Source organism: Clostridium sp. Marseille-Q7071 (assembly GCF_965112025.1).
Window position 1 is genome coordinate 1 of sequence record NZ_CBCOPR010000001.1, and the last position, 115,343, is coordinate 115,343.

Annotated in this window: 98 protein-coding genes and 1 riboswitch (1 of these 99 running past the window's edge); of the genes, 12 read left to right on the forward strand and 86 right to left on the reverse strand. The window is 28.0% G+C overall.

What is annotated here, in order from left to right; all coding sequences use genetic code 11:
- Positions 1 to 586: 586 nt before the first annotated feature.
- The 11 genes from ACWPW7_RS00005 to ACWPW7_RS00055 form a co-directional block, all read right to left on the reverse strand.
- The gene (locus tag ACWPW7_RS00005; protein WP_454051866.1) at positions 587 to 2,014 is read right to left on the reverse strand and encodes a cell wall-binding repeat-containing protein; all 1,428 of its coding nucleotides are present in this window, start codon (positions 2,012 to 2,014) and stop codon (positions 587 to 589) included.
- Positions 2,015 to 2,313: 299 nt separating this feature from the next.
- Complete coding sequence (locus ACWPW7_RS00010; protein WP_454051867.1) at positions 2,314 to 2,535, reverse strand: DUF2922 domain-containing protein; 222 nt, start codon at positions 2,533 to 2,535, stop codon at positions 2,314 to 2,316.
- A gap of 185 nt (positions 2,536 to 2,720) precedes the next feature.
- Positions 2,721 to 2,945, reverse strand: a complete 225-nt coding sequence (locus ACWPW7_RS00015; RefSeq protein ID WP_454051868.1) for a DUF1659 domain-containing protein — start codon at positions 2,943 to 2,945, stop codon at positions 2,721 to 2,723.
- 420 nt (positions 2,946 to 3,365) lie between these two features.
- Positions 3,366 to 6,575, reverse strand: coding sequence for a cell wall-binding repeat-containing protein (locus tag ACWPW7_RS00020; protein WP_454051869.1), 3,210 nt, complete (start codon positions 6,573 to 6,575; stop codon positions 3,366 to 3,368).
- Between the two features lie 652 nt (positions 6,576 to 7,227).
- Positions 7,228 to 7,902: a sensor histidine kinase gene (locus tag ACWPW7_RS00025; RefSeq protein ID WP_454051870.1), complete on the reverse strand. Its 675-nt coding sequence runs from the start codon at positions 7,900 to 7,902 to the stop codon at positions 7,228 to 7,230.
- 703 nt (positions 7,903 to 8,605) lie between these two features.
- Positions 8,606 to 9,310 carry a LytR/AlgR family response regulator transcription factor gene (locus tag ACWPW7_RS00030; RefSeq protein WP_454051871.1) on the reverse strand — a complete coding sequence of 235 codons (705 nt, stop codon included), beginning with the start codon at positions 9,308 to 9,310 and terminating at the stop codon, positions 8,606 to 8,608.
- A gap of 321 nt (positions 9,311 to 9,631) precedes the next feature.
- Positions 9,632 to 9,997, reverse strand: a complete 366-nt coding sequence (locus ACWPW7_RS00035) for a hypothetical protein (protein WP_454051872.1) — start codon at positions 9,995 to 9,997, stop codon at positions 9,632 to 9,634.
- Entirely contained in the window at positions 9,982 to 10,524 is a 543-nt protein-coding gene (locus ACWPW7_RS00040) for a hypothetical protein (RefSeq protein WP_454051873.1), read from the reverse strand. Before ACWPW7_RS00040 ends, ACWPW7_RS00035 begins: the two co-directional genes overlap by 16 nt.
- Before the next feature lie 556 nt (positions 10,525 to 11,080).
- Positions 11,081 to 11,302, reverse strand: a complete 222-nt coding sequence (locus ACWPW7_RS00045) for a hypothetical protein (RefSeq protein ID WP_454051874.1) — start codon at positions 11,300 to 11,302, stop codon at positions 11,081 to 11,083.
- A 639-nt stretch (positions 11,303 to 11,941) separates the two neighbouring features.
- Complete coding sequence (locus ACWPW7_RS00050) at positions 11,942 to 15,868, reverse strand: cell wall-binding repeat-containing protein (protein ID WP_454051875.1); 3,927 nt, start codon at positions 15,866 to 15,868, stop codon at positions 11,942 to 11,944.
- A gap of 519 nt (positions 15,869 to 16,387) precedes the next feature.
- Positions 16,388 to 16,960 carry a sigma-70 family RNA polymerase sigma factor gene (locus ACWPW7_RS00055; protein ID WP_454051876.1) on the reverse strand — a complete coding sequence of 191 codons (573 nt, stop codon included), beginning with the start codon at positions 16,958 to 16,960 and terminating at the stop codon, positions 16,388 to 16,390.
- Between the two features lie 888 nt (positions 16,961 to 17,848).
- Between ACWPW7_RS00055 and ACWPW7_RS00060 the strand changes: the two genes are divergently transcribed.
- Positions 17,849 to 18,757 (forward strand): prolyl oligopeptidase family serine peptidase, encoded by a 909-nt coding sequence (locus ACWPW7_RS00060; protein ID WP_454051877.1) that lies wholly within the window; start codon positions 17,849 to 17,851, stop codon positions 18,755 to 18,757.
- 613 nt (positions 18,758 to 19,370) lie between these two features.
- On the opposite strand, the gene ACWPW7_RS00065 is transcribed toward ACWPW7_RS00060, so the two are convergent.
- From ACWPW7_RS00065 to ACWPW7_RS00085, 5 genes are all read right to left on the reverse strand, one after another.
- Entirely contained in the window at positions 19,371 to 19,835 is a 465-nt protein-coding gene (locus ACWPW7_RS00065) for a hypothetical protein (protein WP_454051878.1), read from the reverse strand.
- Between the two features lie 771 nt (positions 19,836 to 20,606).
- A complete protein-coding gene (locus ACWPW7_RS00070) occupies positions 20,607 to 22,304 on the reverse strand; it encodes a hypothetical protein (RefSeq protein WP_454051879.1) in 1,698 nt (565 codons plus the stop codon).
- Between the two features lie 212 nt (positions 22,305 to 22,516).
- Positions 22,517 to 26,203, reverse strand: coding sequence for a cell wall-binding repeat-containing protein (locus ACWPW7_RS00075; protein ID WP_454051880.1), 3,687 nt, complete (start codon positions 26,201 to 26,203; stop codon positions 22,517 to 22,519).
- 961 nt (positions 26,204 to 27,164) lie between these two features.
- Entirely contained in the window at positions 27,165 to 27,752 is a 588-nt protein-coding gene (locus ACWPW7_RS00080) for an Ig-like domain-containing protein (protein WP_454051881.1), read from the reverse strand.
- A 1,006-nt stretch (positions 27,753 to 28,758) separates the two neighbouring features.
- The gene (locus tag ACWPW7_RS00085; protein ID WP_454051882.1) at positions 28,759 to 29,670 is read right to left on the reverse strand and encodes a hypothetical protein; all 912 of its coding nucleotides are present in this window, start codon (positions 29,668 to 29,670) and stop codon (positions 28,759 to 28,761) included.
- 380 nt (positions 29,671 to 30,050) lie between these two features.
- Here ACWPW7_RS00085 and ACWPW7_RS00090 point away from each other — a divergent pair, with 380 nt between their 5' ends.
- Complete coding sequence (locus tag ACWPW7_RS00090) at positions 30,051 to 31,172, forward strand: IS4 family transposase (RefSeq protein WP_454051883.1); 1,122 nt, start codon at positions 30,051 to 30,053, stop codon at positions 31,170 to 31,172.
- A 488-nt stretch (positions 31,173 to 31,660) separates the two neighbouring features.
- Here the strand turns inward: ACWPW7_RS00090 and ACWPW7_RS00095 are convergent, their stop codons facing one another.
- The 9 genes from ACWPW7_RS00095 to ACWPW7_RS00135 all read right to left on the reverse strand — a co-directional run bounded on the left by ACWPW7_RS00095 (position 31,661) and on the right by ACWPW7_RS00135 (position 45,286).
- Positions 31,661 to 32,521 carry a formate/nitrite transporter family protein gene (locus ACWPW7_RS00095; RefSeq protein ID WP_454051884.1) on the reverse strand — a complete coding sequence of 287 codons (861 nt, stop codon included), beginning with the start codon at positions 32,519 to 32,521 and terminating at the stop codon, positions 31,661 to 31,663.
- A 601-nt stretch (positions 32,522 to 33,122) separates the two neighbouring features.
- A complete protein-coding gene (locus tag ACWPW7_RS00100) occupies positions 33,123 to 34,178 on the reverse strand; it encodes a hypothetical protein (protein WP_454051885.1) in 1,056 nt (351 codons plus the stop codon).
- Between the two features lie 704 nt (positions 34,179 to 34,882).
- On the reverse strand, positions 34,883 to 36,004 hold the full coding sequence (locus ACWPW7_RS00105) for an IS4 family transposase (protein WP_454051886.1): 1,122 nt from the start codon (positions 36,002 to 36,004) through the stop codon (positions 34,883 to 34,885).
- Between the two features lie 411 nt (positions 36,005 to 36,415).
- Positions 36,416 to 38,443: a urocanate hydratase gene (locus ACWPW7_RS00110; RefSeq protein WP_454051887.1), complete on the reverse strand. Its 2,028-nt coding sequence runs from the start codon at positions 38,441 to 38,443 to the stop codon at positions 36,416 to 36,418.
- A gap of 1,091 nt (positions 38,444 to 39,534) precedes the next feature.
- Entirely contained in the window at positions 39,535 to 41,541 is a 2,007-nt protein-coding gene (locus ACWPW7_RS00115; RefSeq protein ID WP_454051888.1) for an aminopeptidase, read from the reverse strand.
- Between the two features lie 320 nt (positions 41,542 to 41,861).
- The gene (tsaD, locus tag ACWPW7_RS00120) at positions 41,862 to 42,884 is read right to left on the reverse strand and encodes a tRNA (adenosine(37)-N6)-threonylcarbamoyltransferase complex transferase subunit TsaD (protein WP_454051889.1); all 1,023 of its coding nucleotides are present in this window, start codon (positions 42,882 to 42,884) and stop codon (positions 41,862 to 41,864) included.
- Between the two features lie 369 nt (positions 42,885 to 43,253).
- A complete protein-coding gene (locus ACWPW7_RS00125; protein WP_454055450.1) occupies positions 43,254 to 44,228 on the reverse strand; it encodes an IS3 family transposase in 975 nt (324 codons plus the stop codon).
- Positions 44,192 to 44,494 carry a transposase gene (locus ACWPW7_RS00130; RefSeq protein WP_454051890.1) on the reverse strand — a complete coding sequence of 101 codons (303 nt, stop codon included), beginning with the start codon at positions 44,492 to 44,494 and terminating at the stop codon, positions 44,192 to 44,194. Before ACWPW7_RS00130 ends, ACWPW7_RS00125 begins: the two co-directional genes overlap by 37 nt.
- A 165-nt stretch (positions 44,495 to 44,659) precedes the next feature.
- The gene (locus tag ACWPW7_RS00135; RefSeq protein ID WP_291564605.1) at positions 44,660 to 45,286 is read right to left on the reverse strand and encodes a RusA family crossover junction endodeoxyribonuclease; all 627 of its coding nucleotides are present in this window, start codon (positions 45,284 to 45,286) and stop codon (positions 44,660 to 44,662) included.
- Between the two features lie 236 nt (positions 45,287 to 45,522).
- Between ACWPW7_RS00135 and ACWPW7_RS00140 the strand changes: the two genes are divergently transcribed.
- The gene (locus ACWPW7_RS00140; protein ID WP_454051891.1) at positions 45,523 to 45,756 is read left to right on the forward strand and encodes a hypothetical protein; all 234 of its coding nucleotides are present in this window, start codon (positions 45,523 to 45,525) and stop codon (positions 45,754 to 45,756) included.
- 513 nt (positions 45,757 to 46,269) lie between these two features.
- Complete coding sequence (locus ACWPW7_RS00145; protein WP_454051892.1) at positions 46,270 to 46,734, forward strand: DUF4230 domain-containing protein; 465 nt, start codon at positions 46,270 to 46,272, stop codon at positions 46,732 to 46,734.
- A gap of 362 nt (positions 46,735 to 47,096) precedes the next feature.
- Here the strand turns inward: ACWPW7_RS00145 and ACWPW7_RS00150 are convergent, their stop codons facing one another.
- The 3 genes from ACWPW7_RS00150 to ACWPW7_RS00160 form a co-directional block, all read right to left on the reverse strand.
- Complete coding sequence (locus ACWPW7_RS00150; protein ID WP_454051893.1) at positions 47,097 to 47,897, reverse strand: TPM domain-containing protein; 801 nt, start codon at positions 47,895 to 47,897, stop codon at positions 47,097 to 47,099.
- 10 nt (positions 47,898 to 47,907) lie between these two features.
- Entirely contained in the window at positions 47,908 to 48,474 is a 567-nt protein-coding gene (locus tag ACWPW7_RS00155) for a LemA family protein (RefSeq protein WP_454051894.1), read from the reverse strand.
- Positions 48,475 to 48,757: 283 nt separating this feature from the next.
- Positions 48,758 to 49,135 carry a CoA-binding protein gene (locus tag ACWPW7_RS00160; RefSeq protein WP_454051895.1) on the reverse strand — a complete coding sequence of 126 codons (378 nt, stop codon included), beginning with the start codon at positions 49,133 to 49,135 and terminating at the stop codon, positions 48,758 to 48,760.
- Positions 49,136 to 49,925: 790 nt separating this feature from the next.
- On the opposite strand from ACWPW7_RS00160, the gene ACWPW7_RS00165 reads away from it, so the two are divergent.
- Positions 49,926 to 51,914 carry a fructose-1,6-bisphosphatase gene (locus ACWPW7_RS00165; protein ID WP_454051896.1) on the forward strand — a complete coding sequence of 663 codons (1,989 nt, stop codon included), beginning with the start codon at positions 49,926 to 49,928 and terminating at the stop codon, positions 51,912 to 51,914.
- 913 nt (positions 51,915 to 52,827) lie between these two features.
- Here ACWPW7_RS00165 and ACWPW7_RS00170 read toward each other — a convergent pair.
- From ACWPW7_RS00170 to pepT, 3 genes are all read right to left on the reverse strand, one after another.
- Positions 52,828 to 54,006 carry a S1C family serine protease gene (locus tag ACWPW7_RS00170; protein ID WP_454051897.1) on the reverse strand — a complete coding sequence of 393 codons (1,179 nt, stop codon included), beginning with the start codon at positions 54,004 to 54,006 and terminating at the stop codon, positions 52,828 to 52,830.
- A gap of 494 nt (positions 54,007 to 54,500) precedes the next feature.
- Positions 54,501 to 55,682, reverse strand: a complete 1,182-nt coding sequence (locus ACWPW7_RS00175) for a S1C family serine protease (RefSeq protein ID WP_454051898.1) — start codon at positions 55,680 to 55,682, stop codon at positions 54,501 to 54,503.
- A gap of 528 nt (positions 55,683 to 56,210) precedes the next feature.
- A complete protein-coding gene (gene pepT, locus ACWPW7_RS00180; RefSeq protein WP_454051899.1) occupies positions 56,211 to 57,431 on the reverse strand; it encodes a peptidase T in 1,221 nt (406 codons plus the stop codon).
- Positions 57,432 to 57,842: 411 nt separating this feature from the next.
- On the opposite strand from pepT, the gene ACWPW7_RS00185 reads away from it, so the two are divergent.
- Positions 57,843 to 58,331, forward strand: coding sequence for a thioredoxin family protein (locus ACWPW7_RS00185; RefSeq protein ID WP_291564581.1), 489 nt, complete (start codon positions 57,843 to 57,845; stop codon positions 58,329 to 58,331).
- 50 nt (positions 58,332 to 58,381) lie between these two features.
- Here ACWPW7_RS00185 and ACWPW7_RS00190 read toward each other — a convergent pair whose 3' ends face one another.
- The 13 genes from ACWPW7_RS00190 to ACWPW7_RS00250 form a co-directional block, all read right to left on the reverse strand.
- Positions 58,382 to 59,059, reverse strand: a complete 678-nt coding sequence (locus ACWPW7_RS00190) for a hypothetical protein (protein WP_454051900.1) — start codon at positions 59,057 to 59,059, stop codon at positions 58,382 to 58,384.
- A 424-nt stretch (positions 59,060 to 59,483) separates the two neighbouring features.
- Positions 59,484 to 60,116 (reverse strand): endonuclease III, encoded by a 633-nt coding sequence (nth, locus tag ACWPW7_RS00195; protein WP_454051901.1) that lies wholly within the window; start codon positions 60,114 to 60,116, stop codon positions 59,484 to 59,486.
- Between the two features lie 553 nt (positions 60,117 to 60,669).
- Positions 60,670 to 60,903 (reverse strand): hypothetical protein, encoded by a 234-nt coding sequence (locus ACWPW7_RS00200; protein WP_454051902.1) that lies wholly within the window; start codon positions 60,901 to 60,903, stop codon positions 60,670 to 60,672.
- A complete protein-coding gene (locus ACWPW7_RS00205) occupies positions 60,896 to 61,063 on the reverse strand; it encodes a hypothetical protein (protein ID WP_454051903.1) in 168 nt (55 codons plus the stop codon). Before ACWPW7_RS00205 ends, ACWPW7_RS00200 begins: the two co-directional genes overlap by 8 nt.
- 745 nt (positions 61,064 to 61,808) lie before the next feature.
- On the reverse strand, positions 61,809 to 62,768 hold the full coding sequence (locus ACWPW7_RS00210; protein ID WP_454051904.1) for an L-threonine 3-dehydrogenase: 960 nt from the start codon (positions 62,766 to 62,768) through the stop codon (positions 61,809 to 61,811).
- A 27-nt stretch (positions 62,769 to 62,795) separates the two neighbouring features.
- Positions 62,796 to 63,986 (reverse strand): glycine C-acetyltransferase, encoded by a 1,191-nt coding sequence (locus ACWPW7_RS00215; protein ID WP_454051905.1) that lies wholly within the window; start codon positions 63,984 to 63,986, stop codon positions 62,796 to 62,798.
- A 588-nt stretch (positions 63,987 to 64,574) separates the two neighbouring features.
- Complete coding sequence (locus tag ACWPW7_RS00220) at positions 64,575 to 65,318, reverse strand: lysophospholipid acyltransferase family protein (RefSeq protein WP_454051906.1); 744 nt, start codon at positions 65,316 to 65,318, stop codon at positions 64,575 to 64,577.
- A 74-nt stretch (positions 65,319 to 65,392) separates the two neighbouring features.
- A complete protein-coding gene (gene queG / locus ACWPW7_RS00225) occupies positions 65,393 to 66,376 on the reverse strand; it encodes a tRNA epoxyqueuosine(34) reductase QueG (protein ID WP_454051907.1) in 984 nt (327 codons plus the stop codon).
- Between the two features lie 318 nt (positions 66,377 to 66,694).
- Positions 66,695 to 67,663: an NAD(P)/FAD-dependent oxidoreductase gene (locus ACWPW7_RS00230; protein ID WP_454051908.1), complete on the reverse strand. Its 969-nt coding sequence runs from the start codon at positions 67,661 to 67,663 to the stop codon at positions 66,695 to 66,697.
- 430 nt (positions 67,664 to 68,093) lie between these two features.
- Positions 68,094 to 68,654: a GNAT family N-acetyltransferase gene (locus ACWPW7_RS00235; protein ID WP_454051909.1), complete on the reverse strand. Its 561-nt coding sequence runs from the start codon at positions 68,652 to 68,654 to the stop codon at positions 68,094 to 68,096.
- A 309-nt stretch (positions 68,655 to 68,963) separates the two neighbouring features.
- Positions 68,964 to 69,098 carry a hypothetical protein gene (locus tag ACWPW7_RS00240; RefSeq protein ID WP_454051910.1) on the reverse strand — a complete coding sequence of 45 codons (135 nt, stop codon included), beginning with the start codon at positions 69,096 to 69,098 and terminating at the stop codon, positions 68,964 to 68,966.
- Between the two features lie 44 nt (positions 69,099 to 69,142).
- A complete protein-coding gene (locus ACWPW7_RS00245; RefSeq protein ID WP_291564545.1) occupies positions 69,143 to 69,697 on the reverse strand; it encodes a hypothetical protein in 555 nt (184 codons plus the stop codon).
- A gap of 323 nt (positions 69,698 to 70,020) precedes the next feature.
- Positions 70,021 to 70,581 carry a hypothetical protein gene (locus ACWPW7_RS00250; protein ID WP_454051911.1) on the reverse strand — a complete coding sequence of 187 codons (561 nt, stop codon included), beginning with the start codon at positions 70,579 to 70,581 and terminating at the stop codon, positions 70,021 to 70,023.
- Positions 70,582 to 70,863: 282 nt separating this feature from the next.
- Here ACWPW7_RS00250 and ACWPW7_RS00255 point away from each other — a divergent pair, with 282 nt between their 5' ends.
- The 3 genes from ACWPW7_RS00255 (at position 70,864) to ACWPW7_RS00265 (ending at position 72,665) form a co-directional block, all read left to right on the forward strand.
- A complete protein-coding gene (locus ACWPW7_RS00255; protein WP_454051912.1) occupies positions 70,864 to 71,940 on the forward strand; it encodes an NAD(P)H-dependent flavin oxidoreductase in 1,077 nt (358 codons plus the stop codon).
- 278 nt (positions 71,941 to 72,218) lie between these two features.
- Positions 72,219 to 72,404 (forward strand): hypothetical protein, encoded by a 186-nt coding sequence (locus ACWPW7_RS00260; protein ID WP_454051913.1) that lies wholly within the window; start codon positions 72,219 to 72,221, stop codon positions 72,402 to 72,404.
- Positions 72,405 to 72,416: 12 nt separating this feature from the next.
- On the forward strand, positions 72,417 to 72,665 hold the full coding sequence (locus ACWPW7_RS00265) for a spore coat protein (protein WP_454051914.1): 249 nt from the start codon (positions 72,417 to 72,419) through the stop codon (positions 72,663 to 72,665).
- Positions 72,666 to 72,762: 97 nt separating this feature from the next.
- On the opposite strand, the gene ACWPW7_RS00270 is transcribed toward ACWPW7_RS00265, so the two are convergent.
- The 4 genes from ACWPW7_RS00270 to ACWPW7_RS00285 all read right to left on the reverse strand — a co-directional run bounded on the left by ACWPW7_RS00270 (position 72,763) and on the right by ACWPW7_RS00285 (position 75,942).
- Complete coding sequence (locus ACWPW7_RS00270) at positions 72,763 to 73,563, reverse strand: multinuclear nonheme iron-dependent oxidase (protein WP_454051915.1); 801 nt, start codon at positions 73,561 to 73,563, stop codon at positions 72,763 to 72,765.
- Positions 73,564 to 73,604: 41 nt separating this feature from the next.
- Positions 73,605 to 74,048: a cupin domain-containing protein gene (locus ACWPW7_RS00275; protein ID WP_454051916.1), complete on the reverse strand. Its 444-nt coding sequence runs from the start codon at positions 74,046 to 74,048 to the stop codon at positions 73,605 to 73,607.
- A gap of 147 nt (positions 74,049 to 74,195) precedes the next feature.
- Complete coding sequence (locus tag ACWPW7_RS00280; protein WP_454051917.1) at positions 74,196 to 75,452, reverse strand: hypothetical protein; 1,257 nt, start codon at positions 75,450 to 75,452, stop codon at positions 74,196 to 74,198.
- Positions 75,453 to 75,711: 259 nt separating this feature from the next.
- On the reverse strand, positions 75,712 to 75,942 hold the full coding sequence (locus ACWPW7_RS00285; RefSeq protein ID WP_039635442.1) for a DUF2164 domain-containing protein: 231 nt from the start codon (positions 75,940 to 75,942) through the stop codon (positions 75,712 to 75,714).
- 349 nt (positions 75,943 to 76,291) lie between these two features.
- Positions 76,292 to 76,374: riboswitch (cyclic di-GMP riboswitch) on the forward strand.
- A 25-nt stretch (positions 76,375 to 76,399) separates the two neighbouring features.
- On the opposite strand from ACWPW7_RS00285, the gene ACWPW7_RS00290 reads away from it, so the two are divergent.
- Positions 76,400 to 76,834, forward strand: a complete 435-nt coding sequence (locus ACWPW7_RS00290) for a carbohydrate-binding protein (RefSeq protein WP_454051918.1) — start codon at positions 76,400 to 76,402, stop codon at positions 76,832 to 76,834.
- A gap of 219 nt (positions 76,835 to 77,053) precedes the next feature.
- Here the strand turns inward: ACWPW7_RS00290 and ACWPW7_RS00295 are convergent, their stop codons facing one another.
- The 38 genes from ACWPW7_RS00295 to ACWPW7_RS00480 all read right to left on the reverse strand — a co-directional run bounded on the left by ACWPW7_RS00295 (position 77,054) and on the right by ACWPW7_RS00480 (position 113,470).
- Positions 77,054 to 77,695, reverse strand: coding sequence for a hypothetical protein (locus tag ACWPW7_RS00295; protein ID WP_454051919.1), 642 nt, complete (start codon positions 77,693 to 77,695; stop codon positions 77,054 to 77,056).
- A gap of 356 nt (positions 77,696 to 78,051) precedes the next feature.
- The gene (locus ACWPW7_RS00300; protein WP_454051920.1) at positions 78,052 to 79,212 is read right to left on the reverse strand and encodes a MerR family transcriptional regulator; all 1,161 of its coding nucleotides are present in this window, start codon (positions 79,210 to 79,212) and stop codon (positions 78,052 to 78,054) included.
- A gap of 81 nt (positions 79,213 to 79,293) precedes the next feature.
- Positions 79,294 to 79,770 carry a hypothetical protein gene (locus ACWPW7_RS00305; RefSeq protein WP_454051921.1) on the reverse strand — a complete coding sequence of 159 codons (477 nt, stop codon included), beginning with the start codon at positions 79,768 to 79,770 and terminating at the stop codon, positions 79,294 to 79,296.
- Positions 79,771 to 79,783: 13 nt separating this feature from the next.
- On the reverse strand, positions 79,784 to 80,524 hold the full coding sequence (locus tag ACWPW7_RS00310) for an alpha/beta hydrolase (protein WP_454051922.1): 741 nt from the start codon (positions 80,522 to 80,524) through the stop codon (positions 79,784 to 79,786).
- A 558-nt stretch (positions 80,525 to 81,082) separates the two neighbouring features.
- On the reverse strand, positions 81,083 to 82,216 hold the full coding sequence (locus ACWPW7_RS00315) for an IS4 family transposase (RefSeq protein ID WP_454051923.1): 1,134 nt from the start codon (positions 82,214 to 82,216) through the stop codon (positions 81,083 to 81,085).
- 221 nt (positions 82,217 to 82,437) lie between these two features.
- Positions 82,438 to 84,414, reverse strand: coding sequence for a YgiQ family radical SAM protein (locus ACWPW7_RS00320; RefSeq protein WP_454051924.1), 1,977 nt, complete (start codon positions 84,412 to 84,414; stop codon positions 82,438 to 82,440).
- Positions 84,415 to 84,894: 480 nt separating this feature from the next.
- Positions 84,895 to 85,308 (reverse strand): hypothetical protein, encoded by a 414-nt coding sequence (locus ACWPW7_RS00325; protein WP_454051925.1) that lies wholly within the window; start codon positions 85,306 to 85,308, stop codon positions 84,895 to 84,897.
- Between the two features lie 314 nt (positions 85,309 to 85,622).
- A complete protein-coding gene (locus tag ACWPW7_RS00330; protein ID WP_454051926.1) occupies positions 85,623 to 86,408 on the reverse strand; it encodes a class I SAM-dependent methyltransferase in 786 nt (261 codons plus the stop codon).
- 86 nt (positions 86,409 to 86,494) lie between these two features.
- Complete coding sequence (locus ACWPW7_RS00335; RefSeq protein WP_454051927.1) at positions 86,495 to 87,448, reverse strand: phosphotransferase family protein; 954 nt, start codon at positions 87,446 to 87,448, stop codon at positions 86,495 to 86,497.
- Between the two features lie 170 nt (positions 87,449 to 87,618).
- Positions 87,619 to 88,092 (reverse strand): GNAT family N-acetyltransferase, encoded by a 474-nt coding sequence (locus ACWPW7_RS00340; protein ID WP_454051928.1) that lies wholly within the window; start codon positions 88,090 to 88,092, stop codon positions 87,619 to 87,621.
- Positions 88,093 to 88,174: 82 nt separating this feature from the next.
- The gene (locus ACWPW7_RS00345) at positions 88,175 to 88,693 is read right to left on the reverse strand and encodes a GrpB family protein (protein ID WP_454051929.1); all 519 of its coding nucleotides are present in this window, start codon (positions 88,691 to 88,693) and stop codon (positions 88,175 to 88,177) included.
- Positions 88,694 to 88,812: 119 nt separating this feature from the next.
- Entirely contained in the window at positions 88,813 to 89,502 is a 690-nt protein-coding gene (locus tag ACWPW7_RS00350) for a radical SAM protein (RefSeq protein WP_454051930.1), read from the reverse strand.
- 96 nt (positions 89,503 to 89,598) lie between these two features.
- Positions 89,599 to 90,135, reverse strand: coding sequence for a GNAT family N-acetyltransferase (locus tag ACWPW7_RS00355; RefSeq protein ID WP_454051931.1), 537 nt, complete (start codon positions 90,133 to 90,135; stop codon positions 89,599 to 89,601).
- A gap of 439 nt (positions 90,136 to 90,574) precedes the next feature.
- Positions 90,575 to 91,156, reverse strand: a complete 582-nt coding sequence (locus ACWPW7_RS00360) for a GNAT family N-acetyltransferase (RefSeq protein ID WP_454051932.1) — start codon at positions 91,154 to 91,156, stop codon at positions 90,575 to 90,577.
- A 243-nt stretch (positions 91,157 to 91,399) separates the two neighbouring features.
- Positions 91,400 to 91,759: a GNAT family N-acetyltransferase gene (locus ACWPW7_RS00365; protein WP_454051933.1), complete on the reverse strand. Its 360-nt coding sequence runs from the start codon at positions 91,757 to 91,759 to the stop codon at positions 91,400 to 91,402.
- Between the two features lie 115 nt (positions 91,760 to 91,874).
- The gene (locus ACWPW7_RS00370; protein ID WP_454051934.1) at positions 91,875 to 92,192 is read right to left on the reverse strand and encodes a hypothetical protein; all 318 of its coding nucleotides are present in this window, start codon (positions 92,190 to 92,192) and stop codon (positions 91,875 to 91,877) included.
- A 126-nt stretch (positions 92,193 to 92,318) separates the two neighbouring features.
- Positions 92,319 to 92,684, reverse strand: a complete 366-nt coding sequence (locus ACWPW7_RS00375) for a hypothetical protein (RefSeq protein ID WP_454051935.1) — start codon at positions 92,682 to 92,684, stop codon at positions 92,319 to 92,321.
- A gap of 71 nt (positions 92,685 to 92,755) precedes the next feature.
- Positions 92,756 to 93,463 carry a class I SAM-dependent methyltransferase gene (locus tag ACWPW7_RS00380; RefSeq protein ID WP_454051936.1) on the reverse strand — a complete coding sequence of 236 codons (708 nt, stop codon included), beginning with the start codon at positions 93,461 to 93,463 and terminating at the stop codon, positions 92,756 to 92,758.
- A gap of 339 nt (positions 93,464 to 93,802) precedes the next feature.
- The gene (locus ACWPW7_RS00385) at positions 93,803 to 94,426 is read right to left on the reverse strand and encodes an HD domain-containing protein (protein ID WP_454051937.1); all 624 of its coding nucleotides are present in this window, start codon (positions 94,424 to 94,426) and stop codon (positions 93,803 to 93,805) included.
- Between the two features lie 237 nt (positions 94,427 to 94,663).
- Positions 94,664 to 95,161, reverse strand: coding sequence for a DUF3888 domain-containing protein (locus ACWPW7_RS00390; RefSeq protein WP_454051938.1), 498 nt, complete (start codon positions 95,159 to 95,161; stop codon positions 94,664 to 94,666).
- A gap of 344 nt (positions 95,162 to 95,505) precedes the next feature.
- Positions 95,506 to 96,288 (reverse strand): ABC transporter permease, encoded by a 783-nt coding sequence (locus ACWPW7_RS00395; RefSeq protein WP_454051939.1) that lies wholly within the window; start codon positions 96,286 to 96,288, stop codon positions 95,506 to 95,508.
- 3 nt (positions 96,289 to 96,291) lie between these two features.
- Entirely contained in the window at positions 96,292 to 97,095 is an 804-nt protein-coding gene (locus ACWPW7_RS00400) for an ABC transporter permease (RefSeq protein WP_454051940.1), read from the reverse strand.
- Positions 97,092 to 98,066, reverse strand: a complete 975-nt coding sequence (locus ACWPW7_RS00405) for an ABC transporter ATP-binding protein (protein WP_454051941.1) — start codon at positions 98,064 to 98,066, stop codon at positions 97,092 to 97,094. Before ACWPW7_RS00405 ends, ACWPW7_RS00400 begins: the two co-directional genes overlap by 4 nt.
- Before the next feature lie 388 nt (positions 98,067 to 98,454).
- Positions 98,455 to 98,928, reverse strand: a complete 474-nt coding sequence (locus tag ACWPW7_RS00410; protein WP_454051942.1) for a GNAT family N-acetyltransferase — start codon at positions 98,926 to 98,928, stop codon at positions 98,455 to 98,457.
- Between the two features lie 266 nt (positions 98,929 to 99,194).
- Positions 99,195 to 99,596 (reverse strand): VOC family protein, encoded by a 402-nt coding sequence (locus ACWPW7_RS00415; RefSeq protein ID WP_454051943.1) that lies wholly within the window; start codon positions 99,594 to 99,596, stop codon positions 99,195 to 99,197.
- Positions 99,597 to 99,620: 24 nt separating this feature from the next.
- On the reverse strand, positions 99,621 to 99,920 hold the full coding sequence (locus tag ACWPW7_RS00420; RefSeq protein ID WP_454051944.1) for a hypothetical protein: 300 nt from the start codon (positions 99,918 to 99,920) through the stop codon (positions 99,621 to 99,623).
- Between the two features lie 595 nt (positions 99,921 to 100,515).
- A complete protein-coding gene (locus ACWPW7_RS00425) occupies positions 100,516 to 100,680 on the reverse strand; it encodes a hypothetical protein (protein ID WP_454051945.1) in 165 nt (54 codons plus the stop codon).
- A 149-nt stretch (positions 100,681 to 100,829) separates the two neighbouring features.
- Positions 100,830 to 100,997: a hypothetical protein gene (locus ACWPW7_RS00430; protein ID WP_454051946.1), complete on the reverse strand. Its 168-nt coding sequence runs from the start codon at positions 100,995 to 100,997 to the stop codon at positions 100,830 to 100,832.
- A 150-nt stretch (positions 100,998 to 101,147) separates the two neighbouring features.
- Positions 101,148 to 101,315: a hypothetical protein gene (locus ACWPW7_RS00435; protein ID WP_454051947.1), complete on the reverse strand. Its 168-nt coding sequence runs from the start codon at positions 101,313 to 101,315 to the stop codon at positions 101,148 to 101,150.
- 30 nt (positions 101,316 to 101,345) lie between these two features.
- The gene (locus tag ACWPW7_RS00440) at positions 101,346 to 101,663 is read right to left on the reverse strand and encodes a CXXX repeat peptide modification system protein (protein ID WP_454051948.1); all 318 of its coding nucleotides are present in this window, start codon (positions 101,661 to 101,663) and stop codon (positions 101,346 to 101,348) included.
- A 2-nt stretch (positions 101,664 to 101,665) separates the two neighbouring features.
- Positions 101,666 to 103,801: a radical SAM peptide maturase, CXXX-repeat target family gene (locus tag ACWPW7_RS00445; RefSeq protein WP_454051949.1), complete on the reverse strand. Its 2,136-nt coding sequence runs from the start codon at positions 103,799 to 103,801 to the stop codon at positions 101,666 to 101,668.
- Between the two features lie 62 nt (positions 103,802 to 103,863).
- The gene (locus ACWPW7_RS00450; protein ID WP_454051950.1) at positions 103,864 to 105,636 is read right to left on the reverse strand and encodes an ABC transporter ATP-binding protein; all 1,773 of its coding nucleotides are present in this window, start codon (positions 105,634 to 105,636) and stop codon (positions 103,864 to 103,866) included.
- A gap of 392 nt (positions 105,637 to 106,028) precedes the next feature.
- Positions 106,029 to 108,479, reverse strand: a complete 2,451-nt coding sequence (locus tag ACWPW7_RS00455; RefSeq protein ID WP_454051951.1) for an ABC transporter permease — start codon at positions 108,477 to 108,479, stop codon at positions 106,029 to 106,031.
- Positions 108,473 to 109,177: an ABC transporter ATP-binding protein gene (locus ACWPW7_RS00460; protein ID WP_454051952.1), complete on the reverse strand. Its 705-nt coding sequence runs from the start codon at positions 109,175 to 109,177 to the stop codon at positions 108,473 to 108,475. The genes ACWPW7_RS00455 and ACWPW7_RS00460 overlap by 7 nt, the downstream gene beginning before the upstream one ends.
- Positions 109,178 to 109,597: 420 nt before the next feature.
- Positions 109,598 to 110,533, reverse strand: coding sequence for a siderophore ABC transporter substrate-binding protein (locus ACWPW7_RS00465; protein ID WP_454051953.1), 936 nt, complete (start codon positions 110,531 to 110,533; stop codon positions 109,598 to 109,600).
- 291 nt (positions 110,534 to 110,824) lie between these two features.
- Positions 110,825 to 111,580, reverse strand: coding sequence for an iron ABC transporter ATP-binding protein (locus ACWPW7_RS00470; RefSeq protein ID WP_454051954.1), 756 nt, complete (start codon positions 111,578 to 111,580; stop codon positions 110,825 to 110,827).
- Positions 111,580 to 112,527, reverse strand: coding sequence for an iron chelate uptake ABC transporter family permease subunit (locus ACWPW7_RS00475; RefSeq protein WP_454051955.1), 948 nt, complete (start codon positions 112,525 to 112,527; stop codon positions 111,580 to 111,582). The genes ACWPW7_RS00470 and ACWPW7_RS00475 overlap by 1 nt, the downstream gene beginning before the upstream one ends.
- Positions 112,517 to 113,470, reverse strand: a complete 954-nt coding sequence (locus ACWPW7_RS00480) for an ABC transporter permease (protein WP_454051956.1) — start codon at positions 113,468 to 113,470, stop codon at positions 112,517 to 112,519. The genes ACWPW7_RS00475 and ACWPW7_RS00480 overlap by 11 nt, the downstream gene beginning before the upstream one ends.
- A 357-nt stretch (positions 113,471 to 113,827) precedes the next feature.
- Between ACWPW7_RS00480 and ACWPW7_RS00485 the strand changes: the two genes are divergently transcribed.
- Both ACWPW7_RS00485 and ACWPW7_RS00490 read left to right on the forward strand, forming a co-directional pair.
- Entirely contained in the window at positions 113,828 to 114,331 is a 504-nt protein-coding gene (locus ACWPW7_RS00485; protein WP_454051957.1) for a helix-turn-helix domain-containing protein, read from the forward strand.
- A gap of 482 nt (positions 114,332 to 114,813) precedes the next feature.
- Positions 114,814 to 115,343 carry the 5' portion of a fused DSP-PTPase phosphatase/NAD kinase-like protein gene (locus tag ACWPW7_RS00490; RefSeq protein WP_454051958.1) on the forward strand. 439 nt of this gene lie beyond the right edge of the window, so only the first 530 of its 969 coding nucleotides appear in the window; it begins with the start codon at positions 114,814 to 114,816; its stop codon lies beyond the right edge, outside the window.

The following is a 115,343-nucleotide window of genomic DNA, read 5'->3' on the forward strand; positions in this document are numbered from 1 at the left end:
CCACAGCTTCTTAATGAAGAATTAATAATGAAGAATGAAGAATTTATGGATACTTCTCCTTTATAGGAGAAGTTCAAATTTAATTTCTTTTTTGAAGTTACGCAGTAAATTCTTATAAAAAGACTAGCAATTGTATTGATAATAAAAATATTAGTTAAATTTATTAGTATTGTTCCGAATCATACTGCACCTCAGGGGAACCCTTATACAATTGAAAATTGACGATTAACAATGAAAAATTATGGATATTTCTCAGTAGAAACTGAGAAATTTAGAATTGGTTTCTTTTTGGAGTTACGTAGTAACTTCTTATAAAAGAAACTAGTAATTGTATTGCTAGTAAAGATCAATTAAAGAAATTAGTTTGATCAAAACTAATTTCAACCATAATTCTTCATTCTTCATACTTAATTCTTAATTCCTAAAGTTTCTCCATTGATTAAGTTCCCCAGAGGTGGAAAAACTAGCAATTTTATTGCTAGTAAAAGTTAATTAAAGAAATTAGTTTTGATTAAAACTAATTTCAACCATAATTCTTCATCCTTCATACTTAATTCTTAATTCTTATAAGTTCTCAATTGTCTAACTATTTATTAGAAAAATGTTGTGTTGCAAATAATATGTTATTTCTTTTGTACTTACTATAATATTTATCACTATAAGCTACAGATATAGCTGTTTTAGTATGCTTAGAATAAAGTATATTTTCTCTATGACTTTCAGAGTTCATCCAAAGATTAAATATATGATTAGCATCAATTTCTGATAAGTATTTAGTAGTATATAATATATTTTCCTTTATGGATGTAGGTGTGTAATCAAAAGCTTCAGCTAATGCCTGAGCCATTCTATTATCATAATTTATATTGTTATGTCCAAAATACTCTAACTGCATCATTGCTCTTGATTTATATTTTGATATCTCATATAATTCCTCATCCCAAACTAATGGTGTGAGACCTCTTTCTTCTCTTGCTTTATTACATAAATTAAATAATTCTTTTTCTAACTGTTCTAAATACACCATTTCATATTTATCTGGTAATGGTTTTATCTTAGAGTTTTCTTCAGTAAAGTCTGGTGGTATATATGTTCTGTTAACTACTGCTTGTACCGCATCCTTAGATACTATTCCACCAACTACAATAACATCAAAATATCCTTTATCTTTCACAAAATTAATTGTTTCTTTTTCAGCATATTGTCCTAAAGGTATTACCGGTGATTTTTTCATTGCTGCAATAGGAGCTGATGATAGTGCATCTGCAAAATTAGAAGAGGTAGTTAAAAGTACTTCTTCAACATCTATATCTCCATAAAAGCTTTTTAATATATCTCCAGTCCTTTTATTATCTACCTTTCTAAAGGCAGAAAAAATATCATAATTCAAGTTTAAATCTCCTATAATATATCCACTATTAATACCCTTTTCATTCATATAATTCTCTAAATAACTTTTGTCATCACCATATAAAATAATTGGATTTTTGTTCATAGAAGCATAGCTAGAAATTAAGGTCACATCCTTATAATCATTTCCACTGCATATCATAATATTTTCTATATCACCAAGCTCTTTAGCAATTTTCACACTAGTTTCATATCTATTTATTCCACCTAATCTAGTAACTTGGATTCCTAAATTTTTTATTTCTTTTTCAACACCTTCAGATACAGCGCCAGTACCACCAACTATGTATACATTTTTAGTTCCTAATCTTAAAATTTCTTTTTTAGTAAATTCATTTAATTTATTTTTGTTTGTTAATAGAATTGGTGCTTTCTTATTAAAGGCTAAAGGTGAAGAAGTTAGAGCATCTATATAACTTTCTCCACTAGCAATAACAGCATATGGAGAATTTTCATAATTAGCTTTACTTAATAGAGCAGATGTTTCATATCTATCCGCTCCAATAATATAATTCACTTTTTCCCCAAAACCATAAGTTTTAGCACTAAAACATATCAATATCAAAGCAAGAAAAAAGAAAGTACGAACTTTCTTATTTTTCATTGTATTAATCCCTCCTTCAATATACTACTATACTATAAATTAGTGTGATTGAACATTATAAGAATTCACAGCTTCTTAATGAAGAATTAATAATGAAGAATGAAGAATTTATGGATACTTCTCCTTTATAGGAGAAGCTTAAATTTAATTTCTTATAAGAAACTAGCAATTGTATTGCTAGTAAAAATCAATTAAAGGAATTAGTTTTAATTAAAACTAATTTCAACCATAATTCTTCATCCTTCATACTTAATTCTCAATTATAAAAAAGGCCCCTTTTTAGAGGCCTTTATTACTAATTAATTCTCTATATTATATTTTGTTTTAGTTGTTTCAACTAAGACAGCACCACTTTTAGAAATAAAATCTCCTTGCTTAGTTTCAAAAATATTCTTTCCTACAATTAAGTCCATAACATTACTAATTTGCTCTGTGGTTAAATTTTCTTTAACATTTTTAACTGTCATATTAGATTTACTACCTTTAGTTGTTATAAATGTCATAACTAAATCTTTTGCCATAAAAATTCCCCCTATTCTTTCTATAATATAATAATAATTTTTACATGTTTTCCTAAGAAAAAAATCATTCTTTTGAACTTATATCCTTCATGATTAATTTCATAAGAAAAATTAGTTCGAAATGTTTTTACTATTATAGAGGATAGAATACTATTTAAAAACTTCACTATCCTCTTTATCATAGCCTATGCCTCTACAAGCTTACTTTTATCTTCTCTAGTTATTTCTGTTACATCATTCATTAGCAAATTTGCCATAACACCAGCAACAGAATAAACCTCCTCATCCTTAGCTGTAACTTTAATTTTAGAAAATCTTTGATTCTTATAAAGATCCTCCCCCTTTGAATTAAGGCCATCCTTATAAGTTAATAAAACTGATGAACTTGTTTTAATTGATGATATTGCCATGTTCTAATCACTCCTTTCACTAATTAGATATGCATAGATTAGTGAAGTTTATAAAGTTAATTTAAAGCTTTTATGTTTTTCAGCAACAACTTTTCCCCCTGGGTGATTCAATTCACAGTTTACAGCTTCTTAATGAAGAATTAATAATGAAGAATGAAGAATTTATAGATACTTCTCCTTTATAGGAGAAGTTTAAATTCAATTTCTTTTTTGAAGTTACATAGTAACTTCTTATAAAAAGCTAGCAATTGTATTGCTAGCAAAAATCAATTAAAGAAATTAGTTTGACCAAAACTAATTTCAACCATAATTCTTCATTCTTCATACTTAATTCTTAATTCCTAAAGTTTCTCCATTGATTAAGTTTCCCAGAGTTGGAAATGAAAAAACTAGCAATACAAAATTGCTAGTTTTTAAGGACTATGAAAAATCTATGTTTCTATCTGTTTCTAATGGTTCTTTTCTATTTGCCTTATTCTTATTTAAGTCTTGTATAAAGTTTGCATTTTCTTTTATCTCTATTTTATATCTTGTTTGCTTTCCTTTAGTTGCCTCTGTATTTTTGATAAGTACTTTTATAGTTTTTCCATCACTGCTTAATGATGTTGTATAGTCAATAGTTGGAGTTAACTTTATTTTTTCATCTAAAGAGCTAGTTATAATTAGATCATGAGCAAATAGTGCTGGATTTCCTCTATGCAACTCTTCTGAAAACGGCATCCATACCTCAGCTCTATCACTATTAGCTACATCAACGCTATACTCTCTCTTATCTTCTGGTACCTCTGGCGCTGTTTTATCAACAATTTTTATTTTATTAGAATTGTCTACTCCTGAACCAGCTGAAGTTCTAATGCCATTACCATCATTAATTCTTAGTATTAAATCATTACCTGTTAAATCTTGTGTATCTGTTGGCATATCTCTATCAGTTTTAATTGTAACTATATTTGAATCATTAGTTATAACATCTTGTATCTCTATTCCTTTAAGATTCAGCTTAAAGTCATTCTTAGAAGCACCTTGTATAGTTTGATCAAATTTAACCTTTATAGTTCTTTTATCTTCTGTAATTGCATTACCGTTTTTAATATCCTCAGAATATATATTAGCTACCTTAGCCTTTGATTCCTTAACCACAGGCTTTTTAACCATATAATCTTTTAATATATTTCCTGCTTCGTCTTTAAGAGTAGTTAATTGGATTTCTGTAACATTACTTCCAAAGTTAACATATTGATTATCTATTTCCTCAGGTAATATTAATCTTACCCCTTTACCACCTTGTATAGGAGTTATGCTAGTATCTCCAGGTAAAGGTATCATTATGCCATTAAAATTAATTAAGTAACTTGAAGTACTCTCTAAAGTTGAAATATCCATTTTCTTTGAGAAAGTTAAAACTATTGTTCTAGTTCTTCCATCACTTGATATTGACTCTAAAGTTGGAGGAGTAGTATCTCTAACTACAATCTCCTTACTATAATCCTTAATTAAATTTTGATTTTGAGTAGCATCTCTTAAACCAGAAATTTTTATTATATTTTTTCCTTGTGGTAACTCATTATATAGTTCAATAGTTATAATTTTTCTATCACCATCTGTAAATTTAACTCCTTTAATTGATACCCCATTATCTTTTTCATCTTTTATAGTAAAGTATTTTGTATTTTGAGAATCATCATGCATATTTTTATTAAAAATAACTGTTATTTGCTTTCTATTTGGAGATAGGGTTACATTTTTAACCTCTGGTTTAGTTTGATCTAACTCTGGTCTAACCTTTACAGTATTCTCTCTTATTCTATTTCCGCTATAATCTTCAACATAATCTATATACATTGTAGTTTCATAACCTGGAAGTCTATTAGCTGAAGTTGAGAAATAAAACTCATATTTATTTCCTGATAATTTTCTCATATCATTAGCTTTTATCTTACGATCAGCAACTTTATAATAAACATTATCTATTTTTACAGTGCTTGGATCCACATCCTCACTAAAAGTTATAACTAACTTCTCTGAAGTTGCAACAGCTTTATCAATTCTAGGTGGTGTTTTATCTTCAACTACATTTAATTTATGTTCTGAATATATTGACTTGAAGCTATTAAAATCTGTAACTCCCTCAATTGTTAACTTATACTCACCTGGTTTTAATAAATCTTTATCATATGGAGTTAACACCACTTCTCTTCCAGTAATATTAGCGGAGCCTGAAAATTTCTTTCCATCTAACTTAATATTATTTATAGGTACTGTATTAACTGGTTCACTAAACACTATTTTAATTGCTTTAGTACCTAAATTTATTACCTGCTTTACTTCTGGATAGGTACTATCTATTGGAGTAAACACAATATCCTTTGCATATATCATTTCATTATTTTTAGCTAGAATTTTTTCCACTTTAATTTTATATTTCTCTTGATTTGCTAGTGGCTTTTTCATAGTTAATCTAGCTGTTTTTTCATCTTCTAGCAACTCAATGCTTTCTATTTCTCCACTGTTATTAATAGAGTAATTTGATACATCCTCTGCAGAATCTTTATCTACTTTAATTCCAAAAGTGACATCTACTTCTTTTAAATTAGTTGCCTTTACTGAACTAACTTCTGCCTTCTCAACAACTTGAGATGGATCTCTAAACTTGCCACCTAAAGCACTAGCAATACTTTCTGTAGTATTATCACCTATACCTCCACCTACTAATGTAACTTCTTCTACCTTACTTTGAGACTTTAAGAATGTTTCTTGAGATAGAGATAGTTTACTTCCTGCTAATATTATTGGAGCACCTTCTTTTCCAGCTACTGGTCCTGCTGCTAATGCATCAACTAATTGATTTTCTTGAACTGCCCCATCCTTAGCTACATAAATAGATTTTAGCGCTTTTCCACCATAAAACTTTCTAACAACCTCAGCATTAGTTTCACTTCTATTAGCTCCACCAAGCCTTTCAGCTTTTAAATCATCTTTTATAGAATTTGAAACAACACCTTCTCCTCCAACTACAATAGCTTCTTTACCTTTAGCCATATCTTTAACTTCTCCAAGGCTTGTACCATTTGTTAAAAGTATTGCTATATTATTTTCAGCTGCCGCTCCTGCCACAGATAGTGCATCTGCAAGTCTACCATTTAATCCATTAACAACAGCAACTTTTTTAGGATTTAGTTTTTCTGCAACCTTTACAGAAGTTTCAAAACGATTTGCTCCTGATATTCTTTCAACCTTTAATCCACTTTGTTCTAATTCTTTAACTACATCCTTAGAGATTACACCTTCTCCACCTACTACGAAAACATTTTTAGCACCTAATTCTTTAATTCTTTTTCCTGTAGCTTCTGTTAATTTTCCTGAGTCTGTTAATAATATTGGTGCATCCTTTAATTTTGCAAAAGGCGTAGCAGAAAGTGCATCTGCAATAGCCATAGCATTAACCAAAACTATATTATCACTTTTGCTCCATTTTGAACTAACTTTTACAGCTGTTTCATATCTATTATTTCCAGCTAATAATTTTTTCTCAATAGTCTTATTTGTCTCTACAGCAAAAACATTAGAATTCATTGTTGCAAAAGTAGAAGCAAGTAACAACCCTGAAATAACCTTTGAACTCTTTTTCATCTTTTTATTCTCCTTTTCATCTTTTTAAATTCAAATGTGTAATATATAGTTAATTAATTTATATATTAATCTTTTATTTAATTTCACTATATGAACCTACCAAGTAATTAAAATTACACATTTCTTTAAGTAATAAATAATCTGCTTTTTATTAAAAGTCTATCTTATTTAATCAATAAAAAATTATTATAATTTCTACTTTTCATTAAAATTTAAAATTGTAATTTATCATCACCCACACTTAATGATTTTATTATAAAAAGTTATAACTAATTTAAGCTTTTATTGCCAATGATATAATTTTTTAACAGTTTAATTATACCAAAAAATACGAAAACATACTATATTAGCCTGTAATTAAATGTAATTTTCGTAAAATTAGCTCCAAAAATTTATTATAAATTATCAATAAAATATATAAATTTTAATTAAAGCATTCTATATAAATAATTTAATTTCTTTTAGTATACTAATAAAAGCTTTGAAGTTTATTAAGAAATAGTTAAAATTTTATATTTTTTACTAATTTTAAGCAGAAATTAATTCTACAAAATTTATTTTTGGTTAAAATTGATATTTTTAATTATTAATACTCATATATATAAATAAATTATTGTAGCAGGATGGAAAACCATCCTGCTACTTAAAAAAATCATTTTATTTTCATCATAACATTGATAATGAACTTATTTTTTTCTTCTACTATATCAACTATTCCATTATATTTTCTCGCTACTGACTTTATATTTGAAATTCCCATACCATGATTATATTTATCGAGTTTTCTACTTACAATTTTACCTTCAGCATATTGAATCTTATCTACTGTAGTGTTAGAAACTTCTATTATTAAGTATATATCTCTTATATAGGACTTTATCCATATAGTCTTAGATATATCATTATCTCCAATTCTTATACAAGCTTCAATTGCATTATCTAAGGCATTACTCAAAATCACACATAGATCTACAGGTTCTAATGATGTTTCTTTAGGTATCATAAAATCACATATAAACTCTATTTCTTCCTCTTTTGCTATATTATATTTTTCATTTATAATTGCATCCGATATGGAGTTTCCTGTTTTTATTTTAAAATCGAGCTTTTCTATAGTTTCGCCAATATTGCAAAGATATTTTTTTATTTCCTGAGTATTATTAGAATCAGCTAGACTTCTTAAGCAAAGAAGATGATTGTTCATATCATGCATTACTCTTCTTACTCCACTATAAAATCCTTCAATGTTCTTACTGTGTGTAAGTTGCAATTTAAATTGTTGTTCCATGAGCATATTCTTTTGTTTTTCTTCTTCACCTTCAAGCATTTTTTTAAATGTATATGCAGTGATTATTATGGATATTAATAAAGCAAAACTTACAAAAGGTAAAATATAATAAACCTTAGGAAAAATATAAGGCAAATAGTATTTTTTATCTTCAATTTTAATTCTTTGAATAAGAAAAAAATACCTGCCAAGCTATAGCTTGATAAACATGGAATAAGTAAATATAAGCTTTGATATGAGTTTAATGATTTTTCTTTTAAATTTAAAAAATCACAAATATTTTTTAAGAATATAAATAATATAGTAAAGCGTGAAATATCATTAATAATATTTTTTATAAAATAAATAAATACATTCTCATTAGAAATCATATTTATTTTATATGTAATAGGAATTATGCCAAAATCAAAAATTAAAAAAGCTAAGCTAATAAGTAATAGCACTGTTTCCTGAAGAATCACAGCATAAAATTTAATTAAAAAATTTCCTTTGCATAGAATACATACAACTATTAACCAAATTAAGTTATATATAATTATTCGGATTGGTTCGGAAGTTATTTTCATAATATAGAAATCTATAATTGTTATTAATAATACAAATAAAATAAATTTCCAAGGTTTGCTTTTAAAGCCTAAAAACCTTTTTAAAAAATAATATTCAATAGTATATAAAAGAGGGCTTGTTAGATATCCTGATAAAAGTCCAGCAAATTCAAAGATATATTGTTTTTCCATAATTATTATCCCTCATCTTTCAAATAATACATAAATACCTTTGAAAAATCTGCTAGTTTATATTTTGACACATATATTTTTTCTAAATTTTTTAAAGTTATAAAGGTATTGTCATAACTATGAACATATTTTAAATTTACAATATAACTTTTATGACACCTAAAAAAGTTATCTTCATAAAGCTCTTGCTCCATATCAGATAACTTATAGTAATATTCAATAACATCATAAGTAGTATGGACTTTTACCTTTCTTTGTTGCGATTCTATATACATTATATCTTTGTGAAAAATCTTAGTTGATTGACTAATTGTTTTGGCTACAATAAATTTATCTTCCTGTTGAAACTGTGATAGCGCTGAGCATAAAATTTCTTTAAGTTTATCTTCATCAACAGGTTTTAAAATATAATGAAAAGCTCTTACATCAAATGCCTCAAATACATAGTCTTTAAATGCTGTTATAAATATAATAACCGCTTTTTCATTTACTCTTCTTATTTTTCTTGCAATCTCTATACCAGTAAGCTTATTCATCTTTATATCTAAAAGATATATATGAAAATCTTCTGTAGATGATATTAGCTCTTCCCCACTGCTAAATTCAAATATTTTATATTGTTTATTAGTTATCTCTAAAGCTCTATCAACCATATGTACTATTGTTTTTCTTTGACTATTTTCATCATCACAAAGAGCTATTCTTAACATAACACCACCCCACAAACAATTATAACAGGAATTAAGCCTGTGTATAAACTTTAAACAATTCACAATGTACAATGCACAATTCACAATTTTTGTGGACATTTCTCAGTAAAAGCCGAGAAATTTAAAATTATTTATTTTTAAAGTTATGCAATCACTTCTTATAAAAAACTAGTAATACACTGCTAGTAAAAAAATAAGTTTAAGAAATTAATTCGTAAAGAATTAATTTCAACAATAATTGTGAATTGTGAATTTAAATATTTAAGGATGTAGCTATATTGAGCTATATATTAGTTTTTAAGGTAGTTTATCTATATATCTCTAAGCTATAGTATCAATTTTTTCTCCTTCATATTTATCTTTATCATTGATATTTTCACTGTAATGCTTAATATTTTCAGCAGTTTGTTGTTGCTTTATTAATAGCTTATCATCATTTTGTGTATTGCCATTGCTACTAGTATTCTTACTTTCTTCGCTTTTGTAGGTAACATTGCTTAATCTATTACTTTCTACGTTATTCTCAGATTTATTATTTGTATCTGTTAATTTATCATTGATTTTTTCAGTAATATTTTCAATGTTGTCCTTTATCTTAGCAACAGATTTTCTCTTTGCAATGGGATCAATTCCTCTTGATTCATCTAACTTTATCTCATTTTCTAAAACTCTTACCTCACCAGACATTGAAGTTTTTGAGAGGACAAAGCTTTAGCTTGAGACAAATTATTAGAAAGACTCAAAACACTAGTCATTTTTTCTTCAGAGTTATCTTTGTTACTTTCTCCAACAGAAAGTTTGTTTGATTTTTCTTTAAGCTTCTCTTTTTTCTTACTTATATCCTCAGTACCAAGTGATTTACGTTGTTCCTCACATTGAATTTTACTTATTTGCTCATTGATTTCCTCAATTTGCTTATCAATATTGTCTAGCTTTTCTTTTATTGATGATGGACTTTCACCATTTTCTAAAGCTTTTTCAATAATATCATTTTTACTATCCATTAAATTTACTTTCTGCTCAATTAAACTTTCAAGCATACTGTTTTTCTTTGACTTTTTTCCTAAAGATACTGACATACTATTTTTATTCAAAGTATTATTTTTTTCAGTTCTTTCATTACTATTATTAGAATTTTTAGTAAGACTATTACTTGAAGGATGACGTAAATTTATTTGCTTCATATACTGTTGTGATGAAAAAGATATTCTCATATATAACCCCCCTTTCCCCTAAATTTATAATCATAATATACTTTGTTACACTTCTTATATCGTTCAATATTACAAAAATTTTATTACATTGTAACAACAGGTCATGAAAATGTAGTAAATAGATTTTTCCCATAATTGTGGATATTTCTAAGTTAAAACTGAGAAATTTAAAATTGATTCTTTTTGAAGTTACAAAGTAATTTTGTACAAAAAAAGTGGTGAACACTGTTCGCCGCTACAATAGATCTATTAAAGAAATTATCTTGTTTAAAAGTAATTTCATCATTAATTGTCAATTGTCAAATTTCCATTTTCCATTGATAAACTTCCCCACAAATAAAAAAACTAGCAATTGTATTGCTAGTTCAGAAATATATTAAAGAAATTAATTTGTAAAATTAATTTCCACCTAAATTCTTCATTCTTCATACTTAATTCTTAATTATCATATTTTCTTCATCTACAATTTTTTTGCAAAAGCATATAATGATGCTAAAGATTTCATTTGAAAGAAGTATGTTTAATATAGATGGTATAAATTTATTCAATAGAAGATTTATTTAGATATTTGTACTGCTATAGCCATTATATTTAGCATAACGAAAAATAATATAATACCTATTCTCATTTCACATCTATGGATATATCCAATTATTTCATTTTTATTTGAATCTAAATCACATTCATTTTTCTTAAAGTTTTCAAAATCTTTTTTACTAGAAAAAAACATAAAACCAAAAAATATATATGTAACTATCTTCATAAAATTTGTATTCAATGTTATCCCCCCTATTTATACTAGTTTTGAACCCCACAACCATTATATTACATCCCAACCATTAAATACATCATTGATTTATAATATCATACTAAAATACTCACATACATGAGCATTTTTTTAACATCATTGTTTTGATGCTAACATTTACTTTCCTACTAAGAAAAAAGGCGAATAACGTTAGCCCCTATAAGAATCTACTAAAGAAATTATTCTATGTAGCGGCGAACAGTGTTCGCCATAATATTATTACATTGGTAACTGTTCCTTAGAGATGAAGGATGCTTCACATTATTAATTTCCACCCCTGGGGTCTATATGAAAACTACAGAATTGAAATAAAATTAAAGTATCTACAAGATTTAAACATGTAACTACTTTCTATGTAGACCCCTAGGGTGCAGTATGGTATGGCACAATACGTATATCATTAAGCAATACTTTAATTATATTGCATATTTCTATAGCATTAGTTAAATTTACTAAGTCTTGTTCCGAATTATACTGCACCTCAGGGGAACCCTAAAGGGCTTCACTACTGTTCCTCAGAGGTGAAATAAAAAAAACTAGCAATTGTATTGCTAGTTAAAAATCTATTAAAGAAATTAGTTTTATTAAAACTAATTTCAACATTAATTGTCAATTGTCAATTATCCATTGATTAAATTCTCCATTGACAAAGGTTGGTATTGATTTTGTATTTTTTAAGAAACCAGAGTTTATGATAATTTTATCCTTACCATCCAAAGCTCCTAAGTCTGTATCTAGTAAAATAGTTTTATCAGCAGTTAATGTTATTTTAATTGTTGTTTCATTTTCTATTTTGGCTTCTTCTATATGATTAACAACATTTACATTATTAGAAAAATTTAATTTATGGTTAACATCTCTTGTTCCATCATTAGCTACTATTAAAAGTTTACTCCAATCTATTTGAGATTTTATATCTTTACCTACAGTACCTATTTCATTGAAATTTGTTCCTGTTATAGTTAATATCCCTTTTGGATTTTGGACATTTCCATTTTGATAAGTTACTTTAGTTATTGTAACATTTGGAACTCTGTGAGCATCTTCTACTTTAAAACATACAAATTTAGTTATTTTATTTTCTAAATCAAGTTCATATAGAGATACATATTTACCTAAATTAGCTTTTATATTTTCGCCGCTATTATATCCTATTACTCCTTCATTACCTACTATCTTTTTACTACCTACTGTTGGCGTTGCTAGTGGATTATCACTTATTTCATAGGCTAATTTATTTCTGCTATTTGTAACATTATAATCAATTTTTATTGTTCCACTGCTACTACCAGGCAAAACTTTATAATTGGTAATTAAGTTTACTAAATGTGTTCCTATAATTTCCCCATCTGTTGATGTTGGTTCTTTTGCTAAAGCTCTATTACCTTTTAAATCTTTTATAACTCTTACCTTACCATTATCATCTTTATTAAATTTAATTACATATCTTGCCTTTACTGCACTTTCGCTTGGATTTATTGTAACTTTAAGTTTATTTGAATTACCATTACTATCTTTAATAAAGTCCACTTCAAATTCTGTTACTTTAAGAGGATAGTTCGGTTCATATTGTGAGAAAATATCTAGATCTGTTTTTATGAAAAGAGGATTTACTGTTGTATCTAGATTTTCACTAAATGGTATGATTATCTCATTACCATTTTCTATTCTATATCCTCTTGAAGATTCTAAAACTACCTCTGGAGAAATTTTATCTACAATTTTAATTGGTCTTGAGGTGTCTACTGAACTACCTGCTGATGTCTTAATTTTATATCCATCAGTTATTGTTAACGCATCCTCTCTAATGTCTGTTGGCATATCTCTATTTGTGCGGATTTTTACAATATCTGTACCATCAGTATAAACCTCTGATATTCTTATATGCTCATTATTATATCTAGCATCTAATCTGAAGGCATCACTATATGCTCTTTCAATTGATTTATCAAATCTAACCTTTATAGTTCTTCTATCTTCTGCAACAGCATTTCCTTCTCTAATTGTCTCTGAATATCTTTCAGCTACCTTTGCCTTTGAATCTCTATCTATAGGTTCTCTCTTATAGATATCTTCTAATATATTACCTGCCAAATCTCTTACTGCCATAACTTGTATCTCTGTAAGATTATCTCCTAAATATACAGTTTTGCCATCTATTCTCTCTGGTAAAACTATCATAACACCTCTTCCATTTTGCACCACGGTTATATCTGTTGATGATGGTAATGGAGTCATTTTATTATCAAGGTACACATAATAGTTAGATATATCCTCCAAAGTAGCTGAATTCATCACTTCTGAGAAGGTTATAACTATTCTTCTGTATTCTCTATTACTTGCAACGGATAAAATTCTAGGAGGAGTACTATCCCCTACCACAAAATCTTCATTATAATCTAACATTACGTTTTGAAGATGTGTTCCATCTTTTATCCCAAAGATTCTTATTGAATTTCTGCCTTCTGGGAGCTTATCATACATAACTACTTCTAAAACTTTATAATCGTCCGCTCCCCAATTTACGTCTTTAATTCCAAGTGCCTTTCCATCTTTATCTTTTATAGTAAAGAATCTACTGTCTCTAGAATCTCTATGAAGAATTTTATTAAATCTAACAATTATTGTTTTGTTATTTGAATCTACAGTAACAGATTTAACCTGTGGTCTACTAACATCTACTTCTGGTCTTACTCTTACGTTTGCCTCTCTAATTTTATTTCCGCTATAATCTTTAACATCTTCTACATATAACATAACTTCATAAGCTGGAAGCCTATTAGAGCTCTCTGAAAAATAAAATTCATATTTATTTCCTGCTAATTTATTCATTCTATTAGCTCTTATTTTATCTCCTCCAGATTTATAGTACACATTTTCAGCTCTCATAGTATCTGGATCTACATCTTCACTAAAGGTTAATACTAATCTTTCTAAGGTTGCAGTAACATGTTCTACTCTTGGAGGGGTATTGTCTTCCTCTACCAAAAACCTATTTTCAGAATAAACTGTTCTTAACCCAACATAATCAGCTACTCCATCAACTGCAAGCTTATGCTCTCCTGGTTTTAATAACTCCCTATCAAAAGCTGTCAATATTAACTCTCTTCCATTGTTGGTCACTGAACCATAAAAGTTTTTACTATCTAATGTGAAATTATTAGAACTAGCTTTTTTAATTGGCTCAGTAAATATAACTTTAATAGCTTTAGTTCCAAGAGAGACCACTTTTTCCACTGCTGGTAATGTGTTGTCTAATGGAGTAAAGTCAAATTTTCCATAGATTTCTCTATTACTATAGGAATATACCTTAGAAAGTTCTAAATTGTATTTTTCTTGATTTTTTAAAACCCTATCATTCACTTCTTTAATATTTAAAATAACTGTTCTTTCATCTTCTAATAAAGTTGCACTTTCAATCTTTATATCTTTATTTATAGAGTAGTTATCTTTATCCTCTGCACTTTCTTTATTTACTCTAGCTCCAAAGGTAATTATAACTTCCTTTACATTTGTAGCTTTCACTGAAGTAACCTCGTCTTTATCCACTACAGCTTTATATTCTAAAGCATTAAGTATAGAATTTACTGTTCTGTAGTTTACTCCTCCACCTACTTCATAAACCTTATTAATTTTCTCCTGTGATTTTAAAAATCTTTCTTGCTCATAATACAGCCTATCTCCAGCTAATAATATTGGAGAAGAATTCTTAGCGGCAAGAGGTCCTGCTGATAATGCATCAACTAATTCATTTTCCTTATAAGTTCCATCTTTAGTAATATATATTTCCTTAACTTCTTTGCTGCCATAAAAGGCCTTTAAGACCTCTCCATTAGTTTCATTTCTATTATTTCCATATATTCTTTCAGCTCTTAACTGTTGACGGAGTCCTTCACTAACTACTCCAGTTCCTCCAACAACAGTAATATCCATTCCCTCAACTACTCTTCTAGCATTACCTATATCTCTGCCATTAGTCAAAATAATTGCCATATTATTTTCTCCAGCTGGTGCTGCAATAGATAATGCATCTGCGAGTCCCTTTATACCATTAACTACAAAAGCTCTATTGGTATTTAAATTTCTAGCTACTTCTACAGAAGTTTCATATCTGTCTAATCCATGAATTCTTTCCACAGATATTCCCATATTCTCAAGTTCTCTAACTATAGAATTGCTTACAACACCTGTACCTCCAATAATATAAACCTTTCTAGCTCCAAGTTCTCTTATTCTATCTTTAGTTGTCCATGTCAATTTATCTTTACCTGTTAATAATATTGGCGCATTTTTTTCTCTAGCAAAAGGTGCAGCAGAAAGTGCATCAGCTATAGCAGTTCCATTAACTAAAACCACATTATCTGAAGAACTCCATCCCTCTTCGCTGACTTTAACAGCAGTTTCATATCTGTCATTTCCACCTAAATATTTCTTTTCAATTGTATCCCTAGACTGAACAGCAAAAACCCTACAGTTACTCATTGTAAAAGTTAACCCAAGAATCAAAGTTGAAACAATTTTAAAACTCTTCTTCACCATATCCTCTCCCTATTTTTATCAATTTACCGATATAATTAATATATGAAATTATGGGAGGATATGACACTTATTTAATTCACAATTCAAAATTCAAAATTCACAGCTTACATGTTATTAATTAATAATTAAAAATGAAGAATGAAGAATTTATAGATACTTCTCCCTTATAGGAGAAGTTATAGATTTATTTTCTTTTTAAGTTACATAGTAACTTTTTATAATAAAAAACTAGCAATTACATTGCTAGTAAAAATCAACTAAAGAAATTAGTTTTATTAAAACTAATTTCAACCATAATCCTTCATTCTTCATTCTTCATTACTATAGTTTCTTCATATTACTATTTAATTTTCTAAGTATTATTCCGAATTATGCTGTACCTCAGGGGAACCCTAAAATGCTTCACTACTGTTCCCCAGAAGTGAAAAAACTAGCAATTGTATTGCTAGTAAAAATCAGTTAAAGAAATTAGTTTTATTTAAACTAATTTCAACCATAATCCTTCATTCTTCATACTTAATTCTTAATCCCTATATGTCCTCTATTGCCTAACTTTTCTATCGCCAAGTTTTTTCTATATATCACATTATGATATTTTAACTTCTTTTCCTCTGCATATTGTTTTATGGTTTTCTCTTGAAAGAATATGTTTTCTAATATTTCTTTTTCTATGTGGGATAGGTTGTCTATTGATTTCTTAAGTTGCTGTAGGGTTTCTTTGAATATATAATCCTCTTCTATGTTCTCACTAGAATTTAATAAATCTATTATTTTTAACCCATTGTGATCTGTTTCTAAGCTAAGATTATATCCTTCTTTTACTTTACTTCTTATAAGTGCATAATAATTATTTTTAATTGAAGCAATTGCATAAGGTGTAAAAGAATATTTGGTTATATCACAAGCTCTTATTGCTTTTAATAAGCTGTGAAAACCAACCTGTTCTAAATCTTCTACTTCATATCCAGCCACATAAATTCTTCTACTAAAGTATTTTATATAGTTTCTAAACCTGTCAACTATGGATTCTGCAGCTACCTTATCACCATCTTTTGCACGCACTACTAGCTCATTTAAATCATTATACATATTCTATTTTCCCCCTTTTAAAATTTAATTAAAAAGTGTAATTTTAAAATCTTCTTACGGAAAAACAATAGAAAGAATTATAGATATTTCTCGTTATGAATTGAGAAATATCTATAATTATGAATTAAAACATTTAAGGAAGCATTTATACTTGCTTATAAATTAGGTTGCAGAATAGTACCTTAATATGATTTTTAAGTTACTATTTAATTTATTTTAATTAACAATAAGGTAGGGCTTAATTTAAATGATAAATTGACTTGTATTTATTTCCTATAACTATATTATATTACTTTTTATTACATTTTTCAATAGAAACATATAGAAAAATTACGACAATAAACTTGTCCATATGTTGATAAATAAGGGTTTATGGAGTAACTTGTATGTTATTAATTAAGAATTAATAATGAAGAATTTATGGAAACTTCTCCTTTATGGGAGAAGTTTTTAATCGATTCCTTCTGAAGTTACGCAGTAACTTCTTATAAAAATCTATTTAAAGAAATTATTTTGTTCAAAAATAATTTCAACCTAAATTGTCAATTGTCCATAGTCAATTTTCAATTGACTAAACTGTTTCTATAGGTGAAAATTATGGGGAAATTTTGTCTTATTTTGTTGTAAATTTTGGTATTATTGTGATATAATTAACTGGTATATTTTATGAATTATTGTATTTTATACAAGTTACAATAATTTAGGTATGGGAGGGAAAATTTTATGTATGAAGTTATTAAATATGGTTCTGTAGGACTTGCTTTTATATGTATAATCTGTATTTTTATATCTTCAAAAAAGAATTCAAAAAACAAAAATAACTAATAATTTTAAGTAAGTCGTCTTGAATTCATTATTTTTCAGATGACTAAAAACAAAGGAGAATTTATGAGTAAAAAAGTATACAATATTTTTGCTAGTATTTTATTGTGTTCATTGCTTTTAGTAGGTTGCTCTAGTGGTAATACCGCTAAAGTGGATAACACTTCTACGAATAATGCCTTCTCTGGATCTTATGAGAAGGATATACAAACTTTCAAATCATCTTTTGTGAAAAAAGCTCCTTCAATTGATGAATATGAAAACTCAACACCTCCACCATATGCTTCAGAAATTGAATATGAATCTGATGGATTAAAACTTAAGGCATGGGTTTTAAATGATCCAAAGGATGGTTATAAATATCCTGCTGTGGTTCTAATGCATGGTGGTTTTTCATTTGATGAGAGTGATTGGGTTGTTGCAGAGGATTATATTGATAGAGGCTATGTAGTTATGACACCTATGATTCGTGGTGAAAATGGAAACCCAGGTAATTTTGAATATTTTTACGGTGAAGTAAAAGATTGCATTGCTGCTGGAAAATATTTAGCTAACCTTCCTTATGCTGATGAGAATAATGTATTCTTAATGGGACATAGTGCAGGAGGCTCTTTAGGTGTTTTAGCATCATTAACAGATTCGCCATATAAAGCTATTGCTACTAACGGTGCATCATACGGTACAGAAATTTATTTTGAACAAAGAAAAGAACGTATACCATTTAAATATAATAAAGATGAAATACATATACGCTCATCTTATGAGTACGCAAATAGTATAAAAACACCAGTTTATTCCTTCGTAGGTAAAGATGATATAGGAGTAATGTACTTATCAGAAGAATTTGAAAAACAAGCAAAAAAATTTGATGCACCATATAAACTAATACCTATAGATGGAGATCATAACGAGTCCCTAGATGAAGCTATACAGTTAAGTGCAGATATATTTGATTCATATGTGGAGAAGAAATAACTTATTAACAACGATGTTCGTTGTTAATTAAGAATTAAAAATGAAGAATGAAAAATTTATGGAAACTTCTCCTTTATGGGAGAAGTTTTTAATTGATTTCTTTTGAAGTTACGTAGTAACTTCCTATAAAAAACTATTTAAAGAAATTAATTTGTAAAATTAATTTCAACCATAATTCTTCATCCTTCATACTTCATTCTTAATTCCTATAAGCTGTCCGTTGTTATTTAAGTATTAAAAATGAAGGATGAAGAATTTATGGAAACTTCTCCTTTATGGGAGAAGTTTTTAATTGATTTCTTTTGAAGTGATATGGTCACTTTTTGTAAAAAGCTAGTAATTATATTACTAGCTAAATTTATTGAAGAAATTATTTTATAAAATTAATTTTTATATTAATTATCAATCATATAACTGTAGCGGCGAACAGTGTTCGCCACATGTTATTGCATTAATATTAAAGTATAAAACATGTTCAAAAGAAACTGGCGAACACTGTTCGCCCCTACAAAAATATATTAAAGAAATTAATTTGTAAAATTAATTTCAACCATAATTCTTCATCCTTCATACTTCATTCTTAATTCCTATAAGCTCTCCATTGATTAAGTGTTTACATTAATAATGATAGAATAAAACGAACTAATATATTAGCTGCAATAAAACTTAATGCAGATACAATTAGAGTCAATATAAACTTTAAAAATTTATTAATTTGTAGTCTGTAAATGCCGTAATTGATGGAAATTGCAGCACCTCCACAGGCTCCCCCTACAGCGCCATAATAAAGTAAAAGTACAGGTAATAAGCACCAAACTTTATCATACCATTTTAGTGGTTCTATTACTTGAATTTCTTCATCACCAACTTTAAGTTTAGGAATTGGATCCGTGCTAAAAGGTTTATTTGTCCAAGAAGCTACACAATTCTCACTGTTATTATTAGTAAGAATCATTTCACGTTTTCCTATCATCTCCACAGGAATATCATCAATAAGTAAACGTGGAGGTTTAAACCCACTCTTCTCAACCTCAACTTTTCTACCTTCAAATCCAGCTAAATCAATCTTATACCTCATAAGCCACCTCTTTATGTAAAAATTTATTTAATTTAAACTTCATTTAGAAGTTAATATGTACTTAATTTAATCCACAATTCATAATAAAAAACTTTATTTACTTCACAATTTAAAATCAATAATTGTGGATATTTCTCAGCATTATCCTTTCCCCCCTGAGGTCTATAACCAAATTATAGGTTTTAAAGCAAAATTTAAATCTGCAACTGCTTTCTATCTAGACCTCTGGGGTGCAGTATAGTATGGCATAATATTAGTCTAAATTCACTAAACTTGCTCCAAATCATACTGCACCTCAGGGGAACCCTAACGGGCTTCACTACTGTTCCCCAGAGGTGGAATAAAAATTGGAATAAAAAAGCTAGCAATTTCATTGCTAGTCAACAAATCTTATTTAAGAAATTATTTTATTTAAAAATAATTTCAACCTAAATTGTCCATTGTCAATCGTCAATTGTCCATTGATGAAGTTGTATAAGTATTTTACATTATTTAATAAAGATTTTCAATTATTTTAAATAAATAACGCCATTACAATGAATCTTAATTTCTATAAAATAATTTAAATTAAAGACATCTCTGCATAATATTATAGTATATTTTCATTTAGCTCTATATTATTTAATAACTTTTAAAATACTTTCACTAGAATAAATGATTAGCGAAAAATAAATTTAATAATAAAAAAGACTTTAGTCAAGTAGGATTTCTCTAATCAACCAAAGTCTTTTTTATTAAGCTAACAATTTAAGTGTATAACACATATATTTATTATTCTTGTTCTTCTTTATTAATTTCAATTAAATTTTTTGCAGCATTTTGCACTGCTTCTATTGATGCATTTATATTTTCTACTGTTGCATCTTCTGCATTTACTTTTTCTGCTTCTGCAGTAACTACTTCTTGAAATGTTGTCCAAGATGCTTCTGTATAGTTAACTTCTTCGTATTTAGCAACTTCTTCATTAAATGCTTTTTTAGCTGCTTCTATTTTTGTTTCTAATTTTTTTGCAGCATTTTGTACTGCTTCTATTGATGTATTTATGTTTTCTACTGTTGCATCTTCTGCATTTACTTTTTCTGCTTCTGCAGTAACTACTTCTTGAAATGTTGTCCAAGATGCTTCTGTATAGTTAACTTCTTCGTATTTAGCAACTTCTTCATTAAATGCTTTTTTAGCTGCTTCTAATGCTTGTTCTTCTTTATTAATTTCAGTTAAATTTTTTGCAGCATTTTGTACTGCTTCTATTGATGCATTTATGCTTTCTACTGTTGCATTTTCTGCATTCACTTTTATTGTTTCTTGTTCAACTACTGCTTGGAATGCTTTCCAAGATTCTTCTGTATAGTTAACTTCTTCATATTTAGCAACTTCTTCATTAAATGCTTTTTTAGCTGCTTCTAACGCTTGTTCTTCTTTATTAATTTCAGTTAAATTTTTTGCAGCATTTTGTACTGCTTCTATTGATGCATTTATGCTTTCTACTGTTGCATTTTCTGCATTCACTTTTATTGTTTCTTGTTCAACTACTGCTTGGAATGCTTTCCAAGATTCTTCTGTATAGTTAACTTCTTCATATTTAGCAACTTCTTCATTAAATGCTTTTTTAGCTGCTTCTAACGCTTGTTCTTCTTTATTAATTTCAGTTAAATTTTTTGCAGCATTTTGTACTGCTTCTATTGATGCATTTATGCTTTCTACTGTTGCATTTTCTGCATTCACTTTTATTGTTTCTTGTTCAACTACTGCTTGGAATGCTTTCCAAGATTCTTCTGTATAGTTAACTTCTTCATATTTAGCAACTTCTTCATTAAATGCTTTTTTAGCTGCTTCTAACGCTTGTTCTTCTTTATTAATTTCAGTTAAATTTTTTGCAGCATTTTGTACTGCTTCTATTGATGCATTTATGCTTTCTACTGTTGCATTTTCTGCATTCACTTTTATTGTTTCTTGTTCAACTACTGCTTGGAATGCTTTCCAAGATTCTTCTGTATAGTTAACTTCTTCATATTTAGCAACTTCTTCATTAAATGCTTTTTTAGCTGCTTCTAAAGATTCTTCACCTGGTTTTATAACTTCACCTTCTGTTATTTCTCCATCTTTTTCAACTATAGTTTTTATATCTCCAGTTACATTGACAGTATCAGATTCTCCAGCATTTTCTGTAAAATCATTTATTTTCATGCCCTTATTGTGTACATCTATTATTCTGTCAATATCAACATATTTTCCAATTTTATTATCATAATATCCTACAACTTGTCCTTTTTTTGAAAAATCCTCAAATAATTTTTTATCACTGTTTAATGAATCTAGCAAATCATCTATACTATATTGATAATTTACATCACTATCTCCCTTTACTAATATATCTGTTACAGCTCCAAAAGCAGGTACACTTATTGATACACTTAAAATTGTAGCTATTGCAGCTGAAGATAAAACATTAAAAATTCTCTTGTTTTTCATAAATAGACCTCCCTATAAATTTAACATATGTCCTTTTTCGTCAATATCCCTTAGTTTTAATATTTGTATGTTATAAAATTAATCATATTAAAATATAATTAATCTAAATTTTAGATAAAAAAAATATAGTATATTTCTCTCATACTGTATACTATATGTTCATTTAAAATTACTGGATTTGGATATAATCCAAACCCAGTAAACTTCTTAAATTACTTTAATGGACTTATAACTATAGCTTGAACATCAACTTGTTCTTTTGTCATTTCTCCATATACTGATCCTGAGAATTTCTTTGTAACTTCTGAATAAGCTAACTCATAATCTTTATCATTACCTTTGCTATCTTTTCCTTTATAAGTTACCTTAAATTTGCTAGGATCTTGAGTTCCTTTTAATTCTATAACTACTTCTGTTGATCCAATTATTTTACTAGGTTCTGCTGAAACCACCTCAGCTGTTACTTTCTCTTCTACATCATTTTTAACTAAAGCTTTTCTAGCTGCTTCTAATTCAGTTTTAGCTGTTTCTAATTCTGCTTTAGTAGCTTTTTCATTAGCTACAACTTTTTTAGCTGCTTCTAATTTCTCTGAGTAGTTATTCCATGATGCTACTGTATAGTTTTCTTTTTCTTCTACTTTTACATCTATTTCTGCTTGTAATTCTTTTTTAGCTGCATTTAATTCTTTATCTGCATCTGTTACACCAGTTATTTCACCAGTATAAAATGGTGTATCTTGTAATAATGCAGCATTTCCTGCTATATCCTGGATGCTTCTAGCTTCTTTTGCATTTTCTGCTCCTCCAGTTAATTGTACTTTGTATTTAAAAGTTCCTTTTACTTTTATTTCTATTTGAATGATGTTGCCATTCTTTAATGAAGTAACATAATCTGTACCTGCAGATAATTCTTCTTCTTTACCACCTATTTTAGTAACTTTGAAGTCTTTAGCATATAATCCTACTAAAGCTGAGTTGCCGTTTAATGCTTCAGTGAATGGTACTTCTATTATATTTTTATCAACTGTATAGTCTATTTTACCATCTTTTGTTTTTACTTCTGGTGCTATACCATCATGTAATCCTGCTGTTTCTTTAGCTGCGCCTTTTAATCCAGCAGCTGTTTCTATTGAATTCTTTTCTTTAACTGATAGTGTGAAGTCACTAGTAGCTGTTGGTAACTTGTCATCAGTAGTTATTGTTACAACTGCTCCTTCAAAGCTAACTTTCTTAATATCTATGTCTTTCTCTTTAACGTTATCTCTAATTACAAAGTCACTAGCAGAAACCTTACCAATAGATTGGTTAAATTTAACTTTTATAGTGTTTCTATCTGTAGCTTCACCATTAATCTTGTCACCCCAAGATTCTTTATAAGTAGCTAATTTTGCTCCTGATTCTTCATCAGATTTAATTTCTGCTTTTGATCTGTATCCATCAAGCATGTTGCCATCGATATCTTCTAATCCATGGAAGTAAATCATCTTTAAGTTTTCACCAAATACAACCTTTTCTCCATTAATTTTTTCTGGTAAAACTATTTTTACAGATTTGCTATTTTCAATTGCATCAACTTCTGTATCACTTGGTAATGAAATTTCTTTACCATCAAATTCTATTGAGTAATGCTTTTTATTCTCTAATGTAGAAGCATCCATTCTCTTATTAAAGTTTAAGATTATAGTTCTCGTATTCTCACTTGTAGAATGACTTGAGTATTTAGGCTTTTCTGTATTTTTAGTATCTATTTCTTTTTCATAAGGTAACATAGTATTCTTTAGATAAGTTGCATCTTGAACTCCATCAATTTTAATAGTGTTCTTTCCTGCTGGAAGTTTTTCTATTAAAGTGATTTCTACTATATTATTGTCACTACCAAAGCCAATCTTGTCTATACCTCTAACTTTTCCATCTTTGTCTTTTATAACAAAGTTTTTATCTTTTAATGACTCTTTAAGAATGTTTTTGCTGAATTTCACAATTACAACTTTACCGTCTTCAGCAGTGTTTACATTTCTAACTACTGGTCTAGTTGAATCAACTTCTGGTTTAACTTTTATTTCTTTTTCTTTTATTACATTATCGCTGTAGTCTTTAACGTCTTCTACATACATTGTCATTTCGTATCCAGGAAGTCTCTTTTCTTCTCCCTCGAAATAGAATGCATAAGTTTTTCCATCTATTTTTCTGTATTTGTTAGCTCTTATTTTCTTATCATCTTTTTTGTGGTATAAGCTTGATTCGCTTACTGATTCTGGATCAACATCTTCACTGAAAGTTACTATTACTTTCTCTAATGTTGCTTCAGTTTTTACTACAGTTGGAGCTGTTGTATCTTCAACAACTGTGAATTTGTGGTCAGAAGCTATTGCTTTAAATCCAGCATAATCTTCTACGCCTTCAATTTCTAGCTTATGCTCTCCTAATGATAATTTTTCTGAGTCGTATTGTTTTAATATTACTTCTCTGCCATTATTGTCGATTTTACCATAATAAGTTTTTCCATCTAATTTAACATTACTAGAAGTGATTTTCTTAACTGGTTCACTAAATACAATTTTAATTGCTTTAGTTCCTAACCCTTTAACTTCTTTAACTTCTGGATATTCGTTATCCATTGGAGTGAATTCGAAATCTTTAGAAACTATTTCTTTATCTCCAGCTAATACTGTATCTACAGTTAATTTGTATTTTTCTTGGTTTGATAATACTTTTCCATTATCATTTTCTTTTATTTTTAATACTACAGTTCTTCCATCTTCTTGTAAAACTGCGTCTTCTATTTTAACGTTTTTGTTTATTGAGTAGTTAGTTACATCTTCAGCTGAATCTAAATCAACTTTCATTCCAAATGTAACTACAACTTCTTTTAAGTTAGTTGCTTTTACTGAAGAAACTTCTGCTTTGTCAACTACATCTTTAACTCCTAGAGCTGTCATTAAGTCTTTAACAGTACTAGTGTTGATTCCGCCACCAACTTCATAAACTGTAGCAACTGCGCCTTGTCCTTCTAAGAATTTCTTTTGTCCATCTGCTAATTTGCCTCCAGCTAATACTATTGGAGCTCCTTCTTTACCAGCAACTGGACCTGCTGCTAATGCGTCAACTAATTGGTTTTCTTGAGCTGCGCCATCTTTAGCAACATATACTGATTTAACTTGTTTATCGCCGTAGAATTTTTTCATTACTTCAGCGTTAGTTTCATTTCTGTTAGCTCCGCCAAGTCTTTCTGCTTTTAAATCGCTTTTGATTGAGTCAGCAACAACAGCGCTTCCTCCAACAACTACAGCTTCTTTGTCTTTAGCAGCATCTTTAACAGCTCCTAAATCTTTACCGTTTGTAAGTAAGATAGCCATGTTGTTTTCAGCAGCTGGTGCAGCAACTGATAATGCGTCTGCTAATCTTCCATTTAATCCGTTAACAACAGCAACTTTTTTAGCATCTAATTCTTTAGCTACTTTTGCTGATGTTTCAAATCTGTCAACACCAGATATTCTTTCTACTTTTAATCCAGCTTTTTCTAATTCAGCAACAACTGCTTTAGAAACTACGCCTTCTCCACCTACTACGAATACGTTTTTAGCTCCTAATTTTTCAATTCTTTCTTTAGTAGCTTTTGTTAATTCTCCAGCATCTGTTAAAAGAATTGGAGCATCTTTTAATTTTGCAAGTGGTGTAGCTGCTAATGCGTCAGCCATAGCTAAAGCGTTAACTAAAACTACGTTGTCAGCCTTTTCCCATTTTTCACTTACTTTTACAGCTGTTTCGTATCTGTTGTTTCCAGCTAATAATTTTTTCTCGATAGTCTCTTTTGATTCAACGGCGAACACGTTAGCGCTCATTGTTGTAAGAGTAGCACCGAGTAATAGTGTTGAAATAACTCTTGAACCTTTTTTCATCTTTTTACTCCCCTTTTCTTTTTAGTAAATTCATTCTGTCTAATGCTAGCTTACGCTTCTCTCAGCATTTTATAGAACATTTCCTTCTTTAGTACATTCACTACAAGATATTTAAATTCATCTCGTCTGCGATCCTTACCATATCTTCTAATGTATTAAGGGTATGTTCCATAATTATACTGAGGTGCCTCAGCTGCATTAGAGCTTTGCATGTATAATTTACATATTAATAATTAACAGAGTTAATTTTTAACCAAGTTAATTTTAAACTAAATTAAAATCCCCCATGATATTAACAAAGTTTTATGGATTTTTTCTTTCCATAGAGTATACGTTTATAGTATAATAAAAGTTACCAAGTAATTATTTTTTTAATGAAGATTTAATCTTTGCTTGATTATCTCTTTATTAAAATTTTCATCTTTTTATTTTTCTATGGAATATTTTATCCGTAAACTTGCACTACCTTTAATATAAAAATATTGCAGTATTTTTATATTAAGACATTTTATCATGCTAGGATATTTTCTATCCGTTATTGGATAGTCACTATCTACAAAAAGATAGCTGTGCATTTATTTACTATTACGGATAAGATATTCTCTTTTTTTCTTCTTTTTCCTTTCAACTTTTTTTATATTTTTTTATTTTTTTTGTCTTTTTTTATTGTTTTTTATTTTTTTAAATTTCATACAATTTATCTAAAAATTTTGGTACATTTTCCATAATTTAACCGACAAATTTTGCGTTTTTTCTACAATTGTATAATAATTGCAAAATAATTTGTAGTTCCTTCAATTAACTTTTTATAAATTCTTGAATAATCAGGCTTACATTAGTATTTTTCTTATAATAATTAAAAGTTTTTAATTATTATCAATTTTATTTTAAAATTTTCTAAAAAGTTTATTTTTAATTAAAAATTCATTATATTAAATGCTAACCTTTACCATATATATTATTAATTAACTAATTTTAGAACTTCTATAGTAGCCATTATTGGATTTTTATATCCTTTTACTCTTCCAAAGAAAATTTGTTTTCCTTCTCTATGAGTTTCCACAATAGTTGTTCCTTTTCCGGTGACATCATACCAAACTACTTCTCTATATACATTTTCTCCATCTTCAAGAATAGCTTGTACTTTATCAGGTAATATATAACTTTCTTCTGGTTTTAAAGTTACTCTTATATCCTGTATAGAAGTTATATCCTCTCCTACTGAAAAAACTTTAGTTATTTTTTTATCAGAATCTTTTTCTCTACCAATATATTTATATTCTCCAAGATAGGTTGTATCTATATAGGTAGTTTCTTCTCCCTGAGGATTGTACCAAGTAATTTCTTTTCCTTCATAAACTTTAGGCAGAGATATATCGTAATTTACTAAAAGTTTTTCTACCTCATCATCCCCCTTAGTAAGTAATGCTATATTTTTTTCTCCCTGCGGTGATACTATCTTAACTTCCTTTGGAAACGCATTTAATGCCTTTGCTCCTACCACAAACATAAGTATGACTATAAAAGTTAAAAATTTATTACCTTTCATATGAAACCTCTCCTTTTTACAATTGACAATTGACAATTATTGATTTTGTAACGGTGAACAGTGTTCGCCACAGAATAACTAGCGATATAATCGCTAGTAAAAAAATTGATTTAAAAAATTATTTTGCTAAAAAATAATTTCAACCACAATTGTGAATTGTGCACTGTGCATTATCTTAATTTCTATTAATAAATATTACCATTATTTTACAGTAATATTCCACTATAAAATTTAAATTCCTTCATAAAGAAAAAAAGTTTTAAAATTTTTTTGAAATCTAAAGCAAAATAAAAACTAACAATTATATTACTAACAATTAATCATTAATTATCTAACTGTAGTCCAGAACAGCGTTCACCATAATATTATTAAATTATGACATATACAAAAGTGGCGAACACTGTTCGCCGCTACGATGAATCTATTAAAAAAATTATTTTGTTTAAAAATAATTTCAACTATAATTCTTCATTCTTATATTATAAAAGGGACGTTTCATTGATTATCTCCATTAATATTGATTAGAGTTCTTGGTATTGCTCCGAATTATACTGCACCTCAGGGTAACCCTAAAGGGCTTCACTACTGTTCCCCAGAGGTGAGATGGGGACGGTTCATTACAAATAATAAAATTAATATCATCAAAAGCTATTAAACAAAAATATTTAAATCAAAACTTTTATTAAAATATAAAAAACTAGCAATCATATTGCTAGTTAAAATCCATTAAAAAAATTAGTTTGGCCAAAACTAATTTCATCTTTTATTCTTCATGCTTAATTCTTAATTTTAGTAGGCTTTTATAAGATTTAGTTAAATTTATTTAGTCTTGCTACCAATCATACTGCACCTCAGGGGAACCCTAAAGGGCTTCACTACTGTTCCCCAGAGGTGAAAAAAAGTGGCGAACAGTGTTCGCCGCTACAATAAATCTATTAAAGAAATTATTTTGCTAAAAATAATTTCCTCCTTAATTGTCAATTGTCCTTTGTCAATTTTCCATTGACTAAAGCATTCCATTCATAAAAGCATTTCGTAGAAATAAATTCATTATAAATTCTAATAAATAATTGTTTATTATTACATTTAACATATATCCTAAGGATACTATATAAATTATTCTGTCTTTATTTACTCTTAAGCTGTTAACTAATCCTAGAGTTATTGATACAAAGAAAGCTACCATTAATGTAGCTAGTATTGCTACCATGAATACAAAATTAGAATTAATTAATATTAATAAAAGTAATATTAAATATCCTACGGTATAATACACTAATGATGAAGTTACAATTTTAAATATATCCATATAAGTGTTTTTGCTTCTAAATATTTTACACATTATATAAATACATAATGTTATCAATAGAGCAAATATTATCATCGAAACTAATGAAATACAAAATATGCTACCTCCACTTAAAATTTTACTGTTTTGTATCTGATTTGCAAGGCCACTGAAGCCATAAGGCATTCCTCCATATAACATACCTTCTCCAGCAGTAGTAGCATTTAAAGAGGCTACTAGACGATTAATTACCACTCTTACCATACCTACTGAAAATAATGAATTTATTATTGATATAATTCCTAATAATATCCAAGCAGTACCACTGTTAAGTTTTTCTGTAATTCCCTTCATTGTTTCAAAGGGTCTTGAGAACATTCCCTTTACCAAATTTAAAATACTATACTTTTCTTCAAAATTTTCTTCTGGTGCATAACTCTCAAGTTTTATTTCCTCTCGAAAAGTTTCTTCATTAGTAGTTTCAGTGTTAACTTCAGCATTTTCATTGTTAACTTCATTCTTTTCTGTACTTTCATCCACAGATGAATCTTGCTCTAGTTCCTTACCACATACCTTACAGAAGCTTATATCTTCATCATATTGTATGTCACAGTTTTTACAACGCTTCATTTTACTTCCTCCTTATTTTTAATACTTAATATAATTGTAACCTACATAATTATAGTTACATATATCCTTTGCAAAATATTCTTATTTTATAAACGTTAACTTAATTCAATTCACAATCCACAATTGTGGAGATTTCTCAGTGAAAACTGAGAAATTTAAATTGATTCTTTTTAAAGTTACACAGTAACTTTTTATAAAAAACTAGTAATTGTAATTTCTCCATAGCATTGGTTAGATTTATTAATATTGTTCCAAACTATGCTGCACCTCAGGGGTTTTAGTGTTGTATCTTTGAATAAGTATCCTAAATTACCTAAAGAAACCTTATTGATATTTTAATAAGAATATTATTAAAATTGTTTTAAAGGAGGTAATTTATCATGATCAGCAGAAAAATGGAAAAAGTTTTTATAAAATTAATTAAACCAATTTCTAGGAATAAAGTAAATTATTTAGCAAACACGTACAATAGTGATTTCAAAACAAAAACTTTTGATACTTTTTCTCACGTAAAATCAATGATATTTCTACAGGTTTCTAATTATAACTCACTTCATGCTTTAGTTGATGTTTATAAGGAAACACCAAGTATGCAAGAACTTTTTAACTTACCAAGTATATCTCAAATATCTCGTAAAAATGAACAAAGAAATTATCAGGTTTTCGAAAAAACTTTTCAAGATATTGTGAGCTATTTTGTAAAAAGAGTTGGGTTTAATAAAGCGTCAAAGAAATTAGGAAATATAAAAATTATGGATTCTACTACAATTCAAATAGCTGCTAAATTAGCTCCGAAGCTTTATTATGAATGTGAAAAATCTTCAATTAAATTTAATATACTATATAACTATACAAAAGATATTCCTGAAAAAGTTAATATATTTCCTTCAAAGATTAGGGATATGGATTGTATAGACAACATTATTATGGATGATGGAAGCATATATTTATTTGATAGAGGATATCGTAGTTATAAGTGGTATAGTACGCTTTATGATGATAAAATTCAATTTATTACTCCACTGTATACAGATGCTAAGGTGTTTTATTGTGGGGAAAGATATTGTTCAAAAGACAATGTATTAGATAGAGATATATTATTAGGTGCCAATGCAATTAAAAATAAAGATACAGATGAAAATAAAAGAGTATATAGGGAAATTACTTATACTGATATTAACAGTAAAAATGAAGAGGTAGAAATAAGATTATTAACAAATATGCGTAATATATGTGCAAGAAAGGTAATTTATCTTTATAAAATAAGATGGAAAATTGAGTGCTTTTTCAAGTGGATTAAGCAGCACCTAACAATTAAACATTGGATAGGTCACAATGAAAATGCACTCAAAATACAGATTTACTCTGCATTAATATCTTATATATTATTGCAAATTTTAAATATAGAATCTAAAAAGAACATGACCATGTTAAAAGTAATGCGAATAATACGAACTAACTTATTAATGAACGTTCAAGATGTCCCACTATTTGGAACATGATTTTAGCAAAAATTTAAAAATTTTTTTAAAAATACTCGCAATAATATTTGCATTATTACTGTAAATATATTGAAAAAAACATGTAAATTACTATTAAGTATAATAATTACCTATAAATTTATCAAATAAATATTAACATGTGTTTCTATATTTTATTTTTCTTGGAACGATGCAACACTAAAACCTCAGGGGAACCCTAAAGGGCTTCACTACTGTTCCCCAGAGGTGAAAACTAGCAATTGTATTGCTAGCAAAAAGAATCAGTTAAAGAAATTATTTTGTTTAAAAATAATTTCAACCGTAATCCTTCATTCTTCATACTTAATTCTTAATTATCATAAGTTCTCCATAATATCATTGAATTATAATGCGTGCAAAAAAAGTGGCGAACACTGTTCGCCGCTACAAAAATCTATTAAAGAAATTATTTTGATTAAAAATAATTTCCACTATAATTCTTCATTCTTCATACTTAATTCTTAATTATTTTACGCTGCTATGTTCTTCTTATTAGAAATATGCTTTTTATGTGGTAGCTTTTTATATATTAGCCAGTAGGTTATTCCTACCATTATAGCTCCACCTAACATATTTCCTAGGGTTACTGGTAATAAATTGTGTGCTGCTCCTTTTATTGTTAAGTTAGATAATTTTTCTGGAGCTACATGAGATGCTTCTACAAATAATGCATTACCTTTTGCAAGTAAACCTATTGAAAAATAATACATGTTTGCTACGCAGTGTTCAAATCCAGCTATAACAAATACGAAAATTGGTATAAAACCCATTAATACTTTTCCTGGCACTTCTTTTGCTGCATATGTACCCCATACACTAAGACATACTATTATGTTGCATAAAATCCCACTAAAGAATCCTTGAGATAATGTAAGATTTGCTTTTGTAGCTGCAACCTTTATGGCATATCCTCCAACTGCTCCTCCATTTAACTCAAGTAATCCTGCTCCATATATAAGTCCTGCTATTATTGCTGCTCCTATAAAGTTACCTATATAAACTAAGCTTAAGTTTCTTATCATATCACTAATTGATATTCTCTTTTGTGCTACTGCTACTGATAATAAGCAGTTTCCAGTAAATAACTCTGCTCCACATATCAAAACAAATAATAATCCCACTGGGAAAACTATACCAGCCATAACTTTTTGTAATCCGAAATTAGTTATGCTATGTGAAGCCACCGCTGATCCGTATGCTCCTAACGCTATAAATACTCCTGCCAACATTCCAAGAAGCAATGTCTGAGATGTCCTATTTTTAGCTTTTTTGACCCCCATTTCTTCAACATACTCTGTTATCTCTAGTGGTGATAACATCAACTTTTCCATTTACTTGCCCCTTTCACTTTACCCTTCTAAAGCATGCTTTCAACACGTTTAAAGTTTTTCATAATCATTATATTAAACAGCACCGTGATTATTATATTTTAGCTTTAGAGGGAAGTCAAGATTGTACAATGGAGAATTGAAATTCTTATTAATTAAAAATTAATAATGAAGAATGAAGAATTTGTGGATATTTCTCAGCAAAAGCTGAGAAATTTAGAATCAATTTATTTTTGAAGTTACATAGTAACTTTTTATAAAAAAACTAGCAATATGATTGCTAGTAAAAAAATCTATTAAAGAAATTAGTTTGATTAAAACTAATTTCAACCATAATACTTCATTCTTCATACTTAATTCTTCATTCTCACAGGTTCTCCATAGTATTAGTTAAGATTACCACGTATTGTTCCAAACTATACTGCACCTCAGGGGAACCCTAAAGGGCTTCACTACTGTTCCCCAGAGGTGAAAAAAGTGGCGAACACTGTTCGCCGCTACAATAAATCTATTTAAAAAATTATTTTGTTCAAAAATAATTTTAACCATAATTCTTCATTCTTCATGCTTAATTCTTCATTATTATAGTTTTTATTGTGAATTGTTAGAACCATTGTATATTATATATCTGCAGTTCATCTAGTTGCAGGTAGTCTGTTATGAATTCTTTTGGGAAGGTTCTAGCTAGTATTTGTTTGAATTTTGTTAGCTTCTCTTCCTCTGGTTTTTCTAGGTCTTCTTCTTTGTATTCTGTTTCTGTGAAGAAAGTTCCTTGAACTTTATAAGCAGTTTCATGATTTACTACATATAGATTGTTTTCTTTATCTAATTTTAAGTTACCGAATACAGTTGGTGGTAATTCTGTTTTCTCTATATTAGAGATTTTATAGTCTTTATTAAAATCTGCGCTATATATGCAATCTTTTACCTCACCAGTTTCTAGGTTTAAGGAAAATGTTTTAAATACTATTTTGCTATAGTCTTTTGAAATTACAGCATCTTGTATTTGCTCTTCATTGTTTTCCATCTCATATATTAATTTATCATTTATATATAAATTAGATTTATGATTAGGATCATTTCTTTTAGTTTTACTATATAGTAGTTCTTGACCATCATTATATATTCCCATTAAAATACCTTTAACAGAATTTACTTGCTTTTTAGAATTTATATCATATATTCCATAAGATAATACAGATGGATTTATATGTGCTGTAACTAATATATGTTCATCATCTAACCATTTAATTTCTGTTATGTTTTTTAAATCTTCATCTTCTATATCTATAACATCTATTTTTTCTTTTTTTATATTTTGAATCACAATTTGTGAATTATTTATCATATTTTGGTCTTGTTGAAATTTATAGGCTATGTTTTTATGATTAGGACTTAGAACAAGTAATTCTTTTCTTTTACTTGGATCTCCTATTACTTTTATTACTTCTTTCTTTTCATCATAAATGTATATATTGTTGTTTCTTTCAAAAACAGCTTTTAAATGTGCTTTTTCCGTCAATTTAACTTTGTTATCATCTTTCTTATCACAAGCATATAATAAGCAGGAAGCTAACACGACAAAAAGCAATAATAAATTAACAAACTTCTTACTTTTACTTCCTTTCTTAACTAGCATTTCCTCTACTCCCTTACTCATACTTTTCCTACATCACGAGAATAATTATACTCCTTAATATATACGTCTATCAATACAGAAAGGTTTTATTTAAGGTAATTTTAATAATAAAAGTTATACAATTGAGAATTGAAAACTGAAAATTTGACAATTATGGACATTTCTCAGCAAAAACTGAGAAATTTAAAATTGATTCTTTTTTAAGTTACACAGTAACTTTTCTATGATAAAAATTAGCAATTGTATTTCTAATAAAAAGATTAGTTAAAGAAATTAATTTCAACCGTAATTCTTCATCTTCATACTTAATTCTTAATTCTTAATTCTTATAGGTTTTTCATTAATTAAACTATTTCCCTAATGTAAAAGAGTGGCGAACACTGTTCGCCGTTACAAAAAAATCAATTAAAGAAATTAATTTATAAAATTAATTTCCACCGTAATTGTTCATTCTTCATACTTAATTCTTAATTCTTATAGTTTTTTTCATAGTGTTAGCTAAATTTATTAATGTTGTTCCAAACTATACTGCACCTCAGGGGTTTTAGTGTTGCATCGTTCCAAGAAAAATAAAATATAGAAACACATGTTAATATTTATTTGATAAATTTATAGGTAATTATTATACTTAATAGCAATTTACATATTTTTATCAATATATTTACAGTAATAATGCAAATATTATTGCGGGTATTTTTTAAAAAAAATTTAAATTTTTGCTAAAATCATGTTCCAAATAGTGAAACATCTTGAACGTTCATTAATAAGTTAGTTCGTATTATTCGCATTATTTTTAACATGGTCATGTTCTTTTTAGATTCTATATTTAAAATTTGCAATAATATATAAGATATTAATGCAGAGTAAATCTGTATTTTGAGTGCATTTTCATTGTGACCTATCCAATGCTTAATTGTTAGGTGTTGCTTAATCCACTTGAAAAAGCACTCAATTTTCCATCTTATTTTATAAAGATAAATTACCTTTCTTGCACATTTATTACGCATATTTGTTAATAATCTTATTTCTACCTCTTCATTTTTACTGTTAATATCAGTATAAGTAATTTCCCTATATACTCTTTTATTTTCATCTGTATCTTTATTTTTAATTGCATTGGCACCTAATAATATATCTCTATCTAATACATTGTCTTTTGAACAATATCTTTCCCCACAATAAAACACCTTAGCATCTGTATACAGTGGAGTAATAAATTGAATTTTATCATCATAAAGCGCACTATACCACTTATAGCTACGATATCCTCTATCAAATAAATATATGCTTCCATCATCCATAATAATGTTGTCTATACAATCCATATCCCTAATCTTTGAAGGAAATATATTAACTTTTTCAGGAATATCTTTTGTATAGTTATATAGTATATTAAATTTAATTGAAGATTTTTCACATTCATAATAAAGCTTCGGAGCTAATTTAGCAGCTATTTGAATTGTAGTAGAATCCATAATTTTTATATTTCCTAATTTCTTTGACGCTTTATTAAACCCAACTCTTTTTACAAAATAGCTCACAATATCTTGAAAAGTTTTTTCGAAAACCTGATAATTTCTTTGTTCATTTTTACGAGATATTTGAGATATACTTGGTAAGTTAAAAAGTTCTTGCATACTTGGTGTTTCCTTATAAACATCAACTAAAGCATGAAGTGAGTTATAATTAGAAACCTGTAGAAATATCATTGATTTTACGTGAGAAAAAGTATCAAAAGTTTTTGTTTTGAAATCACTATTGTACGTGTTTGCTAAATAATTTACTTTATTCCTAGAAATTGGTTTAATTAATTTTATAAAAACTTTTTCCATTTTTCTGCTGATCATGATAAATTACCTCCTTTAAAACAATTTTAATAATATTCTTATTAAAATATCAATAAGGTTTCTTTAGGTAATTTAGGATACTTATTCAAAGATACAACACTAAAACCTCAGGGGAACCCTAAAGGGCTTCACTACTGTTCCCCAGAGGTGGAAAACTAGCAATTGCATTGTTAGTAAAAAAATCTATTTAAAGAAATTAATTTGTAAAATTTAATTTCCACCACAATTGTCAATTGTCCATCGTCAATTATCCATTGATTAAGTTCCCCAGGGGTGATTATACATATAAAAAAAAGAACACCTAAATTACTTTAGGTATCCCTTTAATTTATATTTAAGTTCAAGTGTTATCAATTAAAAATTAAAAATAGTTTCATCTTTATATTCTATTCCCTATTTAAAATTAAATGCTTATTTATTTAAAGCTTTTTCTACCACTGATGAAATTAGGTTTTCATCAGTTATATATGGTAATGTAATATGATCTGTTGATGAATGTTTTTGGTTGTATTCTATAGAAGTTTCTATTGAGTGAGGGTTTCTTGCCCAGGCTCTTCTAGCAACTCCTCCCATAACATCCCATGCCATAGAAGATTTAATTATATCATCTACTCTTTCACTACCATCAAGCACAAGACCAAATCCACCATTTATTGATTTACTTGTTCCTACTCCTCCACCATTGTGAAGTGCTATAAGGCTCATGCCCCTTGCCGCATTTCCTGCAAAGCATTGAACAGCCATATCAGCCATAATATTACTTCCATCTTTTATATTAGAAGTTTCTCTGAATGGAGAGTCTGTTCCACTTACATCATGATGGTCACGACCTAACATTATTGGTCCAACTTCACCTTTTCTTACCATGTCATTGAACTTTAATGCTATATCTATTCTTCCTTGTGCATCTTGATATAGTATTCTAGCTTCTGTTCCAACTACTAGTTTATTTTTCTCTGCATCTTTAATCCAGATGTAGTTATCTCTATCTTGTCCTCTTCTATTTGGATCAATACATTCCATAGCTGCTTTATCAGTTTTTATTAAATCTTCATGATTTCTACTTAAACAAACCCATCTAAATGGTCCATATCCATAATCAAATAACATAGGTCCCATTATATCTTCTACATAAGATGGGAATATAAAGCCATCTTTTTCATCTATACCATTTTTAGCAATGTCTTTTGCTCCTGCATCATATACTGCTTTCATAAAGGCATTACCATAATCAAAGAAATATACTCCTCTAGAATCCAATATCTTAACCAGTTCATAATGTTTAAGTAGGGTTTTGTCTACTAATTCTTTAAATTTCTTTCTATCTTCTTTTAAAAGTCTAGTTCTTTCCTCAAAGCTTATACCCATAGGTGCATATCCACCTTCATAAGGAGCATGACATGAGGTTTGATCTGATAATAAATCTATTTTAATATTTTTATCTACAATATATTGTAGTAAATCAACAACATTTCCATGGTAAGCAATTGAAATTGCTTCTTCATTTTTAACTTTTTCTAAAACTACTTTAAATATTTCATCAAGATTATCAGAAGCCATTGATACCCAGCCTTGATCTAACCTTGTTTTTATTCTTGAATAATCAACTTCTGCAACTATTCCAACACCATTAGCTATTTCTATAGCCTTAGGCTGTGCACCACTCATTCCCCCAAGTCCTGATGTTACAAATATTTTTCCTCTTAAATCTCCATCTTGAGGTACTCCAAGTTTTAACCTTCCTGCATTTAATATAGTATTGAAGGTTCCGTGTACTATACCTTGAGGTCCTATATACATCCATCCCCCTGCAGTCATTTGACCATAGTTGGCAACTCCTAATTGAGTAGCTGTATGAAAATCTTCTGGATTATCAAACATACCTATCATAAGGCCATTAGTATTTATAACTCTTGGTGCCTTCTTAGAACTTCTAAATAGTCCTAATGGATGTCCTGATTCAACAACTAAAGTTTGTTCATCAGTAATGTTTTCTAAATATTTCATTATAAGTCTATATTGCATCCAGTTTTGACACACTTGACCTGTCTCCCCATAAGTAACAAGCTCATAAGGATATAGTGCTACATCAAAATCTAGGTTATTATCTATCATTACTTGGAAGGCTTTACCCTCCATACAATTTCCTTTATATTCATCTATAGATTTACCGTAAATTCTTCCCTCTGGTCTAAAACGGTAACCATAAATTCTTCCTCTTGTTAATAATTCTTCCATAAACTCTGGAGCTAGCTCTGCATGATACTTTTCAGGTATGTATCTTAGTGCATTTTTAAGCGCAAGTTCTGCTTGAGCTTTTGTTAATGTAAAGCCTCTATCCGGAGCTCTTCTAATGCCCTCTTGAAATTTTGGCATATTAGGTAGTTCATCTTCTAATTTAATAATCATAGCTTTTTCAATATCTAAATTATTTAACATATAGCCACCCCCAAATACAATTTACAATTTAGAATAATTCTATCTATAAAATTACCTTTTACAGGCATCTGAAAGAAAATAACAAGTCGAAGATATTAGTTTATTTTATATCGAACAAATTATCAGTTTATACTCATAGTAATGCCATGAGCTAATCTGACAACATAATATGATGCAAAATAAGCTAACATAGTGGCTGCTTATTTTTCCAAGTACCTTATTACAAGTTTTTAACTGTACAAAGTTATTTCTCTCAATCGTCAATTGTGTATAATTTCTATAAATTACTTAAAAATTACTTTTATAATAAGAAATTAATATATTAAAATTAATTTCAAAAATACAATTTACAATATATAAAATACTCAATCTTAAAGAATTACTTTTACCCCGTTGTGAACTCTTAACTGTACAAAATTATCTTCCTTAATTGTCAACTGCATATAATTCTCAAAAATAATTGAGAACTTTTCAATTTGATATTATGATTTTACTTTACATAATTATTTTTTAAAATTATTATGTTTCAAATTTGCTTTAAATATCATTTGCATATCATTATCAATTGTCTATGACATTATCTTAATTGATAAAACGCTAAAATAATGCATTACAAAGAAATATTAAACTACACACTACTCTATATTCTTTATAAACTCAAAAAATCCTTCCAAAAATATTAACTTTTTTCACAATTTAGCATATTATATCTTTTTGATACATAAATTCATTATTTTTACTTTATTACATTAACGTGTTAAAGTAAACTAATTTAATTCACAATTCACAGTGCAAAATTCACAATTGTGGATATTTCTCAGCATTAACTTCCACCCCTGGGGTCTATAACAAAATTATAGGTTTTAAAGCAAAATTAAAATAGCTACAAAAATCCAATCTGTAGCTACTTTCTATATAGACCCCTGGGGTGCAGTATGGTATGGCACAATAATTACAACATTAAAGAATGCTTAAAATATATTGCCTATCTCCATAATTCTAATTTAAGCTCACTGGCTTTGCTCCGAACTATGCTGCACCTCAGGGGAACCCTAAAGGGCTTCACTACTGTTCCCCAGAGGTGAAAAAACTTATTTAAAAACTTTATTTAATTCTTCCGTTCCTTCAACTACAAATCTTCCTTCTCTAATAATATCTATTTTTTCTCCGCTTTTCGTTATTACAGAGATAAATTTTAATCCATCATATGGAAGGGTTATATCTGTATGACAACCTGTATATGCTTCCTGTGGATTTGTTTTTCTTAATATAGATTTTTCATTATCACGAGCAATAATTTCTTTATTGTCTGGATTATAAACAGGTAAATCCTCGCAATATGAGAAGCATGTATCACCTACTGCAAAGTGAGGTCCCATTTTTTCAACTATTAATATTGGAAGTAAATTAACTATTCCATGCTTTTGTGCTATAACATAAGCTAGTGTATTAGTTCCTATAGCGAATTCTCCTAATGGAAGAGTTTGGTTCGGGAATAATAAATTTTCTTGAATATATTTTTTATTTTCTTCTTCCTCTTCAAAATTAGTGCAACTATATTCTTCAATAAATCCATCCTTAAATTTCAGTTCAAGGTTATTGTATTTTAAATCATCTAAATAAACTTCTTCAACATGAAGTATTCCGTTAGTATCTTTTAATACTGGAGATGTAAATACCTCTCCTACTGGAATATTAACATCAGCAACACAATTTTCAAAGTTGGTTTCTTTTTCTGGGTTTTTAAGCTCATGCATTTTAACCATTATATCTGTTTTATTTGCACCTTTTCCTTTTACATGAACAAATTCACCTTTGTCTAATATATCTATAATTTTTTGTTGAATTACTTCATACTTCTTACTATCTAACATGTTTATTTCTAATGTATCTTCAAAGATTTCCTCAAATTTTTCTCCTATTTCAGGAGTTGGGAAAGCTATGATTGTAAAACTTGTCTCTGCTTCTGGAAGATACTTATCTTCTTCTCTTCTTATGTTATTCTTATATTCTTGGAATAACGCTGATTGTTCTTCACTCAATTTTAAAGCTTCTTTTTTACTTTCTGGTGCAAAAGGTATTTCTCCAAAACTTTCAAAAACTAATATTCCTGAATATTTTGCAAGATCTTCTTTAAATTCTTCTAGTTTTTTCTTGGAAGTTTCTATTTTTAAATCAGCATATTCCTTATTAAAGAATAATCCAATATCAAACCTATGATCGTAAGTTAATTGCTTATTAGCATCTGTAGTATCTGCCTTTGATAAAATTGAATCTAATCCATATGCTTTAAGCTTTTTAATAAGAGCTCTAGTTATTTGTTCTTGTCCTACATAGACTATAAGTAAAGCTGTAGATTTTTTAGTGTAATCTTTATTATCTCTTTTAAATCCACTAATATAAGCTTCACAAACTGTATTTGCTATTGTATCTATCTTGTCATAATTATTTAAAAATTTAGCAGTTTTTATTTCATTGTCACTTATATATTCACCATATTTAAATAAATATCTTAAATCTGATAAATCTTCATCTTCAACTATAGTTTTTACATAAGAACTTGTTTTTATAAATAAATCTGATAATCTTTCTTTAACTTCAAATTCTACAACTGATTTTTCGAATTCAAAAATAAGATTTTTTATTTGCTCTGCATTGACTTCATGATTTATAACATAATTATATAAATCTAAAAATAATTTGTTGTAAGCATTAATTCTAGCTTTTTTATGCAAAAAAGCATATTTTATATATTCTCTGTACTTATTAGCTAACATTGAAGTTATTTTACCTAATTCTTCCCCAAAAACCTCAACAGCATAGCTTGGATTGCAGTAGCTTGTCTTGTAATTTTCGCCTCTTATAGGCTCGTAAAGTTTATGATTTTCTTCAAGTAATTCTTCAAAACTTTTAGATTTGAAATACTCATCATTTAATTTTTCTTCCAAATCACAAAGATTAGATATAAATGACGCTAATTCTCTTAAAAATAAACAAAACTTACTATTATCACAGCAGCACTTTTCTTTTGCAGCAATAGACTTTATTATGGCTATAGAGTTTCTATAATCCACTTCATTAAAATCATAAAAATTCATGGTAATCCCCCCTTTTATTGTATAAAATATTACCATATATTGAGAAAATAGACAACGAATAAATCAATTCATAACTGAATTTAATTCACAATTCACAATGCATAGTTCACAATTGTAGACATTTCTCAGTGAAAACTGAGAAATTTAAAATTGATTAACTGTAGCGGCGAACAGTGTTCGCCATAACCATTACATCATGATATGTATAAAAAATGGCGAACACTGCTCTCCGCTACAAAATATATTAAAGAAATTAATTCGTGAAGAATTAATTTCAACCTTAATTGTCAATTTTCCATTGTCAATTCTCAATTGCCTAACTATCTTTCTCCAAGTTTTAAATTTGGTATGGCATTTAAGGTTAAGTCTGAGGTTCTTCCGTTTAAGTATTCAAAATATGCTGCGCTTCCTATCATAGCTGCGTTGTCGGTACATAATACCATTGGCGGGAATAGTACTTTTATATCATTCTTATCTCCAGCTTTTATCATGGCTTCTCTTAAAGCAGAGTTAGCTGCAACCCCTCCAGCTATAGCAATTTTGTCTACCTTTTTTATTTTACAAGCTTTTATAGCATTATCTACAAGTACATCTACTACTGCCTTTTGGAAAGATGCCGCAGTATCAGCTACGTTTATTTCTTCATTTTTCATTTCCATTTTGTTTAAATAGTTTAAAACTGATGATTTTATTCCACTAAAAGAAAAGTCTAAGCTTTCTTCATGAAAATTTGCTCTAGGAAACTTTATTGCATTTTCATTTCCTTCCTTAGCAATTTTATCAATTTTAGGTCCTCCTGGATATCCAAGTCCTAAAGCACGAGCAACTTTATCAAATGCTTCTCCTGCTGCATCATCTCTAGTTTCTCCCATTACTTCAAAATCTCCATAGTCTTTCATATGTACTACAAAAGTATGTCCACCTGATACTACAAGGGTTACAAAAGGTGGTTCTAACTCTTTATATTCTATAAAATTTGCACTTATATGTCCTTCTATATGATTTACTCCAATTAGCGGTATGTCTAAAGAATAAGCTAGAGATTTAGCATATTGAAGTCCAACTAACAACGCACCAACTAATCCTGGTCCATAAGTTACTCCTATAGCATCTATATCTTGAAAAGTTAAATTAGCTTCATCTAATGCTTCTTGAACCACTGCACTTATGGCTTCTATATGTTTTCTTGAAGCAACCTCTGGCACTACCCCTCCAAATTTTTGATGTATATCTATCTGAGAAGATATTATATTAGATAATACCTCTCTTCCATTAACCACTACTGCTGCAGAAGTTTCATCACAACTTGACTCTATAGCAAGTATTTTAAAATCCTTCTTCATAATGTCACCTACTTTTTTTACTTTGTTTAATTAAAAAACTTACACAATTGAGAATGGAAAATTGAGAATTGATTCTCTTTGAAGTGATAAGGTCAATTTTATTAAAAATCTATTAAAGAAATTAGTTTGACAAAACTAATTTCCTCCTTAATTCTTAATTCCTGCAATTTCTCCATAATACTAGTTAAATTTATTAGTCTTGTTCCGAACTATACTGCACCTCAGGGGAACCCTAAAGGGCTTCACTACTGTTCCCCAGAGGTGGAAAACTAGCGATTGTATTGCTAGTAAAAAATCGACTAAAGAAATTAATTTAATAAAAATTAATTTCCTCCTCAATCGTCGGATTAGTACACCTCAAATGGGACACTATATACTAATTACTAGCTTATCCTTAAATTTACAATTTTTTAGATTATAGAACTCATCAGGAGTTCTATAATCTATTGATGAATGGACTCGTATAGTGTTATATCCATATACATATTTATCAATGATGGCTTCCGCCTCTTCTAAACTATTAAATATCTTGCCAGCTAGACACTCATCTTGAAGATACCTATGATATGACTCTATATGTGCATTATAGTTCGGGCTATGCACTGGAATCCTTTCATGGATCACCTTTTCTTTTATACATAGCTTTTCAAAGTCATGAGCTATAAACTGTGAACCATTGTCCGTACGGACAGTAAGTCCGTCAACAGCATCTTTGATGCTTCTGTTGTATAATGCTATAAGCAATACTTCTTGCGCTGCTTCAGCATTAGCAGAAGGTGATAGCTTACATGCTATAATACTTCTATCAAAAACATCAATAATTGAAGCTAAATAAGCAACTTCACGTGTACCAGCAATATACACATACTTTGTGTCCATCTCCCAAAGTTGATTAGACTGTTTAACTAAGTGATTCTTACAAACACGTTTATATCTTGTAACTGGCTCCTTAGATTTCTGTATCATCCCTAATATACTCATTAGCCGATATACCTTTTTCTTGTTTATCTTTAAGCAATACCTTCGTTTAAGAACTGCTGTAACCTTCTTGTAACCATAGTGTCGTCCATGGTCACAGGACTTTATTTCCATAATGTACTTTTGTATTACTAAGTCACTTACTTTTACATTATCAATATTATAGCTAAATCCTGGAATAACTCCCTCTTTTCTTACAATGGGTGTATTTCCATCTTTTTTAGCTTGTTTTCTTCGATAGTATGTAGATCTATTCAGTCCTAGTATCCTAAGAATGCTTGCTACTGGTGCTCCACATGCTATCCATTCCTCTGCATACTCATAATAATCTATTTCATTTTCTTTTTTTTTAATAAATCTCTCAATACTGCTATTTCTAGGTCTTTCTGTTTATTTTCTTCAACAAGTTTTTTATACTCTTTCTTATAATTCACAATTATATTTTCTTCCTTAGGTTCCTTTGGTTTCAACGTTTGTTGATATCTCCTATAATTCCCTTTCCATGTTGATAGCAATTTAGGATTAATATCATATTTTGCAGCAACTAAAGCATTGCTTCCATATTCCAATGCCTCCTTAACAATTGCAACTCGTTCTTCTTCTGTAAACTTTCTTGTAAATTTTGTAGTCATATTTTACCCCCTCAACCTTGCTTTTTTATTGTATAGTCATTTGAACGAAGTGTCTAACATCTTGAGGGGGTCTATGAGTCGTCCATTGTCCATTGTCAATTCTCCATTAACAAAGTTATTAATCCTTACTATTATACACTTTCATTATGTTTATAATCAATTTTTCTAGAACAACTTTTTAAAGCATGCTTTACATAAAAGAGTTTTGCCTTTATTTGCAGATATGGCGTTTTCTTTTGAAATGCCCTTTCCACATATTTCACAAAGTAGAGTATTATTATTTTCTTTCTTTTCTTTAAAATTATTGTTACCTATCTGATTTTTTTTATTTGAAGGTGGCGAATATTCTATAGGTTCTTGAGGATTATCTAATTTCTCTATGGAATAATTCATTTTATAGATGCTTTCTCCAAATAACTCAAGCTCAAAACGAGGATTTTTTTCATCATAAAATTCTTCTATTATAAGCCTTCTAACTTGAGCATCATTTATAATAAGTCCACTTTTCTCTATGCCATCAAAAATACTTTTAGTTATATTATTCGTATCAGGATGACGCTTTCGAGATTTATAATAAACTTTTAGAATTGCAATTAATGATTCACTAAGTACTACATTAGGATTCTGTATCCTGCATTCATAAGCTATTTCTTCCTCATAAAGTGCATATCTATCATGATATTTTCCTGATCTATAAGGAAGTATAGCTCTACCATTTATATTGAAAAGCTTAAAATTAGATTTAGAAATAGGTGAACCTTTTACTATAACTTTTGCATAATTTTTACTCATAAATACTCCTTTTCGATCAATTAAAATTATTAAATTATAAATAATTGTTTTCCTAATTCTAAAATTATAACACAAAACATATGTTTGCACATAATTTACTTCATAAAATTTAACATTTTCATAACCTGTTTAACATTAAAATAACTTGAATTTGAACTAATGTTGGGCTTAATATATAATATATATTTAAATAACATAACCTAATAATAGGTATTTAAACAATCAGGGGGCACATTATGACAAAAAACAAATATACAAAAAGTCTTTCAATGACTCTTATAAATACTATAGTATTTATAGGATTTCTGCTTCTTATTGATTCTTATAGAAGAAGTGAAGCAATACATGAAATCTTTATAGCTGGTGGTATTTATTTCGGAGTTATATATGTAATTCAGGTTATAACTTGTAAGTTAGAAGAAAAAGGAGCTATTGTTGAACCTGAAACTAAAAATAAGAAAAATACTTAGAGACTTTTTATAAAAATGATTAATTAATGGTTACTTAACCAAAAGGATATCTGAATATTTCAGATATCCTTTTTTAATTAACAAGGTTATACGATTTTTCATTAAGAATTAATAATGAAGAATGAAGGATTTATGGGTACTTCTCCTATATAGGAGAAGTTTTTAATTTATTTGTCCTAAAGTTACACAGTAACTTTTTATGAATAACTAGCAATTGTATTGCTAATAAAAAAGCATATTCAAAAAATTAATTCGTAGAAAGAATTAATTTCAACTATAATTCTTCATTCTTCATACTTAACTCTTAATCTTCATAAGTTCTCCATTGATTAAGTTGTGAATTATTTTAAAAATGGTACATATAAATAATTAAAAGGTGGTGATTTTATTAAGTTAAAAAATATTTCTCTAAAAACTAAATTAATATCATTACTTGCTATTTTTCTTTTAATTTTAATTATAATTTTTTCTATTAATCTATCTATAAAAAATAATAGAGAAGTAAAAAAAGAAATGATATATCATCAATTAATAGATGTTAAAGAACTTGTTACTGTTAAATATAATTATTCTCATGTAATATCACTAAAAGATAATTTTAAATTCAATGATTTAGTAATTCCTTTTACTGAAAAATCCCTTATTTTAAAATATGATGGTTATATAAAAGCGGGGGTAATTTTAGATAAATCAGAGATAATATTAAAAGGTAATAAACTAATTATAACCTTGCCTAATTCTATTATATTGGACCATATTATAAACGAGGACGATGTATCAATACTAGATGAAAGAACTTCTATATTTAATCCAATTCAAAGCAATGATGCATTCCAAGAAATTTTAAAATCTAAAAAAGAAAGAGAAGAAGAACTAATTAAAAGTGGTTTTTTAAATGAAGTAAATACTACCACTGAAGAATTCTTAAAAAATTTCTTTGAAGAACTTAATTATGAGGTAATAGTGGAGTTTAGATAATTGAGAATTAAAAATGAAGAATGAAGGATTTATGGGTACTTCTCCTATATAGGAGAAGTTTTTAATTTATTTGTCCTAAAGTTACACAGTAACTTTTTATGAATAACTAGCAATTGTATTACTAGTAAAAAAGTATATTCAAGAAATTAATTAGTAAAAAATTAATTTTAATCATAATTCTTCATTCTTCATACTTAACTTTTACTCTTCATAAATTCTCCATTGATTAAGTTCCCCAAATTGATGAAAAAAGCGGCGAACACTGTTCACCGCTACGATAGATTTATTAAAGAAATTAGTTTGTTCAAAACTTATTTCAACCATAATCCTTCATTCTTCATACTTAATTCTTAATTGCCTAACTACCAGCTTCCAGATGAACCTCCTCCACCAGATGAGCCTCCTCCGAAGCCGCCACCGCCTCCTGAGGAACCTCCACCAAAGCCTCCGCCAGATCCACCTCTTCCACCTCTTCCATTTCTTCTTCCAAGGCTGCTATAGAATAACATTCTACATATTCTTCCTCTATTAAACATAATGTCTATTATTACTAAGAATATTATAATACCTATACCTATATTTCCAGAAATAGAATTTGTGTTTTCTTGGGGAGTAGATACTTTTAAATTTTTGTCTAAAGTTACACCATATTCTTTGGCAATATCATCAGCAAATACACTATATGCCTCTAAAAGTCCTAAACCATATTCTCCATTTCTAAATCTAGGTTTTGCAACCTCTTCCATCACTTGATTTGAGTATATGTCTGGTATAGCTCCTTCAAGGCCTCTTCCTACTTCAACTCTCCATTTTTTATCTTCTACTGCTACAAGTATTAAAAGTCCATTGTCTTTATCTTTCTTACCTACTCCCCAAGTTCTAAAAAGCTTATTAGCATAATCTTCAATAGGATAATCATCTAAAGATTTTATTATTACGGTAGTCATTTCTGCAGAAGTTTTCCTTTCAACTTCTCCTCCTATCGCCATAAATTGCTGTTTGCTTTTCTTATCCAGTATTCCTACATAGTCATTTACATATTTATATTCTGTAACTTTAGGAAAATCTATTGCCCATGTAGCTTTAGGGACTATAAAAGTAAATAATAAAAAAAAGCTTAAAATTAAAGTTTTTAACTTATTATTTTTAATTAGCCTTCTCATAGATTATCACTTACTTAAACTCAACTTTTGGAACTTCTTTAGCACCTTCAGCTGCTTTATAGAATTGTTTTTCATCAAATCCAAACATAGAAGCTACAATATTAGTTGGAAATTTTCTTCTTTTACTATTGTACTCAGATACAATTCTATTATAATCTTCTCTTCCAATTGCTATTCTATTTTCTGTTCCTTCTAAAGCAATAGTTAAATCCTTAAAGTTTTGATTTGATTTTAATTCTGGATACCTTTCTACAACTACTAAAAGTCTTGATAATGCATTTGAAAGCTCTGCATCTGCATTAGCTCTTTCCTCTACTGTTTGAGCACCAGATAATTTTGCTCTAGATTCTGCAATTGACGTGAAAATTTCTTTTTCTTGTGATGCATAACCTTGAACGGTAGATACCAAATTTGGTATTAAATCTGATCTCCTTTGAAGCTGAGCATCAATATTTGCTTCAGCAGTTTTTACCTGCTGATCTAATGAAACAAGTTTATTATATGTTCCCACTACTGGAAATAACATAATAGCAAATACAACAACTACTATTAATACTGTTCTTAAAGTCTTTCCCATTTTAAAAACCTCCCTTTAGTCAATTGAAAATTGACAATTGACAATTGACAATTGTGGACATTTCTCAGCTACCTCTGAGAAATTTTAAATTGATTCTTTTTTGAAGTTACAGAGTAACTTCTTATGACTAGCAATTACATTGCTAGTTAAAGATAAGTTTTAAGAAATTATTTTTCCTAAAAATATTTCCTCCTTAATTGTCAATTGTCCATAGTCAATTCTCCATTGTATAAATTGTCCATTTCCCATTGATTAAGTTGTGAATTATAAATTCTGCATTATTTTAAAGTTTTCCAAGTTCAACAAATAAACATTGATTATTTTCTATGTTGAATCCTAATTCCTTTGCTTTGCTTATTACTTCATCATTATAGGAACCTGGTTGGAACCAAAGGTTCTTTATTCCATGTTCTTTTATAGTTTCTAGTGAATTTAATGCAATTTTAGGATTTACAATTACGCTTATCCCTTCTACATTTTCTGGTAATTGTTCTACAGAAGAAGCTATTTTTATTCCTTCAATTTCATTATATTTAGGGTTTATACCGTATACTGTATATCCTTTTTCTCCTAACCTTTTTAATATTTTGTATCCGAATTTACTTTGATCATCTGTTGCACCTAAAACAGCCCACTTTTTTATCTCAAGCATTTTATTCATAATCTCTCTCTCCTTCTTAGGTATCTGTAATAAAATAACTGGTTAAATATAATAAGAATATTTTCTGTCCCATACAGAATAATTTACACTAATAATGATATATGAGAAAATTACACTAAATCAAATTAAAAGAAAATACATATCATATTGATTAGCTATTTACTAATACCTTAATTAATATTTATTAAATTATTATCTCCAGTAAAGTCATATATAATGTTCATATTTTAAAATAATAATCATCTTATTACAAAAATATCTAATAATTAATAAAATTATTAATAAAATTAATAACTTTATTAATATATAATTTAACCATTATTTTAAAATATCACAATATATTTATATTATATTATACCTATTAAAGATTTTTGTAAATAATGTATAAAAATCTAATATTTTTGTGTTAGCACTAATCTAATCTTTGTTATATAATATAATATATAAAATAAGTGCTATATTATTATATATATAGTGTAACACATTATTTAATGGACAGATAACCGCTGGGATGAATAGCCTTATGTAATTGAAAATTGACAATGGACAATTATTGAAACTTCTCTTTTATAAAAGAAGTTTTGAATTGAGTTATTTTTTGAAGTTACGCTGTAACTTCTTAATAAAAACTAGCAATTGTATTGCTAATAAAAAAATCTATTAAAGGAATTAGTTTAACAAAACTAATTTAAACCTAAATTGTCAATTGTCCATTCTCAATTCTCCATTGACTAACTTGTTCTCCAGCTGGTTAATTAATTAAGTTAAGCAATAGAAAAGGAGATTTAAAATGTTGCCATTAAATGAAATAAGTGTTGATATAATTGAGGATGATTTAAGGTATCTTAAACTTTTATCTCACAAGTTCCCTACAATTTCAGATGCTTGTACGGAAATTATAAATCTTCAAGCTATATTGAACTTACCAAAAGGAACAGAGCACTTCCTTACAGATATTCATGGTGAATATGAAGCCTTTAATCATGTTTTAAAAAATGCTTCAGGAGTAATTAAAAGAAAAGTTAATGATATTTTTGGAAACACTCTAAGAGAGAGCGAAAAAAAGGAGTTATGTACATTAATATATTACCCTGAGCAGAAGCTTGAGCTTGTAATGCAAGAAGAAAAGGAGCTTGATGATTGGTATAGAATAACTTTATATCATCTTATAAAGATATGTAAATTAGTTTCTTCTAAATATACTAGATCTAAAGTTAGAAAAGCTTTACCGCCTGATTTTGCATATATTATTGAAGAACTATTACATGAACAGCAAGTCAGGCCAAATAAACAAGATTATTTTAATGGTATATTAGATACAATTATAAGAATTGGAAGAGCAAAGGAATTCATTATTGCTATTTCTCACGTTATTCAAAAGCTTATAGTTGATAGACTTCACATAGTAGGAGATATTTATGATAGAGGACCTGGGGCTCATATCATAATGGAAAGTTTAATGAAATATGATAATATAGACATTCAATGGGGCAATCATGATATATTATGGATGGGAGCCGCTGCTGGCTGTGAAAGTTGCATTGCCAATGTTATTCGTATTTCTACAAGATATGCTAATTTAGAAACGCTAGAAGAAGGCTATGGAATTAATCTATTGCCACTAGCTACCTTTGCTATGAACACTTATAGAGATGATCCTTGCAAATCTTTTAAACCAAAGGATACCGCAGGGAATTATAAAGAAAAAGATTTAAAGCTTATGTCTCAAATGCATAAAGCAATTTCTATAATTCAATTTAAGCTTGAAGGAGAAATAATACAAAGAAGACCAAGCTTTAATATGGAAAATAGATTACTTTTAGATAAAATTAATTTTGAAAAGGGTACAATAATAGTAGATGGTAAAGAATATGAGCTTAACGATATAAACTTCCCTACTATCGATCCTAAAAATCCATATAAACTTAATGATGAAGAAAAAGAATTAGTTTCTAGACTAAAATCTTCATTTTTAAGTAGTGAGAAACTTCAAAGGCACACCAGATATTTATTTTCTAAAGGTAGTTTATATTTAACTTATAACTCAAATCTTTTATATCATGCTTGCATTCCACTAGATGAAAATGGTGATTTTAGAAAAAGTAAAGTTGCTGGAAGAGAATATAGTGGTAAAGCTTATTTAGATATAGCTGATAGAATTGCAAGAGAAGGTTATTTTAATAAAGGCAATGCAGAAACAGATCTATATGCCTTAGATTATTTATGGTATCTATGGTGTGGAGAAGATTCTCCTCTATTTGGTAAAAATAAAATGGCAACCTTTGAAAGATATTTTATCAATAATAAAACAACTCATAAAGAATGTAAGGACCCTTATTTTGGATTTAGAGATAAAGAGGATATTTGTAATAAGATATTAGAAGAGTTTGGATTAGATTCAACTAGTTCTCATATTATAAATGGACACGTTCCTGTTAAAGCTGTTAAGGGAGAGAGCCCTATAAAAGCTAATGGTAAATTGCTAGTTATAGATGGAGGCTTCTCAAAGGCATATCAGCCTGAAACAGGGCTTGCAGGATATACACTAATTTATAACTCCTATGGATTACAGCTTGTATCACATGAGCCATTTGAATCTACTCAAAAAGCAATAGAAGAAGGAAATGATATATTATCTTCCTCTATAATACTTGAAACTACAAAATCAAGGCAAAGAATAGGAGATACAGACATAGGAAAAGAACTAATAACTCAAATTAATGATTTAGAAAAACTCCTTATGGCTTATAGAAAAGGCCTTATTAAGGAGCTTAAATAAATATATATAAATATATATTTAAAATTCTTAACAATCCAAAAGGGGGAGGTGAAAGCTGACCCCTATTTTTTATACAAAAACTTAATTCAATTCACAATTCACAATGCAAAATTCACAATTGTGGATATTTCTCAGCAGAGGCTGAGAAATTTAGAATTGATTATGTAGCGGCGAACAGTGTTCGCCACACACTATTACGCTAATATTAAATTATAGGATTCATTGAAAAAAATTAGCGAACACTGTTTTCCCCTACAAAAACTAGCAATGCAATTGCTAGTTAAAAATACATTCAAGAAATTAATTCGTAAAGAATTAATTTCCTCCTTAATTGTGAACTGTGCATTGTGCATTGATAAATCCCCAGAGGTGAAAGAATGGCGAACAATGTTCACCGCTATAATAGTTTGTTAAAGAAATTAGTTTGTTTAAAACTAATTTCAACCATAATCCTTCATTGTTCATACTTAATTCTTAATTGTTATAGCTCCTCTATAAGATTAGTTAATTTTATTGATTCTCGCTCCAAATCATACTGCACCTCAAGGGAACCCTAAAGGGCTTCACTACTGTTCCCCAGAGCTGGAAAGATGGTGAACAATATTCGCCACTACAATAGTTTATTAAAGAAATTATTTTTTAATAATAAATTCACTCTTAATTGTCCATCGTCAATTATCAATTATCCAATCTATTGTTAACACAAAAAAAACAATACCCACAACAAGGAGGCTATCTTGTTGTGGGTATTGCTTGTGTTTCGGTTTTTAATATTTTAATATTAAAAAAGGGGGATAGATATTAATTACCTAAAGATAATTTATTAACCAACGTCAATTAATTATCTGAGGTTAACTAATCGCATAAATTAATTGGTTTTCGGCATCTTTGACTAATTATTTTAGATGCCTATCTATTCTAATTTTAAGTTAGCTGTCATCGTTTTTCCATCTCTTATAAATTCTACAGGTACTACGTCCCCTTCTTTATAAGAGTCTTTAATTTTATTTATTTCTTGAACTGTACTAACCTTTTTATTAGCAAATTTAACTATTACATCTCCTGGTTGAAGCCCACCTTTTTGAGCTACACTCAAGCTTTCTACCTTTTCTATATAAATTCCAACAGGTAGCTTATTAGCCTTTGCTAATTCTTCATTAAGATTTATACAGGCGATTCCTAATTTTAATACTGGCTTTGTTAGGTTATCAAGTTTATTAAGTACTTCATTTATTGGAATTGAGAATCCTAAACCTTCAACTCCCTGCTTACCTATCTTAGCAGTATTTATTCCAATTACTTGTCCTTTAGAGTTAATTAATGGTCCACCACTATTACCTGGGTTGATAGCGGTATCAGTTTGTATTAACTTTAATGTTTTACCATCTTCAAACTTCATTTCTCTGTTTAAGGCACTTATAATACCTGTTGTTACTGAACCAGAGAATTCTTTTCCTAATGGATTCCCTATAGCTACAACCTGTTCTCCAACTTCTAGTGCATCTGAATCACCAAACTCTAACACTCCTGGCATTTCTACTTTTTCTGCTATTTTAAGAACTGCCAAGTCTGCATCTTCTTTATAATTTACAACTTTAGCAGAAACTTCTTTACCATTATGGAATATTACTTTAACTTCAGAAGCTCCTTTAATAACATGATAGTTAGTTAAAACAGTTCCATTTTCATTAAATATAAATCCTGAACCAATTCCTTCTTGAGGTTCAAATTGCCATCCAAAGAAGTTTGAACTTACAGTTTTTGTAGCAACCCCTACAACTGCTGGAGAAACTTTCTTAGCAATCTCCGGTATATTCATTGAAGATGTATTAGCCACTGGTGCAGAGGTATCATTATTTGTTTGTGGTTTAGTAGTTATATTTATATTATTGCTGTTATTTATTATAGTGTAAGTAATAGTACCTCCTACTGCTCCACCTAAGAGTGAGCAAATAAGAGCTATTGCTATATAAGCACCAAACTTTCTATTCTTTTTTTCTTTTACAGGCTTTTCTACTGTAAAACTAGTGTCATATATATAAGTTTTTTCTACTTCATTATTTGAGTCATTAGAATTATTAAACTCACTCATAGTATTTAACCTCCTTATCTCAACCCTGTAACTAAATATTAGTATAGTTATATGTCAATTTTGTGTCTGTACAATGACATTTCAATGTCATTATAAAAAACTTTATCCTTTTATATCGTCTTTTCACCTATATTGTATGTAAAAAAATGTTGTTTAAAACATTCTTTTAACATTATTATCTCTATTAATTAAAGATAATCCTCTATATAATTAATAACGAAGAATAGGAATTTATGTAAACCTGCCACTTATTCAATTCACAATTATGGACATTTCTCAGCAAAAGCTGAGAAATTTAGAATTGACTAACTGTAGCGGAGAACAGTGTTCTCCATAATATTTTTTATATTAATATTAAATTATGATATATAAAAAAGAAAAATGGCGAACACTGTTCGCCGCTACAAAGGTCTATTAAAGAAATTAATTTATAAAATTAATTTCCTCATTAATTGTCAATTGTCCATCGTCAATTCGTATTGATTAAGTTTTATCTATTCTAATGTTAAATTGACTTTCATTGTTTTTCCGCTTCTCACAAGTTCTACAGATACTACGTCCCCTTCATTATGAGATTCTTTAATTTTATTTAGTTCTTCAACTGTACTTACCTTTTTGCCATCAAATTTAACTATTACATCTCCTGGTTGAAGTCCTCCTTTTTGAGCTACACTCAAGCTTTGTACATTTTCTATATAAATTCCAACAGGCATATTATTAGCTTTTGCTGTTTCTTCATTAAGGTTTAAAGCAGTAATACCTAGCTTTAATATTGGTTTTAATAAGTTGTCAAGTTTATTAGATGCTTCATTTATTGGTATTGAAAACCCTAAACCTTCAACTCCCTGTTGACCTATTTTAGCAGTATTTATTCCAATTACTTGTCCCTTAGAATTAAGTAATGGCCCTCCACTATTTCCTGGATTAATAGCAGTATCAGTTTGTATTAATTTTAATGTTTTACCATCGTCAAATTGCATTTCTCTATTTAAAGCACTTATAATACCAGTTGTTACAGAACCTGAAAATTCTTTTCCTAAAGGATTTCCTATTGCTACTACCTGTTCTCCAACTTCTAAGTCATCTGAATTACCAATCTCTAATACTCCTGGTAGCTCAACATCTTCTGTTATTTTAAGAACAGCTAAATCTGCATCTTCTTGGTAATTTACAACCTTAGCTGTGACTTCTTTGCCATCATAGAATATTACTTTAACTTCAGAAGCACCTTCAATAACATGATAATTAGTTAATACATATCCTTCCTCATTAAATATAAATCCTGATCCAATTCCTTCTTGTAATTCAGATTGCCATCTAAGGGAATTTTGGTTTATGGATTTTGTAGCAACTCCCACAACTGCTGGCGAAGCCTTTTTGGCAATTTCTGGTATACTCATAGATGATGTATTGTCTACTGTGGTAGAAGTATTAGTAACTGTCTCTTTATTAGAAACTGCACTCTTATTATTAATGTTATTTATTATAGTATAAGTAGCTGTACCTCCTACAGTCCCTCCAAGTAATGAACAAATAAGTGCTATTGCTATAAGACTGCCAGCTTTTTTATTCTTTTTTTGTTTTTTAGGGTTTTCTACTGTAAACTTTGTATCATATATGTATGTTTTTTCCACTTCTTTACTAGTTGTGCTGTTAGAATCGTTAAACTCATTCATGATATATAATCTCCTTTCATTAATGCTATAACTAAATGTTAGTATAGTTATATGTTTTTTCTGTGTCTGTATAATGTCAATTCTGTGTCATTATAAAAATTTTGTATTTTAATAGAATTAATTATAGCTAATCTTTTTTAATAATTTTAAAGATAGATTTCTTATCATTATGAGCTTAATTCACAATCTGTTAATTGAGAATTAATGATGAAGAATGAAGAATTTGTGGATATTTCTCAACAAAAGTTGAGAAATTTAGAATTGATTTGTTTTATAATCACTTTTGTTAAAAATTAATTTCTTTAATAATTATCCATTATTTTAATTTCTCTATTGTCTAACTGTAGCGACGAACAGTGTTGGCCATAATTTTTTATATTGATATTAAATTATTATATGTACAAAAGAAAAATGGCGAACAATGTTCGCCGCTACAAAAGATCTATTTAAAGAAATTAGTTTGATTAAAACTAATTTCCACCTTAATCTTCAATTGTCCATCGTCAATTCTCCATTGACTAAGTTGTTTTATTTATTTGCATAAATATCTATAATTTTTAATATTACTTCAACGGCTTTTTCCATTGATTCAATTACAATGTATTCAAATTTGCCATGGAAGTTATGTCCACCAGTAAATATATTTGGAGTTGGTAATCCCATATAAGAAAGCTTTGATCCATCTGTACCTCCTCTTACAGGTATTACAAGTGGCTCTACATTTAATTGCTTCATAGCTTCTATTGCAGTTTCAACTATGTGCATTTCAACTTCAATTTTTTCTCTCATATTATAGTAAGTATCACTTATATCTATTTCAACAATTCCTTCACCATATTTTTTATTCAATTCTGAAGCTATTTCCTTCATATAAATTTTTCTAGCTTCAAATTTATCCATATAAAAATCTCTTATTAAGAAAGATGCCCTTGCTTCTTCTACCTCCCCATGAACTTCGTCAAGCATATAAAAACCTTCATATCCTTCTGTAGTTTCAGGCCTTTCATTTTCAGGAAGTTTATTTATATATTCCATAGCTATTAAGCTCGCATGTATCATTTTGCCTTTTGCTGAACCTGGATGAACATTTCTACCATGGAATTTAACTTCAACACTAGCAGCATTAAAAGTTTCATATTGAACTTCCCCAATTTCACCGCCATCTAATGTATAGGCAAAATCAGCATTAAATTTTTCAACATCAAAATTATTGCATCCTGTTCCTACTTCTTCATCTGGAGTGAAAGCAACTTTTACTGTTCCATGTTTTATTTCTGGATGATTTATTAAGTATTCCATAGCTGTCATTATTTCAGCTATACCTGCCTTGTCATCTCCACCTAACAAAGTAGTACCATCTGTTGTAATCAGTGTTTTTCCTACGTAATTTTTAACTTCTGGAAAATCTTTTGTTGTTAAAATTGTATTCTCATTTAGCTTTATATCTTTACCATCATAATTTTTAACTATTTGTGGATTAATATTTGCACCAGAATAATCTGGTGCCGTATCCATATGAGCTAAGAATCCTATTGTTGGTACTTTTTTATCTATATTTGATGGTAGTGTTGCAGTAACGAAGCCCTTATCATCCATAGCTACATCAGTCATACCTATTGCTTGTAATTCTTCTACAAGGCTTTTTCCAAAAACTAATTGACCCTCTGTACTAGGCAATGTATTTGAATTTTCGTCACTTTTAGTATCATATTTTACATAGTTTAAAAATCTCTCTACAAGTTTTGACATTATCATCCCTACCTTTTTTTATAAATATTTGCAATATTTATTTTATTATATCACCTTCTTAAATTCACCTCAATTAAGAAAGTTTATACAATGGAGAACGCCCATGTTATTAATTAAGAATTAATAATGAAGAATGAAGAATTGTGGACACTTCTCCTTTATAGGAGAAAGTTGAATTGATTATATAAGAAGTTACATAGTAACTTCTTATAAAAACTAGCAATTGTATTGCTAGTAAAAAAATGATTTAAAGAAATTAATTTACAAAATTAATTTCAACCATAATTCTTCATTCTTCATACTTAATTCTTAATTCATGTAGGTTTTACATTGCCTAACTTGTTTATGTATAATTTTTCAAATTTTCTTGATATAATAATATTGTTATCACATAAAAGGGAGGTTTTAAAAATGATTGATTTATCAAAAGGTTTAAGCTTTAATTCTTATTTAAAGAAATCACAAGAAAATTATGGAGATATTCAAGATAAAGCTTATAATAATACTAACTTATCAGGAAATGCTAAGGAAGAGATTAAAAAATTAGATAAAATTATTCATGCTACTGTATTTACTGAAGGCTTTTGTCCAGACTGTATAGTTACAATTCCATTTATACAAAAATTAAGTGAAGAAAACTCTAATTTGAAAATTCATTACATGCCAAGAACAGGCTTTGAAGATTTCTTGGAAGAAGCAGTGGGAAGTAAGTCCATCCCAACTATTATAACTTTTGATGAAGACATGAATCCTAAAGGTGCATATGTAGAAACGCCAAAAGAGCTTCAGGAAAAGATGGTGGGATTATCTCAGGAAGAAAGAAAAGCAGTCTATAGTGAATATAGAAATGGAAAATATAATAACTTAATTGAAAAAAATTTATTAGATATAATATTATAAAAAAATCGTGACTTTTAGTCACGATTTTTTATAATAAATAATTTTGCAAGTTAATACTTTTCTCCAAATTGATCTACGACTTCCATATTTTTCTCCAATATACCATGAGCATATCTAACTTGTATTATTATTCTTATATAATTTATAAGTAAAACTATTAATGATATTAATATAAGTATCATAATAAAAATAGATAGTCTGTATAAGCTTAAATTAAACCCAGATGCTGAATTATAAAATACAATTAAAGACCATATCAATAATATAATGCTTAATGCTAAAGACACTATAACAGAATTTCTAAATTTCTTCCATATTCCCTTTATTTCTAAAGCCCAGAAGTTCTTATCTTTCTCCTCATACATTTTAGAAATTCCAACACATATAGAATACACACCAAATAAAATTATAATGCTTGATATAATCCCGATTAACATATATGGTCCATCAGTCTTAAACATATAAGCAATTTCCTCTTTAGATTCTACAATTTCTGGAATTGATACCTTAGATGAAATAAATAATGTTATAATACTTAAACCCAATATAGTACTATAAGAGATTGCTGCATTTTTAAAATGCTTATTTTTATCCTTTAACTTAGAGCAGCCATAAATTATTAATACATATCCAATAAGACTAGTAATAAAGTTTACTTTGTCCAGACTTTTAATTGGAATATTAAATAATAAGATAAATCCCCAAAATACTGCATTTAAAGGTAACATACCTCTCCCCCTTTTAATTATTTACAAAATTTTATAAAGCCTCTATATATAATATTCCATTTTATGTACTTAATTCCTTTAATGCTTTTATATTGATATTAAATTATGATATATGCAAAAAAAGTGGCGAAGAGTATTTGCCATAATATTTTTTATATTAATATTAGATTTTGATATGTATAAAAAAAAGTGGCGAACTTAGCTTAATGCAAAATGCAAAATTCACAATTATGGATATTTCTCAGTTGAAACTGAGAAATTTAAAGCTGATTGTTTTTTTAAAGTTACAAAGTAAATTTATATAAAAAAACTAGCAATATAAAATTGCTAGTTAAAAATCTATTTAAAGAAATTATTTTGTTTAAAAATAATTTCATCCTTAATTGTGCATTGTGAATTTTGAATTATGAATTGTTTTAATTGTCTAACCTTTTCCATTAAAGTATTCGCAATGTTGAACTATTGGACATTCTTCACATTTTGGCTTACGAGCATTGCAGATTTTTCTTCCATGCCATATTAAGTAATGATGAGCATCACTCCACATTTCCTTAGGGATATTTTTCATGAGTTTTTGCTCTACCTCATCTACATTCTTTCCCTTTGCAATTCCAATTCTATTTGAAAGTCTAAACACATGGGTATCAACAGCTATTGCAGGAACTCCAAAAGCATTGGATAATACAACATTAGCAGTTTTTCTTCCCACTCCTGGAAGCTCTATAAGTTCCTCCATGGTTCTAGGTACTTCCCCTCCATGCTTTTCTAAAAGCATTCTACAGCATCCTAAAATGTTTTTGCTCTTATTTTTATAAAAGCCACAACTTCTTATTTTTTCCCCTAGTTCTTCTTCCGTTAAAGTAACTATAGCTTCCGGAGTATTATATTCTTTATATAATTCTTTAGTAACTATATTAACTCTCTCGTCAGTACATTGTGCTGATAGAATAGTTGATATTAAAAGTTCAAAAGGCGTAGTAAAATCAAGTCCACATTTTGTCCCTCCATAAACTTTACTTAATATATCTAAAACTTTACCTCTATTTTCTTTATTCATTATATCACCCTATTTCTTAAGTTTAATAAGGCATCTGAAATAAAATAATAAGTCAAAGATGCAACGTCTATTTTTTGCCAGGCAAGAAAACACGCTTCGCTCATAGTTTAAACTATGAGTGAGTTATGCTAACGCAGTATGACTTAAAATAGACTAGTATACTGACTAGTTATTTTTTTGAAGTTGCCTAACTATTACTTAATATATTATATCAACTTTAACTTATAATACACAACTTTTCAATTTACAATACATAATAAGAAGAATTTTATATTATACTATACCAAAAAAAACTTTATTCATATTATAATTATCAATAAAACTCATCTATCTTTTATTAATTATCTTATTTTACAAATTCATTTTAAATTTTTTTCAATAATATGAATAAAAAACTAATAATTAGGCAAACTAATTAATGAATACGATAAGAAAACTCCAAATATAACAAAGACATAACATATTCTTATTAATAAAAAATTTTAAGAATATTCCTTAATTGCAATTAACAAAAAGACTTACTAGTAATCACTAGTAAGTCTTTTTGATTTTTCTATATAATCTCTTCAAGAATTATAGTTCTTTTATCTAAATCTTTAACTAAATCTATATTTACCCTTAAGTCTTTATTATAAAATTTCTCTTTTCTAAGTTCAAAAGTAAGTCTTTCATAATTATGTGAAAAATTATTAGAATTTCTCCTATGATGATTATTTAGTTTCTCCCATAATGGCTTTGTTAGGTCTAAAAGTTCTATACTTCCATTAATATAAGCAATATTATTCATTTTTTTCACCTTTACATTCTTTGTTTTTATTAATATAAATATTTAGAACTTTAATAATTTTAAACATTAGAATTATAAGAAAAATAAGTCCAATTCCTTTTAAAGTCTCCTTAAAAATATTAAATCCCATTAAAAGATTAAACCCCCATGACGCTTCCATAATAGCTCCCCCTTAAATTTATAATTATATCTATTTTAACATAATTTACAAAACGTTACTCAAACAATTGAAAACTACACTTTATTCAATTGAAAATTGACAATGAACTATGGACAATTGTGGACAGTGTTCGCCATATATTATTGCACTAATATTAAATTATAAGAAACATTAAAAGATATTTTAATTATATTGTTTATCTCCATAATATTAGTTTAAATTCAATGATTTCAGTTCCAAACTATACTGCACCCCAGGGGAACCCTAACGGGCTTCACTACTGTTCCCCAGAGGTGAGCTCAATTCACAATTCACGGTGTACAATTCACAATTATGGATATTTCTAAGCGATTGCTGAGAAATTTTGAATTGATTAACTGTAGCGGCGAATAGTGTTCGCCGCATATTATTGCACTAATATTAAATTATAAGAAACATAAAAAGCTGGCGAACACTGTTCGCCCCTATAATAATTAGAGAAATTATTTTGTAAAAAAATAATTTTCACCTTAATTGTACATTGTGGATTGATGAATTTCCTGAAGTGCAGTATGATATAGCACAATGTCTACAAAATTAAAAGATACTTTAATTATATTGTTTATCTCCATAATATTAGTTTAAGTTGAATAATTTCAGTTCCAAACTATACTGCACCTCAGGGGAACCCTAACGGGCTTCACTACTGTTCCCCAGAGGTGGAATAATAAAAAACTAGCAATATAATTGCTAGTTTTTTATATTATTATTTATTTCCTATGCCTTTTTCTCTTAATTTTTGAAGCATATCAGCTGTCATTTTATCTAAGTCATATTCTGCTTTAAATCCCCATTCTTCTTTAGCAGCTGTTGGGTCAATTGAATCTGGCCAAGTATTAGCTATTCCTTGTCTTACTGGATCTGGCTCATAGCTGATCTCAAATTCTGGTATATATTTTCTAATTGCAGCTGCAATTTGTTCTGGTTCAAAGCTCATTGCTGTTATATTAAAAGCATTCCTATGTTTTAACTTTGATGGATCAGCTTCCATTAATGTTATTATTGCATTTATAGCATCTGGCATATACATCATATCCATATAAGTTCCCTTATCAATGTATGAAGTATATTTTCCATTTTTTAATGCTTCATAATAAATATCAACAGCATAATCTGTTGTTCCGCCACCTGGAGGTGCTACATAAGATATAAGACCTGGGAATCTGACCCCTCTTGTATCTACACCAAATTTAGTATGATAATAATCACATAATAACTCTCCAGAAACCTTTGTCACACCATACATAGTTTTTGGTCTTTGAATTGTATCCTGTGGAGTATTTACTTTTGGAGTATCTGGACCAAAAGCTCCTATTGAACTTGGTGTGAAAAATTTGCAATTTAGTTCCCTTGCAACTTCTAAGGCATTAACAAGCCCACCCATATTTATATCCCAAGCTAATTGAGGTTTAGCTTCAGCTACTGCTGAGAGTAATGCAGCTAAGTGAATTATTGAGTCAACCTCATATTTTTTAGCTATTTCAAGCATTGCACTTCTATCAGTAACATCTAATATTTCAAATACTCCACCCTCAACTATAGGGTTTCCTTCTGGTTTTCTTATATCTGTAGCAATAACATTATCACGTCCATAAACTTCTCTTAACTTTGCTACTAATTCCGTACCAATTTGTCCTAAACAACCTGTAACTAATATCTTTTTCATAATTGTTACACCCCCAAGCTTTATCTTTTAGATTATTCCCATCTCTTTTCCTACTTTTTCATATGCTTTAATAGCTTCATCTAACATTTCCTTAGTATGAGCTGCTGAAGGCATATTTCTAACTCTCGCTGTACCCATTGGAACTGTTGGGAATACAATAGATTTTGCATATACTCCTTCTTCATATAATTTCTTACTAAATTCTTGTGCTTTATCAGCTTCTCCTATTATACATGGAGTGATTGGAGTTTCACTACTTCCTATATTAAAGCCTAATTCTTTTAAGCCTTTCTTTAAATAATTTCCATTTTCCCATAGTTTATCATGAAGTTCTGTGCTTTCAGTCAATATTTTTATAGCTTCTATACAAGCACCTGCTGCTCCTGGTGTTAATGCAGTTGAAAATAGGAACGGTCTACCTCTAACTTTTAACCAATCAATTAAATCTTTAGAGCCAGCAACATATCCTCCAACTACACCAATAGCTTTAGATAATGTACCTATTTGGAAATCTATTTTATCTGATAATCCGAAATGTTTAACAGTTCCTGCTCCTTTTCCCAAAACCCCTGAACCGTGTGCATCGTCAACGTATGTAATTAAGTCAAATTCTTCAGCTATTTCCACTATTTCAGGAAGTTTAGCTATATCGCCATCCATAGAGAACACACCATCAGTTATAACCATTATTTTTTCATATAATCCTGACTCTTTGGCTTCCTTCGCTTTTGCTCTTAAATCGTCCATATCAGAATGTTCAACTCTTATAATTTTTGCTCCGGATAATCTACATCCATCTATAATTGATGCATGGTTTAATGCATCTGAAAGTATAGCATCTTTTTTACCCATAACTGCTGAAATTGCAGCCATATTACAATTAAATCCAGATTGGAAAGCTATTGCAGCTTCAGTATGTTTAAACTCTGCTAATCTTTTTTCAAGTTCTGAGTGTATATCTAATGTTCCGTTAATTGTTCTAACTGCTCCTGCTCCTGCTCCGTATTTTTTAGTAGCTTCAATTGTAGCTTCAATCATTCTTGGATGAGTAGCAAGTCCTAGGTAGTTATTTGATGAAAGGTTTATAAGCTCTTTTCCATCAATATTTATAATTGGACCATTTGCTCCATTTATAATATTAATTTCATTATATAAGCCTTTACTTCTAAGGTCTTGTAAATTATCTTTTAAGAATTTTTCCAATGATTTACTTCCCATGTCTATACCTCCATATATTACGTTTTAAAAATATTTTAAATTTATTAAACTTTTATAAGGAATATTAATAAATAATTATTATCATTTCATTTACTATTTCCTATTCTACATTTTTTGCATAACTCCTGCTTAAAACTCAAAAAAAGTTTGAGATTTCAATGCTAATCACATAATAACCTGTAATTAAAATTCAAAATTTCAATAACTTTACATATGATTATATTAAAAATTTACTTAATTTTAACTATATAAATATTAATTACTTTTAATTGAAATTATATGCATTTTAAGTACAAATTTCTTCTTTAATCGAAGATAATACATGATTTTATAATCGTTTACATTTTAAATTTATTATTTTATCTATTTATTTTAAGACAATATTTTTATTTCATATATTTAACTTCTATTAAAAACAGATTAAATAAATTCACATTAGTATAAAATTAATAATTTACAATATACAATTTATAATAAACTCTCAGTAGATCATAAGAATTTTTCAACTAATTTATTCTATTAGAGACCAGCAAAAATTATACAAGAAAAAGTCTATACCTTCTTAGATATAGACTTTTTCTTATATAATTATTCACTTGTTTGACTACTAGAAATTTCATCGTTATTTTCTTCTAGAGAATAAACTCCTCTATATTTTTCTGGTACTAATTTTGCAACTGAAAGCATAAGTTCCCTTAACGCTCTATTACTATAATTATTTTTATCTTCATCTTTTTGCTTTTCTACTATTTCTACCGGTGATCCTATGTTAATAAATATATCTGCTCTCCTAAAACTTTCTTGTCCCATATCATTATCATTTATTGGCATAAAATCTTCTGTTCCACATAATCCTATTGGTACTATAGTAGCTTTAGACATTTTTGCTATTAAAAGAAGCCCTTTTTTAGCTTCTATCATACTACCAGTTCTACTTCTTGTCCCTTCTGGAAAAATAACTACGTTCCTTCCCTCTTTTAAGTTTTTAATTATCTTTGCAATAGCCTCTTTATCAGCAGAATTTGGTTTTATAGTTATAGTTTCAATAATTCTTACTCCCATTTTAGTAAAAGAATTTTCACTTAATTTTTCTCCAGCTACAAATATAGGTTTTTTCTTCTCAAGAACTTTATTTAAAACTAGACCATCTGCATTGCTTAAATGATTGGCTATAAATATAATTGGACCTTCTAGCTTTTCTATATTTTCATATCCAGTAATTTTAACATTTGCATATTTTTTATAGTATCTATAAATAGCTGATTGTATTAATTTATCTCCTAAGCTTTTTGGAAGCTTTTCTATCAAACGAAATTTAGCAGCTAAATCCATTCTTTATCCACCTCTACACTTTAAAATTCTATCATAATTTTCAATTTATAAAATCCGTATCAATTTATAATTGTTTAAGTTTTATTTTTGAAAAGTTTATCATAATACTCCCTTATATATGGGGAATTTATATTCTTAATTATATTATCCTTATCTTCATACTTTATATTATTATAATTAATAAGGCTATTTCTTATTAGGATATTTTTACCTCTCCATCCACAGCTACATTTTTGATACTTCTCTTTAAAGCTACTATTATTCATAGTAATTATATCTATAAGTTCATCTTCTTTCATAAAATCAAAGGCTTTAAATTCTTCTATATGAGAAAGCTTAGCCTCTTTATTATAAGGGCATATATCTTGACAAATATCACATCCAAAAATTTTACCTTTAAACTTATCAAACCAATATTCATCTATATGCTTTTTTTGAGTCAAATAGGATAGACATCTATTAAAATCATTATCCTTTACTTGCTCTTTAAGAGCGTTGGTAGGACAAGCATTTAAACATAATTCACATTTCCCACAACTTTCCTTTACAGGGATATCAATTTCCAAGGATAAATCTGTTATTATTTCCCCTAGAAAAATGTAAGACCCATATTCCTTAGTGATAAATGTATTATTTTTTCCTACGAATCCAATACCACAAAGATACGCAATATATCTTTCTGGAAGTGGATTATTATCCACAAATCCTATAGCTTTTCCACCTAGACTTTCAATATATCCACATATTTCCTGCAGATATGTTTTTACTACCACATGATAATCTTCACCTAAAGTATATTTTGAAAAATATTTAACCTTTCGATTTTCATCATGCAAATACGGAAATGCTATTGATATTATAGTTTTCCCATCTTCCATTAATAAAAATGGATTTATTCTTTTTTCTATATCATCTTCTTCAAATTCTATCTGAAATCCTTTTTCTTTCCTATAAGAATAATAATTTTCTAATTCGGAAAAAACTCTACATGTTGTAAACCCTACAGTTGTAAGCCCTAAAGAGTTACAAAAGTTTATAATACTAGTTTTGTCGTTCATGCTTATAATCCTTTATAAATTTTATTTAATATATTATATCATAGCCTATACAATTGACAATGGACTATCATAAATTCAAAATTCACAATTATAGCCTAAATCTTTAGAAATTAAGTATTAATAATTAAGAATGAAGAATTTAGGATGAAATTCACTTTTAGTGAATTTCTTAAAATAAAATTTGCTCTAAAAAACTCCAAAGGCTTTGACGATGGAGTTTAACCATAATTCTTCATCTTTCATTCTTAATTTTTAATTCATAAAAAAGATTTTGTTATGGAAATCAAAATATTATATAAATCATCTTATTTTATATGTTCAATTATATAAGTATTCTGCTATATATTTTCCTATTAATTCACTTTCCATTTCTATCTTATTTATTTGTTCATATCCTTTAACTACAGTGCCACAAGCAAATATTCCATCTATTGAAGTTTCCATATTATCTTTTAAAATCATTTTTGAACTTTCTGAATCTATATCTATACCAGCTTTTAAAGCTAGAGCATTTTCTGGATGAAGGTAAATAGATAGAACTAAAGTATCACAACTTATATAACTTTTACTATTAGGAATAACTTTATTATTCTCATCTAAAAGTCCTATATTCACTCCTTCAACTCTTCCCTTACCAAAAACATTAGTAACTCTAGACTTTAACATAACAGGTATATTAAAATCCTTAATAAAGGTTTTTACTTCCTCATTAATTGCACTTAGCCCTTCTGTAGTTTCAATGATTCCTTTAATCTTTGCCCCTTCTAGTACTAAACTTCTTGTTGCAAATAATGCAGGATCTCCTGAACCTAAAACTAACACTTCTTTACCAGGCATTATTCCCGTTCTGTTAATTAATTTCAATGTGGATAAAGAAGTAATTATCCCTGAACATCTATGGCTTAATATGTTTTTATATCCTAATGGTCTTTCTCTACATCCCATAGCTAAGATTATTGCCCTTGAAGAAATTTCTAAAATTCCTTCTTCATTTACTGCTACTATGGTTTTATTTGTATGTAAACTTATCACATCTGTTGAAGTTTTATATTCTATCTCATATTCTATTAGTTTATCAACTAAACTTTGAATATACTCTGGTGCTGTCAAATCTCCCTCTATATATTTACTGGTAAATCCACTGTGAATACAATTTATTAACATTCCTCCAAGTTCTATTTCTCTATCTATAATTAAAATATCTTTAACACCATTTTCCTTTGCAGCAATTGCTGCCATCATACCACTTGGTCCTCCACCAATAATTACAAGGTCATATTTTATCATAAATAAACCCCTCCATAATAATAGGTCACTAATTTCTAAGTTTCTATACACTACCAATTATAATATAAAATTCATAAGTTGTAACTTATTCAATTTATAGTTGTGGATTAACTAAGTTTAAACCTAAAAATAGTATAACCCTATAGGGCCATACTATAATTTATTTATCTAGAATTATTTTCTTATTTAATGTATAAGTAACAGTAGGGCTAAAAACAGCAACTATAAACATTAATATGTTAGCTAGAGTTATTTCTCGCCCTTCTACTGCAAAATACATATCTAATATAAATAGTTTGAGTTTTACTGTGAATGTTAACTACCATCATTAATGTTACACCAAATTTACCTGATCTTTAGTGAAACTTAAAAGGCTCTATTTAATTAGGCATCCTATTAAAATCTTATAATATAAATTCATTTAGAAATTTTAAGCATTACTAATCCACTCTTTTTTTAGGATTGAGTAAACTGCTAAACTACAAAATTTATTATTTCTAATTTGAACTTCTCTTAATGTTCCTTCATAAACCATTCCACATTTTTGCATTACTTTTCCAGAAGTTACATTATTAATGTCATGTTTTGCACAAATTCTGTTTACTCCGACTTCTTCAAACAGGTATTTTATTATTGCATTAAAAGCCTCTGTTGTAATACCTTTATTCCAATATTTACTTGAAATACAATAGCCAATTTCACAAGCATCATGCATATCTTCTAATTTAACAATTGATATATTACCAATTACCTCGTTAATCTCTTTTAGCTCCATTACCCAATTATAAACACTATTATCTTCATATTTAGATATCCATAGATTAATAATCTCTTCTGAATCCTTAATATCTTTGTGAGTTTGCCAAGATAAATACTTTGTTACATTAGCATCGCTTCCCCAATTCTTAAACATATTATTTGAATCTGTATCTTTAAACTTTCTCAAGATAATTCTATCAGTCTCTATTAAAATAGTACCTTTATGTTTCATCAAATCCTCCCCTTTATTAGCCTTAATTATATTATTATATGCAAATAAAAGTAAATCTCAAGAAAAGTTTACTATTTATGCATATATTGCTGTTTTGGTTTTAAAGTCCTTTAGCAAAGAGGATTAACGCATAGAATCAAATCATCTTCTACAACTTTTGCTAAAGTCCTATATGCAGAAAAAAACTCTATAAATATAGCTATATAATATATTTATAGAGATTAATTAAATTTCCCACCTTTTTTAAAACAGCGCCACTTAAAACTATACTACTAATTATAGAATTTATGACTAAAGGGAAAGTTATTTTTAAGAATGCCTTAAATTTGCTACTCTTAAAGTTCTTGCACAATATTCATCATCAATACTTATAAATCCTAATTTTATATTTTGACACATAAGTGGAAGTGAAACTACAATAGAGGCTATAACGAAGATGTCCATGTAAATTTTATACTTTTCCTAACAATTCATAAGAAATTAAATGGTTACAATTTTACTCCTAAAAATATGAGAAGAATTCCTAATATGATATAAATAATTGTTTCATAAGAAAATTTATTTTTCTTATTTTCTTTTATATAATTTTTTATTTTATCTATTGTTTGATTACATAAACTACTATTTTCAAGCTGAGATAAGTAAAGTGTAGTTCTTTTAAATATTTCTTTTAATTTTATATCCACTCGCTTTTCTCCATAAGCTATCATTAAAGTGTCATCTTCAAATTCCCATGGAATACTTTTTTGTGAAAAAAAATCTGCTAATAATTCAATTAATTCTTCCTTACATAATCCATAAACAGTATAAACTTTCGCATAAAATACAAATATCACTAAAATAGCGGCTATACATATAGTTGTTATCAGTGTAAATCCGTCCTTTTCTCTAAAATTTCTTAATATTAATTCAATAAAAAGTATATAAAAAAATATTGAACTTCTAGTTATTCTTTCTTTAATAATAAATTTTCTTCTGCTTATAAGAACTCCAAACAGTATAATTATAACTCCAAATAATATACTTAAAACTTTAAAAATCATAACCTTCCTCCTAAATATCTCTATCCCTAAATTATATGATTTAAAAAAGCTTTATACCATTTAATACCATTTTATTTTTAAATATAACTATTTAACTCTACATTGTACTAGCTAAATTTATTAGAAGCTATAACTCTCAAAATTCTCCTGATTATAAGAAGTTACACAGTAATTTCTCATAAAAAAACTAGCAACTGTATTGCTAGTTTAAAAATCAATTGAAGAAATTAGTTTGATTAAAACTAATTTCCTCCTTAATTGTTAATTGTCCATCGTCAATTCTCAATTGCCTAAGTTTATATTTATCAAAATTACTAACATTATTATATAAAAAACCCAAGAGAAATTATTATAACTCCAAGTAATATTAATATTGCTGACGCTGTTGAAAACTTATTTCTTTTATCTTTATAAAATTCTTTTTTTAGCTCTTCTATTATTTCATCACATTTCTCTTTATCTTCAATATTAACTACATTAATAGATGTAGTATGAGATGTGGATTTTAGCTCAATTTCAGTGATTTTTTTTCCTATATCCACTGATAGCTTATTTTTATTCTTAGCTACACTATAATTAAAGTTTTTTCTTGTGAAAAAATTAGTTAGAACTTTAGTTGCCTCATCTTTTGACATACCAAAAAAAGAGTAAGTTTTCCTATAATATATAATTACTAAAATACAAAATATAGAAATTAATATGATTGAGGCTATAAATATAGCTATATTATCTAATTCTATTTGAAAAATCCCTTGAAAAATTAAGTAAATGAATAGGAATGTAAGAAAAGAACTTTCTTTTATAACTATTTTTCTTTTAGATATATATAAACCAAATAATAAAATTATTATTCCTGATAAAATATTAATATACTTTATTATCATATATCTCTCCTAAAATATTAATATTTATTATAATAACATTTTTCTTAAATTATTTTCAATATTTATACTATTAATATTTCTTAAATTTTATAGGTTATATAAGATATGACTTAATGAAAATATTTTTTCCTAATTACAGTCATATTCATTTTATTATAATAGGTCCATAAAAATTGTAATATTTATATAGTTGATGATATTTAAATAATAGATTATAATTATTACAAATTAGTTTGATTATCAAAATATTTTACAGTCAAAATAAAGGAGATGTTTTATTAAATGGATATAAAACCATTAAGAATAGGAGATTTAGAAGCAAGATTACCTATAATTCAAGGGGGAATGGGGATAGGTATCTCCCTATCTAATTTAGCTTCTGCTGTTGCAAATTGTGGAGGTATTGGAATTATCTCTGCAGCACAAATAGGATATGATGAAGAAGATTTTGAAACTAATGCTTTTGAGGCAAATTTAAAAGCATTAAGAAAACATATAAAGCTTGCTAAAGAAAAAGCTCCAAAAGGAATAATAGGAGTTAATTTAATGGTAGCAATGAGAAATTATGAAGAATATGCTCTAGAAGCTATAAAAAGTGGAGTAGATTTAATAATTTCAGGTGCTGGGCTTCCTACTACTCTACCTAAAATAGTTAAGGGGTATAAAACAAAGATTGCACCTATTGTATCTTCATTAAAAGCAGCTTCTGTAATATTAAAAATTTGGGATAAAAAACATAATGTAGCTCCTGATATGATTGTAGTAGAAGGTCCTAAGGCAGGAGGACATTTAGGGTTTCACAAAGAAGATATGGAAAAAGAAGAATGTAGCTTAGAGAGTGTAGTTCCACAAATAATTGAAGCAGTTAAACCTTATGAGGAAAAATATAATAAAAATATTCCTATAATTGCTGCTGGTGGAATTTATGATGGATTTGATATTGCAAATTTTTTAAAACTAGGTGCTCAAGGAGTACAAATGGGTACTAGATTTGTAGCTACAGAAGAGTGTGATGCACATATAAACTTTAAAAAAGCTTATATAAATAGCAGTAAAGAAGATATTTCACTGGTTAAAAGTCCTGTAGGAATGCCTGGACGTGCCATATTAAATAATTTCACTAAAACAGTGGAATGTGAAAAGCAAAAGGTTGATAAATGTTATAATTGCTTAATTCCTTGTAATCCAAAAGAAACTCCATATTGCATAACCACAGCTTTAATAAATGCGGCAAAAGGTAATATGGAAAATGCATTAATTTTCTCTGGTGAAAATGCATATAAAGTGAATAAAATAGTTTCTGTTAGAGAGCTTATGTATGCCCTTGAGGGTGAAATACTGATTTCAATTGATGATTAACAATTATAATTAGTTAAAGATTAAGAATGAAGAATTTATGGAGATTTTTATTAAAGATACTTTATAACTTTAATAAAAATTAGTTTTCTCCTTAGTTCTTCATTCTTATATTTTTTTCCCATTCTTTTATGCTATAACCTTAAACTTAGCGAAGTATTGTAGCAATATTTCCTTTAGATGCTTGTTCTTACAACATTGTAATTAATAATTAAATTATAAGAATAAAATATATTCTATGTGTAATACTAAGATTGAAATAAAAAGTTAGGAGTGATTTTATGCAAAACATAAACCAAGTAGAACTACAAAACCTTCGTCATCTTATTGGCGCTCATGAAACAATAGCAAATAAACTTGATGATTTTGCTAATCAATGTAATGACCAAAACTTAACTCAAATGCTAAAAACTGATGCTCAAGAAGCAAGATCTGCTAAACAAAAATTAATGGGATTCTTAGGATAGGAGGGTGTAAAAATGCAAGAAAAAGATATAATGAATGACTATTTAAGCATGATCAATAGCAGTTTAACTGGCTATGCTAACATGATAGCACAAACAGATAATCAACAACTAAGACAAACACTTCAACAAATGAGAGACAGTGATGAAGCTCGTCAATATAAAATTTATCAAGCAGCTAAAGAAAAAGGATATTATAAACCTGCTCAAGCAGCAAAACAAGATGAAATAAGCACAGTAAAATCTGAATTAACTATGGGCTAATATCTATTATCCCAAAGAAATTAACAAAAGATTATTTTTACTTCAAATTTTTATAAAGGCAGGAATACCTGCCTTTATTTCATTAATACATATAATATTAATATTTTCTACATATGTCCATAAGCTTAATCAGTTGATTTTTTAATGCTTTTTTATCACTTCTCCATGAATAAAGTTCTCCCGGTCCTCCATATTCTAAAGTTATGATATCTGGTGAACACTTTGAAAGAGCCCATTGTAAAATTTCAAAATCTTCTTCCTTCATTTCCAAATGATAATCTCTAAGCTCTATACCTTCGATTTCATGAGTACCTACTATATGTATTTCCTTCACTTTATCTAATGGTAATTCCTCTAAATAGTTATAAATATCTTCTCCACTATTTCTTGCTGTTACCTTTGCGTGTGCAATATCCAATAATAAATGAGCATTAGTTTCATCACATATCTTTTTTATTATATGTGGTTTTACGCATATCTCCATAATTCCAAATTCTTTTATATCAATTGATGAGTATGGCATATTCTCTACTAAAAAAGGGACTTCTATATTATCAATCCAAGCTTTTGTTGATTCACTCATATATCTAATTATTTCTTCTTCCGTTACATCCTTATCCCAATCTTGCATACATGATGCTAAATGAAATCCATAATGAGGTGATTTAAATTTTTTTATACTATCATTTACGTATTTCCAATCTACATCTTTTATATTTTTCATTGTTGCTCTTTCATTAAAGCCTAATCCATGTAGAAGAACTGGTCGCAAAGAGAGAGATACTTCAAGTGCTTCATTGTATATGTCATAAAGACCAAGTTTTATATAATCTACATCAACTATGTTTTCTTGTAAGAGTTCTATAAGTTCTTTTGAATAATTACATCCTAGTAACATTTTTAAACTCCTCTTATTAATTATGATTTTTACATAATAAATTATTCATTTGGATCTGTTGTCCACCCTTTTGAAATAATATCATCATCAACTTTAAAAGCTAATCCTTTATTTCTTACATATAGGATATTTTCATCAGGATATATAGCAACATCATCCTCTTCTTTAGTTCCAACGTCCAGTATTTGCAATACTTCTTCACTATTATTAATAAATTGATGTGCAATATTTTTGCCAGCAGGCTTTGAAATTACGTCTCCAGATTTAACTTCAAATTCTTCGTCGTTTATTCTTATGATTCCCTTCCCACTCATTATAAGAAAAAACTCTTCTTGCATTAAGTGATGATGATATTCTGTACTTTTATAACCTGGTTCTATATAATCTATACTTACATATATTTTTTCACTACCTACAGCATTTCCTACATACATTGTTTTAGCACCTTGAAACTTACTAATATATTGCTTTGGTATATTATTCATATTGCATATATTTTTCATAAAGCACTACCTTTCTTATTTAAATTAATATAAATTAAGTCTATTAATTTTTCTGTCATTTCAATAATTCCTAATTATTTTAAAATTTTATTCTTATTTAATTCACTTGGTTAAAAATGTACAAATAAATCATTTTGAATTTTGAATTATCATCACATAATCAAAATAATCTGCTGTTACTCCTTTTTTATGATAGCCATTTTGAACAAACACAATTTCAGAAATAAAATCTGTATATAATGCTTTAGAAAATGGTGAGTTTTTGCCATTTAACTTAATTAAAGTATGATTCGACTTTAAATATTTATCTAAAACTTCATTGTCATTATAAGTAGATAGAACGTCTTCTGCTCTTGCAGAATAGGAGTTTTTATAAAATAATGCTATAGATAGAATTTTATCTTTTAATTCTGGAATTTTTTCATTAATATCCTCTGCTAGCCACACTCTATTTGTAGTCTCCTCTTTATAAATATGACTTAGACCAAATTGACCAAAATATTTTCCTTTTGGATAATGATTATAGACTTTTTCAAAATTTTCATACAATTTTTCTTCTCTTTTCATATGTGCTAAATCACTATCAAATATATTTCCATCATATACTTCTATAGTATTTTTTAAATTATCTATTAACATAAAGAAATCAAAAGCTTCCTCTTTTAATATATCCTCATACAGTTTTTTATTTTTATATATTTTATCCACTAACACTGGCAGTTTATTTTTATATTTATCAAATTGCTTTTCCAACTCTTCAACAGGAGCATTTTCATCTAAATTCATAATTTCATATAGCTCTTTAAGAATACTTAAGTCTTCTTCAACTTCTTCATACTTTTTATTTTTTAACATATCTATTAAATATGATTCAGTTCCAAATCCATCAATACCTATAGCTACAACTTGTATTTTATCCTCATCTTTTAATGTTTTGTTATATCTATATATTTCTTTCCACATTTCATATTTTTCAGGTCGTCTTTTTTTATTTACAAATTTATTTAAATAATTTTCATCACCTGTTTGTAGATACTTATTTTTATAAATTGAATATAAATATTCATCTTCCTCTACCAAATATTTAAAATTAGTCTCCTGTTTTAAATATTTTAAGAATTTTAGAAATACCTTTGCATTATCTTTAATATCATGAACTTCTCCTATTAAAAATAATTTATTATTTTTAAGATCATCTTTTAATAATTTAAAAGATGAATAATCTTCATTATCTTCTAAATCAATTTGAACGTTATTTTTATCTAAATACTTATAATATTGTTTTAAAGATACTTCATCATTCTCGCTTTTATCGGAATTAGCACAAGATGTAAAATTAAATATCATAATAATTGCAATAATTAATAATACTATTTTTCTTTTCATATCTCTAACCCCCTTATTTAATTCACAATTTACAATGCACAATTATGGAAATTTCTCAGCAATAGCTGAGAAATTTAGAATTGATTAACTGTAGGGGAGAGCAACGTTCTCCAGAAAATCCAATTCCATTCCCATTATTAGATATATAAAAAAATTTCAAATAATGTTTGCAACTACAAAAATCTATTAAAGAAATTAGTTTGATCAAAACTAATTTCAACCTTAATTGTGAATTTTGAATTGTGCATTGTGAATTGCTTTAATATGTTTGTATCTCTAGTAGATCTTCTATTCTGTCATTCATAAATTTATATGAATCATAAACCCCTTGGTTATAAAATTCACTTGATAGTTCTTCTATGATAAAATCTAAAATCATTCCACAAGCTAAATCTCCTAATTCTTCTTCTCTTTCTTCTAAAAAATAATTTTTAATTTTAGATATCATTTCTTCTCTTTTTTCTTTACTTAATTTAATTTTACTGTTCATAATTTTATTTTAGTGATAAGTTGTCTAGCAAGTATACAACTCTCACTAAAGCCTCCTTTCTTCCATACTATACTTTTTTTAAAATCCTCTATTAATGCAATATTGTATTATGTGGCCATAGTTAAATTGTTATTATATTGTAAATATATTCTACCAAAAATATTAATAACCTTTCTTTTTTCCCATATAAAGATAAATAATCATAAATAGCTAATTACCTTCTAATTATTACTGTAAAAAGAAGAAATTATAGTGAGAAATACTTCACTTTTATAAATTCGTTCATTAATATTACTTTTATGGTTTTTATTGACAAGATAATTTGGAAATGATATTATTAATTTGGTTAAATTTAGAAGAAAACTTTGAAGTGTGTTCTGTATATGGGCATCTAGAACATATGAAGTTACTGATGCAACCGGCTTCTAAAAAATTGTATCATTAGGGGGAATTCTTTATGAAATCAAAAAGAACTTGTTCATTAGTAACAATTATGGCATTAATTTTAGCTGGAACTATTAATGTAAATGTAAATGCATCTGTGCAAGAGAATCACAAAACATTTACTGGTAAATTACCAGCTAACATAGTTGCCAATTCAGTAGAAGGAAATAAAACTACTATACCTGAATGGACAAAAAATACTAGATATTATGTAGGTGATAAAGTTATACATGAAGGTAATATTTATGAATGTATAGTAGATCACTCTAGATTATCTCCATCAACAAAATATGTGTGGAAACTTATGGGAGAAGAATGGAAAAGAAATACTAGATACTACGTAGGTGATAGAGTTATATATGAAGGTAATATTTATGAGTGTATAGTAGATCACTCTAGATTATCTCCATCAACAAAGTATGTATGGAAACTTATAGGCGAAATCTAATCCTATATATAGGTCTAAACTATTATAAAAGTCTTTAGTTGTGAGCCCCAAGAATAAAACACTTAAATTTTAATAAATATTGGCTTATTAAAAATTCCTCAAATAGAGGAATTTTTTTATATGCCAAAAGATAAAAAAGACTAAGCTTATATTACTTAATCCTTAAACCTTAAGTGTATGATACTTAACTTTTGCTTTTAAATTTATTATACTAACTAGTTATTTTTTTGAAGATGACTTAACTTTAAAGCCTTTATCTGTAGTTATTATTTTTATGTTTAGAATATTAAGTAACTCAGATAAACTCTTAACTTGATTAATATATTTGATGTTGTTTTTCTTAACTAGCAATTCTACCATTTTTATAATGTCTTCTTTTTGCTCTTTATTAAGTTTGTAATTATCTTTTAAACATAATCCATTAATATAAATTAATGTAGTCCAAATTTGCTCCTCTGCAATTTTATTAATATCCATAAGTACCCATGTAAAATCTTTTCTTCTGTAATTTGCTGGATATGCCTTTTTAAAAAATTCTATAAAGTGATTAATAGGCTGTGGATCTTTCTCCTTAACATACTTTCCTAATTGTGCTTTCAGTTGATTCTTTAAATACATAATTGTATTAGGTTTAATAACAGCCTTCATTTCATCTATACTATTATAAATTAATATATATGTATCTTGTATTTGCTCACTTGTTATATTGCCTGCCTTAAGTACTTTCGTAATACTAATATATTCTAATATATTCTTCTTGCAATTTAATTCTTTATTATATAGTACTTCCCAAATTTCCTTTGCCCCTAACCCCTCTAAGTTTTTATTTATCTCTAATTGATCTTTATCATTAATATCCATATTAAATTGTACCATCCTTTTTTTGTTTTCATTATATCACACTTAGGATATGGATTTCTTAAGGGACTTTAGTATCGGCATACAATATAAAACTTAAAATATACTCTAGAAAATAGCTTAACCCCTTAGAAATTAAGGATTAACAATGAAGAATGAAAAATTCAGGAAAAAATTCACTAAAGGTGAATTTCTTAAAATAAAATTTATTTTAAGAAAACTCTAAAGGCTTTGGTCTTGGAGTTTTAACCATAATTCTTTATTTTTCATTCTTAACTTTTAATTCATATTCAAGGGACGGTTCATTAAAATATATAAATATTTTTTAATTACTAAAAAAATAATGAACCGTCCCTTATCTATTTCTTTACTTCAAATATACAGGCTTTTGTGGTTATGGATATATCTCCTTTTTCTTTAATGTAATCATCTATATATTTTCTAAAATCATCTTTCTTTTTTCCTACAAGTACAGAGGTTCCTTTTATACTAGAAGCTTTATAAGAAACAATAGAATCAATATCAGATGTAACAATCTTTCCTTCTAAGACTTCCACCTTAACTTCACTAAAATATTTTCCTAATAATGCTTGTCCATTTTCAAGTTGAAATCTATCACACATTCCATTATTATGAAGCCCTAAAGTAGAATCAAATTTTTCTATAAGGTTATTTAGCTCATTCATAGCTTCACAAGAATTAGCGGCGATATAAAATGTCCCATCTTTAACAAGAACTCGCTTTATTTCTAATAAGGCTTTTTCTATATCTGGAACAAGATAGATCATATGTCTTGCAATTACTACATCAAAACTTTCATCTTCATAAGGAATATTTTGTGCATCAATCTCCTTATATATAAAATCCTGCTCTATTTGCTCTAATTTTTCTTTTACATTTTGGAGCATAGAAGCAGAAAAATCAGATAAAGTAATATTCCATTCGCTCTTCACACTCTCTTTGTTCTTAAGCCAAAGTTCTCCAGTACCGCAACCTAATTCTAGTACTCTTGCCTTGCTTGGAAATTTCATTTGATTAAAACACCAGTTATTCCAATCTGTTTTATTAATATTATAACTATGAAGCTTAGTTCTTAAATTAAAATTTTCAGCATTTTTATACTGCTCTTTCACTTTACCTTCCATATTAGTTATCTTGATAATATCAATAAGTTTTTCAACCTCTAAAAATCCATTTTCTTTTATTTGATTTTCAGCTTTATCAAAAACAGTTATAACTGATTCTAGATGTTTTTTCTTTTCTTCTAAAGCACTTTTTTGAGCGCTAATTATGCTTTCTAAATTTCCTTCTCTTTTATATAAAATTTCATTTATCTCACTTAAAGATAATCCAATAAATTTTAAAGTAATAATTTGCTGAAGTCTCAAAAAATCTTCTTCACAATAAACCCTATATCCAGAGCTAGTTTTATATGATGGTTTTAATAATCCGATTTTCTCATAATGAAGTAATGTTCTTACAGTTACCCCTGATCTTTTAGCAAACTCACCGATTTTCAAGATATTGCCTCCCTTCATAGTTATTCTAAGCTCCTACCTTAGGTTGGAGTCAATCTTTAAAAATACACTATATTAACTTTATTATGATTCAACTTGTAAACTAGAATCTTTCTTTAAAGATTCATAAATAAATCCTATAGAAAAAATTATAAACATAAGAATGTAAGATACTATTGAAATAATAGTTCCATCAATTGCATTAGTAAACATCGTAATTACTTTTGTTGCTATAGGCACTATAAGTATCATATAATTTTGAGATATTCCTGCTATTATAAAATTTTTATTTGCATCATTTACTAATACAAATTGCCAAAGATAAAAGAGAAATGATATCGCCCACAGACTATTACCTATTAAAAAACTCTTTACTCTATTGTGATTTGCCTTCGCAAATACTTTTCCAGCCCAAAACCAAAATATAATAAAAGCAATAACAAATATCCATGGAACCGTAGAATATATTTGTAAAATAAAATTAACTCTGTTTATAATAATCCCAATTATTAAAGGTATTAATATTATTACTATATATTTAGATTTATTTTCACAGTCCATAAAAGTCTCACCCTTAACTTTCTAAATGATTTAAGAACCAATCCTTGGTAAGATTGATTAAAGTATCATAATATTCAAGAAAACTATGGTCAGCACCATCAATAATTTCTAATCTACTCTCCTTAGGAAGTAAGGTCATTGCTCTTTTAGAATTTTCACAAAGAAGCTTTTCCTCCTCATCATTATTACCATGTATTAGCAAAATAGGGCAATGAATATTCTTCATAAGTTCACTTTGATTTGTTAACTCAAAGTCCATAAGCATTTGTTTATCAATTATTACTTGTTTTCTTATTCCTTCAGTTATATTTTCAGTGATATATCCTTTTTCATTTAATTCTTTAATTTGTTCCTCTGTAAAATACTCACTCCAATTATATTTCATTGGACCAGTTAAAGCTCCTGATAAAACCATTGTATCTATTAAACAAATAAGACTTCCAAGACTATGGCCATAAAGTCCTATTTTTTTATATCCTAGTGATTTTACAAATTTAATTGCAGAATTTAAATCATCTATTTCTTTAGAAACAGTTATGCTATCATCATCACTTTCCCCACATCCACAAAAATCAAATGTCAAAACGTTATATCGACATTGATTAAAAGCTTCTACAAGTCTAGGAAATCTCCCCTTTGAACGCTTATCAGAAATAAAGCCATGAGCAAAAATAATTATTGATTTAGACTTTGTAGGAAAAATATTCCCTACTAATTTTAAATTTCTTGAATTAATAAAAGTGATTCTTTCCATATTTATCCCCCTTTTATTAACCATATTATATAAACATAGTTTTTAATATCTTCCATACTAAGCTATAATATCCTCCTTTTTACTACGCAAAAAAGCGTGACTGCTGTCACGCTAATTAAAATTATTAAATTCACAGTTAACAATTATTTAAATTTTCCAACCCAGGGGTCTATAACAAAGTCATAAGTTTTAAACAAAATAAAAGCAGTTACAACATTTAAATCTGCAACTACTTTTTTATATAGACCCCTGGGGTGCAGTAGGATACGGAACAATATCTTCGGTATTGAACAATACTTAGAATATATTGATTATGTCCATAATATTAGTATAAACTCACTAGCTTTAACTCCAAATTATACTGCACCCCAGGGGTTTTAGTGTTGCATCGTTCCAAGAAAAATAAAATATAGAAACACATGTTAATATCTATTTGATAAATTTATAGGTAATTGTTATATTTAATGGAAATTTACATATTTTTATCAATATATTTACAGTAATAATGCAAATATTATTGCGAGTATTTTTAAAAAAAATTTTAAATTTTTGCTAAAATCATGTTCCAAATAGTGGAACATCTTGAACATTTATTAGTAAATTAGTTCGTATTATTCGCATTACTTTTAACATGGCCATGTTCTTTTTAGATTCTATGTTTAAAATTTGCAATAATACATAGGATATTAGTGCAGAGTAAATCTGTATCTTGAGTGCATTTTCATTGTGACCTATCCAATGTTTAATTGTTAGGTGTTGCTTAATCCACTTGAAAAAGCACTCAATTTTCCATCTTATTTTATAAAGGTAAATTACCTCTCTTGCACATATATTACGCATATTTGTTAATAATCTTATTTCTATCTTTTCATTTTTGCTATTAGTATCAGTATAAGTAATTTCTCTATATACTCTTTTATTTTCATCTGTATCTTTATTTTTAATTGCATTAGCACCTAATATAATATCTCTATCTAATACATTTTCGAATGCATTTTCTTCTGAACAATCTCTTTTCCCACAATGAAACACCCTAGCATCTGCATATAGTGGAGTAATAAACTGAATTTTATTATCATAAAGAGTATCATACCACTTATAGTTGCGATATCCTCTATCAAATAAATATATGCTTCCATCATCTACAATAAGGTCGCCTATACAATCAGTGTCCCTAATCTTTGAGGGAAATGTATTAACTTTCTCAGGAATATCTTTTGTATAGTTATATAGTATATTAAATTTAATTGATGATTTTCCACATTCATAATAAAGCTCAGGAGCAAATTTAGCAGCTATCTGAATTGTGGTAGAATCCATAATTTTTATATTTCCTAATTTCTCTGAAGCTTTATTAATTCCGACCTTTTTTATAAAATAGTTTACAATATCTTGAAAGGTTTTTTCAAAAACTTGATAATTTCTTTGTTCATTTTTACGAGATATTTGAGATACACTTGGTAAGTTAAAGAGCTCTTGCATACTTGGTGTTTCCTTATAAACATCAACTAATGCATGAAGTGAGTTGCAGTTGGAAACCTGTAAAAATATCATTGATTTTATATGAGAAAAAGTATCAAAAGTTTTTGTTTTAAAATCACTATTGTACGTGTTTGTTAAACAATTTACTTTATTCTCAGAAATTGGCTTAATTAATTTCGTAAAAACTTTTTCCATTTTTCTGCTAATCATGCTAAATTACCTCCTTTTAAACAATTTTAATAATATTCTTACTAAAATATCAATAAGGTTTCTTTAGGTAATTTAGGATACTTATTCAAAGATGCAACACTAAAACCCCAGGGGTGGAATCTACAATAAAAATTCTTAATTTCATATTAATGTAAACTTAGACAGCTTAATAATGCAATTCTATGAATGCATAGATCAAATTTAAAAATGATACATCTATATTATCGTCTTCTATTTTTTCCATTATTTTTATTATTGCCTTTAACTCTGTCTTTTGGTTTATTCTGTTTCAATCTTCCCTTACTTTCTTTTCGATTATTTTCCTTTGAGTTAGCCTTATCTTTAGCCTTAGATTTATATGTACCTATCTTTTTATTTTTATTATATTCTACATTATTTCTATTTCCCTTAGGCTTTATTAAGCATTTTAGTCCATATCCAATTAAGTCTGTTCTTCCCGCTTCAGTTAATGCCTCATATACTAAATTATAATGCTTAGGATTTCTAAATTGAAGTAATGCTCTTTGCATAGCCTTTTCATGTCTAGTTTTAGGAACATAAACCTCTTCCATAGTTAATGGGTCAAGTCCTGTGTAAAACATAACTGTTGATAGTGTTCCAGGAGTTGGATAGAAATCTTGAACCTGTTCTGGTTGATAATTAATATCTCTCAAATACTCAGCTAATTCTATTGCTGAATCTAATGTACTTCCTGGATGGCTTGACATTAAATACGGTATTATGTATTGTTTTTTCCCTAATTTTTCATTTATTTTAAAGAATTTTTCTCTAAATCTATCATAGGTTTTTCCAGCTGGTTTTCCCATATATTTTAAAACATTGGCTGATACATGTTCTGGAGCAACTTTTAGTTGACCACTTACATGATGCTCTATAAGTTCTTTAAAAAATTTATCATCTTTATCTGCCATTATGTAGTCATATCTTAACCCTGAGCGTACAAATACCTTTTTAATCTTAGGTAAACTTCTTACCTTTCTAAGTAATTGTAGATATTCGCTATGATCTACGTCCATGTTTTTACATGGGTTTGGATATAAGCACTGTTTATCTTTACAAGCTCCAAACTTTAATTGTTTTTTACAAGCAGGACCTCTAAAGTTTGCAGTTGGACCTCCAACATCATGAATATATCCTTTAAAGTCTTCAAAATCTGTAATTTCTTTTGCTTCTTCTAATATTGAATCTTCACTTCTACTTTGTACAATTCTTCCTTGATGAAAAGTTATGGCACAAAAAGAACAGTTTCCATAACATCCTCTTGAGCTAACTATGCTAAATTTAACTTCATCTATAGCAGCTATTCCACCTTGCTCTTCATAAATAGGGTGATAATTTTTTTGGTATGGAAGAGAGTAAACTTTATCTAGCTCTTCTCTACTTAATATCATCTCTGGTTTATTTTGCACCAAATATTTGTTTGCATGCTTTTGTACTATAGTCTTTCCTCTAATTGGATCTTGCTCCTCATATTGTACTCTAAAAGCTTCTGCATGCTTTCTCTTATCTGCACAAACTTCTTTATATGAAGGTATTTCAATATAATCATTTACATTTTCTAAATCTTCTACTACATAACACGTTCCTGGCACATGGGTAACATACTTAGCTTCCAAGCCATTATTTAAATTGTTTGCAATTTCCACAATTTGCTTTTCACTCATTCCGTATACTAAAAGGTCTGCACCACTATCAATAAGCATAGATTTTCTTACCTTATCGCTCCAATAATCATAATGAGCAAATCTTCTAAGACTTGCTTCTACACCACCAATTATAATAGTGACATTTTTATATGCTTCTCTAATTTTATTACAATAAACAATTGTTGCTCTATCTGGTCTTAATCCCATCTTTCCACCAGGAGAATAAAAATCTTTATCTCTTAGCTTTTTACTTACAGTATAATGATTAACCATAGAATCCATATTACCTGCGTTTACTAAAAATCCCAATCTAGGTTTTCCTAATTTTTTGAAGTCATCAACACTTTTCCAATCTGGTTGAGCTATTATCCCTACTTTATAGCCTACATTTTCTAAAACTCTAGAAATAATTGCAGTTCCAAAACTGTGGTGATCTATATATGCATCTCCTGTAACTAAAACAAAATCTAATTCTTCCCATCCTCTACTTTTCATATCTTCTTTACTAATTGGTAAAAATGTATTTTTCATTCGTCTCACCTGCTCATCTCTTGTTAATCTAAAATAGATTATATCATTAAATCTTTAGTTTTTACTAAGGATTCCTTATGTTAATTTTTTCATTTGATTATAAATCATCTTTTTAAAATAACTAGTCAGTATGCTCAGATATCTTGCACCATACTGCGTTCATTAATTTTTCAGATACCACAATTATCAGCATCCTTGTCTGATATAAAATATTCTCAACATCTTTAATTAGTTATTTTTTCAGATGCCTAATTAAGTTTCTGAAAAATAAAATATAAAAAGGTATGCTAAACTATCAAATTAGCATACCTTTGTTGTTGTAAAAGTTACTGCAAAAGCCTTTGCAATTTTAAATTTTGCTCCCCTAAAGTAAGCCTATTACACCTTAGTATAATGAATTTCATCCGTAAAGACGAATTCTAACTTAAAGATATAGTTTTATATTATCCTAAGAACTTTATTCTCTCATATATAACTATATTACTGGTGTAATCCAAATCCTGTTATAACTAATGTAGCCCAATCATCTTCACCATTGTCAATCCAATGATATTGAATATCAAGTTCTTTAAGCCATGCATTAAGACCATTGGTTCTTTTGCTTACATTTGGTGATTGTCTTCCAAATTTATCTTTTATAATTTCAAGCAATTCTATTTGCTCATTTTTACCTAGCTCTTCATCTAACATTTCTGATATAACTTCACAGCACTCTCCATAAGCTTTATGATCTTCATAATACAGCTCATTAGCTAATAGCTGTCTTTTCTTATTTAAATCATCTTTTACAGTATTAATTTCTTCTAAATTTGATAAGTACCTTTTAGCTATATTCATCGCTGCAATGTCATTATCTATTTTAATTATTGTTTTCTCTAATTTTGCATTTCTCATTTAGTTTTCTCACTTTACGTTTTTTTATTTAGTCATTTATTAATTATATCATTGATACCTTATGGCTAACAGCTTTATTATTTAAATATAAAAATAAAATAACTACTCAAATATGAAATAAATATTTTATGTCAAGTAATGAAACAATTTCCACTCATGGCATGGCTATGAGCAAACTCTTATGACGGAATATTACGAAAAATAGACTAGCATACTAACTAGTCACTGAGCATCTTTCAAATATGCTTTATATTATATAGAATTATCAAATATTCTTTATGTATTACCATATATTTTCTCTTACTTTATTTCAATTATTTTTCTCCAAAAGCATATATTACTGGCATATTAAAATGAAATCCATCTATCTTTCTAAATTTTTCAAGTCCATTAAATATGTCTATTTTAAATTCTTTAAACTTATTCTCACCAAGTTCTTCTACTCTTTCAAATATTGTTCTTACTACATTAGACCACATTTCTTGCCACCATTCTTCTTTGCTTTTATAAACAACATCTGCATCTTTTTGATAAGTTTTAACATTTCTAAAACCTGAATCTTCTAGTACTTTTTTCGCTCCATCTAATGTATTAAACTGTGGAATATTTGATTTTTTATTACTATTTTCATTAGATGAATCTATATTTAAATATTTATTAACTATTTCTGTTAGCCATTTTTGATCCTCTTGTACTCCCCATATGCTAAATCCAACTTGTCCATCTTTTTTTAACACTCTTAGTACATCATTTAATTTATTATCACTAAATAAAAGATATCCAATACCAAATCCACAAATAACATTATCAAAAGAGTTATTATCAAAATCTAAGTTTTCTGCATTCATTTTTATTACTTCTGCATTTTCTATATGTTGCTTTAAGATATCCTTATATGTTTCACTTACCATAACTTCTGAAATATCTATACCTATAGCATGTCCATCTTCCCCTATTTTACTTATAGTAGCAAACAATGAAGCTCCCCTACCCATGCCAATATCTAACACTTTTGCATCTTTATTAATGCTTGAAAGTTCAACTAATCTATTTCCAAATTGATTCCAATAATCAGGTCCAATTTTGCCAAATAGGTGCAACTTTATCCCACACTTCTATAAATTTTTGTTTTTCTTTATTCATATTTTATTTACCCTCTCATTTTGTTTCACAAATATCATTAATCTTAATAGTAATTTTGCAGAGTAGATATTATAAGCTTTTTAAAATTCTTATGTTTTTCTGGCAAGTCATTTTCTTCATTAATCATTTGAATTAGATTTACTAAGTCTCTTAACTTTCCCAGCTTATACCAGTTCTTTGAAAGTTTTGTCTTAGATACCTCTGAATAACTTTTTTCAAATGCTGCTATTAAATTTTTATCTAAATATTGCTCTTCTCTAAAAAATTGACCTATATCAGATATTGGATGACCAGCCATGGCAAACTCCCAGTCCAAAATACAACTGAATTTTCCATTATGAACTAAAATGTTAGTTGGTCTAAAATCTCCATGAACCAAGGAAACTTGTTTATCCATCTGTTCTAAACTCTCTTTGTTTGATAATATTAAATTTTCTATATTTTTTACCGTTTCAGCTCCTAAACGTTCTCTTGCATTTTCACCTAGAAACATTTCATACCATGTTTCTAAAGGAGGTAAAAAACTTTTCACTTCTAAATTATCATCTAAGAACCCAACTTTTGTATAGGTATGATTATGAATTGATGCTAATGTCTTTCCAATATCCCTAATTAAGTTATCCTCTAGAACATATCCAGAATTAATAGCACTTTGCAGGGTTATTCCCTGAGCAAATTCATAAATAGCAAAAGTTCTTAATTCAATGGATTCATCTTGAGATAAAAAGTATAATTTCTGTACTGATATTTCATTCTTTAATACAGATAATAACTTCTTTTCCTTTTTCCATGAGTCATCATTAATTGGAAATATTCTAAGTAAAAACACTGAATCATTATTCTTTATATGAACAACATAATTTGTATTCCTACAGCCTTCTAACAGTGGGGTAATACTCTCCACCACTAAATTTCTATCAAAAAGATAAAAAAGATGATTAACAATTCCTTTATCCATTTCATAAAAAGGAATAATTCTCTCCAGCTTACAACCCATATTACATCACACTCCAACTATTAAATGATTTAAAATAAACCTCAAAATATCTCATTTGAAAGTAACATAATCTTTCCTATTTAAATATCATCTTTTATGTTTGTTTTAATATCCTTCGATAATACAATATTTATGCCTCTTATATTTTTATTATTTCTAATGAACCGTCCCTATACATACTTTTTATAAAATACAATTGTCATGTTATCATTTATTATTTTTCTTTCTTCACCTTGGCAATAACCCATTTTCTCATATAAATAACAATTTCTCTTCTCCTGTAAAATTGTATCAAGCTCCCAAGTTGTAGCTTGTGGATATAGTTTCTCAACCATATTTATTGTTTGCTGTGCAATACCTTTTCCTTGAAATTCTGGTGCAATAAATATTGAACCTAGTCTATATCTAGTTGTATTTTCCCACCACATAATTCGAATTGCACCTGCAAGCATGTTATTAAAGATTATTTTATAATAATCACCTAATTTGTAGTTAATTCTACTTATAATTTTTTCAAGAGTTTCATTTGCAGGACTTGTTTCATAATCTTGATATTTTTCAAGTAAAGGCATAAATGTTTTAACTTGTAAATTAAATAATTCTTCAGCATCTTTTTGAGTGGCTTTCTTCAGTTGCAGGTTCATTTTATTGTCACCATCTTTCTTATACTAAAAATAACACATATATAAATTTAATATGCGTCTTATAATTAACTAAAAATTATGCTTATTTTGATTTACGATACCAATCGATTGCTTTTCTTTCCAAATTCTTTACGAACGAATCCTTACCTAAACAGTATGCTTCAATATCTGATGGATATTTATTTGCAAGTTCTTCCTTAAGTTCTCCATACTCATATGAGTCTTTTGGATGAGCTCTTAAATAATCCCTAACTGCAAGATGTCTTTCAATATCACAAGCATTATTGACATCAAATACGTGAACATGATGTGTTCTATTCGCTAAACCTTTTCTAAAGTATCGTCTACCTTCAATCCCATATTCCCCCATAGGTTCATATCCTAATTCTTTAAATTTATCGTTATATTGGTCTACTTTTTCAATATCACGCACTACTGGCATAATATCAATGATTGGTTTAGCCTTTAAATTTTCCACTGAAGTACTTCCGATATGATGAATTTCTATTAGTTCCTTTCCAAGTATTTCTTTTATCTTTTTTACCTCTTGATTATACATTGAAGTCCATTCTTGGTCATAATTAACAACAACTACTTTCATAATTTATTCCTCCTCTAATATAACTTATTTTTACTTTAACTTATAATTAATAAATTCAACAACTTGTCTATTTTTAATTGTTCACTTTAGATATTATATTCCACAATATAAATCTTTATTTAAATATATAACTTTTTTCTTATTTCATTAAGCCTTTCATTACTTACTTCGAATGCTCCTTTAAATCTATCTTCATCTGGTGTCTCTAGAAATACTTCATCGGAACTTATTTTTTCAATTATTTCTTTAAATAGGTTAATAGCTTCTTCTGTATCTGAATAATTTTTTATAATAGTAATATCTAAAATAAATTTGCCTTTAAACCATTTTTTAAAATTAGTCATGTTATCGATGTATTTTTCTAATGTATAACCTTCAAGAGGTCTTTGTAATTTCTGAAAATATTTTTCATTAGTAACTGCCAATTCTCCTATAACTTCATCGCACAATTCGAGAACTTGTTTATTTTCCTCTTTGTTTAAAAGATAACCATTACTTAGAAGTTTCACTTTTCTGCCTTTATCTTTAATAAGTTTTATAATATCTATTAATTCTTCATTTGCCATAGATTCACCATCAGGATTTATAAACACAACATCAACATCATTTGAATCTAAAAAATTTGATAACTTATTAATAAAATCTTTTGTTTCATCAAAGAAAAATTTTTTATCTGTTTTTATATCAGTTCTTCCTAATGGGCAAAATACACAATCAAAGCTACAAAATCCTTTTGGAAGTGGATTAATATTTACTGTCTTGCATCCATTTGTATCTTTATATACTTTACCTATTGAAAATGCTTCCATTTCAATCACTCCTTATTCACGTATCTCTATCATCTAATACATTTGTTAAATTAACTTATTTAAAAACTATATATAATTCATTTAAGTACTATGAATTTATATATTTAATTTTGTTTCCTGTTCAGTGATTAAATATGAAGGATGATACAGTCCTGTTGGTGGATAAAATTCATCATGTGTATAAGTAAATCCAAGTTTTTTAAGCAATTGAGCAGATGCAATATTTTTAGGACTATGACCAGCAAAAATTGCCTTAGCATTAAGATTAGTAAATGCATATTTAATCACAGCACTACATGCTTCTGTAGCAATACCAGCTCCCCAATAGTTCTCTTTTAAATGTATACCTATTTCAAGAATCTTATTTTCATAATCATATGGCCTTAATCCACAACAGCCTATATTTTCATTAGTTTCTTTAAGATATATTGGCCAGTATTGAATATTATAATTTTTATATATTTCTATCTCTATTTTTAGTCTCTCATGAACTTGCTTTTCTGACATTTTACCATCTGCAACAATTAGTTTTGTTACCCTAGCATCGCCCCAAAGTTCTAGAGCATCAGTTAAGTCCTCTTCACTCCATACTGAAAATCCTAATCTTGCTGTAGTAAGAAAAAAATCTCTCATTCTATATTCCTCCAACAGTTATAAAATTTTGTATATCTATTATATCATTGCTTAATATAGGGTTCCTCAATAAAAATTTAACTTATGCATGATTTTAAATTCCATAAAAAATTCTTTTCTATGAATGAAAAATTAAGGATTAAAGATGAAGAATTATGGTTAAAACTTCACGGTTAAGACCTTTGAAGTTTTTTGAGAATAAATTTTATTTTAAGAAATTCACTAAAGGTGAATTTCATCCTAAATTTTTCATTCTTCATTATTAATCCTTAATTTCTAAGGGGTTAATCTATTTTTATAGAAAATTTATTTTCCAGAGTATATATTAAGTTTTCGTATTGTATGCCTATAGAAGATACTATAAATTTTCTTTTTAATATGTAATAAAAGTTATATAAGCTTTATATTAATTTTAAAATAAGAAGATTTTCAATTAGTTTTAAAGTACTAATTCATACAAATTACATTCATGAACTCTTTTAAATCTATTTTTAATTTCTTCTTTTTCTTCCCCTACATAATGTGTAAAACAATTACATATAAATAACTTTTTAATTTTAGATTCAGTAATCTCACCACATTCATTTCCTTCAGTGTAGACATGTAGATATGATTCTTTCCAGTTAAATCCTCTGTTTTTATACCAATCATTTACCCACTTATCATCTCTTGTCCATGCTTCAAGCTTTTTTATACCTTTATTCTTTAATCTATTTACTGCTTCATTTAATAATAAAGTTGCAATTCCAAGCCCTCTATGTTCCGGTAATACTGCTATATGCCATATAGCCCCTCCTAATTCATTAGCACTATAGCAAACTTCTCCTTTTTCTGTTTTATACTCTATATCAATTAAACCTACTATCGTATTATCTACTTCTGCTACTAGTTCAATTGAAGGATTTTCATAATGTTCTTTTTCCCTTAATACATTATCAAAATATGCACTATCTAAAAAGGATAAGACCCTACACCTTACCCATTGAAAATTATCAGTATCATTATATTCTCTTATTATCATTCATATCCCCCTAAGATAATTAGATTTGTAATACTAACTAAATGTTTTATCTTTTATATCTGAAAATGCTATTTCTCGAAATATAACTACTGTTTACAATATCTGATAACAAAAAAATTTAAATTTTAGGGCGAACACTGTTCACCCCTACACCAAATATTTTTTATTTTGAATACATATAATTATAGTCATAACCATCTAAAGTTTTTTTGTCATAAAAACTAAATTTTCACTTTTATATTCTTATTTCTCATAGAATGATTGAACTCCTTGATTATGTGGCTCTACTAGTAGATTAATTTTTAGAGCTCCTTTTTTCTTTAATCTTACTTCCAACTCTTTAATAATTTGGGTACCAATATCTTCATTCCTTCTTTCAGGTAATACCGCTAAATGATATATCCATGCTCTTCTGCCATCCCATGCTCCAATAACTGCTCCAATAATTCCATTATCCTCTGCAACTAAAAATAGCTCCCTATCTCTTTCTAGTTTTTTCTTGATTTCTTCAATGCTATCTGACTGCTTAATTTCTAAACCACTTCTTTTCCATAGGTTAATAACTTCATCATAATCCTCAATTTTGAAATTTCTAATTATCATTTTAATCAATTCCCCACTTTAATTTTTAAAATAATAAAATTCAATTTATAACTTATAAAATTTAATAGATTATTTTTATACTTTTAAATCCTGAGTATTATAAATTTTTATACTACTAAGAGTTAACCTTAACTTCTTTTGTAGATAGATTTACAATTCGTGTTCGAGTATCTGATTTTGAAATGTATATAGCTTCTCCATTATTATCAATGCAATATGAGATAGGAATTGATATTCCGCAATTTCTATATGATCCATCTGCATGACTTGTTCCAATTATCATTGTTTTATATGTTTTTGCAATATTTTTCGCCTCGTTTATCCACTGGTCAAATTGTTCATCACTAAACATTCCAACTCCAATTGGATGTGCAATAAAATTAATCGTTTTATTTACATTCTTTAAATCTCTTACACCTTTTAAGATTCCCATGCAGGGTATCTGAAATAAAATAATTAGTCAAAGATGCAAGAATATTTTGTGTCAGACAAGGCGTCAGGTTCCAATGATAGTTATGCTATCACTGGGTTCTGACAACGCAGTATGTCACAAAATAGTCTAGCATACTGACTTTTTATTTTTTTGAAGATGCCCAGGTAAGTATCCAATTGTTGTTTTATTATAATCGGCTACCAGTGGGGCATATAGCTCTACATCTTCGTTTGGTGAAGTTTTAGCTCTTTCTAAAATTTTCTCCCCACAATTATTTATTACTATTGCTCTATCTTTATTATTAAATCTGTATGATGTAATAATAGCCACATTATATCTTTTAGCTATTTCACAAGCCTCTTCTAAAATCTTTTCATTTGATAAATATCCTTCTGGAAATAATACTATATCTATTTCTCTATTTATCTTTATTTCATTTTCAAGTTGCTCTATATTTTTCTCATGGATTGGTTGCCCTATTAAAATTTTCATATTAATCCCCTTATATAAATTTATTTAACTTTTTAAATTATCTTAATATGAAATATTGTATTTCTAGTTAATTAATTTTTTTCAAAAACAAGTTGCATTCTTGGTGCATTTTCATCTATAGCTTGTCCCTCATCGCACCAAGTGCATGCAGTCTTACATATTAAACTATACTCTTTGCATAAGTTTGTTATTTCATCCTTTGAATATAAATACCAATTAAACTCGTCTATTATATTTGTATTATTATAACTAAGAGTTACATTAAATCTACTTCCTTCTTTTTTTACTTCTTCTTTTATCAGTAGATTTTCTTTAGTAAATTCTCTCTTTCCAACATTCTTTTCAAAAAAATCTTTATTGTAAATATCTAATATAAATCTGCCATTCTTATTTAACAAACTGCTTATTTGTTTAATGATGCTATTATTAACATCATCATTAAAGTAGCCAAAGCTATGCCACATGCTAATTATTCCATCAAAAGAATAAGATAGTTTCTCTATATTTCTCATGTCATATGAAAGATATTCAACATTTTTATTAGCTGATTTTTCAGCTTTTATCAAAGCATCCTCATCTCTATCAATTCCTAATACATTATATCCATATTCCCCTAACATATTAGAATGTCTACCGTAACCACAGCAAAGATCCAATATTTTTTTATAATTTGATATTGGAAGATGTCTCTTTAAAAAATTCACTTCTATCTCAGTATCAGAGACATTTTTACCTTTCATAAATACTTCAAACCATAATTTTGAATACTCATTTGCCATGTTTTATATCCCCCTTTTACAATTGAAAATTGACGATTGACAATGTAAAATTATTGATACTTCTCTTCATAAGAGAAGTTTTGAATTTAGTTCTTTTTTAAGTTACAAAGTAACTTAAAATAAAAGACTAACATTTGTAGTATCTCCATAATATTGATTAAATTTATTAGCATTGTTGCAAACTTTACTGCACCTCAGGGGAACCCTAAAGGGCTTCACTAATATTCCCCAGAGGTGGAAAAACTAGCAATTGCATTGCTAGTAAAGATTAATTAAAGAAATTATTTTGCTAAAAATAAATTCCTCCTTAATTGTGAATTGTGAAATGTGCATTGTGCATTATTTAAAAGTATTCTCTACAACTCCTGGTAATACACTATATAGTGATTTACCCATTTTTTCTTCAAAATATAATTTAGTTTCAAAGGTTGCTTTCCATTTATCAATGATATGTTCATGCATTCCATGTCTTAATGCTACGTCAACCATTCTCTTCTCCATTAAACAATATCCACTTGGAAGTGCTAATGCATCACATAATTGTATCAACTTATCATAATCATCATATTCTACAGTTTCAATATAATCTTTAACAAAATTATATTCTTCATCACTACAATAATCCCATCTACCAAAGCTACTTCTTATGTCATTACAATTAAATGAATGAGTTAAGCAAATTCTTGCTACTTTATGATATCCTTTTTCTAGGGCAAAATTATAACCAAGTAAAGTATGTTTCATGTAAGTGTTTCCATATCTATCTCCAATGTCATGTAACATGCCTAAAACTAATGCAACATCTGAATTCAAATCCTTACAGTTTTTCGCTATTAATTCTGCTGCCTTTCCTGCATTAATTGAATGTTCTACCCAAGGACCTGGAAACAAGCTTTTTCCATCCTTCAATAACAATCTCGCTTCCTCTATAGTTGGAACCCCTTCTTCCAAATAATTTTTCATATTTTATCCCCTTATTTAAAATTATTTTATAAGCACAGTTTGTCTATTTGTGTCTATATTCAATGCAAACTAAAAAATTCCTTTTTTACAAATATTAGGAGATAACCTATTTAGTTAAAAATTAGCTACTAATAAAAAATGGTGAACACTGTTCGCCGCTATAAAATTATCTTCCATCCTTAAGTGCAGAGTTCTACATCTTCATTATTAAATTTTACAATTGAAAATAATACTAACTTAAGGAATTGGATTTTTATAACCTTTCTTAATTATATCCTCGTAGTTAGGAGGTAGCACATAACTTTTTATATGTTCAAATTTTTCAATTTTAACATTTCCAAAGCCTTCTACTGTAACAGTTATATAATCAAGTCCAACGCTGTTATGCGGTCCTATATAAGAATCAACTTGAAGCTTTAATCTAAAAGAGAATGTTCGATAACCATTCGGTCTTTCAGCATTTAATACATATACTGTGTAGGGAGCAACCATTGGAGTCTGTGTTAGGTACTTTAAGTAGTATTTATCAACTTCATTTTGAATATATGGTAACAGCAATGATATAAAAATATCTTGATATAATTCTTCTTTTGATTGTTCTGGTGGCTGATGCGGTATATTTGGTGGATATAATGTATTAGCAGAAACAAATATAAACTGAAATCCTAACATTAGTATAATTAGCATTATAATAGGTTTATTAGTCTTTCTCATTATCTCACCCTTTTCACTCATATTAGTATTATTATCTGCACTAATATTAAATTCTTACTGGAAAGTTAGAATAATATTGAGCATAAATGTCAATAAAAATAGCATTGATGATGTTAATATCAATGCTATTTTTTCGTTAACTTATATACACTTTTTTTGTATTTTACACCTCAAATATTAATTATTTTTATTATCCATTGATTAAACTGTTTTTCTGCAGCGAGAAATGTGGCGAACACTGTTCGCCGCTACAATGTTGCTAGCAATTTATTGCTAGTAAAAAATCTATTTAAAGAAATTAGTTTGATTAAAACTAATTTCAACCACAATTGTCAATTGTCCATTTTCAATTCTCAATTGCCTAACTATGATCCTGTGGATTTATAGTGTCTGACTCCAAAACGCCAAAGTATATAACTTGGGATTAAAAATAAGAAAGAAATTATTGGCGATAACATATGAAAAATTTTGTCTCCCTGATATTTATCTATAAGAAATAAAAAAGGATAATAATTAACAAATGCGAGTGGGACAATAAAAGTAAAAAATTTTAATACCCATTCTTTATATATATCTAATGGATATTGTGCAAGTTCTCTTCCACCATCTGTGAAAATATTCATAAATTCTAATCCTTCTAAAGTGAAAAAACATATTGATGCATATATCATAAACAAGCAGAAAAATAAACATACTCCACCTGCTATCATTAAAGTAAGTGTAAATATTTTTTCTAAATTCCAATGAACTCCACAGGTCATTATGGCATAAACAAATACAATAAGTGCTTGTGCAAATCTCCCTACTCTTGTGAGTTCTACTTTAGATCCTATTATTTGCAATATTTCATTTTGAGGCCTTGCCATAATTCGGTCAAATTCACCATTAGATATCATTCCAGAAAATCTATCAAATCCTCTACCAAAACATTCTGCTAGTGCAAAGGACATATATATTGTACTAAAGCATAATAATACTTCATTAAAGGTATAATTTTTAATACTCCCAAATCTATCAAAAAGAAAGTACATACTTAAAAATGAAAAAAGAGTTGCTAATGCTTGTCCTATTGCGGTAAGTATAAATGAAGTTTTATATTGCATAGCTGAACGTAAATGAATAGAAAGATATTTAATATATAATTTCATACCTTAACCTCCTTGTACAACTACACGTTTTAATATTTTTGATAATAAGGCCTTCCCAACTACAATAAGTACTATAGCCCAAATTATTTGTAATGTAATTGTCCTAAAGATATCATCTAGAGGAATATTTCCGCTGTAAATTCTAAATGGAACATTTTGCATAGCTCCAAAAGGTGTAAGATATATATATTTAGTCAACCAATCTGGTAAAAGCGGCAAAGGCACAAGTCCGCCAGAGAAAAAATCAGCAGTCATAACAAGTGCCATTCTCACTCCCATCGGAGAAATAGTATAAAAAGTAAGTATATATACTAGCATACAATATGCTACAACTACAATGAATGCTAAAAACATAGAAAGAATAAAAAGGATGCCTGACATATATGAGCTAGGTAAAGTAAATCTATATGGTTCTGGTAAAAGAAATGCAATAATTAATATTGGCCCACATCTTAAAACTGCTTTTGAAAGTCTTAATGAGCAATTTTTAGCAAACCATATATTATAAATATCCAGTGGTCTACACAATTCATAAGAAACATTTCCTGTTGATATCAAATCAAAGATATCCTCATCTAAGAACCATGTCATAAAAAGTGCTAAAAAGGCTTGCTGAAGCCATATGTAGTTTGAAAGCTGTGAAAAATTCATAGGTGATATGGTGGTATTACTATTATAAAAAGTTTGATATAACATTATATACATAAATGCCCAAGCAAATTGAGTAACTATTCCTGCATATGCAGCTGCTCTATATTGAAGTCCATTTATAAATCTAATTTTAAAAAATGATAAATATGCCTTCATATCTTATACTCCTTGTATAAACCAACTACTACATCATCTACTGTAGCTGAGTTAACACTAAAGTCATTTAATTCAACCTTTTCAGCTAAATAAGACATGGCAGATGAAATTGATATAATCTCCGTATCAACTGATACAACTGCATGTCCAGAATATTTTTCTACAAAGGCTAATCCTTTTGTTAATTCATTTATATCCCCATTATAATCTAAAGTTATTTTTCTATTTTGGTTAAATTTTTGCTTTAAATCCTCTAATTCACCATCAAGTAGAACTTTCCCTTTGCCAATTAAAATTATTCGTTTAGTAAGGGCATCTATATCTTGTGTGTCATGAGTTGTAAGTATGATAGTAGTTTTATTTTCTCTATTAATAGTTTTTATAAAATCTCTTACTGCAATTTTGGATACTGCATCAAGACCTATAGTAGGCTCATCTAAAAATAATATCTTAGGACTATGTAGTAATGAAGCTGCTATCTCACATCTCATACGCTGCCCAAGGCTTAATTGCCTTGTTGGCACTTTAATAATATCTTCTATATCCAATAAATCACTAATCATATTCATATTCTTTTTAAAACTTTTATCAGGAATTTTATATATATCCTTTAAAAGCTGAAAAGAATCCTCAACAGGAACATCCCACCAAAGTTGAGAACGCTGACCGAATACAACTCCTATGTCTCTTACATAATTTATCCTATCTTTCCATGGAATTTTTCCATTTACATAACACTCTCCACTATCAGGATGAAGTATACCACTCATTATTTTAATGGTAGTACTTTTTCCAGCACCATTTGGTCCTATATATCCTACCATTTCCCCTTCATCTATAGTAAATGATATGTCCTCAAGTGCATTTACTACCTCATAATCCCGTTTAAAGAATGATTTAAAAGCATTACCTAACCCTCCTTTTCGTCTAGAAACACGGAAACTTTTTGATATTCCTTTCATTTCAATCATTTTCATCCCTCCAATCCTTTAATTGTATTTTTTAAGCAATTATTCATGATGCTAATATATTTTACCATAATGACCCATTAATGCAATAATTTTATGATTTTATTAATTTTGATGAACCGTCCCCTTCAACAATTGAGAATTGACGATTGACAATGGACAATTGTGGATATTTCTCAGCATGAGCTGAGAAATTTAGAATTGATTCTGTAGCGGCGAACAGTGCTCGCCACAAAACTAGCAATTGTATTGCTAGTTAAAAAAGATTAAAGAAATTATTTTGCTAAAAAATAATCTCCATATTAATTGTGAATTTTGAATTGATAAAGTTTGTCACTATAAAATTAAATAACCCTTGTGAATTACTTTCATCAAGGGTATTCTTCAAAATTTAAACTATATATTTTTTCATTCTAATAAATTCAAAATCGTCGCCATTTGTATGTTGAATATATTTGTCTATATATTTAAACCCTATTTTTTCATATAATCTTATTGCTCGCTGATTGAATGCAGCAACTGCTAACATTACGTAGTCCTTCTTATAATCAAATTTTTCTACTGCAAAATCAATACCTGAATTTACAAAACTAGCCCCAAGTCCTTTAGATGTTAATTCAGGTCTAAGTCCAAAGCCAATCCACATAATCTCATCTTCAAAATAATAGGAATAGAATCCAACTAACTTATTTTCTTCATTTAATACAGCAAATTTATCTTTACCCCATCTATCTTCAGCGAGAAATTCTTCTAAATCTTCTTCATCAGCAGTCATATCATAAAATGAAAATATGCCATCATACTTCCAATTGTATGTAATTTCATGAGCATATTCACTATTCATAGAAATAAATTTAAAATTCATAGTTATTCCCCCATGCACATCCTACTTTTAAATTTAACTTATACTTTCATATAATTATGTTATTAAACTATTTAAATTTACATTAATACAAAATTGAGAATTGACGATTGACAATGGACAATTATTGACACTTCTCCTTTGCAGGAGAAGTTTTAAATTAATTCATTTTCAATTAAAGTGGCACAGCCACTTTAATTGAAAAATTTATTTAAGAAATTAATTTAGTTAAAACAATTAGTGGTATAAAAATATACTAATCTACTATTTTATTGTTTTTGCTTAAGCTTATTATAAAATCCTTCTTTATCTGTCCATTGAATTAAATCAATTTCAAATCCATCAGGATCTTTAATGTAAAATTGTCTTGAAAACTCTTTAACGATAATTTTTTCTTCTTTGTTAACATAACCCTTTATTTTTAAAGCATCTAATAGCTCATCTACATTTTCAACAAAGTAACCTATATGTCTAAAATTCTGTTCCTCTTCAACTTGGAAGTCTTCTCTTTCTGAAATGAATAGCTCATGTTTGTCACCTTTTAATATGGCATATTTTTTTCCATTTAATTTTATACCACTATCAATCAACTTATAATCAAGTGCATCTTCATAAAATAATATAAATTTATTCACATCTGATACATACCTATTTAGGTGATCTATAATCATAACATTTTCCTTCCTTTTATTTTATTATTTTTCATCTTCTTTAGGACAAACTTCATTTACATAGTCCCAATACTCTCCAGGGGTTAGTGGTTTTGGTTCAGTAATCATTTCAGCTACCTTTGCAAGTTCTTTAATTTTATTTCTAAGCATTGGCTGCATACAATTTGGAACATGGTCTTGATTAACTCTGTGTATCATTACACATTCAAAACAATTTCCATGCCACTCACATTTAACTTTAGGGCATGGACACTTTGTGTATTTTCCTGATTTAATCATAGCTCTCAATTCTTTTATTACTTCTACATACTCTTCTTTTTCCATATATAATATCCTCCATTTTAGTAACATATTAAGATACTTGTCCTAATCACTTTTTTAGTAATTCTACAAATAGACATCATATACCTTCCTAGTATATTGTACCTTTAAAAGTAGCATAATAACACACTTATTACACTTCTAAAAATACTTTTTGCACTCTGCTGGTATTACAGCTTTTCTTTTCTAAAAGGCATTAGATTCCTATTTCAGACTATAAATATACACAAAAATGAGGAATATTACAACTTTAAGATTATTAAATAAACCATTGAAGTAACTTGCAAAATTAAATGTAAAAATCTATACAGTCAAATACAAAACACTAAAACTGTTGTAGCTTAACAAATTTACAACAGTTCTTTAAATTTGTAAAATAACTATTTAATCTCACAATAACATATGAAAATTAAATATATTAATGATAATTCCCTATATTATTAACTTTTGCTACTTACATAAAACAAAAGAGAGCAAGAATTTCTATCCTGCTCCCCCCATCTCTGTAAATTAATAAATTTAGATTTGTTGCAAAATTTAATAATTTCGTTTAATAGTATTTGTTTATATCAAAGCTTAAATATATTTTAATATTTCGTTAATACATACCTATTACTACTCTACATGCATCAGCACAATCCATACTACAATGTCCTCTACAGTTTCCACCACATCCTCCACAACTATATTTACATGTTGCTGTGCATCCTGAACAACTTGCTGCATATATTCTTGTTGAGCCTTGATCAAATAAATGTTTCATAATTCGTATCTCCTTTAAGGTTATAAATGAATTTTACATTAGACGAAAGAGAGCAAAATTTTATATCCTGCTCCCCCATCTCGGTAAATTAATAAATTTAGATTTGTGTAAAGTTCAATGGTATAGCTTAGTAACATTTAAAAATTATATTAGTATGGTCCAGGTCCAGCCATACAACGATCTGCACAACTCCAATCACAATGTCCTTTACATGTTCTATCACATCCATAGCTACATCCTGCAGCACACTGGGTTCCGCATGATGAAGAACCTGCTACATATGTCATTGTTAAACTTTCATCAAATAAATGTTTCATAAAAATTCACCTCTTTTTAAATTATAAATGGACTCTAAATTAGGCAAACGAGAGCAAAACTTTCTATCCAGCTCCCCCATCTCTGTGAACTAATAAATTTAAATTTGTGTAAAGTTTAATAGTATAGCTTAGTAACATTTAAAAATTATATTAGTATGGTCCAGGTCCAGCCATACAACGATCTGCACAACTCCAATCACAATGTCCTTTACAGCTTCCAGTACATCCATAGCTACATCCTGCAGCACACTGGGTTCCGCATGATGAAGAACCTGCTACATATGTGGTTGTTAAACTTTCATCAAATAAATGTTTCATAAATTCACCTCCTTTCAAATTACAAGTATATTATCCCTGCTTTGTACAAGCGCATTCTTCTTCTATGAGAAATATTTCATTAGTATGAAAATTAATGGTCCAGTCTCCATTTTCACTATACTTCCAATTATATTTCCTACTTTTTTCTGTCCACCATTCTCTATATTTTAAGGACACTTCCTCCATATCTTCAACTATTTTTTTATACATACTATCCTTTTCTTCTAAGGTTAGCATAGGAGAATCTAAAGTTAATAAAAGCTCCTTTAATGAAGATTTTCTTTCATTTAATATTAAAATTTCTTTCTTCTCATTTTCTGTCACAGCTCCAACTTTTTCAGTGTACATTATTATTCTCCTCTCATACTTAATACTTTTTCCAATGGATCAAGATAATTTATCTTATTTATAATATTATTAGGCTTCATAAACTCTTCATTTATAAGTATTTCTTGAAGCTCTCTTGAAGAGTTTCTTTCTAAGTGACTTACTACACATTGAATCTCAGATGAAATGTTGTATTCATTAGTCAATTTTTTATTTAAAAATTTACATCTTCTACATTGATATGCATCACATTCATGGCATATTCCAGCGGTCTCAAATTCCATAAGATGAGGATTTTTTATTTTTATTCCACTGTCTAAATCTCCAATATAATTTTCTGGATTATCAAAGTAAAAGGCTGGGCATATATATATTTTCCCATTTGGTGCTAATGCAAAAGTTGTATTTCCTGCATCACAGTTACTCATCGAAGTTTGCTCTATTCTATCTGTTAATATATTTAAATGAAGCGGCTTAGCCTTTCTATAGGTATCAGCTGCAAAATTCTTAAGTTTTTCAAGTTGATTTTTATAGGCTTGTACATTTAAATCATTCCAACTTTCAATATCTTCCAATATTACGTTTACTCTTGAATGTTTATCATAAAGTTTTGAAACATATTCCAAAATATTATTTAAATTTTCCTTATTTATAAGTAAAATGCACATTCCTCCTGCGTTTTCTAACCCATCAATAGTATTGTCATAAACTTTTATAGAATATCCCTTAGAAAAGTCCTCTTTACTATCTACTATAGATATAGAATCTTTTATTATATCTTTATATGTGCCTAACATAACAGGCATGAAATCATTATTTTCCGCAAATTCTAATGCCTTTTTTAAAGTTTCATCAGAAATTACATTATTAGTGTTTTTAGTATTTCTATATGTGCAATGAGGCGTTATATTATCTGAAGCTATAATTTGAAGATATTTATGTTGATTCAACTTATCATTAGCTCTCTCCAATTTTTTTCGCTCTGATTCAAGGCCAGTAACCTCTTCAAATTTACTCCAGAAATACTTATTTGCTCTTACATTTGCCTTATGCATTTTACATTGAAAAGTTGCCCTCTGATAAACAGTATCTGTATCAGCAGCATCGTAGTTAAAACCTGTACACCATGCACAACCTATAGCAACATCACATTCTACACATTCATTAGGACTTTGGGATTTTAAAGATAATACGCTAAAAGGTCTTAATTTATCAGTATTTATACCTGTATCTACGTGTCCTATTGGCAAGCCTTTTTTATTATTTAGAGTAAAATCTACAAATCTTACGCAAGGATATATTTTTCCATCTGTGCTTATAGCTGTCATTTTTCCTGCACCACAAAAATTTGAATTTTTTAGTTCTTCTGTTAATGGGAATCCAATATTAGGGTCAAAGAATCTTACTGAATAATCTTCCCAAAGTTTATTATCTAGTATATAATCCGCTAATTCTTTAAGCTGAGATTCAAATATCTCGTCATCTCCTTTATGCCAAACGTCCTCAAAAACTACATTTGCAGCAACACTTTTTATTCCTAGATTCCAAAGGCTTATTACACTATCTTTTATATAAGGCAAATCATCATGGGCAAAAGTAGCTTTAGTTTGAGCATCTGGAAATTGTTCAAGCCATAATGGCACCTTTTTTACAACTTCATCATAAGAGCCATTTCCATCAGGAAATACCCTTTGCATATCATGCTTTAACTTATTTCCATCTATACTTATTCCTATTGATACATGACTTCTATTTTTAGCTATATATTTTTGTACTTCTGGTGAATCGTATAATAATCCATTTGTTGAAAAACTAAATCTATAAGAATTGAACCAAGAATGATCTAATAAAAACATTTGCTGCTTGATATAATCGGATACCTTATCTATTAAATCTATTTCTAAAAAAGGTTCTCCACCTATAAACTCCCATATTATAGATTCACCCTTAAAAAATTCTCTATTATTAAGAATATAATCTACAGCTTTTTTTGCTGTTTCAAAGGACATTTTCTTGAAACTGTTTTTACCAGTCATATAGCAATATTTACAGGCTAAATTACAATCCTCTGTAATAGAAAATGTTATATTTCTAGCTCGTCCATCTATACCATGCCATGCTTCAGCTAATGTACCCATTTTAATTGCTGAACTATTCATTTTATCACTCCTAAATATTTATTATTTTATATATACATTTGTTATATTAAACATTTTTAATCTTATCCAACTTCTTGTGGTATATTTAAAATTTCCATATCTGCTTCATAAAGGTTCTTATAAGCAACATTATTTTTTATTAGATTATTATGGGAACCTTGTCCAACAATTGTTCCATTATCAATAACTATTATTTCATCTGCATCTATTATTGTAGATAATCTATGAGCTATTATTATTATGGTATGTTTATTTGATATTAAATTTAAAGATTGTTTAATAAAATATTGGGATTCATTATCTAAAGCTGACGTTGCTTCATCAAATAATATTATTTTAGATTTCTTTATAAGTCCTCTAGCTATAGCAATCCTTTGTCTTTGCCCTCCGGATAAATTCACTCCATTTTCTCCAACTATAGAGTCGTATTTACTAGGAAGAGACATTATAAAGTCATGTATATACGCTGATTTGCAAGCATCGTAAACTTCTTCTTCAGTAGCATTTGGATTTGCTATCTTTATATTTTCCATTATTGATATATTGAACAAAAAAGGATCTTGTCTTATAACTGATATGTGACTTCTTAAAGACTTTTCATCAAACTCCTTAATATCTATATTGTCTATAGTTATTTTTCCAAAATCATAGTCATAAAGTCTTAAAAGTAAATTTAAAATAGTACTTTTTCCAGCCCCGCTTTTTCCTACTATTGCTAATTTTTTATTGCTCATAACTTGAAAGTTTATATCATTAAGTGCATTTTCATCTTCACCATAACTAAAAGAGACATTGGCAAATTTTATATCTCCTTGAACTTCCATTATGGATTTCTCTCCAAAGCTCTCATTAGAATAGCTTAAATTGTCCATAAGTCCAAATATTCTTTCTAACGAGGTTAGAGCTTGTTGTATTGTTGCATTCATCTTTGTAATATTCATAAGAGAACTTGAAAATTGCCTTGAATAAGAAGAAAATGCTATAAAAAGTTCAAGAGTTAATATCTTATTTATAACAAAATATCCTCCTATGCCCATAACTAAAACGGAAGATGTAATATTGACGAAACTAGATAAGTCATGAGCTACTATATTCGTAAGCGCCATTTCTATTCCCTTTTGTTTAACATCATTAGAGATATTGTTAAATTGCATGAAATTATGCTTTTTTATTCCAAGGCATTTTACTTCCCTAATTCCCTGAAATGATTGCTCCACACTACTAAAATAATCATCTAATATATTTTTTAACTCCATACTCTTTTTCTTAAGTTTTTTACCATACCTTACAAATATATAGTAAGAGAAAGGGAAGCAAACTATAACTATAAGAGCAAGTCTTATATTAATTTTAAATACAGCAAACCCTATTACTATGGCTTTTAAAATATCTATTATGGTATTTACAACTTGAAATGTTATTATGCCACTAAGTGCTTCTGCATCATTGTGAAGCCGTGATATAAATTCTCCTACTGGCGTTTCATCGAAAGCTTTCACTGGAAGATTTAATATTTTATCATACATATCACATTTTAAGTCTTTTACAATATTATTATTGAGGTAGGTTTCAATATATGAATGAAAATGCATAATTACTAATTGTAACAAAGATACAATTGATAAAAACACTAGACACTTAACTAAAATGTCTAAATCTCCTTTTGGTAAGCTAGCAATTAAGACCCCATATATGTATGGTTCTATTAAGCCAAAAATTATACTTGACGAAATGCATATAAAGAATAGCAAAAGTTTAAGCTTATATGGTTTTACATAAGCAAATGCTCTTTTTAAAAGCTTCATATCCTCTTTACTCAAAAACTTTATTTTCATATAAATAGCTCCTTAAACTTAGTAATAATCTTAGTAGTAATATATTGAAATTCTAACATTTATTTCAATATACGTAAAGTAAATATATTATTCAAAATATTCTAAAAATTGACACTGTATCTAATTATTTTTGTATACCATTCATTTTCTCATTTTTTCATTTATTTCCTATATTTTTGAAAATGTTCTATAATAATTAATAAAATATTAAAAAATTATGTAATATTTTTGAATTTTTCTTTACTTATAGCTTTATATAAAAAAATAAATTTAAGGACTTTCAAGTGTAAATACTGATTTTAAATTAAGTTTACTATAAATAAAAGTACTAAGGGATTTATTTCATACAATAAATTCCTTAGTACTTTCTATAAATAATTAATATATAAGCTTTACTCTGCGCTCTTTAGCGATTCTACCATATTAATCTTCTTTAATTTTTTATACATAACTATATTTACTAAACTTGAAAATACTATAGTTAATATAGATGAGTATATAAAACTCATAGTTTTAATTTCACGAGAAAACATTACCATATCAGTTTCTGCTGTTGTGATTACATATTTATGAAGAAGCACACCTAATATTAATCCAACTAAAGTTCCTATTATTGATAATATAATATTTTCTCTATAAACATATCCTGCTACTTCTTTATCATAAAAACCTAAAACCTTTATGGTAGCAAGCTCCCTCATTCTTTCGCTTATATTTATATTTGTTAAGTTATACATTACAACATAAGCAAGGGTAGCTGCCGAAGCTATTAAAACTAATACTACTGAGTCTACACTATCCATAGTTTTTTTAAATTTATCACTTATACTAGTAGTAAAATTAATAGTAGCTATTTTAGGATTTTTCATCATCTCTTTAGACAATTTATCTTCTTGATCTATATCCTTATTCTTCAATTTAGATGAAAAAGCATTATAATTAACCTTATCATCAAATAACTTTTCATAATACTTAGGAGACATATAAACATAATGACTAACATAATGCTCTGTAATGTGATTTACTTTAGCATCTACAGTTTTATCGTCTAATGAAATTTCAATATTATCTCCTTCTTTGATATTTAGTAACTTTGAGAGTTTTTTAGTAATTACTACTCCATTATCGCCAATATCTATTTTGCCATTCTCTTCTCTTAAATTAATAAATTCACCAAGTTTATCTACATCTTTAGGAATTAATATATATCCTTCAACACTAGAATTCTCTTCATTATTATTTTTTACTTTTATGTTTTTTTCAAAGGATAAAAGCGAATCTTCTATTTCATTATAATCTTTAAGTTCATCCATAAATAAATATTCTTTATCTTCTTGAATACTTTCTCTTAAATATCCTTTTAAATCATAAGTATAAATTTCTCCAAACTGTTTTTCTGTTACTGCAACTATGGAATCTTTTAATCCAAAACCTGTAATAAGAAGAGCAGTACAACCAGCTACCCCTATTATTGTCATAAAAAATCTTTTCTTATATCTAAAGATATTTCTTGCAGTAACCTTTTCTGTAAAGGACATTCTCTTCCAAATAAATTTTATTCTCTCTAATAATATTCTTTTACCTGCCTTTGGTGCCTTAGGTCTCATAAGTATTGCTGGTACCGCTACCAACTCTTTTATAGAGGCACCTACTGCTGCAAGTGTAGTACAGAAAATAGCTACCAACGCTGAGGTTATTGCTAAATCAATATGAAAATTACCTGCCACTGGAGGAATTGTATACATTATTCTATAAGCATTAAAAATAAGAAATGGAAAAATTTTAAATCCTAAAATTACTCCTATAATACTACCTATAACACTTGCTGTAAAAGCATAGATAAAGTACTGAGAAACTATAGAAAATTTGCTATATCCTAAAGCTTTTAAAGTTCCTATCTGAACTCTATGTTCTTCAACCATTCTCGTCATGGTTGTAAGACATACAAGAGTAGCTACTAAGAAGAAGATTAGTGGGAAAGCAGTTCCTATAGCTTTTATTCTATCAGAGTCATCTTGAAATCCTCTAATTCCTTCATTGTTATCTCTAGTTTTAATATACCAGTTCTTATCTACAGCTTCTATTTTTTCCTTTACTTCATTAACTAAATCTTTATACTCATCTAAAAAAGTATTTTTTGACTTAGCATCATCAACTATAATAGATAACTCAGTATATATGTCTTCTATTTTTATCCCTGGAATTTCAGGAATTTTGGGAAGTGCTAATTCCTTTGCAGATTTTTCGCCTATTTGAAAAAATCCACTAGTTGAACCATTTCCTAAGGAATTTGCCCCTCTTTGATATGTATTTATATATAATGGACTATTAACAATACCTGTTATTTTAAAATCTTTAGTCCCATTAACAGTTTTAATTTTAATATAATCTCCTATTTTTAAGTTTTCTTTTTCAAGATATGTTTTTTCTGTAACTGCTTCCCCTTCATTAGTTGGCATAGCTCCATCTACTAATACAGGGTTATTAACAGATTTTTCTCCTATTTTTAAGGAATGTATCTTTATTGCTTTTTCACTATCATCATTTATAGCTAAGGCATCAAAGCTATATCCTCCATAAACTTCAGAAACTCCTACAATTTTTTTAACTTTGTCTATATCTGATTGTTTAAAACCATTCAAAGATTGTATAGTCAAATCTGCAGTATTATTATCATCTAAATATTTATCTGCTGTAAACTTCATTTCAGGACTTGTAGCTCTAACTCCTGCAAAAAAAGCTACACCTATTGCTACAATAATCAATATGGAAAGAAATCGTGATTTAGATTTAGTTATTTCTCTTAAAATATTTTTCGTAAGTGCATTTTTCATTGTTACCATTCAATCCTTTCTACAGACATTGGATTGTTATTAATGGATACACTGTCAACTTTACCATTTTTAACTTTAATAACTTTATCTGCCATAGGTGCAATTGCCAAATTGTGAGTAATAACTATTACTGTCATGCTCTGTTTTCTACAAGTATCTTGTAATAACTTTAATATAGATTTTCCTGTAGAATAATCTAAAGCTCCAGTGGGCTCATCACATAGTAATATTTTAGGATTTTTAGCAATTGCTCTAGCTATAGAAACCCTTTGCTGCTCTCCACCTGATAATTGAGAAGGAAAATTATTTCTCCTATCCTCAAGCCCTACCTCTTTAAGTACTTCCTCTGGATTTAGAGGGTTCTTACATATTTGAGTAGCTAATTCTATATTTTCAATAGTATTAAGGTTTTGAACTAAATTATAGAACTGAAATACAAATCCTATATCATATCTCCTATAAGTAGTTAACTGTTTATTATTATATTTGCTTATTTCATTGCCATCTACTATTATTTGTCCTTCACTAGGAGAATCCATTCCCCCTAGTATATTAAGTACAGTACTCTTTCCTGCTCCACTAGGCCCTACAACTACAACAAATTCACCCTTATCTATTGAAAAATTAACTCCATCTACAGCTTTAATCTCTACTTCTCCAGTTTTATAAGTTTTCTTTACATCTTTAAGTTCTATGTATTTATTCAAAAATTTCTCCTCCTACTAGGTCAAATTTTTACACTTTAATTATAGCATAGCAGTTTATTTAAAATAATTTTTTCTATTTTATCATACAATCTATATATATACCACTTTTAAATTTAATCTATTGATTCATAAAATTGTATTATTAAGTTATTTAAGTTTATATTAATATGAAATTGAGAATTGACTATTGACAATGGACAATTATTGAAGCTTCTCTTTTATAAGAGAAGTTTTTAATTGCATAACTGTAGGGGCGAACAATGTTCGCACCTACAAAAAATCTATTAATAAAATTTATATTAATATCTTTCCCAATATAAATTACATAATTATTAATAAAAAAAGAAACTATCCAGATGAATAGTTCCTTTTTAAATTAATTAGAGAAATTAATTGTGACTTCTAAATTTTAAATATGGCTTATTTAATAGCTGATCCAACTTCTTCAACCATCTTCATAGTTGAGCTGAATCCACCTGTAGAGATGTACCAAACTTCTGGATCAAGATATATAATATTTTTCTCTTTATATGCTTTTGTATTCTTAATTAAGTCATTTTCGAATACTTGACTTGCAGATGTTTTACCACCGGCTATAGCTGTTCTATCTACAACAAATATATAATCTGGATTTTTTTCTACTATATATTCAAAAGAAATCTTTTGTCCGTGAGTAGAATTGTCAATACTGCTATCAACAGGAGTAACTCCAAATCCTTTATGAATAACACCAAATCTTGAATCTTGGCCATAAGCACTAAGTGACCCATCATTAGCTAAAGTTATTAAAGCATTTTTTCCACTTTTAGATGCTTTTTCATTTAAATCTTCTACAGCTTTATTGATAGTTTCAAGTTCTTTTTTTACAAAAGATTCTTTATTGAAAATTTCACCTAATGTATTCATATTCTTAGTAAATGAACCCATATAATCTTTATCATCTATTGAAAGATATATTGTTGGAGCAATTTTATTTAATTCTTCATATACTTTTGATTGTCTTCCTGATATAAATATTACATCTGGCTTAATTTCATTGATTTTCTCAAAGTTTGGCTCAAATAAAGTTCCTGCATCTATATATTTTTCATCTTTATACTTTTCAAGAGCCGCAGGAAGGTTTGACTTTGGTACAGCTGCTATCTCAATGCCCATTTTATCAAGAGAATCTATTACACCATAATCAAAGGCAACTACCTTTTTAGGATTTTTATTTATCTCAACTTCTCCTAATTCATGAGTAATTTTTAACTGTCCACCTTGTGGAGAATCGCTGCCTTTAAATTTTGAAAAACCAAATGCAGAAACAACAGCTAATACTAGAACTCCTGCAACTATAGTAACTTTTTTGTTCATATTCTTTCACCTCATTAAAGTTTTTGTTATTTAATATTTAGGCATCTGAAATAAACTAATAGACCAAAGATGTTAGTATATTTTTTATCAGACAAGGTGTTAGGTTCTGCTCATAGTGGCGCTATGGGCAGGTTCTGACGACGCAGTATGATAGAAAATAGGCTAATATACTGGTTTATTATTTTTTTGAAGATGCCTTCTTTTATGATAGCTTAGCTATCATAAAAACTTGTCTTCTTATCTAATGCAAAATATACTATTCATTTTTGACTAGCTACTTTGTATAACTTATTAAAAGTAGACACAAATTTTATTGTTTTCTATATTTTCTATTTTAAAATCCATTTCATAGATTTCTTCTAAAGTAAACTTATCAATGATATCATCCGTTTTTCCTTCTTTTATAACTCTTCCATCTTTCAGTGCTACTATATAATCTGAATAACAAGAAGCAAAATTGATATCATGTATAACTAAAATAATAGTCTTTCCAAAATCCTCAACTAAAGACTTTAAAATTTTCATAATTTCCACAGAATGTTTCATATCTAGATTATTTAATGGTTCATCTAAAAGAATGTACTCTGTATTTTGTGCAATAACCATGGCTATATAAGCCCTTTGCCTCTGTCCTCCACTTAATTGGTCAAGATATTTATTTTCCATATCTTTAAGCTTCATATATTCAATAGCATCATCAACATACTTCCAATCCTCTTTAGATAGATTTCCTTGACAATAAGGAAATCGTCCAAAACTTACTAGTTCTCGAATGGTTAGTCTTATACTTATATGATTAGATTGCTTTAATATAGATATTTTCTTGGCAAGATCGCCATTATCCCATCCACTAATTTCTTTACCTTCAATAAATACTTGTCCACCATCTTTATCAATAAGACGACTCATCATAGATAATAATGTACTTTTTCCTGCTCCATTAGGACCTATAAAAGATGTAATTTTTCCTTTTGGTATTTTTAATGATATATTATCTACAACATTTTTATTGCTATATTGTTTTGATATATTTTTTACTTCTATCATTATTTATTCTCCTTTAACAAAAGATACATAAAATAAATGCCACCAACAAAATTTATAATAACACTTAATGGTGTTTTTAAAGCGAAAATTCTCTCCACAATCAACTGTCCACCAATTAAAGCAATTATACTTATAAGCATAGCTCCTAATAAAAGATATTTATGCTTGTATGTATTTAAAAACTCTTTAGTAAGATTTACTACTAATAAGCCTAAAAAAGTTATTGGTCCTACTAAAGTTGTAGATACTGAAACTAAAATAACTACTACTATTAGCATTTTTTTTACAACTTTATCATAGTCAACACCTAAATTTATAGCTTCATCTCTTCCTAGTGATAATACGTCTAAAATTTTTATATAGTCATAGCAATAAGCTATAGCTAATATAACCACTATACTGGATAACATTAAAACATTTGTGTTCACATTATTGAAGCTGGCAAACATCTTATCTTGAACTATAAGAAATTCATTTGGATTAATTACCATTTGCATAAAAGATGATAAACTTTGAAATAATGTTCCAAATATTAACCCTACTAACAATAGGAAAAAAATATTATTATTTTCTCTTTTGAAAAGCAATTTATATAAAAGTATTGCAAATATAATCATTATGCCAACTGATAGGATAAAGTTTAAATTATTATTTACAACAACTATACTTTTAGCTCCAAATAAAAAAATTACAACTGTTTGTATAAATATATATAGTGAATCTAACCCTAAAACACTAGGGGTTAATATTCTATTATTAGTAATAGTTTGAAATATCATTGAAGAAAAGGCTATTGATATTGCTGTTAAAATAATTGCAGCTACCTTTGGAATACGTCTTGAAAGAGCATAACTTAAATTGCTACTATTTAGTCCTATACCTACAAGCAGAACAATAAGTATTAATGATAAAACAGAAAGGAAAGTTATAATCTTTTTATGCTTCATGGCCATTCCTCCTTATTATCATATAAAGAAATATAGCACTTCCTAATACCCCAACAATAAGCCCTATAGAAATCTCATAAGGATATATAACAATACGTCCCAGTATGTCACAAGCCAAAAGGAATACTGCACCTAATAAGGCGGTATGTGAAAGATTATTTTTTAGATTATCCCCTTGATACAGTGCAACTATATTAGGAATTATAAGACCTAAAAATGGTATTTTACCAACAGTAATTACTACTACTGAAGATATAAGAGCAACAATAGTAAGCCCCACATTTACAACCCTATTGTGATTTAACCCTAAATTTGTAGAAAAATCTTCTCCCATACCTGCAATTGTAAACTTATTTGCATATAAATAAGCAACTATTACAAGAGGAATGCTTAAATATAAAAGTTCATATCTTCCTTTTATTATCATAGAAAAGTCCCCTTGTAACCAAGAAGATACATTTTGAACTAAATCATACTTATAAGCAAAAAAAGTTGTTATTGAATCTATTATATTTCCAAGCATTATTCCAACTAATGGTATAAATATGGCATTTTTATATTTTATTCTTTTTAAAATTTTCATAAATAAAAATGTTCCTGCCAATGCAAATATAAAAGAAACTATCATTTTATTTAAAGTACTAGCCGTAGTAAATATTATTAATGAAACTAAAATTCCTAGTTTTGCACAATCTATTGTTGCAGCAGTTGTTGGTGATACAAATTTATTACGACTTATCTGCTGCATAATCAGTCCGCTTATGCTCATTCCTATTCCAGCTACAATAATACTAATTAAACGTGGAATACGACTTAGCAACACAATCTGAATTTTTTCTTGGTTAAAATTTAGTATATCTACGAATGATATGTCCTTTACTCCTATAAATATTGAAGCTAATGACAGAATAATTAGTGCTAGAAGTAGATATCGTTTTTTCATAGTTCCTCCTCTACCCAAGTAGTTAATCTCTAGTTTGACACCTGCCTTTTTATATTGATATAATTAATTATAAATTATTGATTTTGATACTCATTATCAATAATTGTATAACTTTTTATAAATGGATTATGGAAATATATTTAGATTTTTATAAATATATTTAGATAACTTTTAGGGGGATTAACTTGTTTCGTTAAAAATCATATTTGTAAAACTATTGAAAAATTTTTCTTATGTACTCACATTCCAATTAGAGCTTTTAATTATGATGGAACATTCATTCATTCTGTAGGATATAATGAAAAGTTAGAACATATATTTGATATAAATAATATTTATGAAGTAATTGAAAATAAGATGATAAATGGAAAAGAAAATTCTACAATAACTATAACTTGCTTAGATAATATTAAATTTACAGCTTGTCATATTTGTCCAAATAATGTTAACAGAGGAATATATATTATTGGACCATATGCATCACATAAATCAAAAGATATAGATATTTTATATAAGCCTAGCTGCTGCATTCCTCACTTAATTTCATTACTTGGTAATATATCTGAAGATAGTCCATATATAAAACACAAACAGGCTATTAGTACAATTCCTTATAGCTTACATGTAAAAAAAGCTATGGATTATATAGATGCTAGATATAGTGAATCTATAACCTTAGAAGATATATCTGATTATCTTAAAATTAATAGATGCTATTTTTGCAGTATAATAAAAAAAGAAACAGGCAAAACATTTTCTCAACTTTTAAATGAAATTAGAATAGAAAAAAGTAAAGAATTATTACTTCAAGAGAACTCCTCTATATTAGATGTAGCTCTTTCTGTAGGTTTTAATAATTAAAATTATTATAATATGACTTTTAAAAGACTTACCAATATGACTCCACTTGAATTTAGAAATAGTAAATTTCAATAAGCCTTTTACTATTTCATTTATAATTTAATTTTACTTTTTTATTTTAATAAATTTTGTGCCAATAAACATTATGGCGAACACTGTTCACCTCTACAGTTAGATAATGGAGAATTGACTATGGACAATTGACAATTATGGTTGAAATTAATTCTATAAAAATTAATTTCTTTAACTAATTTTTTAACTAGCAATACAATTGCTAGTTTTTTATTAAGAAGTTACTATATAGCAAAAAAGAACCAATTCCAAATTTTACAGCTTCCCCCAAGAAATATTTACAATTGTGAATTGAATAAAATGCGAGCCAATAGCTTAAATTATATATGTATGTTAGAAACAAATTTTACTAAAGCATCTTTAATCAATTATTTTCTTTTAGATGCCTAATTATTATAACGAGGTGAATAATGATGAAAAAAAGAGTTAAAGCAAGCATGTTAGCCTTTCTAATAATATTAGTTATGACTACTTCTATTTCCTATTTAGGTAAGTCTATAGAAACTTTCGGAGCCCCTACTGACGATGCAAGTGTAAACCTTGTTGTAGATTCTCTTAATATTAGAACGCTTCCGAGTCATTTTCGCAAAAGTTCCGATAAAGTTAATATCAAAGATAACGAATCTTTAAATCTAACTGGATTAGATACCTTAAATATATCTGGCAGTAAACAGTTTTCTGAAAATGGCCTTGCTCTTATAAAAAATTCTATAGGAGCTAGTATGCCTATAGTTGTTGTAGACTTAAGGCAAGAATCTCATGGTTTCATTAATGGTGTACCTGTCAGTTGGGCTAATTCAAAAAATAATGCAAATATGGGCTTAACAAAAGAACAAGTTTTAGCTGATGAGCGTAACAGGCTACAAAGCATTAAATTACATGAACCTCTAGTTATTCACGGCCATCATGATAGAACAGTAATACCTACAAAGGTCCAAGA

Coding starts and splice junctions, on each gene's coding strand:
- ACWPW7_RS00485 (WP_454051957.1), top strand. CDS start 113,828: ATGATAAATGGAAAAGAAAATTCTACAATAACTATAACTTGCTTAGAT.
- ACWPW7_RS00420 (WP_454051944.1), bottom strand. CDS start 99,920: ATGGAAAAAGAAGAGTATGTAGAAGTAATAAAAGAATTGAGAGCTATG.
- ACWPW7_RS00465 (WP_454051953.1), bottom strand. CDS start 110,533: ATGAACAAAAAAGTTACTATAGTTGCAGGAGTTCTAGTATTAGCTGTT.
- ACWPW7_RS00080 (WP_454051881.1), bottom strand. CDS start 27,752: ATGAAAGGTAATAAATTTTTAACTTTTATAGTCATACTTATGTTTGTG.
- ACWPW7_RS00235 (WP_454051909.1), bottom strand. CDS start 68,654: ATGAAACATAAAGGTACTATTTTAATAGAGACTGATAGAATTATCTTG.
- ACWPW7_RS00055 (WP_454051876.1), bottom strand. CDS start 16,960: ATGTATAATGATTTAAATGAGCTAGTAGTGCGTGCAAAAGATGGTGAT.
- ACWPW7_RS00265 (WP_454051914.1), top strand. CDS start 72,417: ATGCAAGAAAAAGATATAATGAATGACTATTTAAGCATGATCAATAGC.
- ACWPW7_RS00335 (WP_454051927.1), bottom strand. CDS start 87,448: ATGGGTTGTAAGCTGGAGAGAATTATTCCTTTTTATGAAATGGATAAA.
- ACWPW7_RS00010 (WP_454051867.1), bottom strand. CDS start 2,535: ATGGCAAAAGATTTAGTTATGACATTTATAACAACTAAAGGTAGTAAA.
- ACWPW7_RS00015 (WP_454051868.1), bottom strand. CDS start 2,945: ATGGCAATATCATCAATTAAAACAAGTTCATCAGTTTTATTAACTTAT.
- ACWPW7_RS00070 (WP_454051879.1), bottom strand. CDS start 22,304: ATGAAAAACAAGAGAATTTTTAATGTTTTATCTTCAGCTGCAATAGCT.
- ACWPW7_RS00100 (WP_454051885.1), bottom strand. CDS start 34,178: ATGAGTAAGGGAGTAGAGGAAATGCTAGTTAAGAAAGGAAGTAAAAGT.
- ACWPW7_RS00240 (WP_454051910.1), bottom strand. CDS start 69,098: ATGGACATCTTCGTTATAGCCTCTATTGTAGTTTCACTTCCACTTATG.
- ACWPW7_RS00035 (WP_454051872.1), bottom strand. CDS start 9,997: ATGTCTGGTGAGGTAAGAGTTTTAGAAAATGAGATAAAGTTAGATGAA.
- ACWPW7_RS00130 (WP_454051890.1), bottom strand. CDS start 44,494: ATGACTACAAAATTTACAAGAAAGTTTACAGAAGAAGAACGAGTTGCA.
- ACWPW7_RS00020 (WP_454051869.1), bottom strand. CDS start 6,575: ATGAAAAAGAGTTCAAAGGTTATTTCAGGGTTGTTACTTGCTTCTACT.
- ACWPW7_RS00165 (WP_454051896.1), top strand. CDS start 49,926: ATGTTGCCATTAAATGAAATAAGTGTTGATATAATTGAGGATGATTTA.
- ACWPW7_RS00170 (WP_454051897.1), bottom strand. CDS start 54,006: ATGAGTGAGTTTAATAATTCTAATGACTCAAATAATGAAGTAGAAAAA.
- ACWPW7_RS00220 (WP_454051906.1), bottom strand. CDS start 65,318: ATGGATTTAGCTGCTAAATTTCGTTTGATAGAAAAGCTTCCAAAAAGC.
- ACWPW7_RS00200 (WP_454051902.1), bottom strand. CDS start 60,903: ATGAATAATATTGCTTATATTAATGGAAGTATAGAACTTTTAGACCTA.
- ACWPW7_RS00135 (WP_291564605.1), bottom strand. CDS start 45,286: ATGAGTAAAAATTATGCAAAAGTTATAGTAAAAGGTTCACCTATTTCT.
- ACWPW7_RS00155 (WP_454051894.1), bottom strand. CDS start 48,474: ATGGGAAAGACTTTAAGAACAGTATTAATAGTAGTTGTTGTATTTGCT.
- ACWPW7_RS00025 (WP_454051870.1), bottom strand. CDS start 7,902: ATGCTTGAAGGTGAAGAAGAAAAACAAAAGAATATGCTCATGGAACAA.
- ACWPW7_RS00425 (WP_454051945.1), bottom strand. CDS start 100,680: ATGAAACATTTATTTGATCAAGGCTCAACAAGAATATATGCAGCAAGT.
- ACWPW7_RS00160 (WP_454051895.1), bottom strand. CDS start 49,135: ATGAATAAAATGCTTGAGATAAAAAAGTGGGCTGTTTTAGGTGCAACA.
- ACWPW7_RS00325 (WP_454051925.1), bottom strand. CDS start 85,308: ATGAGAAATGCAAAATTAGAGAAAACAATAATTAAAATAGATAATGAC.
- ACWPW7_RS00430 (WP_454051946.1), bottom strand. CDS start 100,997: ATGAAACATTTATTTGATGAAAGTTTAACAATGACATATGTAGCAGGT.
- ACWPW7_RS00280 (WP_454051917.1), bottom strand. CDS start 75,452: ATGAAAAGAAAAATAGTATTATTAATTATTGCAATTATTATGATATTT.
- ACWPW7_RS00380 (WP_454051936.1), bottom strand. CDS start 93,463: ATGGCAAATGAGTATTCAAAATTATGGTTTGAAGTATTTATGAAAGGT.
- ACWPW7_RS00285 (WP_039635442.1), bottom strand. CDS start 75,942: ATGAACAGTAAAATTAAATTAAGTAAAGAAAAAAGAGAAGAAATGATA.
- ACWPW7_RS00480 (WP_454051956.1), bottom strand. CDS start 113,470: ATGAAAAAACGATATCTACTTCTAGCACTAATTATTCTGTCATTAGCT.
- ACWPW7_RS00365 (WP_454051933.1), bottom strand. CDS start 91,759: ATGATAATTAGAAATTTCAAAATTGAGGATTATGATGAAGTTATTAAC.
- ACWPW7_RS00350 (WP_454051930.1), bottom strand. CDS start 89,502: ATGGAAGCATTTTCAATAGGTAAAGTATATAAAGATACAAATGGATGC.
- ACWPW7_RS00415 (WP_454051943.1), bottom strand. CDS start 99,596: ATGATTATAGATCACCTAAATAGGTATGTATCAGATGTGAATAAATTT.
- ACWPW7_RS00030 (WP_454051871.1), bottom strand. CDS start 9,310: ATGTTAAGAATAGCTCTTTGTGATGATGAAAATAGTCAAAGAAAAACA.
- ACWPW7_RS00305 (WP_454051921.1), bottom strand. CDS start 79,770: ATGGACTGTGAAAATAAATCTAAATATATAGTAATAATATTAATACCT.
- ACWPW7_RS00440 (WP_454051948.1), bottom strand. CDS start 101,663: ATGTACACTGAAAAAGTTGGAGCTGTGACAGAAAATGAGAAGAAAGAA.
- ACWPW7_RS00245 (WP_291564545.1), bottom strand. CDS start 69,697: ATGATTTTTAAAGTTTTAAGTATATTATTTGGAGTTATAATTATACTG.
- ACWPW7_RS00310 (WP_454051922.1), bottom strand. CDS start 80,524: ATGGAAAGAATCACTTTTATTAATTCAAGAAATTTAAAATTAGTAGGG.
- ACWPW7_RS00475 (WP_454051955.1), bottom strand. CDS start 112,527: ATGAAGCATAAAAAGATTATAACTTTCCTTTCTGTTTTATCATTAATA.
- ACWPW7_RS00375 (WP_454051935.1), bottom strand. CDS start 92,684: ATGAAAATTTTAATAGGGCAACCAATCCATGAGAAAAATATAGAGCAA.
- ACWPW7_RS00095 (WP_454051884.1), bottom strand. CDS start 32,521: ATGGAAAAGTTGATGTTATCACCACTAGAGATAACAGAGTATGTTGAA.
- ACWPW7_RS00405 (WP_454051941.1), bottom strand. CDS start 98,066: ATGATTGAAATGAAAGGAATATCAAAAAGTTTCCGTGTTTCTAGACGA.
- ACWPW7_RS00455 (WP_454051951.1), bottom strand. CDS start 108,479: ATGGTAACAATGAAAAATGCACTTACGAAAAATATTTTAAGAGAAATA.
- ACWPW7_RS00470 (WP_454051954.1), bottom strand. CDS start 111,580: ATGATAGAAGTAAAAAATATATCAAAACAATATAGCAATAAAAATGTT.
- ACWPW7_RS00295 (WP_454051919.1), bottom strand. CDS start 77,695: ATGGATATTAATGATAAAGATCAATTAGAGATAAATAAAAACTTAGAG.
- ACWPW7_RS00255 (WP_454051912.1), top strand. CDS start 70,864: ATGGATATAAAACCATTAAGAATAGGAGATTTAGAAGCAAGATTACCT.
- ACWPW7_RS00390 (WP_454051938.1), bottom strand. CDS start 95,161: ATGAGTGAAAAGGGTGAGATAATGAGAAAGACTAATAAACCTATTATA.
- ACWPW7_RS00270 (WP_454051915.1), bottom strand. CDS start 73,563: ATGTTACTAGGATGTAATTATTCAAAAGAACTTATAGAACTCTTACAA.
- ACWPW7_RS00215 (WP_454051905.1), bottom strand. CDS start 63,986: ATGGGAAGTAAATCATTGGAAAAATTCTTAAAAGATAATTTACAAGAC.
- ACWPW7_RS00140 (WP_454051891.1), top strand. CDS start 45,523: ATGACAAAAAACAAATATACAAAAAGTCTTTCAATGACTCTTATAAAT.
- pepT (WP_454051899.1), bottom strand. CDS start 57,431: ATGTCAAAACTTGTAGAGAGATTTTTAAACTATGTAAAATATGATACT.
- ACWPW7_RS00175 (WP_454051898.1), bottom strand. CDS start 55,682: ATGAATGAGTTTAACGATTCTAACAGCACAACTAGTAAAGAAGTGGAA.
- ACWPW7_RS00250 (WP_454051911.1), bottom strand. CDS start 70,581: ATGATAATAAAGTATATTAATATTTTATCAGGAATAATAATTTTATTA.
- ACWPW7_RS00060 (WP_454051877.1), top strand. CDS start 17,849: ATGAGTAAAAAAGTATACAATATTTTTGCTAGTATTTTATTGTGTTCA.
- ACWPW7_RS00385 (WP_454051937.1), bottom strand. CDS start 94,426: ATGAAAAATTATTTGGAAGAAGGGGTTCCAACTATAGAGGAAGCGAGA.
- ACWPW7_RS00110 (WP_454051887.1), bottom strand. CDS start 38,443: ATGTTAAATAATTTAGATATTGAAAAAGCTATGATTATTAAATTAGAA.
- ACWPW7_RS00450 (WP_454051950.1), bottom strand. CDS start 105,636: ATGAAAATAAAGTTTTTGAGTAAAGAGGATATGAAGCTTTTAAAAAGA.
- ACWPW7_RS00005 (WP_454051866.1), bottom strand. CDS start 2,014: ATGAAAAATAAGAAAGTTCGTACTTTCTTTTTTCTTGCTTTGATATTG.
- ACWPW7_RS00150 (WP_454051893.1), bottom strand. CDS start 47,897: ATGAGAAGGCTAATTAAAAATAATAAGTTAAAAACTTTAATTTTAAGC.
- ACWPW7_RS00290 (WP_454051918.1), top strand. CDS start 76,400: ATGAAATCAAAAAGAACTTGTTCATTAGTAACAATTATGGCATTAATT.
- ACWPW7_RS00190 (WP_454051900.1), bottom strand. CDS start 59,059: ATGTTACCTTTAAATGCAGTATTTTGGGGATTTATCTTATTATTTAAT.
- ACWPW7_RS00145 (WP_454051892.1), top strand. CDS start 46,270: ATGATATATCATCAATTAATAGATGTTAAAGAACTTGTTACTGTTAAA.
- ACWPW7_RS00320 (WP_454051924.1), bottom strand. CDS start 84,414: ATGAAAAATACATTTTTACCAATTAGTAAAGAAGATATGAAAAGTAGA.
- ACWPW7_RS00075 (WP_454051880.1), bottom strand. CDS start 26,203: ATGAAAAAAGGTTCAAGAGTTATTTCAACACTATTACTCGGTGCTACT.
- ACWPW7_RS00040 (WP_454051873.1), bottom strand. CDS start 10,524: ATGAGAATATCTTTTTCATCACAACAGTATATGAAGCAAATAAATTTA.
- ACWPW7_RS00275 (WP_454051916.1), bottom strand. CDS start 74,048: ATGAATAATATACCAAAGCAATATATTAGTAAGTTTCAAGGTGCTAAA.
- ACWPW7_RS00370 (WP_454051934.1), bottom strand. CDS start 92,192: ATGGGAATCTTAAAAGGTGTAAGAGATTTAAAGAATGTAAATAAAACG.
- ACWPW7_RS00355 (WP_454051931.1), bottom strand. CDS start 90,135: ATGAGAGATTTTTTTCTTACTACAGCAAGATTAGGATTTTCAGTATGG.
- ACWPW7_RS00340 (WP_454051928.1), bottom strand. CDS start 88,092: ATGAACCTGCAACTGAAGAAAGCCACTCAAAAAGATGCTGAAGAATTA.
- ACWPW7_RS00185 (WP_291564581.1), top strand. CDS start 57,843: ATGATTGATTTATCAAAAGGTTTAAGCTTTAATTCTTATTTAAAGAAA.
- ACWPW7_RS00400 (WP_454051940.1), bottom strand. CDS start 97,095: ATGAAGGCATATTTATCATTTTTTAAAATTAGATTTATAAATGGACTT.
- ACWPW7_RS00345 (WP_454051929.1), bottom strand. CDS start 88,693: ATGAAAGTAGTTGTTGTTAATTATGACCAAGAATGGACTTCAATGTAT.
- ACWPW7_RS00410 (WP_454051942.1), bottom strand. CDS start 98,928: ATGAATTTTAAATTTATTTCTATGAATAGTGAATATGCTCATGAAATT.
- ACWPW7_RS00315 (WP_454051923.1), bottom strand. CDS start 82,216: ATGATTAGCAGAAAAATGGAAAAAGTTTTTACGAAATTAATTAAGCCA.
- ACWPW7_RS00105 (WP_454051886.1), bottom strand. CDS start 36,004: ATGATCAGCAGAAAAATGGAAAAAGTTTTTATAAAATTAATTAAACCA.
- ACWPW7_RS00115 (WP_454051888.1), bottom strand. CDS start 41,541: ATGAATTTTTATGATTTTAATGAAGTGGATTATAGAAACTCTATAGCC.
- nth (WP_454051901.1), bottom strand. CDS start 60,116: ATGAATAAAGAAAATAGAGGTAAAGTTTTAGATATATTAAGTAAAGTT.
- ACWPW7_RS00230 (WP_454051908.1), bottom strand. CDS start 67,663: ATGATAAAATATGACCTTGTAATTATTGGTGGAGGACCAAGTGGTATG.
- queG (WP_454051907.1), bottom strand. CDS start 66,376: ATGAACGACAAAACTAGTATTATAAACTTTTGTAACTCTTTAGGGCTT.
- ACWPW7_RS00260 (WP_454051913.1), top strand. CDS start 72,219: ATGCAAAACATAAACCAAGTAGAACTACAAAACCTTCGTCATCTTATT.
- ACWPW7_RS00435 (WP_454051947.1), bottom strand. CDS start 101,315: ATGAAACATTTATTTGATGAAAGTTTAACAACCACATATGTAGCAGGT.
- ACWPW7_RS00090 (WP_454051883.1), top strand. CDS start 30,051: ATGATCAGCAGAAAAATGGAAAAAGTTTTTATAAAATTAATTAAACCA.
- ACWPW7_RS00085 (WP_454051882.1), bottom strand. CDS start 29,670: ATGAAGCGTTGTAAAAACTGTGACATACAATATGATGAAGATATAAGC.
- ACWPW7_RS00210 (WP_454051904.1), bottom strand. CDS start 62,768: ATGAAAAAGATATTAGTTACAGGTTGTTTAGGACAAATTGGTACGGAA.
- ACWPW7_RS00445 (WP_454051949.1), bottom strand. CDS start 103,801: ATGAATAGTTCAGCAATTAAAATGGGTACATTAGCTGAAGCATGGCAT.
- ACWPW7_RS00360 (WP_454051932.1), bottom strand. CDS start 91,156: ATGATAATAAGAGAATATAATGATACTGATAATTTTCAATGGGTAAGG.
- ACWPW7_RS00395 (WP_454051939.1), bottom strand. CDS start 96,288: ATGAAATTATATATTAAATATCTTTCTATTCATTTACGTTCAGCTATG.
- ACWPW7_RS00065 (WP_454051878.1), bottom strand. CDS start 19,835: ATGAGGTATAAGATTGATTTAGCTGGATTTGAAGGTAGAAAAGTTGAG.
- tsaD (WP_454051889.1), bottom strand. CDS start 42,884: ATGAAGAAGGATTTTAAAATACTTGCTATAGAGTCAAGTTGTGATGAA.
- ACWPW7_RS00205 (WP_454051903.1), bottom strand. CDS start 61,063: ATGGAAGCGTCATGGGGGTTTAATCTTTTAATGGGATTTAATATTTTT.